The sequence below is a fragment of the Flavobacterium gyeonganense genome, assembly GCF_029625295.1.
Taxonomy (GTDB): Bacteria; Bacteroidota; Bacteroidia; order Flavobacteriales; family Flavobacteriaceae; genus Flavobacterium; species Flavobacterium gyeonganense.
In genome coordinates this window covers 2,883,570-2,998,912 of sequence record NZ_CP121112.1, presented here as the reverse complement: position 1 = coordinate 2,998,912, position 115,343 = coordinate 2,883,570, and the positions used below count along the sequence as shown (strand labels likewise).

The 115,343-nt window shown below is 34.4% G+C and carries 97 protein-coding genes, 4 tRNA genes and 3 pseudogenes (2 of these 104 cut by a window edge); 43 read left to right on the top strand and 61 right to left on the bottom strand.

The annotated features are described in order from the left end of the window. Nucleotides 1–198, bottom strand: the 5' portion of a protein-coding gene (gene gldC / locus P5P89_RS13135; RefSeq protein ID WP_025572557.1) for a gliding motility protein GldC. It extends 138 nt beyond the left edge of the window; 198 of the gene's 336 nt are visible here — the first part of the coding sequence; the start codon lies at nucleotides 196–198; the stop codon falls past the left edge of the window. Next, nucleotides 198–1,153, bottom strand: a pseudogene (gene gldB, locus P5P89_RS13130) (gliding motility lipoprotein GldB). The gene gldC and the pseudogene gldB overlap by 1 nt, the downstream one beginning before the upstream one ends. Before the next feature lie 98 nt (nucleotides 1,154–1,251). Between gldB and nadE the strand changes: the two are divergent. Beyond that, nucleotides 1,252–2,058 (top strand): NAD(+) synthase, encoded by an 807-nt coding sequence (gene nadE, locus P5P89_RS13125; RefSeq protein ID WP_278008733.1) that lies wholly within the window; start codon nucleotides 1,252–1,254, stop codon nucleotides 2,056–2,058. A 91-nt stretch (nucleotides 2,059–2,149) separates the two neighbouring features. Next, entirely contained in the window at nucleotides 2,150–2,779 is a 630-nt protein-coding gene (locus P5P89_RS13120; RefSeq protein ID WP_007810686.1) for a response regulator transcription factor, read from the top strand. Here the strand turns inward: P5P89_RS13120 and dnaG are convergent. From dnaG to rlmN, 6 genes are all read right to left on the bottom strand, one after another. Next, complete coding sequence (gene dnaG / locus P5P89_RS13115) at nucleotides 2,776–4,839, bottom strand: DNA primase (protein WP_278008732.1); 2,064 nt, start codon at nucleotides 4,837–4,839, stop codon at nucleotides 2,776–2,778. The two genes, P5P89_RS13120 and dnaG, sit on opposite strands and share 4 nt — an antisense overlap. A 130-nt stretch (nucleotides 4,840–4,969) precedes the next feature. After that, nucleotides 4,970–6,025: a hypothetical protein gene (locus tag P5P89_RS13110; RefSeq protein WP_278008731.1), complete on the bottom strand. Its 1,056-nt coding sequence runs from the start codon at nucleotides 6,023–6,025 to the stop codon at nucleotides 4,970–4,972. A 105-nt stretch (nucleotides 6,026–6,130) separates the two neighbouring features. Next, a complete protein-coding gene (locus tag P5P89_RS13105; RefSeq protein WP_278008730.1) occupies nucleotides 6,131–6,844 on the bottom strand; it encodes a hypothetical protein in 714 nt (237 codons plus the stop codon). Then, nucleotides 6,831–7,391, bottom strand: a complete 561-nt coding sequence (locus P5P89_RS13100) for an RNA polymerase sigma factor (protein ID WP_278008729.1) — start codon at nucleotides 7,389–7,391, stop codon at nucleotides 6,831–6,833. Before P5P89_RS13100 ends, P5P89_RS13105 begins: the two co-directional genes overlap by 14 nt. A gap of 198 nt (nucleotides 7,392–7,589) precedes the next feature. Beyond that, on the bottom strand, nucleotides 7,590–8,570 hold the full coding sequence (locus P5P89_RS13095) for a polyprenyl synthetase family protein (protein WP_278008728.1): 981 nt from the start codon (nucleotides 8,568–8,570) through the stop codon (nucleotides 7,590–7,592). Nucleotides 8,571–8,977: 407 nt separating this feature from the next. Continuing rightward, entirely contained in the window at nucleotides 8,978–10,000 is a 1,023-nt protein-coding gene (gene rlmN / locus P5P89_RS13090) for a dual-specificity RNA methyltransferase RlmN (RefSeq protein ID WP_278012018.1), read from the bottom strand. A 424-nt stretch (nucleotides 10,001–10,424) separates the two neighbouring features. Between rlmN and P5P89_RS13085 the strand changes: the two genes are divergently transcribed. The 4 genes from P5P89_RS13085 to P5P89_RS13070 all read left to right on the top strand — a co-directional run bounded on the left by P5P89_RS13085 (nucleotide 10,425) and on the right by P5P89_RS13070 (nucleotide 13,310). After that, entirely contained in the window at nucleotides 10,425–11,021 is a 597-nt protein-coding gene (locus P5P89_RS13085; RefSeq protein ID WP_278008727.1) for a YceI family protein, read from the top strand. A 299-nt stretch (nucleotides 11,022–11,320) separates the two neighbouring features. Further along, on the top strand, nucleotides 11,321–11,674 hold the full coding sequence (locus P5P89_RS13080) for a hypothetical protein (protein ID WP_269234784.1): 354 nt from the start codon (nucleotides 11,321–11,323) through the stop codon (nucleotides 11,672–11,674). A gap of 108 nt (nucleotides 11,675–11,782) precedes the next feature. Further along, nucleotides 11,783–12,424: an O-methyltransferase gene (locus P5P89_RS13075; RefSeq protein WP_278008726.1), complete on the top strand. Its 642-nt coding sequence runs from the start codon at nucleotides 11,783–11,785 to the stop codon at nucleotides 12,422–12,424. Nucleotides 12,425–12,587: 163 nt separating this feature from the next. Beyond that, on the top strand, nucleotides 12,588–13,310 hold the full coding sequence (locus P5P89_RS13070; RefSeq protein WP_278008725.1) for a phytanoyl-CoA dioxygenase family protein: 723 nt from the start codon (nucleotides 12,588–12,590) through the stop codon (nucleotides 13,308–13,310). Nucleotides 13,311–13,414: 104 nt separating this feature from the next. On the opposite strand, the gene P5P89_RS13065 is transcribed toward P5P89_RS13070, so the two are convergent. The 7 genes from P5P89_RS13065 to P5P89_RS13035 form a co-directional block, all read right to left on the bottom strand. Continuing rightward, a complete protein-coding gene (locus P5P89_RS13065) occupies nucleotides 13,415–13,978 on the bottom strand; it encodes a phosphatase PAP2 family protein (protein WP_278008724.1) in 564 nt (187 codons plus the stop codon). Nucleotide 13,979: 1 nt separating this feature from the next. Next, nucleotides 13,980–14,327 (bottom strand): Sec-independent protein translocase subunit TatA/TatB, encoded by a 348-nt coding sequence (locus tag P5P89_RS13060; RefSeq protein ID WP_025572873.1) that lies wholly within the window; start codon nucleotides 14,325–14,327, stop codon nucleotides 13,980–13,982. Nucleotides 14,328–14,430: 103 nt separating this feature from the next. Then, nucleotides 14,431–16,674 (bottom strand): M1 family metallopeptidase, encoded by a 2,244-nt coding sequence (locus P5P89_RS13055; RefSeq protein WP_278008723.1) that lies wholly within the window; start codon nucleotides 16,672–16,674, stop codon nucleotides 14,431–14,433. 155 nt (nucleotides 16,675–16,829) lie between these two features. After that, nucleotides 16,830–17,219 (bottom strand): DUF6702 family protein, encoded by a 390-nt coding sequence (locus tag P5P89_RS13050; protein ID WP_340696480.1) that lies wholly within the window; start codon nucleotides 17,217–17,219, stop codon nucleotides 16,830–16,832. Nucleotides 17,220–17,330: 111 nt separating this feature from the next. Beyond that, a complete protein-coding gene (bamP, locus tag P5P89_RS13045; RefSeq protein WP_269234779.1) occupies nucleotides 17,331–18,086 on the bottom strand; it encodes a BamP family beta-barrel-assembly machinery protein in 756 nt (251 codons plus the stop codon). Further along, nucleotides 18,076–18,801: a carboxypeptidase-like regulatory domain-containing protein gene (locus P5P89_RS13040; protein WP_278008722.1), complete on the bottom strand. Its 726-nt coding sequence runs from the start codon at nucleotides 18,799–18,801 to the stop codon at nucleotides 18,076–18,078. The genes bamP and P5P89_RS13040 overlap by 11 nt, the downstream gene beginning before the upstream one ends. Next, on the bottom strand, nucleotides 18,788–19,555 hold the full coding sequence (locus P5P89_RS13035; protein WP_278008721.1) for a hypothetical protein: 768 nt from the start codon (nucleotides 19,553–19,555) through the stop codon (nucleotides 18,788–18,790). Before P5P89_RS13035 ends, P5P89_RS13040 begins: the two co-directional genes overlap by 14 nt. Nucleotides 19,556–19,713: 158 nt before the next feature. Here P5P89_RS13035 and pepE point away from each other — a divergent pair, with 158 nt between their 5' ends. Then, nucleotides 19,714–20,421, top strand: coding sequence for a dipeptidase PepE (gene pepE, locus P5P89_RS13030; protein ID WP_278008720.1), 708 nt, complete (start codon nucleotides 19,714–19,716; stop codon nucleotides 20,419–20,421). Nucleotides 20,422–20,468: 47 nt separating this feature from the next. Here the strand turns inward: pepE and P5P89_RS13025 are convergent. Next, a tRNA-Gly gene (locus P5P89_RS13025) sits at nucleotides 20,469–20,541 on the bottom strand. A gap of 93 nt (nucleotides 20,542–20,634) precedes the next feature. Further along, nucleotides 20,635–20,707 (bottom strand) — tRNA-Gly (locus P5P89_RS13020). Nucleotides 20,708–20,842: 135 nt separating this feature from the next. Between P5P89_RS13020 and P5P89_RS13015 the strand changes: the two genes are divergently transcribed. After that, complete coding sequence (locus tag P5P89_RS13015; RefSeq protein WP_278008719.1) at nucleotides 20,843–21,280, top strand: GNAT family N-acetyltransferase; 438 nt, start codon at nucleotides 20,843–20,845, stop codon at nucleotides 21,278–21,280. Nucleotide 21,281: 1 nt separating this feature from the next. Continuing rightward, nucleotides 21,282–22,862: a L,D-transpeptidase family protein gene (locus P5P89_RS13010; protein WP_278008718.1), complete on the top strand. Its 1,581-nt coding sequence runs from the start codon at nucleotides 21,282–21,284 to the stop codon at nucleotides 22,860–22,862. Here P5P89_RS13010 and P5P89_RS13005 read toward each other — a convergent pair. Further along, nucleotides 22,851–23,576, bottom strand: a complete 726-nt coding sequence (locus tag P5P89_RS13005) for a murein L,D-transpeptidase catalytic domain family protein (protein ID WP_278008717.1) — start codon at nucleotides 23,574–23,576, stop codon at nucleotides 22,851–22,853. The two genes, P5P89_RS13010 and P5P89_RS13005, sit on opposite strands and share 12 nt — an antisense overlap. A 453-nt stretch (nucleotides 23,577–24,029) precedes the next feature. Between P5P89_RS13005 and gpmI the strand changes: the two genes are divergently transcribed. Next, nucleotides 24,030–25,547, top strand: coding sequence for a 2,3-bisphosphoglycerate-independent phosphoglycerate mutase (gene gpmI / locus P5P89_RS13000; protein WP_278008716.1), 1,518 nt, complete (start codon nucleotides 24,030–24,032; stop codon nucleotides 25,545–25,547). A gap of 66 nt (nucleotides 25,548–25,613) precedes the next feature. Here gpmI and P5P89_RS12990 read toward each other — a convergent pair. Next, nucleotides 25,614–26,866, bottom strand: a pseudogene (locus tag P5P89_RS12990) (DUF445 domain-containing protein). 189 nt (nucleotides 26,867–27,055) lie between these two features. Between P5P89_RS12990 and map the strand changes: the two are divergent. The 6 genes from map (at nucleotide 27,056) to apaG (ending at nucleotide 33,982) form a co-directional block, all read left to right on the top strand. Continuing rightward, nucleotides 27,056–27,874 (top strand): type I methionyl aminopeptidase, encoded by an 819-nt coding sequence (gene map / locus P5P89_RS12985; protein WP_278008714.1) that lies wholly within the window; start codon nucleotides 27,056–27,058, stop codon nucleotides 27,872–27,874. A 171-nt stretch (nucleotides 27,875–28,045) separates the two neighbouring features. Further along, a complete protein-coding gene (locus P5P89_RS12980) occupies nucleotides 28,046–28,348 on the top strand; it encodes a GxxExxY protein (protein ID WP_340696479.1) in 303 nt (100 codons plus the stop codon). 41 nt (nucleotides 28,349–28,389) lie between these two features. Continuing rightward, nucleotides 28,390–29,163: a class I SAM-dependent methyltransferase gene (locus P5P89_RS12975; protein WP_278008713.1), complete on the top strand. Its 774-nt coding sequence runs from the start codon at nucleotides 28,390–28,392 to the stop codon at nucleotides 29,161–29,163. A 120-nt stretch (nucleotides 29,164–29,283) separates the two neighbouring features. Beyond that, entirely contained in the window at nucleotides 29,284–32,184 is a 2,901-nt protein-coding gene (locus P5P89_RS12970) for a DEAD/DEAH box helicase (protein ID WP_278008712.1), read from the top strand. Between the two features lie 75 nt (nucleotides 32,185–32,259). Next, nucleotides 32,260–33,513: a type IX secretion system plug protein gene (locus P5P89_RS12965; protein ID WP_278008711.1), complete on the top strand. Its 1,254-nt coding sequence runs from the start codon at nucleotides 32,260–32,262 to the stop codon at nucleotides 33,511–33,513. Nucleotides 33,514–33,595: 82 nt separating this feature from the next. Next, the gene (apaG, locus tag P5P89_RS12960; protein ID WP_110348906.1) at nucleotides 33,596–33,982 is read left to right on the top strand and encodes a Co2+/Mg2+ efflux protein ApaG; all 387 of its coding nucleotides are present in this window, start codon (nucleotides 33,596–33,598) and stop codon (nucleotides 33,980–33,982) included. Here the strand turns inward: apaG and pdeM are convergent. The 5 genes from pdeM to P5P89_RS12935 form a co-directional block, all read right to left on the bottom strand. Continuing rightward, a complete protein-coding gene (gene pdeM, locus P5P89_RS12955) occupies nucleotides 33,979–34,614 on the bottom strand; it encodes a ligase-associated DNA damage response endonuclease PdeM (protein WP_278008710.1) in 636 nt (211 codons plus the stop codon). The genes apaG and pdeM overlap by 4 nt on opposite strands. Nucleotides 34,615–34,694: 80 nt before the next feature. Then, nucleotides 34,695–35,753, bottom strand: coding sequence for an alpha/beta hydrolase (locus P5P89_RS12950; protein ID WP_278008709.1), 1,059 nt, complete (start codon nucleotides 35,751–35,753; stop codon nucleotides 34,695–34,697). A gap of 201 nt (nucleotides 35,754–35,954) precedes the next feature. Further along, complete coding sequence (locus tag P5P89_RS12945; RefSeq protein ID WP_278008708.1) at nucleotides 35,955–38,414, bottom strand: ligase-associated DNA damage response DEXH box helicase; 2,460 nt, start codon at nucleotides 38,412–38,414, stop codon at nucleotides 35,955–35,957. Nucleotides 38,415–38,431: 17 nt separating this feature from the next. Then, on the bottom strand, nucleotides 38,432–40,033 hold the full coding sequence (locus tag P5P89_RS12940) for an ATP-dependent DNA ligase (protein ID WP_278008707.1): 1,602 nt from the start codon (nucleotides 40,031–40,033) through the stop codon (nucleotides 38,432–38,434). Further along, nucleotides 40,034–41,098, bottom strand: coding sequence for a ligase-associated DNA damage response exonuclease (locus P5P89_RS12935; RefSeq protein ID WP_278008706.1), 1,065 nt, complete (start codon nucleotides 41,096–41,098; stop codon nucleotides 40,034–40,036). A 177-nt stretch (nucleotides 41,099–41,275) separates the two neighbouring features. Here P5P89_RS12935 and pruA point away from each other — a divergent pair, with 177 nt between their 5' ends. Continuing rightward, nucleotides 41,276–42,904, top strand: a complete 1,629-nt coding sequence (gene pruA, locus P5P89_RS12930) for an L-glutamate gamma-semialdehyde dehydrogenase (protein WP_278008705.1) — start codon at nucleotides 41,276–41,278, stop codon at nucleotides 42,902–42,904. Between the two features lie 87 nt (nucleotides 42,905–42,991). On the opposite strand, the gene P5P89_RS12925 is transcribed toward pruA, so the two are convergent. The 6 genes from P5P89_RS12925 to rsmG form a co-directional block, all read right to left on the bottom strand. Next, on the bottom strand, nucleotides 42,992–44,734 hold the full coding sequence (locus tag P5P89_RS12925; RefSeq protein WP_278008704.1) for a CocE/NonD family hydrolase: 1,743 nt from the start codon (nucleotides 44,732–44,734) through the stop codon (nucleotides 42,992–42,994). Nucleotides 44,735–44,760: 26 nt separating this feature from the next. Continuing rightward, entirely contained in the window at nucleotides 44,761–44,937 is a 177-nt protein-coding gene (locus P5P89_RS12920) for a LytTR family DNA-binding domain-containing protein (RefSeq protein ID WP_278012016.1), read from the bottom strand. Nucleotides 44,938–45,117: 180 nt separating this feature from the next. Continuing rightward, a complete protein-coding gene (locus P5P89_RS12915) occupies nucleotides 45,118–45,477 on the bottom strand; it encodes a LytR/AlgR family response regulator transcription factor (RefSeq protein ID WP_278008703.1) in 360 nt (119 codons plus the stop codon). Next, nucleotides 45,474–46,529 (bottom strand): sensor histidine kinase, encoded by a 1,056-nt coding sequence (locus P5P89_RS12910; RefSeq protein ID WP_278008702.1) that lies wholly within the window; start codon nucleotides 46,527–46,529, stop codon nucleotides 45,474–45,476. The genes P5P89_RS12915 and P5P89_RS12910 overlap by 4 nt, the downstream gene beginning before the upstream one ends. A 193-nt stretch (nucleotides 46,530–46,722) precedes the next feature. Next, nucleotides 46,723–48,138, bottom strand: a complete 1,416-nt coding sequence (locus P5P89_RS12905) for an alkaline phosphatase (protein WP_278008701.1) — start codon at nucleotides 48,136–48,138, stop codon at nucleotides 46,723–46,725. A gap of 147 nt (nucleotides 48,139–48,285) precedes the next feature. After that, nucleotides 48,286–48,915, bottom strand: coding sequence for a 16S rRNA (guanine(527)-N(7))-methyltransferase RsmG (gene rsmG, locus P5P89_RS12900; RefSeq protein WP_278008700.1), 630 nt, complete (start codon nucleotides 48,913–48,915; stop codon nucleotides 48,286–48,288). Between the two features lie 107 nt (nucleotides 48,916–49,022). Here rsmG and P5P89_RS12895 point away from each other — a divergent pair, with 107 nt between their 5' ends. The 9 genes from P5P89_RS12895 (at nucleotide 49,023) to P5P89_RS12855 (ending at nucleotide 59,193) form a co-directional block, all read left to right on the top strand. After that, on the top strand, nucleotides 49,023–50,117 hold the full coding sequence (locus tag P5P89_RS12895; RefSeq protein WP_278008699.1) for a fatty acid desaturase family protein: 1,095 nt from the start codon (nucleotides 49,023–49,025) through the stop codon (nucleotides 50,115–50,117). A 69-nt stretch (nucleotides 50,118–50,186) separates the two neighbouring features. Next, a complete protein-coding gene (locus tag P5P89_RS12890; protein ID WP_278008698.1) occupies nucleotides 50,187–51,377 on the top strand; it encodes a pyridoxal phosphate-dependent aminotransferase in 1,191 nt (396 codons plus the stop codon). Between the two features lie 349 nt (nucleotides 51,378–51,726). Further along, nucleotides 51,727–52,716, top strand: a complete 990-nt coding sequence (locus P5P89_RS12885) for an IS110 family RNA-guided transposase (RefSeq protein WP_278008697.1) — start codon at nucleotides 51,727–51,729, stop codon at nucleotides 52,714–52,716. Nucleotides 52,717–53,197: 481 nt separating this feature from the next. Next, complete coding sequence (locus tag P5P89_RS12880; protein ID WP_278008696.1) at nucleotides 53,198–53,653, top strand: ferritin-like domain-containing protein; 456 nt, start codon at nucleotides 53,198–53,200, stop codon at nucleotides 53,651–53,653. 122 nt (nucleotides 53,654–53,775) lie between these two features. After that, nucleotides 53,776–54,366, top strand: a complete 591-nt coding sequence (locus P5P89_RS12875) for a hypothetical protein (RefSeq protein WP_278008695.1) — start codon at nucleotides 53,776–53,778, stop codon at nucleotides 54,364–54,366. Nucleotides 54,367–54,511: 145 nt separating this feature from the next. Further along, a complete protein-coding gene (locus P5P89_RS12870; protein WP_278008694.1) occupies nucleotides 54,512–56,380 on the top strand; it encodes a peptidase U32 family protein in 1,869 nt (622 codons plus the stop codon). Between the two features lie 143 nt (nucleotides 56,381–56,523). Then, nucleotides 56,524–57,183 carry a response regulator transcription factor gene (locus P5P89_RS12865; protein ID WP_278008693.1) on the top strand — a complete coding sequence of 220 codons (660 nt, stop codon included), beginning with the start codon at nucleotides 56,524–56,526 and terminating at the stop codon, nucleotides 57,181–57,183. 443 nt (nucleotides 57,184–57,626) lie between these two features. Beyond that, entirely contained in the window at nucleotides 57,627–57,992 is a 366-nt protein-coding gene (locus tag P5P89_RS12860; protein ID WP_278008692.1) for a hypothetical protein, read from the top strand. 427 nt (nucleotides 57,993–58,419) lie between these two features. Beyond that, nucleotides 58,420–59,193, top strand: coding sequence for an alpha/beta hydrolase (locus P5P89_RS12855; RefSeq protein ID WP_278008691.1), 774 nt, complete (start codon nucleotides 58,420–58,422; stop codon nucleotides 59,191–59,193). A 63-nt stretch (nucleotides 59,194–59,256) separates the two neighbouring features. On the opposite strand, the gene P5P89_RS12850 is transcribed toward P5P89_RS12855, so the two are convergent. The 5 genes from P5P89_RS12850 to P5P89_RS12830 all read right to left on the bottom strand — a co-directional run bounded on the left by P5P89_RS12850 (nucleotide 59,257) and on the right by P5P89_RS12830 (nucleotide 64,954). Beyond that, entirely contained in the window at nucleotides 59,257–60,063 is an 807-nt protein-coding gene (locus P5P89_RS12850) for an ABC transporter ATP-binding protein (protein ID WP_278008690.1), read from the bottom strand. 93 nt (nucleotides 60,064–60,156) lie between these two features. After that, complete coding sequence (ntrB, locus tag P5P89_RS12845) at nucleotides 60,157–61,044, bottom strand: nitrate ABC transporter permease (RefSeq protein ID WP_278008689.1); 888 nt, start codon at nucleotides 61,042–61,044, stop codon at nucleotides 60,157–60,159. Between the two features lie 150 nt (nucleotides 61,045–61,194). After that, complete coding sequence (locus P5P89_RS12840) at nucleotides 61,195–62,409, bottom strand: CmpA/NrtA family ABC transporter substrate-binding protein (protein WP_278008688.1); 1,215 nt, start codon at nucleotides 62,407–62,409, stop codon at nucleotides 61,195–61,197. 28 nt (nucleotides 62,410–62,437) lie between these two features. Then, nucleotides 62,438–63,877 (bottom strand): alginate export family protein, encoded by a 1,440-nt coding sequence (locus P5P89_RS12835; RefSeq protein ID WP_278008687.1) that lies wholly within the window; start codon nucleotides 63,875–63,877, stop codon nucleotides 62,438–62,440. Between the two features lie 369 nt (nucleotides 63,878–64,246). Further along, nucleotides 64,247–64,954: a Crp/Fnr family transcriptional regulator gene (locus P5P89_RS12830; protein ID WP_278008686.1), complete on the bottom strand. Its 708-nt coding sequence runs from the start codon at nucleotides 64,952–64,954 to the stop codon at nucleotides 64,247–64,249. A gap of 273 nt (nucleotides 64,955–65,227) precedes the next feature. On the opposite strand from P5P89_RS12830, the gene P5P89_RS12825 reads away from it, so the two are divergent. Further along, on the top strand, nucleotides 65,228–68,746 hold the full coding sequence (locus P5P89_RS12825; RefSeq protein WP_278008685.1) for a nitrate reductase: 3,519 nt from the start codon (nucleotides 65,228–65,230) through the stop codon (nucleotides 68,744–68,746). Nucleotides 68,747–68,874: 128 nt separating this feature from the next. Next, complete coding sequence (locus tag P5P89_RS12820; protein ID WP_278008684.1) at nucleotides 68,875–70,308, top strand: rubredoxin; 1,434 nt, start codon at nucleotides 68,875–68,877, stop codon at nucleotides 70,306–70,308. Between the two features lie 103 nt (nucleotides 70,309–70,411). On the opposite strand, the gene P5P89_RS12815 is transcribed toward P5P89_RS12820, so the two are convergent. Next, the gene (locus P5P89_RS12815; protein ID WP_278008683.1) at nucleotides 70,412–71,275 is read right to left on the bottom strand and encodes an AraC family transcriptional regulator; all 864 of its coding nucleotides are present in this window, start codon (nucleotides 71,273–71,275) and stop codon (nucleotides 70,412–70,414) included. A gap of 172 nt (nucleotides 71,276–71,447) precedes the next feature. Between P5P89_RS12815 and P5P89_RS12810 the strand changes: the two genes are divergently transcribed. After that, on the top strand, nucleotides 71,448–71,810 hold the full coding sequence (locus P5P89_RS12810; protein ID WP_278008682.1) for a DUF983 domain-containing protein: 363 nt from the start codon (nucleotides 71,448–71,450) through the stop codon (nucleotides 71,808–71,810). 73 nt (nucleotides 71,811–71,883) lie between these two features. Beyond that, entirely contained in the window at nucleotides 71,884–72,759 is an 876-nt protein-coding gene (fabD, locus tag P5P89_RS12805) for an ACP S-malonyltransferase (RefSeq protein ID WP_278008681.1), read from the top strand. Between the two features lie 99 nt (nucleotides 72,760–72,858). On the opposite strand, the gene P5P89_RS12800 is transcribed toward fabD, so the two are convergent. The 5 genes from P5P89_RS12800 to P5P89_RS12780 form a co-directional block, all read right to left on the bottom strand. Beyond that, complete coding sequence (locus tag P5P89_RS12800; protein ID WP_278008680.1) at nucleotides 72,859–73,392, bottom strand: YceI family protein; 534 nt, start codon at nucleotides 73,390–73,392, stop codon at nucleotides 72,859–72,861. A 251-nt stretch (nucleotides 73,393–73,643) separates the two neighbouring features. Then, nucleotides 73,644–74,360 carry a pirin family protein gene (locus P5P89_RS12795; RefSeq protein WP_278008679.1) on the bottom strand — a complete coding sequence of 239 codons (717 nt, stop codon included), beginning with the start codon at nucleotides 74,358–74,360 and terminating at the stop codon, nucleotides 73,644–73,646. Between the two features lie 273 nt (nucleotides 74,361–74,633). Next, nucleotides 74,634–75,254: a response regulator gene (locus P5P89_RS12790; protein WP_278008678.1), complete on the bottom strand. Its 621-nt coding sequence runs from the start codon at nucleotides 75,252–75,254 to the stop codon at nucleotides 74,634–74,636. Then, entirely contained in the window at nucleotides 75,251–77,023 is a 1,773-nt protein-coding gene (locus P5P89_RS12785; protein ID WP_278008677.1) for a tetratricopeptide repeat-containing sensor histidine kinase, read from the bottom strand. The genes P5P89_RS12790 and P5P89_RS12785 overlap by 4 nt, the downstream gene beginning before the upstream one ends. After that, complete coding sequence (locus P5P89_RS12780; protein WP_278008676.1) at nucleotides 77,002–77,373, bottom strand: hypothetical protein; 372 nt, start codon at nucleotides 77,371–77,373, stop codon at nucleotides 77,002–77,004. The genes P5P89_RS12785 and P5P89_RS12780 overlap by 22 nt, the downstream gene beginning before the upstream one ends. A 14-nt stretch (nucleotides 77,374–77,387) precedes the next feature. On the opposite strand from P5P89_RS12780, the gene P5P89_RS12775 reads away from it, so the two are divergent. Further along, nucleotides 77,388–79,529: a LamG-like jellyroll fold domain-containing protein gene (locus tag P5P89_RS12775; RefSeq protein ID WP_278008674.1), complete on the top strand. Its 2,142-nt coding sequence runs from the start codon at nucleotides 77,388–77,390 to the stop codon at nucleotides 79,527–79,529. 145 nt (nucleotides 79,530–79,674) lie between these two features. Here P5P89_RS12775 and P5P89_RS12770 read toward each other — a convergent pair whose 3' ends face one another. Genes P5P89_RS12770 through purT form a run of 3 tightly spaced genes read right to left on the bottom strand, consistent with a single transcriptional unit; the run spans nucleotide 79,675 to nucleotide 81,733 of the window. Continuing rightward, nucleotides 79,675–80,250 carry a Crp/Fnr family transcriptional regulator gene (locus tag P5P89_RS12770; protein ID WP_278008673.1) on the bottom strand — a complete coding sequence of 192 codons (576 nt, stop codon included), beginning with the start codon at nucleotides 80,248–80,250 and terminating at the stop codon, nucleotides 79,675–79,677. Continuing rightward, complete coding sequence (locus tag P5P89_RS12765) at nucleotides 80,250–80,570, bottom strand: DUF6370 family protein (protein WP_278008671.1); 321 nt, start codon at nucleotides 80,568–80,570, stop codon at nucleotides 80,250–80,252. The genes P5P89_RS12770 and P5P89_RS12765 overlap by 1 nt, the downstream gene beginning before the upstream one ends. A 2-nt stretch (nucleotides 80,571–80,572) precedes the next feature. After that, nucleotides 80,573–81,733 (bottom strand): formate-dependent phosphoribosylglycinamide formyltransferase, encoded by a 1,161-nt coding sequence (gene purT, locus P5P89_RS12760; RefSeq protein ID WP_278008670.1) that lies wholly within the window; start codon nucleotides 81,731–81,733, stop codon nucleotides 80,573–80,575. A 69-nt stretch (nucleotides 81,734–81,802) separates the two neighbouring features. On the opposite strand from purT, the gene P5P89_RS12755 reads away from it, so the two are divergent. After that, entirely contained in the window at nucleotides 81,803–82,162 is a 360-nt protein-coding gene (locus tag P5P89_RS12755) for a hypothetical protein (RefSeq protein WP_278008669.1), read from the top strand. Nucleotides 82,163–82,472: 310 nt separating this feature from the next. Here the strand turns inward: P5P89_RS12755 and P5P89_RS12750 are convergent, their stop codons facing one another. The 4 genes from P5P89_RS12750 to nirB all read right to left on the bottom strand — a co-directional run bounded on the left by P5P89_RS12750 (nucleotide 82,473) and on the right by nirB (nucleotide 88,123). Beyond that, nucleotides 82,473–84,293: a PAS domain-containing sensor histidine kinase gene (locus P5P89_RS12750; protein WP_278008668.1), complete on the bottom strand. Its 1,821-nt coding sequence runs from the start codon at nucleotides 84,291–84,293 to the stop codon at nucleotides 82,473–82,475. Between the two features lie 62 nt (nucleotides 84,294–84,355). Further along, a complete protein-coding gene (locus tag P5P89_RS12745) occupies nucleotides 84,356–84,940 on the bottom strand; it encodes a DUF4202 domain-containing protein (RefSeq protein ID WP_278008666.1) in 585 nt (194 codons plus the stop codon). Between the two features lie 34 nt (nucleotides 84,941–84,974). Then, the gene (nirD, locus tag P5P89_RS12740; protein ID WP_269234735.1) at nucleotides 84,975–85,352 is read right to left on the bottom strand and encodes a nitrite reductase small subunit NirD; all 378 of its coding nucleotides are present in this window, start codon (nucleotides 85,350–85,352) and stop codon (nucleotides 84,975–84,977) included. A gap of 254 nt (nucleotides 85,353–85,606) precedes the next feature. Next, nucleotides 85,607–88,123 (bottom strand): nitrite reductase large subunit NirB, encoded by a 2,517-nt coding sequence (gene nirB, locus P5P89_RS12735; protein WP_278008663.1) that lies wholly within the window; start codon nucleotides 88,121–88,123, stop codon nucleotides 85,607–85,609. A gap of 262 nt (nucleotides 88,124–88,385) precedes the next feature. On the opposite strand from nirB, the gene P5P89_RS12730 reads away from it, so the two are divergent. Continuing rightward, on the top strand, nucleotides 88,386–89,165 hold the full coding sequence (locus tag P5P89_RS12730) for an META domain-containing protein (protein ID WP_278008662.1): 780 nt from the start codon (nucleotides 88,386–88,388) through the stop codon (nucleotides 89,163–89,165). 63 nt (nucleotides 89,166–89,228) lie between these two features. Here P5P89_RS12730 and P5P89_RS12725 read toward each other — a convergent pair whose 3' ends face one another. Beyond that, nucleotides 89,229–90,362, bottom strand: coding sequence for a DegT/DnrJ/EryC1/StrS family aminotransferase (locus tag P5P89_RS12725; RefSeq protein WP_278008660.1), 1,134 nt, complete (start codon nucleotides 90,360–90,362; stop codon nucleotides 89,229–89,231). Nucleotides 90,363–90,495: 133 nt separating this feature from the next. Between P5P89_RS12725 and P5P89_RS12720 the strand changes: the two genes are divergently transcribed. Both P5P89_RS12720 and P5P89_RS12715 read left to right on the top strand, forming a co-directional pair. Continuing rightward, a complete protein-coding gene (locus P5P89_RS12720) occupies nucleotides 90,496–91,725 on the top strand; it encodes a 3-deoxy-D-manno-octulosonic acid transferase (RefSeq protein WP_278008659.1) in 1,230 nt (409 codons plus the stop codon). Nucleotides 91,726–92,052: 327 nt separating this feature from the next. Further along, nucleotides 92,053–92,280 carry a PG1828 family lipoprotein gene (locus P5P89_RS12715; protein WP_223683134.1) on the top strand — a complete coding sequence of 76 codons (228 nt, stop codon included), beginning with the start codon at nucleotides 92,053–92,055 and terminating at the stop codon, nucleotides 92,278–92,280. Nucleotides 92,281–92,389: 109 nt separating this feature from the next. On the opposite strand, the gene P5P89_RS12710 is transcribed toward P5P89_RS12715, so the two are convergent. The 4 genes from P5P89_RS12710 to mutS all read right to left on the bottom strand — a co-directional run bounded on the left by P5P89_RS12710 (nucleotide 92,390) and on the right by mutS (nucleotide 95,882). Then, nucleotides 92,390–92,767, bottom strand: coding sequence for a DUF1508 domain-containing protein (locus tag P5P89_RS12710; protein ID WP_278008657.1), 378 nt, complete (start codon nucleotides 92,765–92,767; stop codon nucleotides 92,390–92,392). Between the two features lie 122 nt (nucleotides 92,768–92,889). Further along, nucleotides 92,890–92,975 (bottom strand) — tRNA-Leu (locus tag P5P89_RS12705). Nucleotides 92,976–93,058: 83 nt separating this feature from the next. After that, nucleotides 93,059–93,131, bottom strand: a tRNA-Gly gene (locus tag P5P89_RS12700). A 144-nt stretch (nucleotides 93,132–93,275) separates the two neighbouring features. Next, nucleotides 93,276–95,882: a DNA mismatch repair protein MutS gene (mutS, locus tag P5P89_RS12695; protein WP_278008655.1), complete on the bottom strand. Its 2,607-nt coding sequence runs from the start codon at nucleotides 95,880–95,882 to the stop codon at nucleotides 93,276–93,278. 161 nt (nucleotides 95,883–96,043) lie between these two features. Between mutS and P5P89_RS12690 the strand changes: the two genes are divergently transcribed. The 3 genes from P5P89_RS12690 to P5P89_RS12680 all read left to right on the top strand — a co-directional run bounded on the left by P5P89_RS12690 (nucleotide 96,044) and on the right by P5P89_RS12680 (nucleotide 100,169). Next, the gene (locus tag P5P89_RS12690; RefSeq protein ID WP_223683131.1) at nucleotides 96,044–96,475 is read left to right on the top strand and encodes a DUF1573 domain-containing protein; all 432 of its coding nucleotides are present in this window, start codon (nucleotides 96,044–96,046) and stop codon (nucleotides 96,473–96,475) included. A gap of 74 nt (nucleotides 96,476–96,549) precedes the next feature. Continuing rightward, nucleotides 96,550–97,086 (top strand): RNA methyltransferase, encoded by a 537-nt coding sequence (locus P5P89_RS12685; protein ID WP_278008654.1) that lies wholly within the window; start codon nucleotides 96,550–96,552, stop codon nucleotides 97,084–97,086. Nucleotides 97,087–97,190: 104 nt separating this feature from the next. Beyond that, entirely contained in the window at nucleotides 97,191–100,169 is a 2,979-nt protein-coding gene (locus tag P5P89_RS12680; RefSeq protein ID WP_278008653.1) for an Ig-like domain-containing protein, read from the top strand. Between the two features lie 36 nt (nucleotides 100,170–100,205). Here the strand turns inward: P5P89_RS12680 and folK are convergent. Beyond that, a pseudogene (folK, locus tag P5P89_RS12675) lies at nucleotides 100,206–101,362 on the bottom strand (2-amino-4-hydroxy-6-hydroxymethyldihydropteridine diphosphokinase). A 137-nt stretch (nucleotides 101,363–101,499) separates the two neighbouring features. Between folK and sppA the strand changes: the two are divergent. The 3 genes from sppA to P5P89_RS12660 all read left to right on the top strand — a co-directional run bounded on the left by sppA (nucleotide 101,500) and on the right by P5P89_RS12660 (nucleotide 107,000). Next, complete coding sequence (gene sppA / locus P5P89_RS12670) at nucleotides 101,500–103,257, top strand: signal peptide peptidase SppA (protein ID WP_278008652.1); 1,758 nt, start codon at nucleotides 101,500–101,502, stop codon at nucleotides 103,255–103,257. A 9-nt stretch (nucleotides 103,258–103,266) separates the two neighbouring features. Next, complete coding sequence (locus P5P89_RS12665; protein ID WP_278008651.1) at nucleotides 103,267–104,214, top strand: alpha/beta hydrolase family protein; 948 nt, start codon at nucleotides 103,267–103,269, stop codon at nucleotides 104,212–104,214. Between the two features lie 158 nt (nucleotides 104,215–104,372). Next, nucleotides 104,373–107,000, top strand: a complete 2,628-nt coding sequence (locus P5P89_RS12660) for an AsmA-like C-terminal region-containing protein (RefSeq protein ID WP_278008650.1) — start codon at nucleotides 104,373–104,375, stop codon at nucleotides 106,998–107,000. A gap of 45 nt (nucleotides 107,001–107,045) precedes the next feature. On the opposite strand, the gene P5P89_RS12655 is transcribed toward P5P89_RS12660, so the two are convergent. Together P5P89_RS12655 and P5P89_RS12650 are read right to left on the bottom strand one after the other, a co-directional pair. Further along, nucleotides 107,046–108,125, bottom strand: a complete 1,080-nt coding sequence (locus P5P89_RS12655) for a glycosyltransferase family 9 protein (protein ID WP_278008649.1) — start codon at nucleotides 108,123–108,125, stop codon at nucleotides 107,046–107,048. A gap of 244 nt (nucleotides 108,126–108,369) precedes the next feature. Next, entirely contained in the window at nucleotides 108,370–109,164 is a 795-nt protein-coding gene (locus P5P89_RS12650) for a DUF2797 domain-containing protein (RefSeq protein WP_278008648.1), read from the bottom strand. A gap of 242 nt (nucleotides 109,165–109,406) precedes the next feature. Between P5P89_RS12650 and P5P89_RS12645 the strand changes: the two genes are divergently transcribed. After that, entirely contained in the window at nucleotides 109,407–110,915 is a 1,509-nt protein-coding gene (locus tag P5P89_RS12645) for a GH3 auxin-responsive promoter family protein (protein ID WP_278008647.1), read from the top strand. A gap of 40 nt (nucleotides 110,916–110,955) precedes the next feature. Further along, nucleotides 110,956–111,879, top strand: a complete 924-nt coding sequence (locus tag P5P89_RS12640) for a restriction endonuclease (protein ID WP_278008646.1) — start codon at nucleotides 110,956–110,958, stop codon at nucleotides 111,877–111,879. 306 nt (nucleotides 111,880–112,185) lie between these two features. On the opposite strand, the gene serB is transcribed toward P5P89_RS12640, so the two are convergent. The 5 genes from serB to P5P89_RS12615 all read right to left on the bottom strand — a co-directional run. Further along, complete coding sequence (serB, locus tag P5P89_RS12635) at nucleotides 112,186–113,415, bottom strand: phosphoserine phosphatase SerB (protein ID WP_278008645.1); 1,230 nt, start codon at nucleotides 113,413–113,415, stop codon at nucleotides 112,186–112,188. Nucleotides 113,416–113,562: 147 nt separating this feature from the next. Beyond that, on the bottom strand, nucleotides 113,563–114,009 hold the full coding sequence (locus tag P5P89_RS12630) for a VOC family protein (protein ID WP_278008644.1): 447 nt from the start codon (nucleotides 114,007–114,009) through the stop codon (nucleotides 113,563–113,565). A 63-nt stretch (nucleotides 114,010–114,072) separates the two neighbouring features. Further along, nucleotides 114,073–114,510 carry an SRPBCC domain-containing protein gene (locus P5P89_RS12625; protein ID WP_278008643.1) on the bottom strand — a complete coding sequence of 146 codons (438 nt, stop codon included), beginning with the start codon at nucleotides 114,508–114,510 and terminating at the stop codon, nucleotides 114,073–114,075. Nucleotides 114,511–114,512: 2 nt separating this feature from the next. Next, complete coding sequence (locus P5P89_RS12620; protein WP_278008642.1) at nucleotides 114,513–114,920, bottom strand: VOC family protein; 408 nt, start codon at nucleotides 114,918–114,920, stop codon at nucleotides 114,513–114,515. A 112-nt stretch (nucleotides 114,921–115,032) separates the two neighbouring features. Next, nucleotides 115,033–115,343: the 3' portion of an SRPBCC family protein gene (locus P5P89_RS12615; protein ID WP_278008641.1), read on the bottom strand. The gene runs 94 nt beyond the window's last position; the window shows 311 of its 405 coding nt (coding positions 95–405); the start codon falls outside the window, past its right edge; its stop codon occupies nucleotides 115,033–115,035.

The window sequence follows — 115,343 nt, the reverse complement described above, 5'->3', positions numbered from 1 at the left end:
ATCTACCGGCATATCTTTCGTCCATAAGTCAATTCGCATGCTTTCTTTGGCTTTGCTGTCCCAGATAGAAAGCATAATTGCTTTTGCTTCTTCATCTTCTACACCTCCATCGTTAGCGGTCCAAGATAATTTTTCCGGCACACGGTTTTCATCTAATTCTATATTAAACTTAATTTCTGATTTTATTGTATCTGACATTATTTCTTAGGTTTGTATTTTGAGTTCTCGAAAATTTCTTTTGCATTTATTTTTAATAATTCAGGCAAAGTTACAGTATTATTTTTCATATACGAACGAACTATTTGCCAGCCAATCCAGGCACCCACTTTTCCTGGGGAATCGTTATCAATTTCCAGATAAAATTTAGAAAAAGGAGCCGGAGCAATAAAGCGTGTTGTAAGCTTAGTATCTACACTGTACAACATTTCTTTTTCTATAAAGTAGCGCCACATGTAGGCCTCGTTTTCTTCGCACCATTTTATCTGTTCGGGGGTATAACCTATTTTTTCAGCATCAGTATATTCAGGCAAAAGCAAATCCTTCGCATACAACTGCTTGCCTTCAAAAATCATTTGGGAAACCAGATTTTTATCTTCATATGGTGGAATATTTCTATAAGTAAAACTTGAAACTACATCCGGCATAATTTGCTTTTCTTCAAAGTTTTGCTTCAGATAGTTTGGAAACTGATAAAATTTATGATCCTTACCCAAATACAATTCTAAAGCAACAATAACCAGACTATCTGCATAAATAGCTTTAGCATTATAATCCATCTCGCCTATTACTGTAATAACTTTAGGTGTTTTGGTTTTTGGAAAATAATATTTCAAATGTTGAAAAAGCGCATTGAACTCCTGGCGAACAGGTTCAAAATTTGAGTATTTTTTTGAACTTCTGTATAAACCTCCCTCCAGATTGGTTCCTGCATTTTACTCAACCAAACATTATCATCGTTCCCCGGAGGAAAAAAGAAAGGAAAATGCTTTTTTACTTTTGGTAAATCTTCAGGTTTACTTTCAAAAAAAACTTTATCAAAACGTTCTACCTTAATATCAACCGGAATTTCTTCAACAGCTTTTTCTACTTTATTTTTTTGATCACACGACAAAAAAAACAATGACAGAACCACTACAAAGCGATATATTTTCATTTTATTTTAATTAGATTTGTGTTACTTATCTTAAGTAAAAATATACTTAAAAATATTTGTGCAAATATACATCCCTACATTTTAAAACCTGAATTATTATGGCTAAAAAAAGCACTATTCAAACAGAAAAAGTAAATACCCACATTGTAGAGTGGCTGAAAAATTATGCTAATAACGCAAAAGTTAATGGTTTTGTAATTGGAATTTCCGGCGGAGTTGACTCTGCTGTTACCTCTACTTTATGTGCCCAGACAGGGTTAAAGGTTTTATGTGTTGAAATGCCTATTCATCAGGCAGAAAACCAGGTTTCAAGAGGAAGAGAACATATTGAACAATTAAAGAAGCGTTTTTCAAATGTCTCCAGTACCACTACTGATTTAACAGCTACATTTGAAGCATTTAAAAAAGCAGTTCCAAAATCTGACGATGAAGCAAAACTAAATCTCTCTCTTGCGAATACCCGCGCCCGTTTGCGTATGACTTCTTTATATTACCTGGCAGGGATTCACGGACTCTTAGTTGCCGGAACAGGAAACAAAGTAGAAGATTTTGGTGTTGGTTTTTATACAAAATACGGAGACGGGGGAGTCGATTTGAGTCCGATTGCAGATTTAATGAAATCAGATGTATATGCTTTAGGGGAATTTTTAAGAATTCCAAATTCAATTTTAACAGCTGCACCTACAGATGGATTGTTTGGTGACAACAGAACTGATGAAGATCAGTTAGGAGCCAGTTATGATGAACTCGAATGGGCCATGCTTGCCGAAGAAGCAGGAAATACAGGAGCTGAGTTAAAAGGACGTGAAAAAATTGTATTTGAAATTTATAAACGTTTAAACACCAGCAACAAACATAAAATGGAGGCAATACCAGTTTGTGAGATACCAAAAACGTTAAAATAATATTTTTAACATTTGTCTGTTATAAACTACAGAATTTATTTATTAATTTTACAGCTCCAAAAACAATGAACAATTCTAAAAAGGTAAAATTATGATTAAAGTATGTCTAGCAGACAACCACCCTGTGACTCACTTTGGCGTTAAGTCGTATTTTAAAGACCATGACCAAATTTCAATTGTCGCCAACGTAGGTAATTTTTCAATGGTAAGAGACATTCTTCAAACGAAGGAGATTGACATCTTAATTCTCGATCTGGAATTAGAAGGTCTTTCAAGCATCTTTGAAGTAAAGTCGATTCTGAAAAATTTTCCAAAAACGAAAATTGTTATTTTCAGTGATCTGGCTGAGCAAATGTATGCTCCTAACGCAATCAAAGCAGGTGTTTCCGGGTACGTGCACAAAACAGAAAAACTTGAAACATTAGGTGTTTCAATTATTAAGGTACACGAAGGAAAAGTTATTATTAACGAGACTGTTCGTAAAAACATGGCACTTATTGCTAAACAAAGCAAAAGCGAACGTTTGTACAGAAAACTTTCTAACCGTGAAATCGAAGTTCTACGTTACCTAAGTGACGGTAAGAAAAACAATGAAATTTCTAAAATTTTAAACCTGAACGAAAAAACAATTAGTACTTATAAACTAAGACTATTGACTAAATTGAATGTAACTAATTTAGTTGACTTAGTTAATAAAGCTAAAACTTTAGAAATTATTTAATGATATCTGGACATTACCCTTCCTAGTTTTTTTGAAAACGAATTAACTAAACCGGAGTAATCCATTACCATTGACAAAAGCTCTGTATTATCTGAATTATCAGGTTTTATAGAGCTTTTTAATTCTTCAATAATTTTCCCAACTAAAAACCAGCGCATAGACATTACTGTTTCTGTAACGTATTGCGCTATCGTTTCGTGTTTCGCTTTGGTGAAAATATTCTGTCCTTCCCAATTGTGCAGCGTTAACCTTTCATCTTCCATTAAAATATCTGTAACTTCCTGAGCGAATTCTGGCTGCAAACGCATTAAATATTGTTCCAGGCTAAATTTCTCATTTTGAAGATAAAAATCAATTAAATCTTTAAAAATATCACGGAATAAAGTATTAGAAAGCTCAACTTCATCTTCCTGCAGACTCAAATAAATCCGTTGAAAAACTTTGTATTCCTTCTTTTCTGTAACCATTACAACCTCTCCCTCTTCATTATTTTTCAGAAGAACATCTTCAAATTCTTCTGTTTTATCGCCATAAAGCAATAGAATTTCAATTACCTTTCGTTCTAAACGATATAAAATATCAACCTTATCAGCTTGTTGCTGTGCAGGATATCCTGACTCTCCTGGATAATAATCCTCTGGCGGACCATTTCTTGGATCTTCCGGATCTCCGCCAGAATATCCCGTATTTGGGTTTTGATTTTTATAAACCTGAAAAGGTTTTTGTTCCTGTTTTTGTTTTTTATTAGCCTCTGTAATATCTTTTTGAATCAGCTGCGCCAAAGTACTAACCAAAACCTGCTCAGAAATATCCATTATTCGGGCACATTCCTGAATATATACCTCACGCTGAATACGGTCTGGTATTTTAGAAATACTTGTTACCATGTCCCGAATCAAATCTGCTTTTTTTATCGGATCATTCTTGGCTTCGTTCATCAAAATTGAAGCTTTGAATTGTATAAAATCTTTGCTATTATTTTCTAAATAAGCAACCAGATCTTCATAAGAATTTTTTCGGGCAAAACTATCTGGATCTTCGCCGTCAGGGAAAGCACAAACCCTTACATTCATACCTTCTTCAAGTATCAAATCGATTCCACGGATCGAAGCGCGAAGTCCTGCAGCGTCGCCATCAAAAAGCACAGTAATATTACGGGTCAGACGATTAACTAAACGAATCTGATCCGGAGTTAAGGCAGTTCCTGAAGAAGCAACTACATTCTCTATTCCTGCCTGGTTAAACTGAATCACATCTGTATAACCTTCAACCAGATAACAATTATTTTGTTTGGCAATTGACTGTTTGGCCTGAAAAATTCCGTAAAGTACTTTACTCTTATGGTAAATATCGCTTTCTGGAGAATTAAGATATTTTGCTGCTTTTTTATCGTTAGTCAAAATACGTCCACCAAAACCTAAAACACGACCCGACATACTTTGAATGGGGAACATTACACGACCTTTAAAGCGATCAAACGGGCGGTCTTCTCTTGCAATTGTTAAACCGGTACTTTCTAAAAATTCTAATTTATAACCTTTTCCTAATGCTTCTTTGGTTAAAGCATCCCAGGTTTCAGGCGAATATCCTAAATTAAATTTTTTGATGGTTTCATTGGTAAACCCTCTTTCTTTGAAGTAAGACAAGCCAATTGCTTTTCCTTCTTCAGAATTTAAAAGCGTATCATGAAAATATTTTGCTGCGAATTCCGAAACCAGATACATACTTTCGCGAACATCCGTTATGGCTTTTTCTGCTTCAGATTGTTCTGTTTCCTCAATTTCAATATTGTATTTTCTGGCTAAATAACGAATGGCTTCGGGGTACGTAAAATGAGAGTGCTCCATTAAAAAAGCAACAGAATTACCGCCTTTGCCTGAACTAAAATCCTTCCAGATTCCTTTTGCAGGCGAAACCATGAATGAAGGAGAGCGTTCATCTGAGAAAGGACTCAATCCTTTGAAATTACTTCCTGCACGCTTTAAATTGACAAAATCACCAATAACCTCCTCTACGCGAGCAGTTTCGAAAACAGCATCAATTGTACTTTGTGATATCAAAACGTGAACTATTTTTTAAATTTTTAAAGCCTGTAAAAATACACAAATCAATCTTGAAATTTGATGGTTTAAAATAAAAAAAAGTACCTCATTCGAAGTACTTTCAATTAACTAAATTCAAAACTTATTCTTAATTCAAATCAAATCTAATTCCTAAAGAAATATTATTTTCTTTTATTAGATTATCCTGAAATAGAGGATTCAGATCATATTTTAAATACAAACTTGTTTCTTTATAACCTATGTAAGTACTCAGTCCGTAAATGAAATTATTGACATTAAAATCGCCTTTTGTTTTTTGTGTTGTTTTATAGTCATTATCTTCAAACTTTAAAATCTGTTTCGATTTTACATTTATCCCTGCATAACCTCCAAATCCCATTCTAAATCCTTTGTGCGTTCTAAAATACTTTTTGTCACCATTCTGCCCTTCTTTCGAAAAGTCAAATTCTAAATGAACTGGTGCTACTAAATACACATTTCTAAAACGAGATTCTTTTAAGTGTATTGGATTTGTCACTAAATCTGTCTGGTCACCATCTACAACAAAACTGCGATTATGTGCTGGCCTAATATTATTATACATTATTGAAAGTCCGTATTTAGCATGCAATAAGTTGTTATTTTTAAGTAATCTGCTGTTGTAAGTCAAACCCCACTCATAAAAATGAGAGCCTGTAAATTTATATTTTGAATCCTGAAGATCTCCATCTATCATTGTATTGTTTAATCCTAAAGCAAATACGAATTGTGAAGTGGTTCTTTTTTCACCACGAATAGAATCTTTATCCGACTTATGCTTCTGACTCCAGTCTTTATCATTCCAATGAATAACTAATTTATGTTTTTTGATCGAATCCCCTTCTTTGATTTTTCCGTCTACTTTCTGCTGCACCAAATCATTCAGTTCATTTTGAGCAAGACTTACTTTTTCTTCAATAATTACGGCTCTGGCTTCTGCAAGTTCCTTTTTTCGCTTATCGGCTTGTTCTCTCGTAATTTTTCCTTCAGACAACTGTACATTTACAGCTTCAACTTCCACTTTTAAAGTCTCTTTTTCTTCCTTAGTTATTTTTTCAATTTTATTGGCAATTTTTTTCGCTCTGGATTCAAAAGTTTCTTGTCCCAGCACTTTACTGACAAATAAAAAAACTAAAATAACGAGGTAAATGGTAAAATTTTTCATGATTGATTTTTTTTTAAAATTTGATTGATGATTGATGATTTTTATTCTAATTATTAATGTGTTAACGCTGCATATGCTATTTAATAAAATCAAAAAATGCTGTTTTTATTCCTGTTGATTTCTATTCGCTACAGCTACTTTTACCGTTTGGTAATTTTTATTTACTGCTGTGATTACCCTTTCTCTAAACGAAAGTTCCAGTTCGTCATCTACCTGATTTAGTAAATCATCAGCATTGATTTTTACTTTTGATTTTTTCTTCGATGAACTCTCTGCAACAATTGTTTTTTCAGCTGAGTTTAATAATTGATCTACAGTTTCTTTTTTTGAATTTTCGACAACTGAAACCTGATTGTTTATTGATTGTTTTTCGTGATTGTTTTTGATGATGACTGAAGACTCCGCTAGTTGATTGTTTTCATTTTTAAGGTTTGTATTAGGTTCTTGATTAAGTTTATGTTGTTTTTTATTTGAGTTTTGAATTGATTCTTTTTGTGAAATTGCAAATTCTGTTTTAACTGTATTTGTTACTTTTAAAACCGGTTTTGCTACGGTATCTTTCTTTGCACTTTCCTCAATTACAACAGTATTTTTTAAACTCTCTACTGGATTTTTCCGGTTATTAAAAAAGAACGTACCAACAAATAAAAAGCCTGCAACACTCGCTGCTATCAGCCATTTATTTTTCTTTTGAGGCTGTTTTTTTTCTTCAGCAATACTCAGCATTGCATCTAATCGATCCCATGCTTTTTCACTCGGTTCGATTTTGCGCTGATTGAGTTTATCACGGAAATCCTTTTCAAAATTATTCGGTTCCATTTTCTTGTTTTTTTAAAATAGTAATTTGTGTTTGCAGCATTTTCCTTGCGTGCGATAATTGCGATTTTGATGTTCCTTCATTAATTCCTAACATCTTTGCAATTTCATTGTGCTTGTAGCCTTCAATCGCATATAAATTGAAAACCATCTTATAGCCATCGGGCAAAGCATCTATTAAAAATTGAATCTGTTCTACTGTAAACTGACTGTCGATTTCATTAAAACTTTCCTCAGTAAAAAATTCATCTTCGGCAAATTTTACTTTTTTCTGAACTCTTAAATATGAAATGCATTCATTTACCATAATTCGGCGGATCCAGCCTTCAAAACTTCCTTTATGCTCAAAATTTTTCAGATTTGTAAACACTTTCATGAAAGCCGTTATCATTACATCTTCTGCCAGCTGATTGTCTTTTATATATTGACGGCACACGCTTAGCATTCTTGAAGAATACTTACTATAAATCTGCTGCTGTGCCTGTCGGTTGTTTTCGACAGCCAGCTTTATGATTTTAGCTTCTTCCTGATGTAACTGAATAATTTTCATTAATAAGCGTTCAGATTTTGTTTTACTAACAGACTTCTATTAGCATAGACGAGATAAGTTTTAAAATGGTTGTATGTAGTAGAAAAAAATTCAAAAAAAAATTCAAAATTCCAATAATTAAAACTTCACACGCTGATTTACAACGAAATAAAATCAATTATCTAATTGATAAATTTTATAATTATTTAATTAAGGAAATTATTTCTTTCTTTCAATAACGTAATTCACCATCAAGGTAAGTGCATCTTTGAATTCAGAATCCGTGTAATTTTCTAAAAGAGAAAGCGCTTCCTGCTGAAACTGGACCATTTTGTTTTCGGCGTAAGCCAGACCATTGTTGTTTTTTACAAAGGCAATTACTTCTTTAACGCGTTTTTTGTCTTTGTTGTGGTTTTTGATGGAGTTGATCAGCCACTTTTTTTCCTGCGGGGAGCAGGTATTTAAAACATGAATTAAAGGCAAAGTCATTTTTTGCTCTTTAATATCGATTCCGGTTGGTTTTCCGATGGCTTCTTCGCTGTAATCAAATAAATCGTCTTTGATTTGAAAAGCCATTCCGATAAGCTCTCCGAATTTACGCATGTTTTCGACCTGTATATCATCCTCTTCGATTACTGATCTGGCACCAAGCGCACAACAGGCAGCTATAAGAGTAGCCGTTTTTTTTCGGATAATTTCGTAGTAAACCTCTTCTGTAATATCGAGTCGGCGTGCTTTTTCGATTTGAAGCAATTCTCCTTCGCTCATTTCGCGGACAGCGACAGAAATAATTTTCAAAAGATCAAAATCACCATTATCAATTGATAACAACAGTCCTTTTGAAAGTAAATAGTCACCGACCAAAACTGCAATCTTATTTTTCCAGAGTGCGTTGATAGAGAAAAATCCACGTCGACGATTACTGTCATCAACCACATCATCATGTACTAAAGTTGCGGTATGAATCAGCTCAATTACAGAAGCTCCACGATACGTTCTCTCATTTACAGTACCGCCTGAAACCATTTTTGCAGTAAGAAAAACAAACATTGGACGCATTTGCTTTCCTTTTCGGTTTACAATATAATAGGTAATACGATTTAACAATGCAACCTTTGAAGTCATGGATTCATGGAACTTTTTTTCGAAAAGTTCCATTTCACTAAAAATAGGCTGTTTTATTTGAGAAGTAATATTCATTTCGCTTTCAAATATACTATTTTAAATAAAAAAACGTTGTTTATTTAGGTTAGTATAACATTTTTTTATGTGCTAATTCTAAAAGATCACCAAAAAACATCTGATTCTAATACCTAATTTGAAGCCTATTATTAAAAAGAAACTTAAATTATTTATTATGGATACAAAATTTATAGTGCAGAACATACACAAATACGACCATTTCGTTTAAAGAAACATTTTGTATTAGAAAAAATGACGTAAATCCCATTGCTGATTATTCAAACAGCAACCTCGTACTCATATAAACATCATCAAAGACGATGTAATTTCATAAATAGATAAAAAAACCTTTTTTGCCCAAAAGAAAAGCATTAAAAACAAGTATAAATCTTGTCTTTAATGCTTTTATATTTTTAGGATTTTATCTATGCTTCTTTATTGGCCAATTGTCCGCAGGCAGCATCAATATCTTTTCCGCGGCTTCGACGTACTTTTACTACTACTCCAATATTTTCCAATGCTTTTATATACGCCATAATGGATTCTTCTGAAGCCTGCTGAAACTCGCCATCATCAATTGGATTGTATTCTATTAAATTTACTTTACAGGGAACATACTTACAAAACTTAACCAAAGCATCTACTGAGACTTTGTCGTCATTGATTCCTTTCCAGACTACATATTCGTATGAGATTTTGCTTTTGGTTTTCCTGTACCAGTATTCTAAGGCTTCACGCAAATCTTTTAATGGAAAATTTTGACTGAAAGGCATAATTCGTGCACGAACTTCATCAATTGCAGAGTGAAGGGAAACCGCTAATTTGAATTTAACATCATCGTCTGCCATTTTTTTGATCATTTTAGGAATTCCGGAAGTGGAAACCATGATCCTTTTTGGTGACATTCCTAAACCTTCCGGAGAAGTAATCATGTCGATTGCTTTAATGACATTGTTATAATTCATCAAAGGCTCTCCCATCCCCATGAAAACGATATTCGAAAGTGGATGATTATGATACAAACGGCTTTCTTTATCAATTGCCAGTACCTGATCGTAAATTTCACCCGGTTCCAGATTTCGCATACGCTTTAATCTCGAAGTGGCACAAAAATTACAATCCAGACTGCAGCCTACCTGACTGGACACACATGCTGTTGTTCTGGTTTCAGTAGGAATCAAAACCGATTCGACTACAAGGCCGTCATGCAGCCGAACAGCATTCTTTACAGTACCGTCACTGCTGCGCTGCATGGTATCAACCTTAATATGATTGATTACAAAGTTATTTTCAAGCATTGCCCTGGTAGGTTTTGCCACATTGGTCATGTCATCAAAGCTATGTGCCCCTTTACTCCACAACCATTCGTAAACCTGATTTCCACGAAATGCCTTGTCGTTATTTGCAACAAAAAACTCACGTAACTGATCTTTTGATAAGGCTCTTATGTCTTTTTTTCAATTTGCATGGTGCAAATTTAATCACTTTTGTTGTTTTTTGATGTTTTTTAGAGTCATTCTTCCTTAAAAGCTCCATTTTTTAAGGTTATTTTAGGACAATCTCACTTCTGTAACCAAATAAGTATTCTAAAAAACGTAAAAGAAATTCTAATATTATAATCACAATACACACAAGCATTTAAATGCAAAACACAACTGGTTTCGTCATTCTGATTTGATTTATAAACATTCCGAGGTCATATTATATCGTTCTTTAAAACAATTCTGACTATGATTTTTATCATTTAATCTGCTATGTATTCACAATACATTTGAATAAGAATTAAGGGGATAATTTTTTGATACAAGATTTCATCAGAGCATCAGAAAAATCAGTTCTTAATTAAATGACTAACGAATAAATCAATAAAAAATGAAAACTCTCAAATCTATTTTTTTAACAGTTATCTGTTTAGGAATTACTTTTTACACCAATGCTCAAAAAAATTATACAGTTAGTACAAAATCTAAATTTGAAGTTGCCGGAACTTCTACTATTCACGATTGGGTAATGAAATCAACAGATGGAACTGGCACAGCTAATTTAACAGTTAAAGATTCCAAACTGACTGACATAAACAGCCTGACAGTAATTTTGCCAGCAGAAAGCCTTAAAAGTGGCAAATCAAGTATGGACGATGTGGCTTACGAAGCTTTAGATACAAAAACATACAAAAACATTAAATATGTTTTAAAATCTGCTGATAAAATAAATGAAACTGTATGGAACCTAACCGGAGTATATACGATTTCTGGCGTCAGCAAAGAGTACAAAACTCAGGTTAGCGTAACAGGCGCTAATGGAAATTTTATTTTGAGAGGTTCTAACCAAATCACTTTTGCTGATTTTGGAATATCTCCTCCAACAGCAGCACTTGGAGTCGTAAGAACCGGAAAAGACCTGACTATTCTTTTCAACATCACTTTAAATGATTACACCCAAAGTGAAAATGTTTTAGTAATTAAATAGCCCTTATCTGAGTAAAACTTAATTTACTACTTTAAAATGAACGGAGTCGAAAGCTTTTTATTCAAAAGAGCTTCGGCTTCGTTCTGATTTTCTGTACTTTAAAATTGAATTCTATTCATCAATATTTTTTTCTGAAAAAATTTCAGTATCAATCCAAAAAAATAAATTTTGGCACAAGAATTGTCTTGCACTCAAACGGAAAATAATCTTACAAAGAGCGCTTAATTTAAAAATTTGTACTTTTATTTTTTCAGCTTTATAACCTTTATATTTTATCAATTTTAAAAAATTAATTAATCATGAAAAAACAAATTTTAAGTTTAGCAGTTATCGCTTTATTGTCATTCGGTGTTCAGTCTTGTGAAGACAAAAAAGCAAATAAACCTGAAGATGAATTAACACTTGGAAACAAAGTAGATTCATTGACAACAGATATTGAAGAAGTGAAAGACAGTGCTGTTGTAAAAGCAGAAAACGCTGCAGAAAAAGCGAAAGCGGCTACCGAGGAGGCAAAAGAAAAAACTAAAGAAACGATTGAAGATGTAAAAGATGCTACTAAAAAAGGGGCTGAAAAAGTAGAAGCTGCGGCAAAAGCAGCAAAAGACGGAACAGTGAAAACTGCAAAAGATGTAAATGAAGCCCTGAAAAAATAATTTCATCAAAATTTTAAATAGAAACCATCCATTTTCGGATGGTTTTTTTATGCCCGATAGTGAGCCTATATTTTGTATTTTTACAGCCAAATCTGAATACACTACACGATGCATTTTATTTCACAAGACTTAGAAGATTATATTGAACAGCATTCTGAAAACGAACCTGAATTATTAGCAAGACTTAATAAAGAAACCTACCAGAAAATCCTCTTGCCGAGAATGTTAAGCGGACATTTCCAGGGGCGCGTTTTAAGTATGCTCTCTAAATTGATCCGACCAATAAATATTTTGGAAATCGGGACTTATACTGGCTATGCTGCTTTGTGTTTATGCGAAGGAATACAGGAAAATGGGCAGCTTCACACCATTGACATCAAAGAAGAACTTGTTGATTTTCAGCGTAAATATTTTGATGCATCACCATGGGGAGCGCAAATTTTCCAGCATTTAGGAGAAGCCGTTGCTATTATTCCGACGCTGGATGTAAAATTTGATTTGGTTTTTATTGATGCTGATAAAGAAAACTATATAAATTACTGGAAAATGATTGTTCCGAAAATGAATAAAGGAGGAATCATTTTGTCTGATAATGTTTTATGGAGCGGGAAAGTTTTGGAACCGGTTCATCCAAATGATGTAAGTACCAAAATACTTTTAGAATACAATTTACTTTTGAAAAACGACCCAAGAGTAGAAACAGTTTTATTGCCAATTCGAGACGGATTGACAGTGAGCAGGGTTTTATAAATTTAAGCCCCTAAGGTTCTGAGATCCTAAGTTTCTAAGTTTGTCTCACCTAACTTGTTTCTATTTTAAACTAATTTAATTAGCATTTTAAGCGAAAGCATTTTGCTTCTCTAATTCTGTTTACCTACAGCTAAAACAGGAAGCAATTCAAAACAAATAAAAAATGACACAGAAGGACCAAATAGATTCTCAAGGTTTTGCAATTATTAATAATGTTTATAACGAAAATGAAATTAACACACTCATTTCTTTAATTGATGACACAACGCAAAACAATCCAGAAAACAGGACTTTCAGAAAATCACAGGACTTGTTTGCAATAAGACAATTTCATAACGAAATTCCCGAAACTTTACCTTTTATATTCAACCAGAAATTACTGGATATTATAAAAACTAATTTTGGAGAAAACTATTTTATAACCAAATCTATTTATTTTGACAAACCTGAAAAGTCGAATTGGTTTGTGGCGTATCATCAGGATCTGACTATTTCTGTCAATAAAAAAATTGAGGTTGAGAATTTTGAAAACTGGACTGTAAAACAAAACCAATTTGCGGTTCAGCCTCCTGCTGCAATTCTGGAAAATAATTTTACCATCAGGATTCATATTGATAAAACCACGAAAGATAATGGCGCTTTGAAAGTGATTAATAATTCACATTCTAAAGGAATTCTAAGAATTGAGAAACTTGATTTCGGAAAAGAAAAAGAAACTATCTGCGAAGTTCAAAAAGGCGGTATTATGATCATGAAACCTTTGCTTTTTCATGCTTCAAATAAAACTACAAACAACGAACGAAGAAGGGTTATTCATATCGAATTCAGTAAACAGGAACTTCCTGAAGGATTAGAATGGAGTGAAAAAATGGTTTTACAGAATTAACGTCTTTTGAAAACAACTGCACTAGCCCGGATGGAAGCGACATCCTTTTGTGCCGGGGTTCGGCGCAAAAGATATAGCGGACAGCCGGAAACAGCTCCTGAAAATTATGCCGGAAAATATTTTGGTTTTAAATTTTGATATACTTTGAACATCAAAAATCCGAAAAGGGCTCCGAAGAAATATCCGGTAAGAATATCTCCTGGATAATGCAATCCTAAATAAATACGGCTATAAGCGAAGATTAACGGCCATAGAAACAGGAATCCAAGGTATTTGAAATGGCGTTTTAGAACCAAAAATAAAAATGTAGCTACAGCCATAGTATTAGCAGCATGCCCAGAGAAAAAACTATATGAACTACGGGATTGTACTACCCTGATGATGGTATTGATTTCAGGATTGTTACAAGGACGTAAACGCTGAAAAGTATTTTTGAAAAGATTCGTTGTCTGATCTGTAAAGGCAATTAAAACAGCTATAAAAAGCAAGACATACAAAGTTTGCTTAATGCCTATTTTTTTATAAATAAGAAAAAATAAAAAGAGAAAAAAAGGCGTCCAATATACTTGTTTGGTAATAATCAGCCAAAGTGGATCGAATGTTTCAGAACCTAAACTGTTAAGATACACAAGTAACCTGGTATCTATTTCCTGTATTTTTTCCAGCATATTACATTTGGCGTTTTATAGGTCCTGAGATGGAGTCGATATCTTCTTTTACTTTATTAATTTCTGTCGCAGTATCTCCCAGAAAGCTTCCGGAATCGCCCAGCAAATTAGCTTTCGCATCATTGATATGAGCGTTGATATCGCCTGTTATACCGGTCAGGGATTTTGTATCAAGACCATTTTCCTCGGCCCCTTTTTGAATCTCGTTTTTAATATCGTTCGTTGCATTTTTTAACTGCGCCATGGCTTTCCCCATTGTACGGGCAATTTCAGGCACTTTGTCTGAACCAAAAAGCATTAGTACTATAAACATTATAAAAACTAATTCTCCTCCTCCTATACCAAACATAACTTTTATTTTTTTGTGTCACAAAGATATTAAATTTTGCAGGCATGTGTTTTAAAATTTACTTAAAAAAAAGACTCTTTACAGAGCCTTCTTAATTTTATATTTAGTCAAACTTTGATTTTTCCTCTACTTTTGGCCATGAATTGTTAGTTACATCTATGTCTGCCGTTAGTAATTTTGGATCTATCTGAATGCTCTTAATTCGTTTTTCAGTTGCGTATACTTTCTTGGCTGACTCATTTCCTTTTCGCCAGATTTGTGCCGGATACTGATAATTGTTTTTTGAACCGTCTTCATAGGTGATTTCAACCAGAATAGGCATAATCATTCCGCCCGGTTTATTGAATTCTACTTCGTAGAAATATTTAGGTGATTTGATATTTGCTTTTTCCTCTGTTGTAAAAGTCTCATTTACATAATCAGCCAATGGCTTAAAATCTTCTACTTTTAAAGCTTTTTTCTTTGAGGCATCTACTTCAGCATTATCACCAGAAACTAAATAAACAAAAGGTCCTTTTTCATAACCGAAGCGTCCTTTTCTAACTTTGACCTCTTTTATATCTGCAGTTGGGGTATCAGAAACATAATATTGTTTTACATCTTTAATACCAATATCTACAAAATCTGTTGAATAAAACCATCCTCTCCAAAACCAGTCTAAATCTACTGCAGATGCATCTTCCATTGTTCTGAAGAAATCTTCAGGCGTTGGATGTTTGAACTTCCATCTGTTGGCATAGGTTTTAAAAGCATAATCAAACAATTCTCTCCCCATCACCACTTCTCTCAGGATATTAAGTCCTGTAGCCGGTTTTCCGTAAGCATTATTCCCAAATTGATGAATGGTTTCAGAGTTTGACATGATTGGCTCCAAAAATTTCTGGTCACCGCTCATGTACGGAACAATATTCCTGGCCGGTCCGCGTCTTGAAGGGAATTTTGGATCCAGTTCCTGTTCTGCTAAATATTCCAGAAACGAATTTAAGCCTTCATCCATCCAGGTCCATTGACGCTCATCTGAGTTTACAATCATTGGGAAGAAAGTGTGTCCTACTTCGTGAATTATTACACCAATCATTCCGTTTTTAACTTCCCTGCTTGTTTTACCATTTTCGTCAGGACGCCCGTAATTCCAGCAAATCATTGGATATTCCATACCCTGATCTTCAGCTGAAACCGAAACTGCTTTTGGATACGGGTAATCAAACGTATGCGAAGAATAACTTTTTAAAGTATGCGCCACAGTCATTGTGGAAGTTTCTCCCCAAAGCGGATTTGCCTCTTTTGGATAAACTGATTCAGCCATTACGGTTCTGTTTCCAATTTTTACTGCCATTGCATCATAAATGAATTTTCTTGAAGAAGCAATTCCAAAATCCCTTACGTTTTTCGCACTGAATTTCCATGTTTTTTTCTTTTCAGAAAATCCTTTTTCAGCTGCTTCGGCTTCGGCCTGCGTAACAATTACAACCGGTTTATCAAATGCCTTTTGAGCCTGTTCATAACGTTTTACCTGTTCTGCCGTAAATACTTCTGACCTGTTTGTCAGTTCTCCGGTAGCGTTAATTACGTGATCTGCAGGAACTGTAATATTCACATCAAAATTTCCAAATGGCAATGCGAATTCTCCGCTTCCCCAAAACTGCATATTTTGCCATCCTTCAACATCATTGTATACTGCCATTCTTGGATAGAATTGGGCGATCACATATAATTTATTGCCGTCTTTCTCAAAGAATTCGTAACCAGAACGTCCTCCTTCTTTTTGATAATTATTAATGTTATACCACCATTTTATAGCAAACGAAATCTTTTCTCCTGGTTTTAAAGGTTTATCAAGGTCGATTCGCATCATGGTTTCGTTGATTGTGTAAGACATCGGATTTCCTTTCGAATCCTTCACATATTCAATATTAAAACCGCGTTCAAGGTTTTTCTTCAGATACTTATCAGAAAAACTTCCTAATGGAAATACCTGATTAATTTTTTCTGCTTCTGCCAAAGTTGACTGTGTATTCGCTTTAGCCTGATTCTGATCCAGCTGGATCCATAAATATTCCAGACTGTCTGGCGAATTATTAGAATACGTAATCGTTTCAGATCCGTTTAATTTTGAATTTTTATCGTCTAATTCGATATCAATCTTGTAATCTGCCTGTTGTTGATAATAAGCAGGACCTGGTGCGCCAGAAGCCGTGCGGAACATATTGGGTGTAGCCATCAAATCATACATTTGGCTAAACTTGTTCGTATCGTACTTTCCCTGTTGTTTTGGAGCGACAGTCGTATTTTTTTCCTGAGCAAATAACATAGCAGGAAAAAGTAATAGTAATGAAAGTCTTTTCATGTGCAGAATTTATTTATTTTTATTGGTCATATGTAATTCGCATATCATGATTGGTAATTGAAACCCACTCCTGAATGATGCTCATTTCATAAATATTTTTGGAATTTTTTGAAGCTGTGAAAATAGCAATTAAAACAACAATCTTACTAAGTTCATTAATACTTTAACACTTCTTTCCTTGAAGATTCTGTAAAAAGAACACTTCTTTTAGTACCAAATGCTGAAATATGTGTAATATTTTGCTGTTCAGCATTCCAGTCTGTTAAAATAGTGTTTGTAATTTCTAATGTCTTGAGTTTTTCAACTCCCGTAATTTTCGAATAGCAAACTAAAACATCATCAGCTTCCAGCTCTTTAGATAAAAAAACAATTGTTTTTGGCTGACCGTTTATTTTAATACTGAAATTTTCTGAGAGGTATCTTTTTAGCAAATCAAGATCTGCCTGGGTTTCTTTTTCTGTTCCAATAAATGTTTTTTTATGGTACTTTTTTTCGATTCCGTTATTCAGGTCATCCACAAATATCCTTGACGTAATCTGGACCATTTTTTTCAGCTACATAATTCACCTGAAAAATGCCCATGTAGAATTTATGAAATACAAAAGAAGAAAGTGATAAAAATAGTATTCCGATTAAGAAATAAATGGCATTCTTTTTCATTTCTTATTTACCTCAGCTTTTTTGAAGTCTTTGTTTTTATTGATCATAAAATCCATTAATTCAAATTTTTGATCTTCTTTTAAATGCCTTTTAGATTCAGAGTCATTAGAGCAGTACATTAAAAACAAATCAATCTCATCTTCTTTTAAACCTAATGTTTTGGTATAAAAATCCTTAGTAAAATTATCTTTCGCATACGCAACAAAAGCTATATCAGTTATAACTTCCTCTTGAACCTCTTTATCTTTACTAAGCAGCTTTTTCAAATCTTTAAAAATTCGGACAAAATCAGTTCCGTATTTAATTGTCTGATCAGAATACATTGCTTTATTTTCAGGAGTTGACTGGCTATCATCTTCAAACTGCGTATCGACAATGCCCTGAGAACCGCCTTGCAGGGATTTTACTTTTAATTCTTTATGGACCAAAACTTCTTTTAATTCAACATTTACTAAATCCAAAGGCACTGAAAAAAGCACTTCTGCACAGTCTTTTTCTGTTAGCACTATTTTTTTAGACTGGAAAGACATGCCTGTGAACAACAAGGTATCTTTAGGTCTTGCCATAATATCAAACAATCCTTGTGGACCTATAAATGTTCTTTTATTCGCATTTATATTCATTACATTGCCTGTTTCGATTGGGATAGAGCTGTTAATTACCTGACCATGTAAAGGTTTCCTTGAATTCGTCTGACCTGTTATAAATTGACAAAATAAACAGACTACAAATATTCCTAATTTATTTTTCATTTTCTATGATTTTTAGATATTCCTGAGCAAGACCTGTTATTAAAAACATACTCATTGTTTTGTTCTTAGTATTCAAAGATACAGCAAATTCAGGACTTTCCACGCAATAAAGCTGAAATCCTTTAATATGTTGTAACGGAATTTTAAGTCTATCTGTATAATAATTTTCCTCAAAGAGATATTCTAATTTTCTAAAAAGAACCTCTTTCTTCTCAATTTTAGCCTCTTTTTTCAGCATGGTAGTTCTTCCGGAAATAGAATTTAGTATTTTATCCACTGAGGTTGATGTTGCGGTATAAATTTTTCTTTCAGCCGGAGTATATTTTTTTTGCCCATGCGGAATAATTCCGAGGTTTTCTGCTGTAATATTAGCATTCTCATTTACAATCACCTCTTTTAACTCAATTTCTTTTGCTGACATTTTTATACGAAGTATTTTTTCTTGTAAATCTTCAGCACCAATCCGACGTTTTAACGGTTCTAAATTTACTGAAGAAAAAACTAAAACATCTCCTTCTTTTGCTACGATAGAAAACAATCCGTTTACATCTGAAACCGCTGTAACCTGTGTATTATTATTAATAATGTTTACACCATCAACAGGAGTAGACTGCTCAAGAATCTGACCCTGGATTTCTTTAGCACCAGAAGTTTGCCCAAAAGAAACCTGAACAATAAAAATTAGAATGATATATAGTATATTATTTAGCTTCACAGGCAATTATCTCTTTGTATTTAACTGCTAATTCTCCCAGTAAAAACTCTGTAGAGGTTTTATTTTTTGAATTAAGGATTTTAGTAAAGCTTTCGTTTTCGACAACATAATATTCAAATCCTTTTACGTACTCGACAGGTATTTTTAACCTGTCAACAAAATGATCGAGTGTAAACATATTCTCCAGGAGCCGTATAAAAAACTCTTTTTTCTCAACAGCCACTTCTTTTTTTAACATTGCCGTACGTCCTGAAAAAAAATTGAATATCGGATCCGCAGAAATTGAACCACCAGCCATTGTTCCCGCATTAGCAGTAGGATTTAAAGCAGTAGCGGTTTGTAATTTTCTCTCGGCCGGCGTGTAGCTTTTCTGCCCGGAAGGCACAATACCTAATGCCACAGAATTAATATTATCATAGCGTTTAATGATCACTTCCTGCAACTGATGTATCAGAAGATTTAATTTCACTGTAAAATTAAGATCTGAAAAATTTTCTGGTGTTAATAAAACTCTGTTTTCTTTAAACTGAATCGATGAAAAAATAAGCGTATCCCCACTTTTAGCCATTATAGAAAAATATCCATCAGTAGTAGTATTTACCATTGCCTCAGTCTGCGCATTAATAACATACACACCTTCCAGATCATTTGTATTTGAAATAATTCTTCCTTTTAAAATAGTACGTTCTCCATGCTGAGACCAGCCAGTCTGAAACAAAAACAATACTAAAAAACAAATAATCTTGCTTATCAAAATAAAAAAATTAGAATTATTCTTAAAAATGTAAAAATATCCTAATATGTTCCAAATTACTATTAACAGCTTTATAAAAATATGTTAATTAAAATCAGCTTTTTAACAGCGGCAATTTTCATTTTTAATACCTTTAACCTAAAATCATTTAGAATTTTATGAAAAATATTATTATTGCCAGTACTTCTACTTTACACGGAAGCAGTTATTTAGAATATTTATTACCTACCCTTCAATCGCATTTTGCAAACTGTAAAACTATTTTATTCATACCTTATGCTCGCCCGGGAGGAATATCTCATGAAGAATACACGCAAAAAGTGGCTGCCGTATTTCAAACTATTGCTATTTCAGTAAAAGGAATTCATGAATTTGAAAACCCAGAAACAGCTATAAAAAATGCCGAAGGAATATTTACTGGCGGAGGAAACACCTTTTTATTGGTTAAGCAATTATACAAAAACAATATCATGCAGCTTCTTTCTGAAACAGTCAAAAACGGAACGCCATATCTGGGAACCAGTGCTGGAAGTAATATTTGCGGACTTTCGATGCAGACAACCAATGACATGCCTATCGTTTACCCTCCAAGTTTTCAAACTTTAGGTTTGATTTCTTTTAATCTGAATCCTCATTATTTAGATCCTGAAGAGAATTCTACCCACATGGGAGAAACCAGGGAAGAACGCATCCAAGAATATCATGCATTTAATACAATTCCGGTTTTAGGGCTTAGAGAAGGAAGCTGGCTTGAAGTAAAAGGAGAAAAAATTACTCTGAAAGGTAATTTATCAGCTAGATTATTTAGGCAAAATCAGCTTCCGGAAGAATTGGGACCCGAAAGTGATTTGAGTGGTTTGAAATAGGATATAAAACAAAAAATCCTCAAACAAATTGTTTGAGGATTTTGAAGAGCGAAAGACGAGGCTCGAACTCGCGACAACCAGCTTGGAAGGCTGGAGCTCTACCAACTGAGCTACTTTCGCATTAACAGGGTGCAAATATAAATAATTAAATTATTTAAAAAAATAAAAAACTAAATTATTTAAATTTAAAATCTAAACCTAAGTTTCGATTAGAGCGAAAGACGAGGCTCGAACTCGCGACAACCAGCTTGGAAGGCTGGAGCTCTACCAACTGAGCTACTTTCGCATTACTGTGGTGCAAATATAAAAAATAAGTAAGCTTTAAAACAAGCTTTTTTTGAAAAAAAATAAATTAAAAATCACTATTTTTAGTAATCTATTTAAAATTAAAATGTTATAGCTTTGTTTTTTTATTCCAAACATGACATTAATTAAAGAAATATCCTCTCAGGAAACTTTTATTTTACGACATCCTGTCCTCAGAAAAGGAAAACCCATCGAAACCTGCATTTTTGAAGGCGATGATTTACAAACAACACATCACTTCGGATTATTTGATAATTCAGATTTAATAGGAATAATTTCGTTATTCTTCAAAACCAATCCTATATTTGCAGAAAATTTACAAGCACAAATTCGCGGCATGGCTATTGCACAAGCACATCAGAAAAAAGGTTATGGAGAATCTCTTTTTAAACATTGTGAAGCATACTGTATTTCAAACGAATTCCATTTAATATGGTTTAATGCCAGAGTGGCTGCTGTTGGTTTCTATAAAAAAATGGGATACAAAGTCAAAGGAAATTCTTTTGAAATCCCAGATGTTGGAAAACATTATTTAATGTACAAAAAAATATAAAATGAATAAATTTTACTTTCTATTATTATTGTTTGTTGTTGTAAGCTGTAAAAAAGAACAAAAAGATACCCCTAAAATAAAAAAAGCCTTACCTGCCATTGTGATTACAGATGCAAGGACAATTGACATTGATACCGCACTTATAAATTCATATAAAAGTGAAACATTAAAACAATTTTATCTGTCATCTGCTAACAAAACGATTTGGGGAAATCTTAAAAAAAGAACCTACATCTTGTCACAACTGAAAAAATCAGATGAATTAGGACTGAATCCAAATGATTATCGGGTAAAAAAGATGGATGTTTATGAAAAACAAATTGACAAATTAAATAATAAACAGCTCGCTGAATATGATCTGTTGCTTACACATAATTTTGAAAAATATGTGACCCATTTATATGAAGGAAAATTAAATCCTAAGTATTTATATCGTGACTGGGCACTTGAAGACAAGGATTTAGATATCAATGCTGTGTTAGTAAAAAGTTTCAATCGTAATACTTTAGATAGTTTGGTTGAAAATATTCAGCCAAAAACTGAAACTTACAAACAATTACTGAAAGCCTTGAAACTTGTCAATGATTTTCCTTCTGATAATGTCAAATTGATTGAATCAGCAGAAAAAATAAAACCAAATGACACTAATATTGCTTTAATAAACATTAAAAAGAGACTTCTTTACTGGAATGACATGTCAGGAAACGACAGTTTAACAAGAATCTATGACAACAAAACATTTGAAGCTGTAAAAAAATTCCAGGCTCGACACGGATTAGTTGCTGACGGGGTTATTGGAGCCAGCACTATCCATCACCTAAATTTTTCTAAAGAAAAAAGAAGACATCAAATTATTGCAAACTTAGAACGCTGGAGATGGTATCCGAACGAACTAGCAGAAAATTACTTTATAGTAAATATTCCTGATTTTAAATTACATGTTGTAGAAAATAATGATACGACAGCTGTGAGAAATGTTGTTGTTGGAACCAGTAAAAGAAGAACACCGGTTTTAACATCTACGCTAAAGAGCATTGTTTTCAACCCAACCTGGACCGTCCCTCCTACTATTTTAAAAGAAGACGTTGTTCCTGCAATGAAGCGTAATCGAAATTATTTAAAAAACAAAAATATCACGATTTATGACAGAGCCGGACACGAAGTCGACCCTGCAAACTGGAACATCAACAAGCCCAGAAGCTATCGATATATCCAAAAACCGGGTTATTACAACTCCCTTGGGTTAATAAAAATTATGTTCCCTAATAATTATAGCGTGTATTTGCACGACACCAATCACAGAAATTACTTTGAAAGAAGCAACCGTTCTTTAAGTTCCGGCTGTGTGCGTGTCGAAAATCCCTTAGAATTAGCACAGCATATTTTAGACGATTCTAAAAACTGGTCTAAAGAAAAAATAGACACTATTATTGCACGTAAAAAGACAACTAGTATCCGAATTACCAAGAAATACAAATTATACCAATGGTACTGGACCGCCTGGACCGAAAAAGACCAGTTAATTTTTAGATACGACGTCTATGATCTTGATGAAGACTTATATTCCAAATTAAGAAATTAGCTCTTGTTCCATTACAAAACTTCTTGACGGATGGTAGATATACAGACATGACTTACCTTTTATGGTCTGAATAATATCGTCTGTCAATTCAACAGGAACAGCAGGACAACCCTGGCTTCTGCCTAACCTTTTATGGGCTCTGATAAAAGATTCAGAAACATAATCGGCACCATGCATTACAACACCTCTTTTACGAGCCTGATCATTTATGCCTCTTTCTAAACCATCTAATCGCAATGAAGCACCATGTTTACCCTGATAAATTTCACCCGTAGCATAAAAGCCGAGACTGCTTTTAAATGAAGAATTTACATTTGAAAATGCAGAAGCAAACTCTTCGCCTGTATTCCTGCCATGAGCCACAAGAGATTGAAATAAAATAGTATTGGATGACAAATCAATTACCCAAAGGCGTTTAAGATTTGATGAAAGACTAAAATCAATTAAAGTCAAGATATCTTTTTGGATAACCCCTTTTTCTTTCAATAAGTAAAACCCTTTTAAGGCTTCAGTAAATGTTTTTAGTTCAGGAAGAACAAAACTATTTGTATTTAATGTGTTATAAATATTCTCAATTTTAGTATCAATTACAGAACGTTTTTCAACTTTTGAGATACTCATTGCTGTTACATTTTTAGTTTCAGCAGCATTTTTAGAATCTGTAACAAATGACAAAAACAAAAATACAATTGCGGGATAAATCTTATAAATCATTGATTTCGTTTAGGTTATACATAATTTGAGGTAGGGCAAATGTAAAAATTATTTATAATTATGTAACCTTGACATCACTAAATTAGGTGATATTTATTCAAACTTTAACAATTAATCGCAATAGAAGTTAATGAAACTTAAACATTTGCTTGTTTTTTGCAGGAATTTACGTTGTTTTTAAAAAATCTTCAATTATAATCAAATAATATCTCCAGAAAAGTTTTTTCAAAGAAATTTAAAGAAATGAAAGAAATTTAAACACCAGTGGATAAAACTCATTTATGCATAAATGCAGTTTAAATCCGAATTGAGTTATGCATTAATTTTAAAAAATAAAAGCTTCTTCAACTAAATTATTATTTTTTCATCCTGTTCATTTTATAAAACATAATTGTAGCAATCACTACTTGCGTGTTTTAGAAATGGTTTATCTTTGCCAAAAACTAAAAACCAATGAACAAAAAAGTAATACTTATGATTTTAGACGGTTGGGGAAAATCTCCTGACCCTAAAGTATCTGCAATAGACAATGCAAATGTTCCTTTCATAAACAGCCTCTATCAACATTACCCTAGCGCTCAGCTTCGTACCGACGGATTAAACGTAGGTTTACCTGAAGGCCAAATGGGAAACAGCGAAGTAGGTCACATGAATCTTGGTGCCGGAAGAATTGTTTACCAGGATCTGGCTAAAATAAATTTAGCAGTAGCACATCAGACACTTGCAAAAGAACAAGTTTTAGTCGATGCTTTTACTTATGCTAAAGAAAACAATAAAAAAGTACACTTTTTAGGATTAGTATCTGATGGAGGCGTACACTCTCATACCTCACATTTACGCGGACTTATTGATGCTTCTCAGGAATATGGTTTAGAAAATGTATTTGTTCACGCCTTTACAGACGGACGTGATGTTGATCCAAAATCAGGAGCTAAATACATTCAGGATTTAGAAAACCATATTAAAGATACTCCGGTAAAAATCGCTTCAATTATTGGTCGTTATTATGCAATGGATCGTGACAAACGCTGGGAGCGTGTAAAACTAGCTTATGATTTGGTTGTAAATGCAATAGGAACTCATTCAAAAAATGCTGTCGCAAGTATTCTTGAAAGCTATTCAAAAGATATTACTGATGAGTTTATCGAACCAATCGTAATGGTTGATGAAAACGAAAAGCCATTAGCTACAATTGTAGAAGGTGATGTCGTAATATTCTTCAATTTTAGAACCGACAGAGGCCGTGAACTTACTGAAGCATTGTCACAGCAGGACTTCCACGAGCAAAACATGCACAAATTAAACTTATATTATGTAACGCTTACCAATTACGATGAAACGTATTTAAACGTAAAAGTGGTTTACAATAAAGACAATATTACTGAAACGCTTGGTGAAGTTTTAGAAAAAGCCGGCAAAAAACAAATTCGTATCGCCGAAACGGAGAAGTATCCACACGTAACCTTTTTCTTTTCAGGAGGAAGAGAAGTACCTTTTGAAGGAGAATCACGTATTTTAAGAAATTCTCCAAAAGTGGCAACTTACGATTTACAGCCAGAAATGAGCGCTTATGAATTAACTGATGCCCTTGTTCCGGAATTAAACAAAGGGGAAGTAGATTTTGTTTGTTTAAATTTTGCTAACGGTGATATGGTTGGACATACCGGAATCATGGAAGCCGCAATTAAAGCTTGTGAAGCTGTTGATGCCTGTGCAAAACAAGTTATTGAAGCCGCTCTTGCAAACAACTATACTACCATTGTAATTGCCGATCACGGTAACTGCGAAACAATGATTAACCCAGATGGAAGTCCAAATACAGCACACACAACAAATCCGGTGCCGATTATTCTGGTTGACAAAGAATTAAAAAATATTCAAAATGGTGTTTTAGGCGATATTGCACCAACTATTTTAGAATTAATGGGCGTTCCACAACCTGAAGCTATGACTTGTCATTCATTATTATAAAAAACCACTTATTTTATTTTAATAGTAGAGAGACAAGTTTTAGGATTTGTCTCTCTTCGCTTTTATTTACATTACAAAATAATGGTAAATCCATTCCACGCCATAAATTATAAGACCGATAAATCCGCCTACTAAAGTTCCGTTGATTCGGATATACTGAAGGTCTTTTCCGATTTCAAGTTCTAATTTTTCAGAAACCTCTTTTCCGTCCCAACTTTTCACAGTGGAGGAAATTAAATCTCCTATTACCTTTTTATTATTCAGAAGAACAGAAAGCAAATCATTTTTAATAAAATTATTGATTTTATCCACCATTATCACATCCTCTTTGAGTCCGTTTCCAAAGTTCTGAATCAGACCAGCTATATTTTTTCGGATTGAAGACTCCTCTCCTTTCTCCAAATCATTTGTAATTGATAATTTTATTTCATCCCAGATTCCATTGATGTAATCCTGGACTTCTTTTTTCCGGCAAAACCAACAATCACATTATTGATTTTGATTCGCATTTCTTCTGAGTTTTTTACTTTATGAAGGAAATCCGAAATATATTCGTCAATTTTTATTCTTACAGCACTGTCTGGATTTTTGGCTTCATCAAGAAACTCCTGCAACCCATTAAAGATACCTTCCGAAATGCTTTTATCAGCAAGGCCAAAACTTAAAAAAGGTGTAGATTGTTTTACTTTCTTTCTAATCAAATCTTTATTATCACTTAGTTCACCACTCATCACTTCAAGAAGATTGGTCAATAATTGGTCTTTTACATTGCCCTTTTGCAGCGGTTCCAATGCTAATGCCACCCAGTCCCCAAAATTTATCGCTTCTAATTTTTCTTTAAACTGAACCTGAATGAATCGTTTTATATCTTCATCTTTTATTGTTTTTAAAACACCCGGAATAAGATTTAAGGCTATAGCATCTGCTACCTTATTGGCATTTTCTTCCTGCGAAAGCCAGTCAGATGCTTTTGTCGCAAAATTGAATTCGTCTAACTTAATTTCCAGTTTCTCACGATTCAGAAATTCCTCTGACACAAAACTTCCTAAATTTTCACCAATTTCGTTTTTCTTTGTCGGAATAATTGCGGTATGCCAGATTGGTATTCCCATCGGATGGCGAAATAAGGCTACCACTGCAAACCAATCGGCAATCCCGCCTACCATTGCTGCTTCGCTAAAAGCCTGTAGCATAGGAATTTTAAAATAAATGGCAATTATAAACAACAGAACTGCTAGACCCAAAAGTGCCAAAGCATTTCTCTTCATTTTCCTAAGAGCGTGTACTTTATCAATATCCTGATCTGTAATAGTTTTCATGATTAAAGAGGTTTTACTACTAATTTATGCCTTTTTTCTGAAATCCTCTTTTAAAAAAATGTTAGAATTCACCAAAGTATTAAGTTTTCACATCAAATTATCGAAATTCCCCTTCCAATTAATTTCAAAATCAACTTTAAAAAAATAAGATTTAAAATTGTACTTTTGCGAACTGAAAATCTGAAAAATATGATTATCCCAAAAACCCGTGAGGAAATAGAATTAATGCGCGAAAGTGCCTTGATCGTATCAAAAACATTAGGAATGATTGCTTCTGAAATTAAAGAAGGAGTCACTACACTATATCTTGACAAGTTAGCCGAAGAATTCATTCGTGATCACGGTGCCGTTCCAAGTTTTCTTGGTTTGTACGATTTTCCGAATTCGCTTTGTATGAGTCCGAATGCTCAGGTCGTTCACGGAATTCCGAATAATACGCCTTTGCAGAATGGTGATGTTATTTCGGTTGATTGCGGTGCTTTCAAAAACGGATATCATGGAGATCATGCCTATAGTTTTGAGATTGGAGAAGTTGCTCCTGAAACCAAAAAACTTTTACAGGTAACCAAAGAATCTCTTTACGTAGGAATCAGGGAATTTAAAGCCGGAAACCGTGTTGAAGATGTTGGAAATGCTATTCAGAAATATACGGAGTCTCACGGATACGGAGTTGTACGTGAATTGGTTGGACACGGATTAGGTCAAAAAATGCACGAAGCTCCTGAAATGCCTAATTATGGTAAAAAAGGAAGAGGAAAACTTTTCGTTGAAGGAATGGTCGTTGCCATTGAACCTATGATTAACATGGGGACAAAGAACATCAAACAGCTTAAAGATGGTTGGACAATCCTGACTGCTGACGGAAAACCAAGTGCGCATTTTGAACACGATGTTGCTTTAATCGACGGCAAACCGGAAATTTTATCGACTTTCTATTATATCTATAAAGCTTTAGGAATCGAAAGCAATGAAGAAGATGAATTTAGAAGAGTGCCTTTAGTATTGTAAGTTATTCCACAGAGATTCGCAAAGATATACGCCAAGATTCACAAAGTTATTTATTTTACACGCCTTTAAATGTTTGAAGAAAACAATGAATCTCGTAATAAATTAGATGCAATTACATATAAAATTATTGGTTTAGCTATTGAAGTTCACAAATAGCTTGGTCCGGGTTTATTGGAATCAGCTTATCAAGAATGTTTATTTTATGAAATTGTAAATTCTGGCTTGATCGTTGAAAAAGAAAAAATCTTACCAATAATTTATAAAGATATCAAACTTGATCATGGATATAGAATTGATTTACTGATTGAGAATACAATTGTGATTGAGTTGAAAACTGTCGAAGCATTTACAGATGTTCATTTTGCACAAATATTGACTTATTTGAAACTCGGAAATTATCCATTAGGATTACTCATTAATTTTGATTCAAAAATTTTAAAAAATAATATAAAAAGATTTATAAATACTTTGTGAGCCTCTGAGCTAACTTTGTGTAACTCTGCGAAACAACCCCAATGAAAAAACTATTCAAATTAGTACTTAATACAATCCCTCGTCCATTATTAATCCGTTTGAGTTATGTGGTGCGCCCAATTTTAGCTTTATCATTAAGAGGAAGCAAATTTACTGATCCTATTGATGGAAAAAGCTTTAAATCCTTTTTACCTTACGGATACGGAAAACAGCGTAATAATGTACTTTCTCCAAGTACACTTTCTCTGGAAAGACACCGTTTGCTTTGGCTGTATTTAAACGATCAGACTGATTTTTTTACAGCACCTAAGAAAGTATTGCATTTTGCTCCGGAACAAGCATTTTACAAAAGATTCCGTAAGCAGAAAAACCTGGATTACACTACAACTGACTTACTTTCGCCTTTGGCAGACGTAAAAGCAGATATCTGCAATTTACCTTTCAAAGACAATGAATATGATGTGATTTTATGTAATCACGTTTTAGAACATATTCCGGACGATACCAAAGCGATGCAGGAATTATACAGGGTTTTAAAATCAGGCGGAATGGCAGTTTTACAGATTCCACAGGATTTATCCCGCGAAGTTACTTTTGCAGACGATTCTATCACAGATCAAAAGGAACGCGCCAGAATATTTGGACAGTACGATCACGTTCGTGTATATGGTCGCGATTATTTTGATAAATTGAGAAGCATTGGTTTTATTGTTATCGAAGAAGATTACACCAATAAAATTGCACCCGAATTGGTTGAAAAATACTGTCTGGCAAAAGGCGAAATTATTCCGCTTTGCTTTAAACAGGAAAACTAATTTTTTTCACCATATAAGTGATATAAGTTCATTTAAAAAGCGTTTTCAAATTATTTCTATTTTGAAAACGCTTTTTTTAGCCCAATTCCCAAATTACAAGCCTAACCAAATCTTCAAACCTTGGAACCTATTAAATCATTTCAGTTCTGTTTTGACATTAGTTTTGAAAAAAATCTGAATACCTATATCCCCACAGCCTACATCGTTAAGTATACCAGCGAAATCAAATATCTTGACAAAAAAGCTACAAAAGATGTGTTGGATAGTTTCGGAATTGATTTTGATGATTTAGATTCCAATACCAAAAAAATCCTTACAGCCTGTGAATCCTTAAAACCTGAATTCATTTTCAGGAAGTTTGGTGCCAAAATCAAATCTGCAAAAACAATAGCTGATCTGCAAAAAGATTCAAAAATTGAGTTTGCAATGCGTCAGTATTTAAAATTTAATTTAAGTTCTTTTTACGATTTAATTGTGAAAGAACAATTCCCACTATCTTTGAATCTGGGGCCTGAAAAAGACTTTTATCGATCAAGAATTGCTACCGAACCTCTTGATTTTGAACCTCATATTCAATTTAACAAACATTCCGAAGGCATCACTTATACCCTTTCTTTAAAAGAAAACAAAACTACTTTTTTACCGATGAATAGTAGTATTACCATTCTTTTGGATGAGCCGGGATGGTTGGTTATTGATAAAAAATTAGGACAATTAAAAGAACTGAATGCTAAAAAACTGACACCGTTTTTAAAGAAAAAATCAATCGAAATTCCGTCTAAATTAGTGGATGATTATTTTAAAGGATTTATACCCGAAATAGCCAAAAAGATTGATATTGAAGCTACGGGTTTTGAAATGGAGGTTCGTGATCAGATCATTTCGAGTACAATTCAGCCTGTTTATGATTTCTTTAAAAACTGTTATTACCTCAATCTTTATTTCGATTACAACGGCTACGTTTTTGATGCCGGCAAAACCAAAAAAACACATTCTTTTGTGGATTTTAGTGTTGCTAATGAGCCCAAGATAATTCAGTTTAAAAGGAGTGCTGTAGAAATTTTATACACCAAAAAATTACTAGAAATTGGTTTAGTTAAAGTCAAAAACGAACTATTTGGACTTGAAACAGAAGTGAATGATCCTTATATCAATATTCAGTTAATTATTGACAATAAAGAGAAACTTGAAAGTTTAGGTTTTACGATTCAAAACCTAAAACTCGAAAGCAAAGAAATTATTACAGAAAGCAACACTGTTTCGATTGCAAAAGAAACAAAAGCCGATTGGTTTGATATCAAAATTATCATAACGATTGGCAATTATAAAATCAACTTCAGCGAAATAATTCCGAATATAAAAAGCAAGGAAAGGCTTTTCCAATTGCCTAATGGAAACTATTTTTTAATTCCATTAGAATGGTTCAATAAATATGGTTCTTTGGCAAAACTGGCCAAAACAGAAAATGGAGAACTGCTTTTACGCAAAAGCAATTTCACAGCTTTAGACGGAATTTCAGAAATCGACAATGATTTGGACCAAATTCATAAAGCCGAATTTACATCTTCAGATTTGCTAAAAGCAACTTTGAGACCCTATCAAATTGATGGAGTAAAATGGCTTTTAGGTCATTTCAATTCTAATCTTGGAGCTTGTCTCGCCGATGATATGGGACTTGGAAAAACATTACAGACATTGGCTGTTCTGGTTTCCGTTCAGGAACAATTAGGCTTTACAACCAAAACTACCAATTTTGATTTGTTCGCAAATGAAACAACTGTCGAAAGAGAACCGCTTAAAGCTTTGATTGTTCTTCCCTCTTCTTTAGTTTTTAACTGGTTTAATGAGGCTGGAAAGTTTACACCACACTTTTCTAAAATGCAATATGTGGGGAATGACCGAAAATTTTTAGTAAGCAGATTAGATTCTACCGATTTAATTTTTACAAGTTACAGCATCGTTCATCGTGATATTTCAATTTTAGAAAAATACGATTTTCGTTATCTGATTTTGGACGAAAGTCAATACATCAAAAACAAAAATTCTAAGATTTTTAAAGCCATTAATAAAATCCGTACAAGTCACAAAATAGCGCTGAGCGGTACACCGATCGAAAATTCGCTTGATGATTTATGGTCGCAGATGCAGTTCATAAATCCGGATATTCTGGGAACTTATAATTTTTTCGCAGAAAATTTTAAAATTCCTATTGAGAAAAAACAGAATGAAGAAGTTTTAACCGAATTAAAAAACCTCATCCAGCCTTATATTTTGAGACGAACGAAGGAACAGGTTTTAAAAGATCTGCCAGAATTAACAGAACAGATTTATTACTGCGACATGGATCCGGAACAGGAAAAATTATACGAAAAAGAAAAATCTAAAGCGCGTAATTTCCTGCTTAAAACCGACGGTTCAAGTCCGGATAAAATCAGCATCATTAACACTTTGATGAAATTGCGACAATTGAGCAACCATCCTAAAATGGTTGATGCTGATTCAGAAATTGACTCCGGAAAATTTATTGCTGTGACGAATTATCTTGAAAATTTAGTCAAAGCAAAACAGAAAGCGATTATTTTTAGTTCATTTGTTACGAACCTGAATTTCTATACGGACTGGTGCAAACAAAATAAAATAGAGTTTTGTGAAATTACAGGAGAAACTCCAGCCAGTAAAAGAGAACAGCAAGTTAAATTATTCCAAGAAAATAAAAATCGATTATTATTCTTTATTTCGCTAAAAGCCGGAGGTGTCGGATTGAATATTACCAAAGCTTCTTATGTTTTATTTTTAGATCCATGGTGGAATCCTTTTGCAGAAAAGCAAGGAGTTGCACGAGCACATCGAATTGGTCAGCTAAATAAGGTCAATGTGATCCGTTTTATTTCGAAAAACACAGTCGAAGAAAAAATTATTACTCTTCAGGAAAACAAAAAACTGTTATCTGATTCGCTTTTAGAAGAAAGCTATATTAATGACGAACTTGAAGGCAACTTAGGCTATATTTTAGGTTCTTAATAGTTAAATCCAACACGAGGGTATCTTTTTCATTATATAAAATTGTTATATTTACAATCTTACAATCTATATAAGATGCCGAAATTTTTATATATAAGCTTTGCTTTTCTTTTTAGTTTGACTTTAGCGAAAGCTCAGGAAAAAGAAATTGATCCTCCTTACAATATTAAAACTGTTTCTTTTGTACAGAACGGTAGCAATGTGGTTCCAATATTCGAATTAGGCTCCACATTTCAATTGCAGTTTGATGATTTATTTGGCAACGAAGCCAATTATTATTTTGAAATTGTACATTGTGATTACAACTGGAAGCCTTCTGACATCCCAAAAACAGATTACATTCTTGGTTTTGACAATCAAAGAATTATGGATTATACCAACTCTTTTAATACGCTTCAGATTTATTCACATTATCGCCTTAGCTTTCCTAATCAATTTGCTACACAGTTGAAAATTTCAGGAAATTATATGCTGAAAATCCTCAACGAAGACAGGGAAGTTGTTTTCTCCAGAAAATTTATTTTATATGAAAACCACTGTACAGTAGCTGCTCAGATAAAACGTAGCCGAAACTTAACCAATATTAATGAAAAGCAGAATATTGATTTTTCGATTTCTTCAAATGATATTGTTTTTCAGACACCTTTACAAAACGTAAAAGTACTTTTACTGCAAAACGGAGATTTTAACACTAGTATAAAAAATATTCGACCACAATATACAATTGGCAATCAATTGGTTTATAAATATGACGCTGAAACACAGTTCTGGGGCGGAAATGAATTTTTATATTTTGAAAACAAGGATATAAGAGCGGCCAATAATAATGTTGCAAAAGTGAGTTCAACCAGTGATATTTACAGTTCGTTTTTATATACAAGTCCGGCAAGAGCCAATCAAATTTATACAGTTTATCAGGATATAAACGGAAATTTTGTCGTCAAAAACATCAATGGTTCTAATCAGGAAATTGAAGCCGATTATGCCTGGGTATACTTTTCATTGTCAGCTCCAGCATTTCGATTAAATAAAGACATTTATATTACAGGTATGTTCAATAATTATAGCTTATCTCCAGAATACAAAATGGATTATAATGCTGACAAAGGGATTTATGAAAAAGCAGTAATGATCAAGCAGGGTTTTACCAATTTTCAGTACAGGGTTGCTGACAAAAAAGGCGTAATTGATTTTGAGAATGCTGTTGACGGAAATTTTTACCAGACTGAAAACGAATACACTATTTTGGTTTATTACCGTGAAAGTACGGACCGCTACGAAAGAGTTATCGGCAAGGGTAATGCTAATTCATTGAATATTATTAACTAAAGATTCTAAAAAAGGATTTCAATCCAATCATTTTTTTTTGTAAGTTTGCACATATAACACACACATATATACTACGTTAGTTATGGTTTCTCAAATAACAAGAGGCATAAAAATATCTGTTTTGACTAGTTTTGAAGGTACTTACTTCAAGAACTACAAGATTCATTTTGCCTTTAGCTATGTTGTTACCATAGAAAATCATAGTAAAGATTCAGTACAGCTAACCTCACGCCACTGGGAAATTTTCGATTCTCTTAACGACCTTGAAGTTGTTGATGGAGAAGGCGTTATAGGAAAAAAACCAGTTTTAAAACCAGGTGAAAATCATACTTACAGTTCCGGTTGTTTGTTATCATCTCCTTATGGTGCAATGAAAGGTCATTTTAATATGATTAATTTTACTACAACCAAAATATTTAAAGTAATAGTTCCTACATTCAGAATGTGTGCTCCATTTGCTTTAAATTAATTTAAGGCAACTTCTATTACTTTTTCTTTTGTTATAGCATAAACTTTGTCGTTTTCTGTCGGAATTAAAAAAGAATTTCCTGTAAATTCCCCAAAAGCCGGAAAAATCAATTGATTTGGTTTCAGAAAAAAACAAGGTAAATTTAAAGATTGTCGCCCTAATCCTCTTAGTTGTATCGCAGGATGAATGTGTCCGCAAAAATTTAAAAGCCCTTCTTTTTCAGTTGGATGATGTGTCAGTAAAAAATCATCAATAATTAATTCATTATAAATTTCAATATTAACTTCTTCATAATTCCTTTTTGAAATGATATCATGATTGCCTTCCACTAAAATTACTTTCTGCGAATGTTCTTTTATCCATTCTGTAAAAAGCTCCCATTCTTTATTGATTTTACTGTGAAATAAATCTCCTAAAAAAACAATAGTTACAGAGTCAAATAGCTCTAAAACTGTTTTTAAACGATTAAAGTTTTCAAAAATCGCATCTTTCGGAATTCCAATTCCGTGTTTCCTAAAATGAGTCACTTTTCCAAAATGAACATCAGAAATCAGAAGTATCTTTTTTTCTTCCCAAAAAACAGCACCCGACTGATGCAAAATAAAATTCTGATTATTTATTATAATATTCATTGTTTTTCTCCGATAGAAATAAAAAGGAAAATAATAAAACCCCCAATTCATGAGATCGGAGGCTATTTAATGTAAAAATACTAATTACAATTAGCAATTCTTGGATTATTAATTGATCCGCATTGAAAAGAATATTTACTTTGAGGATATAATGGTGAAGGATTATCTGTTACTATTAATGGTGATAAGGCTTGTCCATTAAACTCCGGCATTGTTATTTGTTCTTTTGAGCCATTTCCAAGTGCAATATTTTTAGCTGCAGCGTTTCCGTTAAAACTATAGTCTATCATTGCGTCAAGTAATCTGTAAATTCCATAATAGTCATAAGCATCATATGAAGTTTGAGTATTCGGAAGATTGTGCTCAGCAGTATAGGTAAAAGTTGGTAAAACCGATTTCTTAATTAAAATGAAATCCTTTTCAGAATTTGAAATATTGATATTTTTAAACATATCAATTGCTAACCTGTGATCGTTGACAATATCATCATCATAAACCTCACTAATTAATTTAGTATTTGCAGGAAAATTTTGAAGTTCAGCTTGCGAAATTTGATAGGAATACCATTGAGCCATTGTAAAAATAAAACGACCGTTTTGTCCCCAGCCTTCATCTATAAATCCTTTATAAGCCAAAGCAAATGAAGCTCCCCCTCCAAAAGAATGGCCCATGAAGCCAACTTTTTTTGTGTCAATTATATTTGGATAATCTGTAACAGCCTTTTTAAAACTTTGCCATAATGTATTGTATCTTTCATCAACAGTAACGCCAGAGGTTGGGTAAGGGGCAAAAACAACGACATATCCTTTTTTTGCTATAAATTCATATAAACCTATATTGTAGGCACTCTCTTCTCCTCCAAACGGATGTGAGTAAAATATAGTTGGTTTTGCCGAAGTTATTCCCTTTGGATAAAATATTTCAACATTTTTTCCATTATACAAAGGGCTTGGAAAAGCAATTTTCGCAACACTATAATTTCCATCTGAACCATATCCTGTTTTTGGCCTTGAGATTGGCCCTGCCAAATCATCATTAACATAACCAGAATCCTGACCTGATCCATCTGGATCATCATTTTTTGAGCAGGAACTAATTAAAAAAAGAGACATAAGAATAAATAGTAAATGTGGTTTCATATTTATATTTTAAGATTATTAAGGTAAGACTGAGAATATATGAAACAGTTTAATTGATTTTGCTTTTTTATCAACATTTCTTCAGTCAAAATCAACATATTCAATTTAAACGTTACAATTATCAAATTTTACTTGCAAAAATATCTTCAGTATACTTTCAACAGGATGATATAAATAATAACCTTTGATATTTTCTCAAAATTATTTCATGTAACTGGCTGTCATTTTTTTGATTCTTTCTTCTAATGTTTCACTTGATAATTTTTCCCTCAATCGGTCTGTAATGATTGGAAAACTAAATGGTGTCGGCTTTTTGCATTGTTTCCAGACAATGGTTTGCTTATTCACTCTTTCCAAAGCCTGAATTAAACGTCCTTCTTCCAGCTGATGTTCAAACGTCTCTGTATAAGCCTGCTGAAGTAATAAATTATCGGGTTCATAATCCCTGAAAACTTCAAAAAGTAATTGTGATCCACTTTGCAAATGTTTTGTTTTAACAGGTCTTCCGGGCATTCCGGTAAAAACCAGTCCTGCAATTACGGCAATATCCCTGAATTTTCTGCGAGCCATTTCTGTCAAGTTAAGGCTCTTCTGCAAATCATGGTGAACATATTGGGTTGAAAACAAATTATTATCAAAAACCGACTGCATGTCAATTTCCTGATCGGAGAGCAATTCAAACCCGTAATCATTATAAGCCAAAGAAAAAGTAATTGGAGACAATAAACTAATGCGATAGGATAAAATACTGGCTAAAGCTTCATGTACAAACCGACCTTCGAAAAGATAAAAGACGGCATGATACCCTTCTCTGGTTTTAAAGGTTTCAATTAAGAATTCATCATCCCCAGGAACAATACTTTCTTTTCGCTGTCTTGCAAAAATAGGCTGCAGAGCTTTTAATTCGGGAGTAAGATTCTCGCTATTTGCAGCATACAATTCTTCCCGAAGCAATTCGCTCATCTGGACAGATAATGCCATACGCCCTCCCATCCAGCTCACTGTACGGGATTCTTTTTTGGGATCAGCCTTTCGAACCAAAACCTGCATATTTTTTACACGAAATAGCTCTAATCTTTTTCCTGCAAAGGTAAAAACATCTCCCGGCTGGAGTTTTGAGGCAAACCATTCTTCAATGTTACCGATATAACCGCCACTCAAAAATTTCACATTTAATGATGCGTCTCCAACAATGGTTCCAATCTGCATACGGTGATGCATCGCAATCAAACGGCTATTGATTTTAAAATGTCCGTCTTCTTCAATTTCTACTTTTTTGAACTCATCATACGCCTGAAGGCTCTGACTTCCGTTGGTAATAAAATTTAGAATCCAGTTCCAGTTTTCCTTGGTTATATTTTGATAACAGAAAGTTTGTCTGACTTCCTCAAAAATAATATTCGGAAAAAAACCGTCTGAAACCGCCAATGTATTCAGGTATTGCACCAAAACATCCCAACTGTTCAGATACGGAATACGGTCTTCGACAATAGTTTTGTCAACCGCTTTTTTAAGAGCTGAAGCTTCAATCAGTTCGATGGCGTGTGTAGCAAGGAAGTAGATGACACTTTCTTTTCCGGGTTGGTGACCACTTCGTCCTGCTCGTTGTAAAAATCGAGCAACACCTTTTGGACCTCCCACCTGAATAATGGTTTCAACCGGAGCAAAATCGACTCCTAAATCGAGACTTGACGTACAAACTACTACTTTTAATTCTTCATTTCTGATTGCATTTTCAACCCATAAACGTGTTTCCCTGCTGATGCTTCCGTGATGCATTGCCATATCTCCGGCGAATTCAGGGTATTTTTCGAGTATGGCCTGAAACCACATTTCGCAGGCGGAACGAACGTTTGTGAAAATTAAAGTGGTTTTGCTTTTCCGGACTATTTTCGCTACCTCATCGATTAAATGTAATCCCATGTGACCACGCCATGGATAACTGTCCATTTTATCGGGCAATATCGAGAGTACTTTTATTTTTTTATTGATGTGTGCTTTAATCAAAACCGAATTTTGATAAGCTTCTGAATTTACACCTAACAATACCTGCTGTGCCAGTTCCAGATTTCCTATTGTCGCCGATATTCCCCAAATACGCATTTTAGGAGCAACCGTTTTTAATCGGGACAAAGCCAGTTCCATTTGAACGCCTCGTTTTGTTCCTAATAATTCGTGCCATTCATCCACTACAATTGCTGAACAATTAGCGAAAGTTTTTGAAAACTCTTTTGAAGCCAATAATAATTGCAGACTTTCAGGAGTTGTAACCAGCAAATCAGGCATTTTTTTACTTTGCTTATTTCTCTCACTTTGCGTTGTATCCCCTGAACGGATTCCAACTGTCATTGGTAAATCTAAATCTTCAACAATTCTATCCGCAGCCTGCTTAATTTCAACAGAAAGCGCCCGCAAAGGGGTAATCCAAATGGCTTTTAATCCGGGTTTATGTTTCGTTTTATAATCCGGATTTTTCTTCATGTAATCGAGAACTATAGGAAACCATAAAGCATAGGTTTTCCCGCTTCCGGTTGGCGCGTTCAGCAAACCATTTTTTCCCTGTAAAAAAGCAGTCCACGTCTGGGTTTGGAATGGAAAAGCTTTCCAGCCCTGATCATGAAACCAATTTTCTGCAATGGTATAAAGTTCGTCTCTGTTCATTTTTATGGTTTTGAATTCTAAGAAATCATACTTTTTAAATCTTCAATTGAATTGGCATCCTCAATTTTCTTATCCTGTCGCCACCGCAAAATTCTTGGAAAACGGGTTGCAATCCCGCTTTTATGTCTTTTTGAAAGTGCAATTCCTTCAAAGCCAATTTCAAAAACCAATTGCGGAGTTACGCTTCTAACCGGACCAAATCGTTCAAGTGTGTTTTTCTTTATAAAATCATCCACCCTTCTAAATTCGGCATCGGTTAAACCGGAATATGCTTTTGCAAATGTGACCAGTTCTTTTTCGCCATTGTCGTTGTTCTGCCAAAGTGCGAAAGTATAATCTGTAAATAAATTAGATCTTCTTCCGTGCCCTCTCATCGCGTAGGTTAAAACAGCGTCAATCACTAACGGTTCAATTTTCCATTTCCACCAATCGCCTTTTTTTCTTCCTACCAGATAAGGCGAATTGTTTCTTTTTAGCATTAGCCCCTCACTTTTCATTTCGCGGGCACGCATTCTCTCCGTCGTTACGTCTTCCCAGGAATAGAGCAAAACCCTTTCTGATAACTGAAAATTAGGTGTTTTATCTTTTATGGAATCGTATAATTGTTCCAGTAATAATCTTCTTCCTGAATAAGGCAAATTTCGAATATCCTGACCTTCCCATTCCAAAATATCGTATGCTTTTAAAATCACAGGCACTTTTTCAAGTAAACTGCCGGAAATGGTTTTTCTTCCGATTCGGGTTTGCAGATCATTAAAGGTTCCGATTTCTCCTTCTTTAAAAGCTAAAATTTCAGCGTCAATTACAGTTCCATTTGGGATGATGCCCACAAAAGATTGAAACTCCGGATATTTATCGGTAACAAGCTCCTCGCCTCTTGACCAGACATAAATTTCGTTTTCACGGATAATGGTTTGTGACCTAATTCCATCCCATTTATGTTCAACGGACCAGTCTTCAGGATTTCCTAAATTATCAACTTCTCCTTCAATTGGATAGGCCAGATAAAACGGATACGGTTTGGATAAATAATCGCTGCTTTTTTCATCCAGAATTAATTCCTGAAACGTAATCGTATTCGGATCCCAGTTTCCCATCAATTTATAGGCAAGAGCATCTTCATCAACATCTTCTGCTTTTGATAACGCCCGTGTCATTAATTTTTGGCTTACACCAATTCGCAAACTACCGGTGATTAGTTTTGTAAAAACGAAGCGTTCATAATAATTCAGCGCAAGCCAATTCTCGTGTAAATATTCTTTCTTTTCAATATCGGATTTCTTTTTTAACGCAATAATTTCCTGAAGATATTCGGTTAAACTTTTATCCGAATGTTCTTTGGTTGTCGGAATGATCAAAGCGATGGTTTCGGCTAAATCACCCACAATATGATAACTTTCCTCAAAAAGCCATAGCGGAATATTCGCTAGTTCATTTGCCCAAATACGCAATAAAGTAGTATTAACAGGTCTTGGTGGACGACGATGTGACAAAATCGCAATTGTCCATACTTTATCTTCCGGCGAGGCATTTTTAAAATAGGTTGTCAGCGCATCTACTTTTACGTTCGTTTTATTTGAACTGTCAAGTGTTTTTATGAGTTGGGCAAAATTTTTCATCTACAATTCATTATTTTCAGAAATACCCGAAGTTTCATTTTGTTCAAAAACCACTTCCTTTTCATCTTTTTCCATTTCTGCCGATTCTCCTTCGTATTGCGTTTTTTCGGTTCTGGCATCGTAACCCAATTCCCTTAAATATTTAGAGAAAATATCAGTGTAACCATGTGTGCAGATTACTTTTTCTGCTCCTGTTGATTTGATGCTATCTAAAAGTGAATACCAATCACAATGATCACTTAGTACAAAACCTTTGTCAATGGCACGTCTTCTTCTGGCTCCGCGAAAAGCCATCCAGCCACTTGCTGCACCTGTAACAAAAGGTGTCATTTTTCTGATCCAGATACTTCCGTGTGCACTAGGAGGTGCAAGGACTATATTTCCCAATAAATCTTCTTTTTTGGTTTCTCTGGTCACTAAGGTTGTTGCCGGAAAATCAACCATAGAACGCAAGACATTCGTCATGTTTTCAATGGCACCGTGCGTGTATATTTTACCAATATCGGTATCTAAATATTTTAAAAGCCGTTGTGCTTTCCCTAAAGAATAGCCAAAAAGAATGGATGTTTTTCCTTCAGCCTTATTTTCTGCCCACCAATTATTGATTTCTGTGATTACTTCTGTTTGCGGAATCCAATTAAAGGCCGGCAAACCAAAAGTGCATTCGGTGATAAAAGTGTGGCATTTTACCACTTCATAAGGAGATGAAATTCCGTCGTCTTCCGTTTTATAATCTCCGGTAAAAACCCAGACTTCGCCTTTGTGTTCAACACGAATTTGTGAGCTTCCGATAATATGTCCTGCAGGATGCAGAGAAAACTTGACATTGTTTATTACGAACGTTTCTCCCCAGTCTTTTCCTGATACATTTATTTCACCCAAACGATGCCGAATAATTGGCACATTCGTATGATGGGTAATATAATTTTGATGTCCCCATCTTGAATGATCAGCATGACCGTGCGTAATGATTGCATTTTTCACAGGCCGCCAGGGATCAAGATACACATCGGCCTGTTGGCAGTAAATTCCTTTATCGTTAAAAGCCAGAAGTGGAATTTTCATAGTCCTATAAATTGAAGTACCTCAAATTTAAACTTTTATACAAACATGTGTTTTACAGCCTGACATCATTAGTTTATTAAATTACAACATTTTAATATTGCATTGTGATATAATCAAAATAACCTTTGTACTTTTGCCTAAAATTAAACAATTCGTAATTTTAAAATATTTTATCCCATGTTAAAAGGATTTTTTAATGTACCTAAGGCGGTAAATGAGCCGGTAAAAGGATACGCACCCAACTCACCGGAAAGAGGCGCTGTTCAGGCCGCTTACACCAAAATGTGGAACTCTCAAATTGATGTTCCTTTGCATATTGGAAGCGAAGAAATCAGAACCGGAAATACAAGAAACATTACAGCTCCACATGATCACCAGCACGTTGTTGGAAAATATCATCTAGCTGAGAAACAACATATTGAAAAAGCAATCGCCAATGCACTTGAATCAAGAAAAGCATGGGCCAATATGGCATGGGAACAACGTTCGGCTATTTTCTTAAAAGCGGCTGAATTAATCGCAGGTCCATACAGAGCACGTATTAATGCTGCTACTATGATCGGACAATCAAAAAACATCCATCAGGCAGAAATTGATGCTTCTTGTGAATTGATCGACTTTTTACGTTACAATGTAGAATTCATGACTCAGATTTACGGAGATCAGCCAAAATCAGATTCGACTACATGGAACCGTTTAGAGTACCGACCTCTTGAAGGTTTTGTTTACGCTATTACGCCATTTAACTTTACGGCTATTGCTGCCAATCTTCCTGCTAGTGCTGCGATGATGGGTAACGTTGTGGTTTGGAAACCAAGTGACAGCCAGGTATTTTCTACAAAAATCATTTTAGATGTTTTCAAAGAAGCAGGAGTTCCTGATGGTGTTATCAACGTAGTTTTTGGAGATGCTTTAATGATTACCGACACTGTTTTAGCAAGCCGTGATTTTGCAGGTGTTCACTTTACAGGTTCAACTCATGTATTTAAAGATATCTGGGCAAAAATTGGTGCCAATATCCACAACTATAAAACCTATCCAAGAATCGTTGGGGAAACTGGTGGTAAAGATTTTATCATTGCACATCCAAGTGCTAACGTAAAACAAGTGGTTACGGGAATCACTCGTGGTGCATTTGAATTCCAGGGACAAAAATGCTCTGCAGCTTCAAGAGTTTATATTCCTCAAAGTTTATGGCCAGCTGTTAAAGAACAATTAATCACCGATGTAAAATCAATGAAAATGGGGTCTCCGGAAGATTTCGGAAACTTTATTACTGCGGTTATTCATGAAGGTTCTTTTGATAAATTAGCAAGTTACATCGATCAGGCTAAAAAAGACGCTGACGCAGAAATTATAATTGGAGGAAATTATGACAAATCTGTTGGATACTTTATTGAACCAACGGTTATTGTAACGACAAATCCAAAATACACAACAATGGAAACTGAATTATTCGGACCGGTTGTGACACTTTATATTTATGAAGATGCCAAATGGGAAGAGACTTTAGAATTAGTTGATACTACTTCGGAGTATGCTTTGACAGGAGCTGTTTTCAGCCAGGATCGTTATGCGATTGAAGTTGCTACAACTAAATTACAAAACTCAGCAGGTAACTTCTACATCAATGATAAACCAACAGGAGCTGTTGTAGGGATGCAGCCTTTCGGTGGTGCAAGAGCATCAGGAACTAACGACAAAGCGGGTTCTGCACTGAACTTATTGCGTTGGGCTTCTCCAAGAACAATTAAAGAAACTTTTGTAACTCCTGAAGATTACAGATATCCTTTCTTAGGAGAATAGTCTTAAATTCGAAAGTCTTAAAGGGCTTTGTTAATATAAATAAGCCGAATCTTTAATAAAAGATTCGGCTTTACTTTTGTCTAAGATTTATTTCCAAATTGGAATTTTGACAAAACTATCGTTATACCATTTTATTTTTAATACTTCAGTGGCATCTTTAATTGATTCTTCGGTCACTGTTTTTCCGGTTCCGTAGTTGAGTTCGGAAAATGCATTTTTGTTGACATTCAAAGTAATTAACAATCTGCTGCCTTTATTTAATTGTTTACTTACTAAATGTGTATTTGAAAAAGGAATAGACTCAATTGCATCGGGCTTTAGTAAATTTCTTTTTGTACTATCTTTAGCATAACTGGCACGTCCAATAAAATAAGACAGATGAAAATATTCACCTGTTGGTGTTACTTCATATAAAGTCACTCCCACATCTATATCTTTTTTATTGATGCTGGCTTTGATTTTACCTAAAAATGATCCATTAATTACAATTGGTTCTTTCAGGGGTTCACTTATAAAAACAAATCCATTAGCTGTATTGAGTTCTCTTTTTATTATCGGATCCGGATAGTAATCATTTTTGCTGATTTCTCTGTTAGCAAAATCAACTTCTTGCAAAAGATAACTTTTCTTAGTTGGTTTTTTATCTTCTAAAGAATGAAAATCCCCAGATTTAATGTCCGTCAGATAAAATATTAAAAAACTATTACTCATTTTATCAATTGATGGGGCACTTCGCCATTCATTTGCCCCCATTACCTGATAATTAATTTTGTCTTTTAAAATTGCTGGTTTTGGAGCATTTTTTAAAATATAATCAAACCACTCGTATGTTATTTTATTCGTATTAATTAGTGCATCTGCATCAACATTATAATCATTTATTACAGCAGTACCTCCTGTTTGAGCTCCAAAATGACCGTAAGGGCCAATAATTAAATACGAATTTGTTTTTGGATTGTACTTCTGAAGCTCTCTTAAATAATATAAACCCGAATTCTGAGAATCATTATAATAACCGTCAATTACCAAAACAGGAATATTTATATGGGCAAAATCATTTTTATAAGGCGCCATGTTTTGCCAGTATTTATCAAATGACGGATGGCTTATCCATCTTTGAAACAATCTGTTTGGAGTACCATCAATACTGTCTAATTTTTTATAGGCTACTCCTGATTCCCACCATTTAAACTGCATTTTTCTAAAACGCTGTCTGTCATTTCCGGCAATCGTATCTAGGGTCTTATTATTACCAACATAAAACGACCATTCGTAATTAGGATTTATAAACACATTATTTTCCATAGGAAGTCCCATTCCGGGTCTGTTGGCTACATAGGGAACAATAGTTTTAAGTGCGGGATGCATTTTTTTGCAGGCTGCCCACTGCGTAAATCCATTATAACTTCCTCCATACATTCCTATGCTTCCGTTACACCATTCTTGTTTACTTACCCAGTCAATAACATCGTAAGCATCATTACCGTCATTTTCATAAGGAAATATTTCGTCCGGACTAAATCGCTTGCCCCTTGTGTAGGCAATAACACCAACATAATCCTTATCTGCAGCTGCTTTTAAAGAACGCAGATCCCTTCCTTTATCGTTTACATAAATAGTATATTGAAGTATTACAGGTTGTGGAGTGGTAATTCCTTTTTTCCTTACAACTATGGCCGAAATAAAAGCGCCATCGTGTGTTTTAATCATGACACTATCCTGAATATCATAAGCGCTTTTCACATCTTCTGATTTTATGAGACTTGTCTGTTGTGAAAATGCTTCTGAAAGCATTAAAAGAAAGAATAACAGTTTTAAAATTGACTTCATTTGTGAATTTAATTAAGATGGTTTTATTAGATTCTGTTTATATTTTTTAATTTCACTGCCTGTCGGTTTGAAACTTCCAATAGTTCACCTGTCTTTAATTTTACCTCTAATTTGCCAGCACTTGTTCGGTTTAGTTCCTGGATATAATGAATATTTATAATCTCAGTCCTGTTTATTCTGAAAAAAATAGTTTGATCCAGCATCTCTTCCCATTGGCGCAGGGAGCGTCTTTGCAATGCTTTTGTCCCCTGAAAAAAAGTCTGGTATAATTTTCAAGTGATTCAATTAAGTAAATTTCATCTAATTGGATAAAATATCGTTTTTCGCCGTCTTTAATAAAAATTTTTCTCACTTTGGTTTCCGAATTAGTTAAAGAAGTCTTCTCACTTATAATATCTCTTTTTTTCAATTGCTTTTGCAAAACGCTCCTCTCTTATAGGTTTCATGAGATAATCTAAAGCATTTACTTCAAATGCCTGTACAGCATATTCATTAAAAGCGGTAATAAATAGTACTACTGGCACATTATCTAAAGATTCTAATAAATCAAAACCGGATTTTTCAGGCATTTGAATATCTAAAAACATTAAATCCGGCATTTCTGTTTCAATAAGATTCTTAGCATCATCTGCATTTTCAGCTTCACCAATAAGAAGAAAGTCATCATATTTTTTTATTGCTCTTTTCAGTTCTTCTCTTGATGAGCGCTCATCGTCTACTATTATAAATTTTATCTTTTTCATTTGAATGGAATTAAAATAGTTGCCAATACGGTTTCATTTTCCATTTGTTTTATTTCAAAGAAAGCTTTCCCGTTGTATTGTAGTAACAATCTTTCTTGCAAATTTTTCAATCCAATACCTCTATCTTTATTCTCCTTAATTAGCTTTCCTGTATTTTGTACATTAATGTTTATAAAATTGTTTTTTTCTTCAATTTTTATAACAATACATCCACCGCTCTTTCTTTTTTCAATTCTATGTTTTATTGCATTCTCAACCAGAGATTGAATACTCAAAGGCAGAATGAGATGTTTTGTAGTGTCTAAAGTTATTTCCATTTCTATTTGCAGCCTTTCCTCAAATCGCATTTTTTCTAATTCCAGGTAGTCTTTAACGAGATTGATTTCGTCATCTAAGGATATTAATTTCCCTACATTGCTATTTAAAGAACTCCTCAAAAGTTCAGACAAAAGATCAATTGCACGCCTTGCCAAATCCGGATTTTCTAACATCAGAAATTTTATATTGTTCAAGGAGTTAAAGAAGAAATGCGGGTTAAGCTGTGCACTCAGATTATTTAGCTGTGCCTCTTTTATTCTAAGTGATAATTGCGCATTTTCTTTTACAGTTTCGATTTCAAGTCGTGAATAATGATAAAGATGGTAAGCCAAAACCCAGATAGACATTAGTCTGGTACCCGTAATAAAAACCTGTAATTGGGTAGATATGAAGAATTCTATAAATGAAATCTGAGTTCCTTTTAAAATAAATAGTCGTACGAGATAAAGCTTACACACAATCAAAACCATATACAATAAGGAGAGCGTAAGAACACTAAGTGCAATTTTTGGAACCAGCTTTTTTAGATTTAACTTATTCCATCCGTTTCTTAAAGCAAAATTTTTATAGAAATGTGTTAATGTGATGCCAACAAACACATCCAGGATTAAATCTGCTATTCCTATTTTCCAGCTAAAATTACCTGTAAAAAAAGCCAGCAATCCCCAATAAAAAGAAGCCGTAATCCATCCTATAAACTGAATTTTCCAATAGTTGGATATTCTTTCAATCATTTTCAATACATATTTTTTTAATCTTAAGTAAATGTATTCGTCTATTGCAGATTAAACAAATAAAAGTACAGGAACGAGAAATATCAGTAGATAAATGAAGGCAAACCATCTAATTTAAAACGAAATACTCTAAATAGAAAAGCCGAATCTTTTCATCAAGATTCGGCCTTTGTTGTTTTTTTGTTTATGTAAATTAAAATTTATTCTCCACTTCCGCAGCCTGCAGCATTAGATAATGCAAATCGGTATTTTTTACGAAAGGTTTTAAAAGCTCACTTCCGGGCCCAAACATCGCCAGCTCAACATAATCTGCCGAGTGATCCATACTGATCCAGCCTACCGAATTTATTTTTCCCTGCATTTCTGCGAAAGCTTTATACGGCAGTTTCTTATAATTGTATAAACCATCTTCTTTGTGTAATCCGTCGTAGTACCCCAATACATATTTGGCATCTTCATCAGAAACCGAATGGCCGTTTGCTTTTTCAATAATTTCTTTTACCTGAGAAACTGAAGATTGTGGTTTTATCTGGTTCAGAATCCATTCGTTGGTCTGCGTGTATTTTTGGATACTGTCAAAGTTATCATTGGCATTTTTTCCGTAAATAATTCCCGGATTTGCATTTCCGTGATCTGTGGTAATGATTACTAATGTTTCTTTGTCTTTTTCAGCAAAATCTATGGCCACTTTTACAGCTTCATCAAATTCAATCTGATCATTAATCAGACCGGCGATATCGTTCCCATGTGCGGCCCAATCCACTTTTCCACTTTCAATCTGCAAAACAAAACCATTTTTATGGCCTTTCATTCTGTCGATTGCTTTTTGAGACATTTCGGCAAGACTCGGAACAGTGGTTTTTAATTTTTCATCACTATTTCTGTCTACATAATACGGAAGTCCGTCATCTGCAAATACACCCAGAACAGGTTTTAAATTTGATGCAGCCTCCATTTCCGCTTTTGTTTTTACAACCTGATATCCTTTTGCGGCATAAGCGGCATACATATCTTTCTTGTCCTTTCTTAATTCCGGACTGAAATAATTGGCTCCGCCTCCCATCATAATATCAAAACCCAATTCCAAATATTGTTCGGCAATATCTTCCTGGGCATTTCTGCTTTTGCTGTTAACGCAAAAACCAGCCGGAGTTGCATGCGTAATAGGAACTGTAGTCACACAACCCGCCATTTTACCCGACTTTTTAAACTTTTGCCAAATTGGTAAATGCGGTTCTCCTTGCGGACTCACATTCAGCACTCCATTATTTACACGAAAACCGCCTCCCCATGATGAACTTGCTGCAGAAGAATCGGTTACTATGGAACTTGCAGAAGCTGTATCCATCAAAGCTCTTGAAACCCTGCTGTCCTTATATAATTGTATCCAGTTTGATCCTTTGCCATTTTTTCTGTTGAGAAACAAATCGGTCATATTAAGCGTCCCGGTACTCATTCCGTCACTTACAAGTAAGATGATATTTTTGGCTTTTTTGTTTTTATACGCAGACTCTAAATCCAAAACATTTGCAGAACCCTCAAACGGATTGAGAATTGCGGCTCCTATTGTAAACAATGAGCCATTTTTAAAGAACTTCCTTCTATTCATTATAACTTTATTTAAGCATTTTCAAAGGTAAGGAAATTGGATCAGCTACAAATTATCATTTAGGTTATGATTGCTTTTCCGGCATAAAAAAACCCGATAACAATTTTAAGGAAAAATAGTATCGGGCTGTATTTGTATAAATAAAAATTAAGGCTGAAATTTTAATGGCAGATGCACCACTTTTTTAGTTTCAAAAAATTCATCTTCAAAAATAGTAGACAAATCATATAAAGTAGCTTTTGGAAAATCTTTTAACTCTTCGGTTAAATCACCACCTTTTAAATATAGGATTCCATTTTTCAACGTGTGTTTTTGCTGCTTTTTGATTTTATCTTTTATCCACGAAACAAAATCAGGCATATTGGTTACGGCACGGCTTACAATAAAATCGAAATCACCTTTTACCAATTCGGCACGTTTTTGTTCTGCTTTTATATTTTTCAGTTCCAAAGCGTCAACTACTCCCTGAACCACTTTTATTTTTTTCGCAATAACATCAATTAGATAAAAACGTGTTTCAGGAAAAAGAATTGCCAGCGGAATTCCCGGAAAACCACCTCCGGTTCCAACATCCAAAACAGTTGCTCCGGGTTCGAATTTCATGATTTTTGCAATTCCAAGAGAATGCAGGATGTGTTTCGTATATAATGAATCAATGTCTTTTCTTGAGATAACATTAATTTTTTCGTTCCAGTCGTGATATAAAAAGTCTAATTTTTGAAATTGGTCGATTTGAATGTCAGTCAAATCCGGAAAATATTTCAATATCTCATCCATTGCTCTAAATTTTTAACAAAAGTACTACTTTACGATTGAAATATTTAACTCAATTTTGCAAATTGAAAATTTATAATAATTACCTTTGACAACTATTTAAAATTAATATGAATAATACCGCACCGACATTTTCAAAGCAGGATAATCTGAAGTTTTTCAGAACGCTTAACTCACGGGTAAACAATTACTTCAAAGAGAACAACATCCAAAAAACCGGAAACTGGAAGCTGCACTTAAAAGCGATTATTCTATTTTCTGTATTTCTGACCCCTTATTTTTTAATTCTGGCACTTGACATGCCTTTTTGGGCACAACTACTATTAAATATTGTCATGGGAATCGCTATGGCAGGAATTGGAATGAACGTAATGCATGACGGAAATCACGGCTCTTATTCTTCTAAATCATGGATTAATAAAATCATGGGGGGAAGCATTTATATTCTGGCCGGAAACGTGCATAACTGGCAGGTTCAGCATAATGTATTGCACCATACTTACACTAATATTCACGGGCATGATGAAGATTTGGATGCCGGAAGAATCATTCGTTTTACGCAAAATGCAGAATGGCACCGTTTTCATAAATTCCAACACTATTATTCTTTCTTTTTATATGGATTACTGACTTTCAATTGGGCTTTAACAACCGATTTTAAGCAAATGAAAGACTATATAAAAAGAAAATTATCTTATGGAGCTCCCCAAAGCCCGGCCAAATTATGGACGGTTTTAGTAATAACAAAAATCATCTACGTAATGATCTGGATGGTTTTGCCAATGGTTTTAGGCGTAACATGGTGGAAAGTAGTAGTTGGTTTTTTTGTAATGCATTACACTGCCGGACTAATTTTGAGTATCGTTTTTCAGCTGGCACATGTTGTGGAGGAAACTTCAAATCCAGTTCCGAATGAAGAAGGGGAAATTGAAAATACCTGGGCAATTCACCAATTGTATACTACAGCTAACTTTGCTCCAAAAAACAAAATCGTAAACTGGTTTACCGGTGGTTTAAATCATCAGATCGAGCATCATATTTTTCCAAATATCAGCCACATCCATTACGGAAAAATCGCTGAAATCGTAAAACAAACAGCCAAAGAATGCAATTTGCCTTATTATGAATTCAAAACCATGAGAGGCGCAATCCTGGCTCATTACAAGCATTTAAAAGATCTTGGGGTAAAACCTGAGTTTGCATAACAAAACTAAAATCTATTAATAATAACCTCTCTTAAAAAACAGCAATTAAGAGTAATTAAATTTTTTATAATGAACCATATTCTTTCAGACAGAATTAACAATTTAGCGACTTCGCAAACTTTAGCGATGGCTGCATTAGCCCGTGAGCTAAAAGCACAAGGAAAAGACATTATCAGTTTAAGTTTAGGTGAGCCTGATTTCAATACGCCTGATTTTATTAAAGAAGCTGCAAAAAAAGCAATCGACGATAATTACAGTACCTATTCTCCTGTTGACGGATATCAGGATTTAAAAGAAGCTATCTGCAGAAAATTCAAAAGAGATAATGGTTTAGAATACAAACCTTCTCAAATTGTAGTTTCAACAGGTGCAAAACAATCATTATACAACATTGCGCAAGTAATGTTAAACGATGGTGACGAGGTAATTTTGCCAGCACCATACTGGGTTTCTTATTTCGAAATCGTAAAACTTTCAGGCGGAGTTCCTGTTGAAGTTCCAACTTCAGTAGAAACAGATTTCAAAATCACCCCTGAGCAATTAGAAGCTGCCATCACGCCAAAAACAAAAATGATGTGGTTCTCTTCTCCATGTAATCCTTCAGGATCTGTTTACAGCAGAGAAGAATTAACAGCTCTAGCTAAAGTGTTAGAAAAACACCCAAATATTTACGTAGTTGCAGACGAAATCTATGAACACATCAATTTCTCTGGAACGTTCTGCAGTATTGGTTCTATCCCGGGGATGTTAGAAAAAACAATCACTGTAAACGGAGTTGCAAAAGCATTTGCCATGACAGGATACCGAATTGGTTACATTGGTGCTCCGGAGTTTATCGCAAAAGCGTGTACAAAAATTCAGGGACAAGTAACTTCTGGTGCAAATTCTGTTGCGCAAAGAGCTACAATCACAGCTGTAGATGCTGACCCTAGTGTATTAAACGAAATGGTTCAGGCTTTCCACGGTCGTAGAGATTTAGTGGTTGGATTATTAAAAGAAATTCCAGGAGTAAAAATCAATGTTCCGGAAGGAGCTTTCTATGTGTTCCCAGACGTTTCTTCTTTCTTCGGAAAAACATTAAAAGGACACGAAATTAAAGATGCAAACGATGTTTCGATGTATCTTTTAGCAGAAGCAAACGTAGCAACTGTAACAGGAGACGCTTTTGGAAATCCTAACTGTATTCGTTTCTCTTACGCAACAAACAACGATATTTTAACAGAAGCATTACGCAGAATCAAAGAAGCTTTGACTGCATAACAGCATAATCTTTTTTATTAAAACGGCTTAAGGTTTAAAGTTTCATTACTTTATACTTTGAGCTGTTTTTTTTTATTGGCGTATCCCTCCGGGTCGGGCTCATATCTTTGTATTGAATACAAAATAATGTGTAAGTATCTTTGAAAATATAAAATTGATAACAAAACAAAGTTGCATAATCGTGGTCCGGCCAGATACATTATAATGATATTGACGAGATAGGAAGATCAGCTTTGTTTTTATTACATATAAGCCTCAATAAGTACTTAAGCACTATACTTTAGTTTAGATGTTGTATAAAAAATGAGCAAAGGCATGTGCAATATTTTGTTATCCTAAAAAAAGAATTATGAATTTGAAGTACTCGGTAGGATTGGATATTGCTAGTAAAAAAATTGACATTTGCATATCAGTAATAAATAGCAATCAAAGCGTAAAAGTAGTATCCAGCAAATCATTTTTAAATACCCTAAATGGTTTTAAAGATATAGAAAGCTGGATTATAAAAAATCACAAGGAGAAAGATGTCCAGCTAGTTTTATGTATGGAAGCCACTGGGGTTTATCACGAGAATTGTGCACTTTATTTTCATGAAAGAAACTATAAAATATCGATAATTTTAGCCAACAAGGCAAAACATTATTTGATTTCATTGGGGTTAAAATCCAAGAACGATAGCATTGATGCCAAAGGACTATCTAAAATGGGAGCAGAACAATGTTTAGAATTATGGCAGCCTATGGGCAGATTTTTCTATGTATTGCGCCAATATACACGCCAATATGAGAATTTACAAGAGCAAAAAACAGTCTTTAATAATCAACTGCATGCCTTAGAACATTCCATGTTTAAAAACAAAGCCATGATAAAACAGCAGAAAGACACTCTTAAATTGTTTGATAAACAACTTAAAGAACTCGAAAAATTAATGAATACTTTAATCGATTCTGATCAAGTTATAAAACAGAGGTTTGCTAATGTTTGTAAAATAAAAGGTATAGGGATGCTTACCGCAGCAACAATTTTAGCTGAAACAAATGGTTTTGAATTATTTAAAAACTACAAGCAGCTAGTGTCTTATGCTGGATTTGATGTAGTTGAGCGAGAATCAGGAATGAGTAAAGGGAAAACAAAAATATCAAAAAAAGGAAATAGTCATATCCGCAGAGTGTTATTTATGCCTGCTTTTACGGCTGTAAAACACAAAGAAAAACCCGTAGTAGATTTGTATAATCGAACTATTGAGAAACATGGCATTAAGATGAAGAGTTATGTTGCAGTCCAAAAAAAAGCTGTTGGTTTTAATTTATCATATCTGGAAAAAAGACCAGGCATATGATCCTGATTACGCAGAAAAAAAGAAAACAACTCAAGAGGATATAATCAATATAGTAGATGCTAATTCAGTTAAAAAAAATAGCCCCAATCAAGTTGAGGCTACAGCAGATAAACAATTCATTTTTGAAAATGAACTGCTTTCTATAGTTTGACAAATATAAAAAATAAGTAAAATAAAATTTGGAATTCAAGATAGTACCTATTCGCTACAAGTCCTCACCTTCCTTCGTCAGCCTCCGGGCTTTTCACTTCAAATAAATTCACTGAACTCCGATTAAAATAAAATTTAGTGAAGTAATCCTTTACGCAGACGATACACAAGAAATTTCCCAAAAGAAATCTTTCCATAATCTGTATGAATCAATTTCATAGTTTCAAAATTCCCATTCCACAATTCTATAAATAACTCGTATAATCCTGTAAAAAAGAACGAGTTATAAGTTTTTATATTTGTAATATATAAATTTTAAAAATCACACGTCATGATACATACAGATGAAACTACAAAAGAAGCAGTTAAAACTTTAGAAGGATTAATTTCAATTCTTGAAGACGGAAAACTAGGCTATACCAATGCAGCCGAGCATGTAGAAAATCCTGCAATGAAAACCGAATTTCTTGAATTCGCACGTGAAAGAGCCTTATTTATTGTTGAATTGCAAGATGAAATCAACAAATTAGGAAAATCAACAGACACTTCTGGCGGAGGACCATTAGGAGCACTTCACAGAACCTGGATTGATATTAAATCTTCTTTTACAGGCGGTGATACAGAAGCAATTATCAATGCATGCGTTACCGGAGAAGAAGCTGCTATCGAAAAATACAAAAAAGCACTGGAAGAAAACCATCTTGAGTACAATCAGGTTAACATCGTTTCAAAACAATTGAACAGTATTCAAAATACTTTGTCATTAATTAAAATGAAAGCGAATTAATCGATCGATCGATTCATGCTTTTTTTGAGAAACTGCCTGATCTTTGGATTGGGCGGTTTTTTTATTTGTCAAAATTAAAAATAATCTTACTTTCGCGCCTATTTCAAAAAACTAAAATCTTTATGAAATCAACTTTACACAGTTTTATTTTTATTATTTCTGTAATATTATTTTCAAATCAGATAAAAGCACAGACAACAGGTAAATCCATAAAAGCTTCTATAGGTTATGGAGCAAGCAGTTCTTATTATAACGAAGACTATGGAAGTCAGGATGAAGTAGATGTTATGGGCGGCGGACTTTATCTGCACGGTGAATATATTTTAGGAATTAAATCATGGTTTAGTATAAGACCCTACGCTGGTGCTATTTTTGAATCTGTTGATAAAGATCAAAACGTTCAAAATCAACCTCAGTATAAAGTAACAACTAATGCTTTTTTAGTGGGAGGAAAAATTCGTCTTTGTGCACCAATACCATGGGTTGCTCCATTTATTGAAGCTGGTCTTGGAGCTTCGGCTGGTAAATTTGAAACGTTTACACCCAACGTTAATTTTAACAAAAGCGATGTTTTATTACATATTCCATTTAACTTTGGACTAGCTTTAGGTAGAAAGAACAGCTTTGAAATAGGCTTTTCAGGTTATTTTCATCCAGCTGCAAAACAATCGACTGGAGTATTTGCTGTCGGATATAGTTTTCCTTTAGACTAAATAATATAAAAAAATGTCGCTTATCATCATTCCATATTAAGTTAACAATTTCAAAAAAATCGCTTCAGCATTAGCAATCTCAAATATTTTATAAGACCTTTGCACACTTTTTTTCGTGAATACCACAAAAGCTAAAGTTTTAGAAATGAAGAAGAAAATAGAAATATTAGCTCCAGCCAGAGATTTAATTGGCGGAATGGCTGCCATAAACAGTGGTGCTGATGCAGTATATATTGGAGCGCCACAATTTGGAGCACGTTCTAATGCCAACAATTCTATCGAAGATGTTGCGGCATTGGTAAAATATGCACACTTATTTAACGCTCAGGTTTTTGTAGTTATCAATACCATTTTATACGATAACGAATTAGAAACGTGTCGTTCCATGATTTGGGAATTATACGATATTGGTGTCGATGCCCTGATCATTCAGGACATGGCGATTATGGAAATGGACTTGCCTCCTATCGTACTTCACGCCAGTACTCAGGCCAATAATCGTGACAAAGACAAAATAAAATTCCTTAAAGATGCCGGAATCAAACGTGTGGTTTTAGCACGTGAACTGAATTTGCATCAAATTAAAGAAATATACGATCATGCAGATGTTGAATTAGAGTTTTTCGTGACTGGCGCCTTATGTGTGTCCTTCAGCGGAAACTGTTACATGAGTGTGGCAAACGGAGAACGCAGCGCCAACCGTGGTTCGTGCGCCCAAAACTGTCGTTTACCGTATAACTTGATCGACGGAAACGGAGAAACTTTAATCAAAAACAGTCACCTGCTCTCGATTAAAGATTTAGACGTTTCAGATCAGATTCCGAATCTGATCGAAGCCGGAATTGTTTCTTTCAAAATCGAAGGACGTCTAAAAGATGTAGCTTACGTTAAAAACAACGTTTCTTATTTACGCCAAAAACTAGACAGTTATTTAGAAGGAAGCGATAAATACACAAAAGCTTCTTCCGGAAAATGCACGTATACTTTCGATTCTACTTTAAACAGAACGTTCAACCGTGGTTACACCGATTATTTCGTAAACGAAAGACACAGTTCAATTGGTTCCTGGGAAAGTCCAAAATCAAAAGGCCAATATATCGGTAAATTGATCCGGACTATTGGAGACGCTTACGAAATCGAAAACGGTGAATTGTTAAACAATGGTGACGGCCTTTGCTTCATCAACGAAGATAATGAAGCCGACGGAATTTACGTAAACAAAGCCGAAAACGGAAAAGTTTATCCAAACGTTCTAAAAGAAATCAAAGACGGAACTTTTATTTACCGTAACAACGATACTGCTTTCATCAAAATTGTTGAAAGAGAAGACAGCGCAATCCGCAAAATTGGAACTACTTTATTGCTTACCGAAAACGAAAATGGTTTTGAGTTAATCGCAACCGACGAAGACGGAAACGTAAGCACTGTAAAATTGGAACATCCGAAAGAGCAGACTAAAACTGGCGAATCTATCGAAGAAAACATTAAAGTGCAATTGGCAAAAACAGGTTTTACACCTTACAGCGCTGATGAAATCAACATAATGTTCTCTCAAAACTGGTTCCTTCCTATTTCAAAAATCAACGAAATGCGAAGAAATGTTTTCGAACAATTATCAGAAATTCGTCTGGCAAATTACAACCGTGAAGAACATCAATTGGTAAAAACGTCACATCCTTATCCGGAAACCAAACTGGATTTTATGTACAACGTTTCCAACAAAACAGCACGTAAGTTTTACGAACGCCACGGTGTTACCGAAATTGAAAAAGCATTCGAATTACAATGGGATCCTGGAAAATCTCGTGTAATGACTACTAAATACTGCATCAAATACGAATTAAAAAAATGTCCGATACACCAAAAAGACATTGTAGGTGTCAAAGTTAAAGAACCATTAGTACTAAAACAAGGCGAACTAGAATACAAATTAAAATTCAACTGTAAACCCTGCGAAATGGAAATCTGGGAAAAAGATGCTGAATTTGAAATCGAAGAAGATCATTTTCACTAAAATATAAACCGATGCTTTAAGTATCGGTTTTTTTATGCACATCATTTTTCAATTAACTAATTTCTTAATTCAAAAATTACGTATCTTAGCAGTTCGTTTTAGATGAATATACGTAAAAATTTAGAATCAAAATTAAGTAGAATATGGGGGATATTATTCGGGTTGTATTAGCAGACGACCATGTTTTTGTAAGAGACGGAATCAAATCTTTACTTGAAAATGAAGCAAACATAGAAGTTGTTGGAGAGGCAATTGATGGTGCCGATGCGCTTGAAGTTGTTACCGCCAATAAACCCGATTTACTTATAGTAGATATTCGCATGCCCAACTTAACCGGTATTGAAGTAGTAGAAAAACTTAGAAACGACAATAACGCTGTAAAAATTATTATGCTTTCAATGCATGAATCGGAGGAATATGTATTAAAATCTATAAAAGCTGGTGCTGACGGTTATTTACTGAAAGGTTCCAGCAAAGATGAATTCATGAAAGCATTGCATACAGTAGCCAATGGCGGCAAATATTTCAGCGGAGATATCTCTTCTATTTTAATTGGCCAGTTAACCAATTCTTCACTTTCAGCAGAACCAAAACAAAATTTGGGTGAAGAAATGATGATTACCAAAAGAGAAAAAGAAATTTTGACTCTCTTATTATCAGGAAAAGGAAATAAAGAAATTGCTGAAGCATTAGATATCAGTAAACGTACTGCTGAAGTACATCGTTTTAATTTAATGAAAAAACTAAAGGTTAAAAACTTAATGGAATTATCTAATAAAGCAGCTGAATATTCTTTACTATAGATTACATGCGTATAAATACGTAATTTTTTAAAAAAACTACCTTAGTAATTTTAACTACGTTATAGTACTTGTTTTTGCAAAAAAAATACATATAAATTCACTATCGCAATCACACAATATTTTATTCTTAAATGCATTGACATTTACTGTATGTTTTGCATGCCGGACGTTAAAATGGGGGTTTAGCAATTGATGAATGATATTGATTTACAGGGAATATTCCATCAAAGTAATATTACAGACTCCTATTCTTTATTTGTAAAAAACAAAAAATAGAGAATATGATATTTTTTCCTAATAAAATAAATATTTCTTCGAAATTAACTTACATATTTTTACCTTCTTGATAATTTCTAAACCAGGTATTTTTTTCTTTCAAAAACACAATTATATACTATAATTAGTTATATTTGAAGCGATTATGAACCCCAAATTCTATCCAAATGATACCATTTTTAAAATTATCGATGTTAACCTTTTTTGTAACTCAAACAGGTATTGCTGAAAAATTTAATGATGCTTTAATTTCAAAAAATTCAGAAATTAATTTTTCCAGAACACAAAAAAGAGGAATTAAAAAAAACAACATTGTTTATTATGTTGAAAATGATCTGCAAACGATATCTGCTTATAAAAGAAGCAAGCTTAAATGGCAGACAAATGTAATTTCTGTTTGCGGAAAACCAAAAAATGGAAATCCTGAAATTCGATATGTTGGCTATAATGCAAATAAATTACTTATTGTTATGGGAAAACACAATTTTGCAGAAATTGACATACATAACGGTACAACAAAATTTATTGGTTAAGATTAAAAAACCTACCTAAATATAAATAACACATAAACAAAGGAGCTTTTGATTGATTTCAGAAGCTTTTTTTAGTATTAATAGACTTTATCGAAGTTAATTGCTCCGATTTATTCACTTTTCCAACAGAAATAAAAATCGGATATTCATACAACGTTACAACAATATTTAAATTTCTTAAACAAAATAAACTTGCCAGAAACACGCTTCCAGATATCTCAATCAGTGACAGCAACAAAAATGTTAATAAAAAATATTAATTGGTTAAAAAACAGTGATTTCAAATATAAATCATAATTTTTTAATTTGTACTTTCGTAAAAAAAATACTATCTATCACCAACAGCCCCGAAGAATTATGAGGATGTTTCTCATTTTGCATTAACCATATTTGAATTAAAGAGTATCAAACTTAAACAAATTATATAATGGCAAAATCAAAAACGATCGTATTGATACACGGTATGTTCGTGAATAATAACAGCTGGTCTGAATGGGAAACTTATTTTCAGCAAAAGGGGTTCAATGTTTATGCACCTCCCATCTCAGGTCATGAGGGAGATCCCTACAGACTTAGAAAAACTCTTCATCCTGAACTTGTTGAAACAGGTTTTGTTGATGTTGTAAATAAAATGGCAAGATTTATTGACAGATTGCCGGAAAAACCACTTGTTATCGGACATTCAATGGCGGGTCTGGCAGTACAAAAACTGCTTGACCTGGGCAAAGCAGATGCCGCGGTAAGTATCAACGGAGCACCTCCAAAAAACGTTATTCCCCCATTTTCAACTGTAAAAATGGTATGGCCTGCAGTAAATTTCTTTTCCAGAAGAAAGTATTATTTAGGAAACAGAGATTGGTATAATAGGGCATTTTTCAATACACTTCAAAAATCAGAACAAAATAAAGCCTATGACTTAATAGCTGTACCGGAAAGCAGGAAAATTGGAAGGGAAACGCTCCTGAAGTCTTTTGCAAATGTAGATTTTAAAAAACCTCATCAGCCAATTTTGTTTATCGGAGGAGGAAAAGACAATATATTTCCGCCTGATTTGACTAAAAAGATTGCTGGTAAGTACAAAGATCCTCACAGTACAGTGGATGTAAAGATTTTTGATGAAAAAAGCCATTTTATATGTGGCGAAAAAGGCTGGGAAGAAGTGGCAGATTATATTTTAAACTGGTTCTCTAATTTAGAGTAACACATAAAAAAATAGAGACGCACAGCAGTACGTCTCTACAATACAAATAACTAAACTTAAAAATTAATTCTGATATTTCATTCCCATATCTTCAATAGAGAATTTATCCGTTAATAAATGCAATAATCGATCTCTTAAGGCGATGTATTCAGGCATTTTTACAATTTCAATTTTGTTTCTTGGTCTTGGCAGGTTCACTTCAACAATTTCGCGGATTGTTGAAGCCGGGCCATTATTCAAAACCACGATTCTATCGGATAAAAACAGAGCCTCTTCGATATCATGCGTGATCATCACGATTGTTTTTTCACGGTTGTTCAGATTCCATAATTTTAAAACTTCCAGTTGCATAGAGCCTTTCGTCAAAGCATCCAGGGCACCAAATGGCTCATCCAGAAGCAATACACCCGGATTAATGGCAAATGCCCTTGCAATGGCAACACGCTGTTTCATTCCACCCGAAAGCTGTCCCGGCAATTTGTCCTTGTGTTCAAATAAATTCACCATTTTTAAGTTCTGAATCACGATTTCGTGTTTTTCTTTTTTAGAAACACTCATTACCGAATCGACAGCCTGAAAAATGTTTTCTTCAACAGTTAACCATGGCAGAAGTGAGTAGTTTTGAAAAACAATTCCTCGATCCGGACCAGGGCCTTTTATTTTTTGGTTAGCTAATTCAACAGAACCTCCGGTTGGGGTTAGCATTCCGCCAATAGCATTCATAATCGTTGATTTCCCACAGCCTGAATGTCCAATGATAGAGATAATTTCTCCTTTTTGAATTGATAAATTAATATCCCGAACGGCTATATATTTTCCTTTTGGAGTTGGGAATGATATTTCTAAATTTTTTATTTCTAAGTAGCTCATGATTTTAAGTTTTAAATTTTTGAAAAAGTTTCAAGTCTCAGGTTTCAAGCCAGAGTCTTTGCAACTTTGTTTCTTTGAACCTTTGTCACTTCATCAGGCTTTGTAAGCCACTTTACTTTCAATGAAAGTGAATAATTTATCGAAAAGAAGTCCCACAATTCCGATAATAATAATGGCCGAGATTACTTTTTCCAAACTTAGGGCATTCCAGCTGTCCCAGACAAAAAATCCGATTCCTGCTCCTCCGGAAAGCATTTCCCCTGCAACAATTACAAGCCAGGCAACACTGATACTCAAACGCAACCCTGTGATGATGTGAGGCAGGCTGTACGGAATTAAAATTTTGGTCAAATAACGCATTTTTGAAAAGCCAAAAGCTTTTGCCACATTTTTGTGATCCTGTGGAATTGAAGCTATCCCGAAAGAAGTATTGATTAAAGTCGACCACAATGATGTGATGAAAACGATAAAAATGGTTGCCATTCCGGTATCTTTAAAAACCACCAGTCCGATTGGAAACCAGGCTAAAGGCGAAACCGGTTTTAAAAGCTGTACAATCGGATAGAAAATTTGTTTGCAGATAGCGCTTGCTCCCATCAAAATCCCAATCGGAATCGCTATTAAAGAGCCTAATAAAAATCCGGACAAAACGGTTTTTATCGAATTCAATAATTGTAATCCGATTCCTTTGTCATTCGGTCCATAATCATAAAACGGGTCGCTCAACATTTCTTTCAAAACGGTAAAAGTAGCCAAAGGTCCCGGAAGAGCATCTTTGGTATAAATGCTTAACAAAGTCCAGAAGCCTATAAAAAACAGGACTCCAATTCCTGCTAATGCTGTCGATTTTAATTTCACTGCCAATTGGCTGATGAGTAATTTAAACTTCTCGTTTTTTACTGAATCATTGATGTTTTCAGACGTCAGAACCTCAGCCTGACCGCTAATATCACTTAGTATTAATGTATCTTTATCTGACATGACTTTATAATTTAAGTTGAAATTATATTTTGAAAATTGATTTTTGCCACAGATTAATATGATCCCCAAGGATTAAAGAGCTTCAAGTAGGTTTAAAGAATAATCTTTACAATCATAAAATCTGTGGCTCAAATAAGCTTAGTAAACACTTTATTTTTTTACTACTTTTAAATATCCTGCTGGATTTGAAGGGTCAAAAACGGTTTTGTCCATAGTTAAAGAAAAGGGCTTCATATCATCATTTGGCACTTTTACTTTCATGCTTTTAGCTACTTCTTCATATAAATCCTGTAATATTAATTTATCTGCAATCGCTTTATAATTAGGTGCTTCTTTCAGCATTCCGAATCTTACAAATTGTGCCATTGCCCAGATTGCGTGTGATTTACGAGGGTAATTTACAGCTCCTCCTTTGTGAAATAACATATAATCTTTGGCATACACCTGCGTTCCCTGATTACATCCTAAATCGTAATTACCCATTAATCGGTTTTCGATCACATCTGCAGGAGCGTTTACATAAGGTGCTTTCCCTATCATTCCAGCTGCTTTTTTACGGTTAGCAGGATTATCTAACCAGATGCAGGCTTCTAAAACCGCTTTCATCACTTTTACAAGATCAGTTCTGCGTTTTTCGCTGAATTCTTTGTTGACAACCAAAGCTTTTTCAGGATGGTCTTTCCAAATATCCTGAGAGGCCACCTGCGTGAAACCAATTCCCTGTTTTACCGCAACTCCGCCCCAAGGCTCTCCAACACAAAAACCATCCATGTTGCCTACTTTCATATTGGCCACCATTTGCGGAGGCGGAATAGTAATAATTTTTGAAGTTTTCTGATTCACACCTGCAATTGCCATCCAGTTACGCAGCCACAAATCGTGTGTTCCTCCTGGAAAAGTCATGGCAAAAGTCACTTCTTTTTCGGCCTTCAATTTTGCTGCTACAACCGGTGCCACTTTGTTCATTTGCTTAAAGCCTACTTTTCCGCAAAAATCTTTTGAAAGGGTAATCGCCTGGCCATTTACATTCAGCATCATGGCGATTTTCATTTCAGAACCTGCTTTTCCTCCTACCCCTGTGTAAACCGAAAATGGCATTGAATACAGACAGTGCGCTCCGTCTAATTCTCCGGTTAAAATTTTATCGCGAACATTTGCCCATGAAGATTCTTTGGTCACTACGACTTCAACGCCGTATTTTTTAAATAATCCCAGTTCCTTAGCCATTACAATTGGCGAGCAGTCTGTTAGCGGAATAAATCCAAGTTTCACAGGATCGTTCTGTGCTGTTATTGTTGTAAAGGAAGTTATAAATACCACTAATAAAGTCAGTACCGTTTTGGTATATGTGTTTACTTTTTTCATTTTTGAATAGATTTAAAAGTTATTCTAATTATTTTTTCGCAAGGAAATTTGGTTTGATATTTAGCATGATATAAGCAAATTGAGGCGTTAAATCGGCGTTGGCAACATTTTTTACTGCTGCAGATGCCATTGAATTAGTGGCTTTCATAATAGAATACCCGCCTTCGATATTGATCATTTTGGTTAAACTATATTTTACTGTTAAATCTAATTCGGTTCCCAGATAAGAGTTTAATTCTCCTCCTGCGCCATTAGATAATGTATTCGCCGATTCAAATCCGTGTACATCTAAAGCTAAAGTCAGATTGTCTTTGGCGTTGTATTTTATTTTGAAGAAGTAATTCAGCAAGCCCTGCTTTCCAAATCCATTAGCAGCATAAAAATAATCCATGCTTCCCCAGAATTTATGCGGTGTTCCGTACAATGGGTCAAAGCGGTTATTTTTAGAATCAGCAGTAACGGCTTTAGTACCATCATCACCGGATAAGTAATCAACTCCGGGACCTACAAATAATTTTCTTCCAATCTGATACGTTGAAGTAATAGAAAATAAATTAGCATTTAAAGATCTTCCGTCTTTATCATGTCCCCCTTGGTAGTAATAACTTCCCATGAAATTTAATTTTCGGGTTGCATTTACATTGTAATAGATTCCGGTAGTGTTTCTGCTCCAAACACCTTCGCCATTTACTTTAGTAGTCACAGGAGGTGTTCCTGCTGTTACGTTGGTATATTTATTAAAATCATCTTTAAAAAAGAGAAAAGACAAATCTCCAAAAAAGAATTTTTTACCGATGTAAGCATACTGAAATGATTTATACATAGTTCCGATTCCGTTTGTACCTGCTCCATAAGCCGGGTTTGTTCCATTGTAAATTGTTCCGGTATTTAATTCTTTATTTTGGTTGAAGGCTGCCCCTATATCTGCAATCCAGCCTTTGTTGGCATATTTCAGGATGATCGCATCGTGACGTCTCGCCTGCTGCAACCAATCTAAACCTCCTAATACTTTTTGATCATCATAAGAAATTTCCTGACGTCCTGCTTTTACAGATAAATTCTGAATAGTACTTAGTGTATCTACTAAAGAAATTTCAGCCCAGGCTTCGTGCAGTAAAATTCCGTTATTGGCCTCAGTAGTTGTTCTGTTGATTGATGAAGCATCCTGCCCCCAAACGCGAACATCCTGCAAAGTGGTGAAAAGTTTAAAACGATATCCTGAATATCCGGCAGATAATCTTGTTCTTTGGCTTGTAAAAATAGCTGCTTTGTCGCCGTCTTGTTGTAAAGTCCCTTGTCCTGCACGTACTTCTACACGAGGTCTTACCTGACCCGTAAGTGTAAACTGTGCCTTTGCTTCGTAATTTCCTAAGAAGGCAACAGCACATCCTAATACAATTACTCTTGTTATTTTAGAATTTAAAATAGATTCTTTTTGGTTAACTATTAGATTGGTTAATTTAGACATGGTTCATTGTTTTGATTAGTATGAAGCAAACTTACATACGTATTAATACTTAAGTACCATGTTTAAGCCATATCAAAATATCTTTTTTTAACTAAAAAAAATGTTAGAAAATCAATTTAAAACCTGCTTTTTAGCATAAAAATAGATAAACAGCTAGTGAAATTAGGCATTCATAAATGTAAACATTTTCTGTTTTAGCTGTAATTTATTGAAAAGAAGAAATGCTATTGAATAAAAAAATGATTTATTGACCTATTTTTGGAAGTAAAACGGGTCATAAGTTTAAATTATACTTAGCAAAAAATCTAAGTAAATTTAAAAGAGAAGAATACACGCAATAAATACGAAGATTTTTAAGAGGGAAAATTTTCAGAAATATTTATGCTCCATAATTTCTGACTGCAGCTTAGAAGGAGATAATAAACCGATTCTTTTACCGACAGTTTTGATAAGGATTTCTTTTTTAAGGCTTGAAAGTATGCGTATAGCCTGTTCCTCTGTGGTTCCGGCAAAGTCGGCAATTTCCTTACGGGATAATTCAATTTCAATCAAACCATTATTATTCTGGCCAAATTTTTTGTGAATGTACAACAGCAAATCAATTACTCGTTCACGTACATTCATGTGGGCGATTTTTCGAATATTATTCTCACTTTTGTTTAATTCATCTGCATAAAACAACATCAGGGCATACGTAAACTCTGGAACATTTTTAAGGATATCCATCATAGTTTCATTACTAAAATTACATAAAACTGTATCTTCCAAGGCATAAGCACCAATCAGATATCGTTTACTGGTTCCAAAACCACGAAATCCGATGGTATCTCCGTTTTTGGTTAAGCGAACAATCTGCTCACGACCGTTAATCCCGGTTTTTACTGTTTTTACTTTACCTTTACAGATAAAATAAAGTCCCTGAAGAGGAGCACCTTCAATAATAAACTGATGCGATTTTTTGCAGACAAAACTGTGCTTTTTTGAGATATACTCCTTCATGTGCTCCAGATGCAGGTGCTTTTTTATAAAACAGTTCTCGTTTGCACAGGTATCACAAATGGCCATTTCTTCTTTCATGGGATAGCTTTTTTTTAGTACTTAGTGATTAGTCCTTAGTGATTAGCATTAATTCGGTAAATCTTTTTAGATCTAATTACTTATAACTATCCACTAATTACTTATATACAAACGAATTTCCTTTTCCTTATTTATTTTGATTCAAAAATATGAAAATAAATTCACAAAATAAGTATTTATACGTAAAAATACTTATTTTTGTATAACTTTAAATAAGTGCTTTATCTGAAGCTTATCAAAAGATAATAATTGTAGTATTTAAAAATAACCAGGATGCAAAACACAAAAATCAAAACTACCTGTTCCTATTGTGGCGTTGGCTGCGGAATCATCGTTACAAATGATCCGAAAAGTGGTGTAATGGTTGAAGGAGACAAAGATCATCCTGTAAATAAAGGAATGTTATGTTCTAAAGGAAGAAACTTGCATTATGTTGTAAATGATACTTCAGACAGGATTTTACATCCGCAAATGCGCGGAAGCAAATCGTATCCTTTAGAACGAGTAAGCTGGGATACTGCAATTGATCGTGCTGCAGCTGTTTTTTCTTCTATCATAAAAAAACACGGTCCGGATAGTGTTGGTTTTTATATTTCAGGCCAATGTTTAACTGAAGAATATTATTTAGTAAATAAGTTAGTAAAAGGTTTTTTAAAGACTAATAATATAGATACCAATTCCAGACTTTGTATGAGTTCTGCCGTAGTTGGGTATAAGAAAACATTTGGTGAAGATTCAGTTCCAATTGCATACGATGATATTGAACTGGCTGATACATTTTTAATTACAGGTGCAAATCCTGCCTGGTGTCATCCTATTTTATTCAGAAGACTGGAAAAACACAAAGAAAATAACCCAAAAGTAAAAATCATTGTAGTTGATCCAAGACGAACAGATACAGCCGCTTTTGCCGATTTGCATTTGCAGATTATTCCGGGTTCTGATATTATTTTATATCATGCAATGGCCAAGCGCATCATCGAAAAAGGATATGTAGATCACGATTTTGTAAAAAATCATGCCGAAAATTTTAAACAATATAAAGATTTAGTTTTAGGAACTTCACTGGAAAAAGCCTCAAAATTATGCGGAATTTCAGTAAACGACATTAAACTTGCCGCTGATACCATCGGAAAAGCAAAAGGATTTATCTCCTTATGGGCAATGGGATTAAATCAAAGTGCAGTTGGGGTAGATAAAAATACCGCTTTACTGAATTTATCACTTTTAACAGGTCAGGTTGGTAAACCAGGTTCAGGCCCTTTTTCGCTGACAGGACAGCCTAATGCAATGGGCGGAAGAGAAGTTGGCGGAATGGCGAGTTTACTTGCCGCTCATAAAGATCTCGCAAATCCGGAACATCGAAAAGAAGTAGCCGATTTTTGGGGAGTTGATTCAATTTCAGAAAAACCAGGTCTGACAGCAACAGAAATGTTCGAAGCATTGGAATCTGGTAAAATGAAAGCCGTTTGGATTATCTGTACCAATCCGTTAGTAAGCTTACCTGATTCCCGTCGTGTCGAAAAAGCACTTCAAAATGCCAAATTTGTTGTCGTTCAGGATATTTCGCATAATGCGGATACGGCTAAATATGCCGATTTATTATTGCCTGCAGCAGGATGGCTTGAAAAAGATGGTACGATGACGAACTCTGAGCGCCGTATCTCCTATTTGCCAAAAGGAATAAATGCTCCCGGAGAAGCACTTCCGGATATTGAAATTTTAATTCGCTTTGCTAAAAAAATGAATTTCAACGGTTTCAACTTCAATAATGCCGAAGAAATCTACAAAGAGCATTGCGCACTGACCAAAAACACCAATATTGATATTTCATTCTTAAATTATAACCGATTAAAAACCGAAGGTACTTTTCAATGGCCGGTTCCTGATTATGGACATCCCGGAACACCGCGCCTTTTTACGGATAAAAAATTCTATACGCCTTCTCAAAAAGCGATTTTTAATTTACCAACCTCTATTGAAAATACATCGGAACAGCCATCTCCTCAATTTCCATTTATTCTGACTACAGGAAGAGTTCGTGACCAATGGCACACTATGACAAAAACCGGGAAAGTATCACGTTTAATGACCCATACACCAAGTCCGGTTTTGGAGATTAATCCAATTGATGCTTTTAAAGCAGATATTAAAGATGGTGATATAGTAATTGTAACGAGTAAAAACGGAGAAGTTCGCGTAAAGGCAAAAGTTACCGATTCAATCAGGGAAAAAGTGGTTTTTCTGCCAATGCATTGGGGAAAACAACTTGAAAACGATTTGAACAGAACCAATAATTTAACCAACACATTGGTTGACCCCGTTTCAAAAGAACCGGATTTTAAATATACCACGGTTTCTATTGCCAAGTATGTAAAACCTTTTCAGAAAATTGCAATTGTAGGAGCAGGTGCTGCGGCTTTCCGCTTCATTCAGAATTATCGTGAATTCAATTCTACTGATGAAATTGTAGTTTTTTCAAATGAAATAAATCCGTTTTACAATCGTGTATTGCTTCCGGAATATATGACAGGCGAATTTTCCTGGCAGCAATTATTAAAGGTTAAGGATGGCGAAGCATTAAACAAGTTGAAAATTACCATGAATGCAGGTGTTGCTGTTGGTAAAATAAATGCTGCCGAAAAAACAATAATAGATACTTTAGGCGATACACACACTTTTGATTCTTTGATTTTAGCAACAGGAAGCCGTCCTTTTGTGCCTGAAAACGCTCAATTACATTTGCCGGGACGTTTTACTGTAAGACGAAAAGAGGATGCCGATCGTTTAAAAGCACACCTTGACAATACCAATTTACCTCCGGAAGAACAGCATGTAGTGATCGTTGGTGGAGGATTATTAGGATTAGAATTAGCAGCAGCTTTAAAACATAAAAAAGTAAAAACAACTATTATACAAAGAGCTTCCCGATTGATGGAACGTCAGTTGGATCGTGTTTCAAGTAAATTACTGGCCGAAGAGGTACAGCTTCGCGATATCCAGATTTATTTTGATAATGAGGTGAGCACCGTTTTTGAAACCGATAACGAAAACGAACTTGAAATCGCTTTAAAAAGTGGACGAATCCTTACAGCAAACGCTATTGTTTACACCATTGGAACTATTCCAAATATTGAAATTGCACGTGAAACCGGGCTTTCATGCGGGCGCGGAGTAAAAGTAAACCAGTATTTACAATCGTCAAATCCGGATATTTATGCCATTGGAGAAATAGCCGAATTCAACAACCAGTTATTCGGAATCACGTCAGCTGCAGAAGAGCAGGCAGACATTTTGGCCAACTTTTTGGCCGGTGATATCAGCAGTTACTACAAAGGTTCTGTTTTAATGAACATCCTGAAATTGGAAGATATTAATTTATGCAGTATTGGTGATGTTGAAATTCCGGAAAACGATGACTCGTATGAAGAAATTGTTTTTGCCGATTTAAAACAGCGTTATTACAAAAAATGCATCGTTAAAAATGATTTATTGGTAGGTGCCATTTTGATGGGTGACAAAAATGAATTTGCCGAATTCAAAACGATGATCGAAAGCAAAATCGAATTGTCTGAAAAACGAAATTTATTGCTTAGAGGAAGTTCCAACGCCAAACCTGTTCTCGGAAAACTAGTTTGTTCCTGTAGCCAGGTTGGAGCCGGAAACATCGAAGAAACAATAAAAAGCGGAGTAAATAATTTTACTGATTTATGTAAAAATACCGGAGCCGGATTAGGCTGCGGAAGCTGTAAAACAGAGGTTAAAGAGATTTTAGCGAAATGTAAAGTTTAAAAAAAATTGTTTCAGGTTTTCTTTGTTTCAGGTTTCAAGTTAACCGCATCGAGCATAACTTGGAATCTGAAACTTGACCCGAGGCTGGAAGCCGAACCGGCGAAGCAAACTAATAAAACTATAAGAACATGGAATTAACGAGATTAATAGTAAAAGGAGGCGTTATTTCGCCGGGGGAACTTAGAGAAGTGGTCAATATGGCTGCGGATCAGGGTTTGGATTCGATTTCATTTGGTTCAAGACAGGATATTATTTTTCCAAAAGGCTTTAAAGCTTTGGATAAAGAAAAAATGGGGAAACATCATTTTGTTTTTCCGGATGAAAAGAGCGGCAATAATATCGTTTCGTCATATGTTTCTACAGATATTTTCAGAAACACCAACTGGCTGACCGGAAATAAGTTTTTATATATTTTAGAACAATTTAAAGACCAGCCCAAGCTTAAGGTAAACATCAACGATCCTAAGCAGCAGCTGGTTCCATTGTTTACAGGACATCTTAATTTCATTGCTTCAGAACATGAAGATTACTGGTATCTCTATATTCGTTTGCCGAAGTGGCAGCGTATGGAAGTGTATCCGGTATTGATTTACAGCTGGGATATTGCGACATTTTACTATGAAATTGAGCGCATTGTTACCACTGAAGAATCCTGCGGAATTGACCTGATTTTTAGTTTGGTTACAGAAGCTCTGGACACCAACAACAGAACAATTGATAAACCTTTGAATGTTCCGTTTTATCCTTTTCCGTATTATGAAGGGATGAACAGAATGGGAATTGACCAATATTGGCTTGGTTTGTATTGGAGAAATAATCTTTACGATTTGGATTTCCTGAAAGAAATGTGTGATTTGTGTTTCGATTGTAAAATCGGTAAAATCTGTATCACACCGTGGAAATCCTTTATTGTAAAAGGGATTCCTAAAGACCGAAAACTGGAATGGGAGAAATTTTTAGGAAAAAAAGGAATCAATGTGCGTCATTCACTTTTAGAACTGAACTGGCATTTACCGGTAGCAATGGAATGGGCGCTGAACCTTAAAACCTTTTTGGTAAGAACACTGGATCAGTTTGACATCAGTACCTACGGATTAAATTTCGGAATCTCTGAATACAACCGTGACGGGCATTATTTTACTTCGATTGTAGTGGAGAAAAATGATTTACCTAAAGATCTGGAGTCGATTAAGATTCGTGACACTTACAATGTGTTGTATGCGAAAAATTTTGATCCTAATACACGAGAATATATTGTACATTCACAAGATATAGACAAACTGGAGCTGCCAACAATTTTGATTGAATTAAGTCGAAAATATTTTGAAGAGTTAGGAAATTCAATTCCTGAAACAGTCGAAAAAAATCAGAAAAAAGAAAAACCTCAATTGGATATTTACCAATGCCAGGAATGTCTCTCACTCTATAATCCTGAATATGGCGATGCTAGCCAGAACATTCCAAAAGGTATTTTATTCACAGATTTAGCCGAAACCTATTGCTGCTCCTTATGTGAAGCACCAAAAAGTAATTTTAAAATTTTAGAATCTGTTACTGCATAGATTTCAAACCATATAAATGATTAATAAGAAATGTAAGTTTTGCTTTTGAATGAATTAGACTCAGAGCTTCAATGAACTTATATCACTTATATGGTTTAAAAATTTAATTTTTCAATTCCCGAAAAGCCGTTGGAGAAAGCCCGGTTTGTTTTTTGAAAACCCTTGAAAAATAAGAGTAATCATCATATCCAATAGCCGATGCAACTTCGTTTACGGCCAGTTGTTTATCCGTCAGCATTCGTTTGATTTCAAGAATCACCCGGTCCATAATTACTTCTGTGGCTGTTTTTTGTAAAATTTCATTACAAATCCGATTGAGGTGTTTCAGGGTAATATTTAATTTTTCAGCATAAAAAGAAGGCGATTTTTCTGTTTTAAAATACTGTTCCAAAAGCTTTTCGAATGTGTTTATTTTGATGTTGTACGAATGCGCCTGATGTGAATAAGTTTCGCTGTATTTTCGTGAAATTTCAATATGAATGCAATCCAATAAATTAAGCATTTTATCCAACTGGAAATTATTATGCTGACTATTTTCTTCTATCAAAAGATTGAAATAAGGCAAAATTTTAGGTGCTTCACTGCCTTCAAAAAGCATTTCCGGACGGTTGTGAATCGAATGATAAAAGTTGTAATTATTGATGTTTTTCTTTCCGAAATATAAATTGTAAAGTTCCTGGGAAAATATAATCACAAAGCCTTCAATATCTTCAGACAAACTCCAATGATGCATTTGCCCGGGCTGTAGCACAAATAAACTGCCTTTCTTAATTTCAAAACGGTCAAAATCGATTTCATGTATACCTGAACCATCTGTAAAAAACACCATCAGATACGAATCATGCCGGTGCGGTTCTTCAACAAAACTGTGACTTTTTAAATGCTCTTTAAAGGTATTCACATAAAATTCACGATGAATATCATTACAGCTAAAATTTTCTACACTATAAACCGGATATTTTTTCATAAGCAGACAATATTTTTCTTTTTAGATTATTCAATCGTGATTTTTTAATTTGGAATTTAAATTTTTAAAAATTTAGGTGAAAATGTCTTTATTGTGCTATAATTAGCGAAGATATAAAAAAGGTTTTGAAAGAATCTGATTTACCTTTGTATAAATATAAAACAACAATATCATGTCTAGTGCATTAACTCATATTTTAAGTAACGAATGTCCGGTTTGTCATAAAGGAAAAGTTTTTAAAGACAAGAATATTTTCCTGAATTTTGGCTTCCCGAAAATGAATGAAACCTGCAGTCATTGTCATTATAAATTTCAAAAAGAACCCGGTTTTTTCTTTGGCGCCATGTATGTAAATTATGGTTTGACAGTAGCTCAGGGAATTGCAACGTATTGTATCGCTCAGTTTTTCTTTGAAAATACGTTCGATTTAAGAATTATACCGATTATTGCAGTTGTCATTATCGTGTTGACTTCTTTTAATCTCCGATTCTCAAGATTAGCATGGATTTACATTTTTAAGGATTATACGAGCTAAAAAATTGCTATTTTTGCCTTTCAATTGAAACTAATTTTCAATTTCAAAAAAAACAAAAAAATAAATTAGACAAATGAAAGCATACGTATTTCCGGGTCAGGGCGCACAATTTACAGGAATGGGCAAAGACTTATATGAAACATCCCTATTAGCAAAAGAACTATTCGAAAAAGCAAATGAAATTTTAGGTTTCAGAATTACAGATATCATGTTTGAAGGCACTGCCGAAGAACTAAAAGAAACTAAAGTAACACAGCCGGCTGTTTTTTTACATTCGGTTATTCTGGCAAAAACTTTAGGTGATGATTTTAAACCTGAAATGGTGGCTGGACACTCTCTAGGAGAATTTTCTGCATTGGTTGCTAACGGAGCTTTATCTTTTGAAGATGGTTTGAAATTAGTTTCACAGCGTGCTTTGGCAATGCAAAAAGCCTGCGAAATAACACCTTCAACAATGGCAGCAGTTTTAGGACTTGCGGATAATATTGTAGAAGAAGTTTGTGCTTCTATCGACGGAGTTGTGGTTGCTGCAAATTACAACTGTCCAGGACAATTGGTAATTTCTGGAGAAACTTCAGCGGTTGAAAAAGCGTGTGAAGCAATGAAAGCTGCCGGAGCAAAACGTGCTTTGATTTTACCTGTTGGAGGTGCTTTTCACTCGCCAATGATGGAACCTGCAAGAGAAGAACTGGCAGCAGCTATTGAAGCGACTACTTTTTCAGCTCCAATTTGTCCGGTGTACCAAAACGTAACGGCAAATGCTGTTTCTGATGCTGACGAAATCAAAAAGAACTTAATTATTCAGTTAACTGCTGCTGTAAAATGGACACAGTCTGTACAGCAAATGATTGCTGACGGTGCTACTTTGTTCACAGAAGTTGGGCCTGGAAAAGTATTAGCCGGTTTAATCAACAAAATTGATAAAGAAGCTGCTACGGCGAATGCTTAAAATTTAGTTTTAAATAATAAAAGAAACCCTTCTTAAACAAAAGTTCAGGAAGGGTTTCTTATTTAAATTCTTTTGATTATGAAAAAGAATAAATAATAATTAAGCCTGTTTAGCAAATTGCAATTCAATGTTTAGTTTCACTTCTTCGCCAACCAAAACGCCACCGGTTTCAAGAGCAGAGTTCCAGTTTAGACCCCAGTCTTTACGGTTGATTTTTCCTTCGATACTCAAACCAACTTTAGTATTTCCCCATGGATCAGTCAGGATTCCGCTGAATTCTACTGGAAAAGTTACTGTTTTTGCTACACCTCTGATGTTTAAATCTCCAGTGATTTCATACTTTTCATCATTGATTTTTTTGAATGAAGAAGCTTTGAAAGTCAGTTTTGGATGATTTTCAGCATCAAAAAAATCACCGCTTTTTAAGTGATTATCCCTGTCAGCATTGGCAGTATCTATAGAAGCGATATCTCCTGAAAATTCAATTACTGCATTTTCGAAATCATCCCCTTCTGTAGTGATTGTTGCATCGTAAGTTCCAAATTTTCCTGAAACATTTGTAAACATCATGTGTTTAACTTTAAAACCAATTTCTGAGTGAGTTGGGTCAATTGACCATTTTGTAGTTGCCATAATTTTATTTTTTAAATATTAATTTCATTTTGATAAGACAAAGGTACGGTGACAGTAAGTCTAAAGCACTTAACCTAGATTAAGAAAGAAAATATAATCTTATTTGATTATGCTAACCAGAACTAAGTCTATTCATAAAATTAACCTTTCTTTTTTAGTTTTTTCAAGAAAGCAAATAAAAAAACGATAACAATCTGATTTACAGATAAATTATCGTTTTAACGTACAGGTATTATTTTTTTCTTACTGAATTAATAATTCATTGGAATGTCCATCAATAAAAACTCAGCATCTGTATTTGCTATTATGTTTAAAGTGTCAGTTCCTGAAATCCCAACAGCATCACGGGTATTTAATTCCTGACCGTTGATGGTTACGTTTCCTTTTAGGATGAAAGCATAAACGCCGTTTCCTTCTTTTTTGATTTTATATTCGGTTGAAGTTCCAGCGTCAAAATTACCCATGTTAAACCAGGCATCCTGATGAATCCAAACTCCCTCGTCATCTGCATTTGGAGACAAAATCTGAGACAATTTATTGTGTCTGTCTGCAACATTCAAAGTAATTTGCTGATAACGCGGCTCTACATTCCTTTTGTTTGGAAACAGCCAGATTTGCAACAATTTAGTCTGCTGATCTGCATTCGGGTTAAACTCACTATGCTGAATTCCGGTTCCGGCGCTCATTACCTGAACATCGCCATTTTTAATGATTTCAGTATTTCCCATACTGTCTTTGTGAGCTAAATCTCCTTCAAGCGGAATGGTAATAATTTCCATATTATCATGTGGATGCGTTCCAAATCCCATTCCTCCTGCAATCGTGTCATCGTTCAAAACACGAAGAGCTCCAAACTGAATTCTGTCCGGATTGTACCAGCTTGCAAAACTAAAGCTGTGATAAGCGTTCAACCATCCGTGATTTGCATTTCCTCTTGTTTCTGCTTTGTGCAATACTATATTTTCCATGATTTTGTGTTTTTATTAATTTATAGTACAAATTTACGGCGGTAGTAAGCAAAACGCACTTAATGTAGATTAAGAAAGGTTTTGAGATTCTGAGTTGCTAAGATTCTAAGGTTTTATATTGTGCTGATTTTCGGGAGCAGTAATTTTAGTTTTCACAAGACCTTCAGTCCTGCTATCCGCTGTATCTGTTGTTGCGAACCCCGCAACAACAGGATGCCGCTGCTATCAGGTCTAAATTAGAAATTTAATTTTCAGAAGTATGACTATATAAATCTATTTTTTACTATTCTGCATGGCCCAAATCAATAATGCATTTTTTTCTTTAGGCAAGCCTAACTTATCGATTATTTTGCTCCGGTGGCCTTCAACTGTTTTTTCAGATAAAAATAACAACTCGGCAATTTGTTTTGTAGTTTTTTGCTGCGTGATCAGTTCAATAATTTTCCTTTCAGATAATGTCAGATGTGCCAGTTCATTAGTATCATTAGGAGTATCTTTTATTAAATCATCTTTCAAAAAAATACTGATATATTCATTTCCTTTTTTTACTTCCTGAATACATTTTTCTAATTCGGTTTGAGCATGCTCTTTTAGAATATAACCATAAACCCCGTATTCTTTTGCTTTTTTATATATGGTCATTTCTTTGTGCATGGTCAGCAAAATGATTTTAGTTCTCAGTTTACTTTCCTGTATTGCTTTGGCCACGTCGAGACCATCTAGCCCTGGCATGTTAATGTCAAGAATAGCAATATCCGGTAAGTGTAATTTAATTAAATTTAGTGCCGTAATACCATTTGAACAGGTATCTTCAACTCTGTAACCATAAGATTCTACAAAGCTTTTTGTGCCCGAAAGGGTAAATGGATGGTCATCTGCAATTAATATTCTCATTGCGCTTTCTTTATTTCTATGGTAATTATTGTACCGTTTGTATTTGATGTGATAGTAGCGTGTCCGCCAATAGCCCTGCTTCGTTCAATAATATTATGCAAACCAAAGGAAGATTTACTGTTTAAAGTTTCTTCTACATTAAACCCTTTTCCATTGTCTTTAATTTCAATGATAAGACTGTTTTCGTTTTCAGTGATAGAAATTTTAGCTGCAATTGCATCAGCATATTTTATGATATTGGAAAGTGCTTCCTGCACAATACGGTAAATTTGTAATTCATCGGAAGAAGATAAAACACTGTCATAATCAATCTCGGCTGTAACCATGAAATTATTAACAGATTCTGCCCGTTCTACCATTTGGTTAATGCTTTCTTTTAACCCTATTTTATCAAACATTATAGGATGCAAATTTCTGCTGATACTGCGAATATCATTGATAATGGTGTCAATTTTTTGATTGGTAATTTCTGTTTTTTCTTCAAAGGAGTTTTTTAAACTCAACAATTCATGACTTACACTGTCATGCAGGTCGCTTGCAATACGTTTGCGTTCTTCTTCTGTTTTTTCGAGGAGTTGTTTGGTGTATAACTGGGTATTTTCTTTTTCGAGTTTTAATTTTTTTTGTTTTTGTTTCAGGTTAAATGCAAAGTTTATAAGCAATATCCCTATCAAGCTGGCACATAAAAGTGCAATTGTTGTATTTTTGTTGGTTATGGTCTGTTCTTTTATTTTTAATTCCTGTGCTTTTTTTTCAGTTTGATATTTTTTTTCAAGTTCTACTGTTTTTATCCTGGTAATTATGCTTCCTATACTATCTGCAATAATTTTCTTTTGTGATTCATAGGCTAAAGCAGTTTTATAATCTTTATTTTGAATTGCACTGTTTTGTAATACTCCATAAAGCATATTGACTTTTTCATATTGCTGATTACTTATTAAAGTGGGTAATGTTTTTTTTATATCTGCAAAATTGGAATAATTTGGATTCTTTTTTATCTCATACAATGCAGATGTTAATTTGTATTCCTGAGTTAAATCATCAGAATCTATTTCTTCAACAACAGGCTTTAAATCGTTAAGTATCTTTTTGGCTTCTGGCAACTTGTTGGCATAGATTAGATTTTCTGCCCTAAAGTCAAATATTTTTATTTTTAATATTTTACTTTCATCTTTACTACTAATAAAAGCCTGATAAACAGAGTCAATCAAGGGTCTTTGGCGTTTATCTTTTAAGTACTCGTATATCGAAATTTTATTAATCAAACCGATATAGACATTATAGGTATTGTCTATTTTTTTATAAGCTTGTATTGCTTTGTCCGCATTTTGAATAGCTCTTTTTTTATCACCAATAGCAGTATATATATTAGCATAATTGGAATAGACAAAAGCCAAACCTTTTGGATTATCTATTTTGCTGAAATATTCAAAAGATTTCTGATTGGCAAGCAAACTTAAATTTTGCTTCCCCATAATATAATAAATATAAGACAAATCGTAGTAAGCTCTTGCAATATTGTAACAGCTATTATAGTCGTCAGGTTCTAATGTAGTAATCTTTTTAAAGTACTCACATGCCTTTTTTAAATTATACTTGTCGAAATAATAATTGGCCAGATAAGCATCCACAAAAGTGGTTTTTAATTCAGGGACTTTTTGTCTGTATCTGGCGTCAAATTCTCTGACTTTAGTCATAAACTGATCATTAAAGTCATAAGAATCTGCAAGATATACACAGGCAAAATCTAAAACTTCGGCTGCTTCCAAATATTTTTTTCTTTTATTTTGTCGTTGTAATAGTTGTGAAAAACCGATAAATAATTTTTGTCCTTCTTGTAATGCTCCACTTTATGCAACCAGGCTTTTGTGGCATCTTCGTTTACTGGTACTTCTTTTTGAAATAAAACTTCATTCGTTTCATTCTTCTGACAAGAAAAAACAAACAAAACAATTGCAACAAGAAAAGCACGAAATAAATAATTGGTTTTAAACATATAACCTTTTGTTTTTTTACAAATGTATCTATTTGAACCAGTATTTGAATTATAAATAAATAATTCAGGGGTTACCCCTTGTATAAATTCGTTTGTATTTACCGCAATTTTGTAATCTAACATTTTAAAGAAAAACTATGAAAAAAATTACTCTATTAAGAAATCAAATACTTTTGTTTGCCATTGTGCTGGCTACAAATTTTTCGAGAGGACAGGTTTCAGCAAGTGCATTATCTTTTGATGGGGCCAATGATTATGTAGAATTGGGGGATATTATGCCTGCAACATATACCAAAGAAGCGTGGTTTTATTTGTCAAATTTAAGCCTTCAAAATAATCTTATTTCTGGGGGATTGGATGGACAACACGCACTGTATCCCTCTGTAGATTACGGAAACAGATTATCGGCAGGCCACAATGGTACCTGGAATGCAGTACAGGATCCAAATCCAATTATAGCCAATACATGGTATCACGTTGCTTTGACTTATGATGCGGCAACTACGACGATGAAAATGTATAAAAATGGTGTTTTAGTAGCAACCAATACTAATGTACCTCCTTTTAATGGCGGAAACGCTGCGCGTCTTGGTGCATTTGATACTGGAAATTTACTTGGAGGAAAATTAGATGAAGTACGTATCTGGAACAGAGTGTTACCTGAATGTGAAATTCAAAATAATATGAACAGCGAACTTTCTGCAGACCAAGTAGGATTGGTAGCTTATTACAAATGCAACCAGGGTATTGACTCTGCAGATAATACCGCAATTACTACCCTGACAGATGCTAGTGGAAATAATAATACCGGTACATTAAACGGATTTGCCTTAAGCGGGTCTAATTCAAACTGGGTTTCGCCAGGGGGTGTTGTTACAGGAACAATGAGTCCGGAACAATTGTCGGTTACAAGTCCGCAAGTTTTTTGTACGGCAGCTACAGTTGCTGATTTAACGGCTACAGGAATCGGTATCAAATGGTATTCTTCATTGGCATCAGTAAACGAATTGATTGCCACAACGGCATTGACATCAGGAACAACCTATTATGTTTCGCAAACTATTGGTAGCTGCGAAAGTCCAAGAAGAGCGGTTGTTGTGACGATAAACACAACTCCGGCACCTACAGCCACTAGTACACAAGCTTTTAATAAAGATGCTACGGTTGCCAATCTTACAGCAACAGGAACCGACTTAAAATGGTATGCAGATCCTACAGGAGGAACACCTTTGGCAAATTCAACTCCAATAACGGGCGGCACTTATTATGTTTCTCAGACGGTTTCAGGTTGCGAAAGCTCAAGATTGGCTGTTCAGGTAAACCTTAATGCATCGGCATTGGATTTTGATGGAATAGATGACAAAGTAAATTGCGACACCGCTATTTCTACAACATTGAGTGATACCAATAAATTAACCGTTGAGGCATGGATCAAAACAACCAGAGATTCAAATGTAGAAACTATTGTTTCCAATCACGGTAACGGATCTTCAACTCAATTCGATTTACGTACCGTTAATGGTGAATTTGATTGTTTCATTGGTTTTGGTAGTTACGTAGTTACAGGAGGAACAGTTATACCAGACACATGGCAACATGTAGCGATGGTGTTTGATGGCACCTCTGTAACACTGTATGTTGATGGAGTAAATGTTGGTACCACACCAACTCCATCCAATTATAATTTGCCAACAAGCGTGGCACCAATGATATTAGGATATAATGGCTATGGAGAAATTTTTAAGGGACAAATGGATGAAGTTCGTATTTGGAACAAAGCTTTGACTCAAACTGAAATTCAAAATAACAGGAATTGCGAACTAGGGCCAGGACAAACTAATTTATTGGCGTATTACCAATTTAACCAAGGTCTTGATAATAGGAACAATTCAACAGTAACCACAGTCTCAGATGCCAGCAACAATGCCAACATGGGAATATTAGATGGTTTTACACTTACAGGAAATACCTCTAACTGGACTGCAACCAGTATCGTGACAACAGGAAATACCTGTTCGACTAATTTAAATAACGATCATTTTGAATTTTCATCAAAAACAGCGGTCTATCCTAACCCGTCAAGTGGCATATTCTCTTTAAATACTGATGCACGTGCCGCTATTGTAGTATATGATCTGAATGGAAAAATCATTAAATCGGAAAATATTAATACAGGAAATACCAATTTGAATTTAAATAGCTCTCCTAATGGAATTTATTTATTGAAAATAACTCATGATAACAATCAGGTTGAAACCATCAAACTGATAAAAAAATAACATAAAAACTGTTTGAAAAAAAGACTTCTTCATTTAAGAAGTCTTTTTTTGTTTATAAAAATCAATAAATAACGATTGGAGAATTATATTTGACCGCATTGAAATTTAAAATCCCTGAAATCAATTTTATTCAATGATATAAAGCTTACTTCTTCAAAAGCCTGGCTTTCATTTTACTAAAAAATTCCGGTGTCACACCAATAAAAGAAGCGATTTGTTTTTGTGGCACTTTATGAACCAGAGTGCCGTATTTGGCGCAGAATTTCTCGAAGCGTTCTTCAGCAGGTAAACTCAAGTTATCCATTAATCTTTGCTGATTGGCAACTAATGAATTTTCAATCAAAATCCTGAAATAACGTTCCAGGTTCGGAATTTCAAGATACAATTGTTCCTGATTTTCTTTGGATAACGAAACAACCTCGGCTTCCTCCAGAACTTCAATAAAAAGCTGTCCTGGCTTTTGCGAAAAATAACTGTACATATCGCTCATCCACCACCCTTCACAGGCGAAAGAAAGAACGTGTTCTACAATATTATCGTTTATATTGAAACTTCTTAAAATTCCCGAATTGACAAAATAGGAATGTTTGCAGACCTCGCCGGCGTTTAATAAAATCGTTTTGGCTTTGTAAGTGTTCGTTTCTAATTTGGACAGAAAAAGTGCCTGTTCTTCCGGAGTCAGCGAAACATGTTTGTCAATATTTTCAAGAATCAATGTCATTATTTTTTTTCCTCTATTAGTTTAAATGAAGTTGCTTTGAATCTATTGTTCACGATTTCTCCGGTAACTAAAGCTTTGCTGATGGCATTGCAAAAGCCTTTTTCAGCGTGAGCATCTCCGTGATCATGAATGGTTGTTCCGTCTACAAAATAGCTTTTCCCGTCAATGCGAACGGCTAAATCACAGCTTTTACCTTTCATTGCGAATTGGCATTCTCCGCAGGAAGCTTCTACTATGGTTGGTTTATCAAATTTCTTTTTGCTTTGAGCCTGAACAGCAATTCCAATGAAAAGGAAAGTTGCTAATAAAATATTTTTCATAATTAAGAATTTACAGTTATTAATTTCGCCGTTTCTTTGGCGCGTTCTGTTACTTCATTGATTGGAGTCGAAAGCGAATCATGACTTAAAACGACTCCCATTCTTCGGTAAGGTCTTGAACTTGGTTTCCCAAAAATCCTGAAATCAGTTTTAGGTAAAGCGGCTACTTTTTCGATTCCGGTAAATGTTGGATTTACAGAATCTTCTGAGGCTAAAATTACGGCACTTGCCCCCGCTTTTTCTAAAGTAATTTCGAAAATAGGAAGACTTAAAATTGCCCGTAAATGCAATTCGAATTCGTTGAAATTCTGCGTTCCGGCTAAAGTTACCATTCCGGTATCGTGCGGACGCGGAGAAAGTTCAGAGAAATAAACGCCTTCGTTAGTCAGGAAAAATTCAACACCAAAAAGTCCGGCGCCACCAAGCGCTTCGGTAATTTTTTCTGCCATATCCTGCGCTTCGTACAAATCTTTTTCTGAAACCAAAGCCGGCTGCCAGCTTTCCTGATAATCGCCTCTTTCCTGTCGGTGTCCGATTGGAGCACAAAACAGCGTTGGATTATTATTTTGAGTAATGGTTAAAAGTGTAATTTCAGAATTGAAATCTACAAAAGCTTCTACAATCACTTCAATGACATCACCACGGGAACCTGCAACAGCATATTCCCAGGCTTTTAAAATATCTTCTTCAGATTTGATTGTCGATTGTCCTTTTCCGGAAGATGACATCAAAGGTTTTACCACACAAGGAATTCCGACTTCTCCAACTGCTTTTTGAAGTTCTTCGGCAGAAGTAGCATACTCATATTTTGCAGTTTTTAAACCTAATTCTTTTGCTGCTAAATCACGAATGGCTTTACGATTCATGGTAAAGTTGGCCGCTTTCGCTGAAGGAACAACGGTAATTCCTTGTTTTTCATAATCGTAAAAACGTTCGGTTCGAATGGCTTCTATTTCGGGAACAATAAAATCCGGTTTATGTTTGGCTACGATTCGGTCCAAGGCTTCGCCGTCGAGCATATTGATGACTTCAAAACCATGAGCAACCTGCATCGCCGGTGCATTTTCGTAACTGTCTACTGCAATTATGGTTTGTCCGATTCGTTGTGCTGCAATGACAAACTCTTTGCCTAATTCACCTGAACCAAGGAGTAATATCTTCATTTTTTGAGATTGAGTTATTCTATAAACAAAAATAGTTATTTTTATTATTTATTAGATTATTATAAAATTATGAGTTTAAAACAACCTCACAAAAATAGAGTTGATGAAGACCAAATACAATATGCAGAATGGGATGACGATGGCTATCGTAAGGTAATGTATAATCAAAGCCTTTTTTCAGGATATTTGGTATTAGATCGAAATGCTAATGGTTCTGTAGAATTTGAAAAAGAATATAAAAATGGTAGTCATTTAGGATGGGATAATGAATATGATCAAAACGAACAACTCATATATACATCTTTAACAGTGGGAGAAACCTCTTTGGCTTTTTATGAATACGATTCCGATGGTAATCAAATAGGAGGAGGAAAATTAACAGATGAAGGTTATTACCAAAAAATGGTAGATAGGTATAATTTAGATTAGAAATTTAATTTTTAGATAAAGTAACCATACAGCTTGTCATTTCGACCGAAGGGAGAAATCACACTAGAAGCTCTACAAAGATTGGTGATTTACTTTACGGAATCCCGCGTGAGATTTCTCGTTCCTCGAAATGACAAGATTGAGGGAATTGTAATCGTAAAGTTCTTATGAAACCGTTTGCGTGAGGGATAGAAGTGGAAAGCCCACAGCCTGACGAAGGAAGAGCGAGGACTTGGAGCGGATAGCCCGACCCTTGTGGTCACGCCAAAATAAAAATTTAACTTTTATAATTGACACATTTCTAAATTATCTAATTTTCTAATTTAGAAATCGGAATATTAAACGTAATTCTCGTTCCTTCTCCCAAAATAGAATTTATAAATACACGGCCGTTGATATATTGAATCCTTTCATTCATAAATAACAAGCCCATTCCGGACTCACTGTTTCGCTTTTTATCAACTGCTGTTTTGTCAAAACCTTTTCCGTTGTCATCAACAATGATACTTAACAATGTTTCACTATGAGAAAGCTGCACAATAATATGGGTTGATTCTGCATATTTTATCGCATTATTAATTGCTTCCTGAGTCAGACGGTAAATATTTATTTCAATCAAAGAGTCTAAACGCTGGTCAAAATCGGTTTTGTTATAAAATAAAATTTCCTTTCCTGTAAGTTTAGATAGTTCCTGAGTCAATTTTGCAATTGAAGAAACTATTCCATGATCGCTTAATTCAGGCGGCATTAAATTAAAAGTTGCAGTACGGACACCTTTGATAATATCAAGTGATAATTTTTTCAGGTATTCTATTTTCTGTGCCGATTTTTCTTTGTCATCAAGATTAATACTCTCCAGGCTAAATTTCAATCCGGTCAGCATCTGCCCTATTCCGTCATGAATTTCTTTCGCAATACGATTTTGTTCGTTTTCCTGATTTTCTACAATTTTACTCGAAATAATCTTTTGCTGATTGATTTTTTCGGTACTGTTTTCAATATTCAGACGCTCTACTTCGCGTTGTGCTTTTTTACGTTCGGTAATATTGAAACACACAATCAAAAGTTCCAGCTCATCCTTTTTAATCATTACCGGAACCATGGATAAATCAAGCCAGATCGTCTGATCTTCCCTGCTGTGAATTTTGATTTCGCCCTGCCAGCCACTTCTTTGTTTTTCAAAAATAATACGGTCGATATTACGCTGTTCTTTTTCATCAGTCGTTAAAATCTGTGAAAAAGTTTTATTCGAAGAAAATTTGGTATAATTTAAAAGTTTGGCAAATTTTTCACCTACGTGAATGATAGAGCCGTCGGGTGCAATACGGCAATAAAGAAGGGTGTTTTCCATCGCATAATTCAGCGATTTCAGCTCTTTTACCGAATTTTCTTTTATTTCACTGATGATTTCGGTGTCATAAGCAAGCTTTAAGGCCTTCTTTTCAGAAGATAAAAGTTTAGCTATAAGTTTTTCAATTTTTTTATTGGTAGGCTTAAAGATAAAAAAGAATTCCAGAATCAGGACTAGCAATGTAAACCCGAAAATCCAATATTCCGTTTTGCGCTGTTCTGTTACTTTTTCATGTGCTTCTTTATCGTATTGGGTTACAATTTCATTCATTTTCGAAAGAAAGATTCCTTCGTTTTTTAGAATTTCCTGTACCAGTTTTTGATTGTCGTAGCTGTTCTTTTTTTGTTCCAGATTTAAAAGAAACAGATTCACCGATTCCACTATAGTATTGAAGCTCGGTTTTATTTCGGCGTATAACTTAGACAGGGCTTCACTTTTTTCTTTCGGAAAAGCAAGGCTGTCACTGCCATTTTCTAATGCACTCTGATTGGTTTTCCAAAGTGCTAAAACATTTCGAACATGTGCAATTTCTTTCTTTGGAGAGGTATCCGAAACAAAATTTAAAATTAAAACTTCTTTGGTAATTCTTTGACTCAGCATTCTTTGCTTTCCTGAAATATTGATAATTTTAGAATCGCTGAGCTGCTGTTTTAAGTTGTACTGAATTAAAAGCTGGCTTAAAATAATGGTTATAGCAATAGTCCAGAGTGCAAAAAAATACAAACGTCGTAGATTTTTGAAAGTAATTTTTTCCGCTACTTCCTGATTGCCTTTTTTCATTCGAAGCTTCTATTTGTTATAGCGGAAATGGAATTTGCTTCCGCTAATTTCATAAAATCAGATTATAATCCCAAAGATGCTTTTATCAAGTTTAAGTTCTCTTCGGAGTAGTTGATTTTTAAGGCTTCCTGATGTCCTTTTTCAGACATTTTATCCCAGGTTTTTTTGATGATATTTTTTAGTTTTTCATCATCATGCTTTTCAACAAACGGCTCTAAGTAATAATCTAAGAATACCAGACAAATTACATCTTCCAGCAATTGGGTTTCGGCATCTTTTTTAAGTAATTTTTTTTCAATTAGAAAGGACACACGATCAATAAAAGATTGCTCATACCCCGCTCTTTCCAGAATTTCAGCAGTAGTTTTGGCATGAAATTTTTTCAGGTCTTCTCTCCATCTCAAATACCCTACACGATCCATTGGGTAGGATTCGCGTGCTACTTTCCAACGGCAGATGTGCTGTGCTTTTGATGCAATCTGAACTTCTTCTGAAGCTTCAGGGCAAAACTCCATCAGTTTTTCATACATCCTGTTTGAGTACAACAACTCTTTTGGATATTCAACATTCTGATCGGTTTCTATGTTTGGATCCTGAGCATTTTCGGCATCAATCCACTCACTTGCTTTCTGAAAAGGTGTACTCATTTTTTATTGAAAATATATTTTCAAATATACATAATTAATCTAAAAAGCCAACGAATACTTCGTCTTCAACAATTTTAACAGGATAGGTTGCAATTTTTAAATCATCGCCATTCAGATTGGAACCATCAACTAATGAAAAGGTTTTTTTATGCATTGGACAGGCAATTTTAGGAATATCATCAGCAGATCCGGTCATCCCTCTTGACAATACCATTTCCATTTTATGCGGACAGGCGTTTTGACAAGCATACCATTCATTTCGGCGTGCAAAATTAAAAACGGCAATTTGTTTGTTTTTGTATTTGATGCAACCGCCACGGTTAGTTGGAAAATCGCTCACATTGCCGGCTTTGAACCATATTTTAGCATCGCTTGGATGCACTGTTTCGTATTGGTTTAAAATTTCTTCCATTTTGGTTGTATTTATAATCTGTATTCTTATCCCTCTTTTTACAATCAAGAGAGTTTGATGGCGCAGTAAAAAAGAGGGTAAGAGGACAGCAAACGTTAATTCTGTTTTTTAAACTTTTTTAAACACACAGAAACATAGATTTTAATCATTGGAAAAGGAACTCAAAAGAAAATGGTTTCTGATACATAACTATTTGTATAATAAATGTCTTTTTGAGTTTATAAAATCTATGTTTCTATGCGTTAAATATTAAATTATGACCATGCTTTTGGCATTTTTTGATCTCTTAAAGGAACGAAAGCGATATTATCGTCTTTTTCATCAGAGTTCACGAAGTGACTGAAACGTTTCAGCAATCTTGGATTCTCAATAGCCTGTTTCCATTCACATTCAAATGTATTTACCAAAGTCTGCATTTCGGCTTCTAAAGTTTCGCAAATACCTAAACTGTCTTCGATAATTACTTCTTTTAAATAATCTAAACCTCCATCCAGTTTTTCAAGCCAGGTTGATGTTCTGATTAGCGGACCAGCAGTACGGATATAGTACATTAAAAATCGATCCATATATTTAATAACTGTTTCTTTGTCAATTTGCTCAGCCAGTAAAACTGCATGTTTTGGATTGGCTCCACCGTTTCCGGCAATATAAAGGTTCCAGCCTCCTTCTACAGCAATTAAACCAAAATCCTTACCTCGGGCCTCGGCACACTCGCGTATACAGGCCGAAACACCACCTTTTAGTTTATGCGGAGAACGAATTCCTTTATATCTGTTTTCTAATTCGATTGCAAAACCGGCACTATCGTCCATTCCGTAACGACACCATGCGTTTCCAACACAACTTTTTACAGCTCTTAATGATTTTCCATAAGCGTGACCACTTTCAAAACCATTATCGATTAATACTTTCCAGATTTTAGGAAGATCATCTAAATGTGCTCCAAATAAATCGACACGCTGAGCCCCTGTTATTTTGGTGTATAAATCAAATTGTTTGGCTACTTCTCCAATTACGATTAATTTCTCAGCCGTAATTTCTCCTCCGGCAACCCTTGGCACCACAGAATAAGTTCCGTTTCTTTGAATGTTCGCCAAAAATCTGTCGTTTGTATCCTGAGTCGTAACGTGTTTATTTGCTGTATCGTTGTAAATACTTGAGAAAACAGAAGCAATTACAGGCTTACAAACCTCACACCCATCACCTTTTCCGTGATGATCGATTACATCATAAAAATTATTGTATTTATTGATTTTAACTAAATCAAACAACTCCTGACGTGTATAGTTAAAGTGTTCGCAGATCACATCTTTTACTTCTTTACCCATAGATTTCTGAGCTGCTTTTACCAAGTCAGAAACCATTGGTTTACATCCTCCACAACCAGAAGTTGCTTTGGTCAGTTTTACAACATCTGAAAAACTGGAACAGGTTTCATCTAGAATAGAACAGCAAATGGCGCCTTTAGTTACATTTTCACAAGAACAAATTACAGCAGTGTCAGGCAAATCCATTGCTCCCACAGCCGAGCTTTCAGAGCCGTCTCTTGATCCTAAAATCAAATCTTCAGGATTTTTCGGCAAGGCCATTCCGTTGTTGTAAATCTGGAAAAGTGAATTATAATCACTTGAATCACCCACTAAAATTCCGCCCAATAAAGTTTTAGAATCTTTAGTTACATTAATTCTTTTATAAACTCCTGATAATTTATTTTCATAAATAATAGCGGTTACCTCATCATTTTCGATAAAAGGATCACCAAAACTCGCCACTTCAACACCAATCAATTTCAATTGTGTCGACATATCGATGGTTTCTCTCATGGTTTTAGAACCAGAACCATTTAATATTTGCTCTGCAGCAACATCGGCCATTTCATAACCAGGAGCTACAAGACCATAAATATTTTGATTATAAAGCGCCACTTCTCCGATAGCAAAAATAGAAGGATCTGATGTTTGCATTTGATTGTTTACAACAACTCCGCCGCGCAAACCAACTTCAAGTCCCGAAACTCTGGCCAGCTCATCACGCGGTTTGATTCCGGCAGAAATAACCAACATATCTACTTTTAATAACTCATCATCGGCAAACATCATTCCCGTTATGCATTCTTTTCCATCAATATACTGAGTCGCTTTATTAAGATGGATTCCAATATTTAGTTCTTCGATTTTTGACTGCAGCATATCACTGGCACCTTTGTCCAATTGTCTTGGCATCAAACGGGGAGCAAATTCCACAACATGAGGATTCAGTCCTAAATCACGAACTGCTTTTGCAGCTTCCAGACCTAACAAACCTCCCCCTAAAACAGCAGCTTCAGTAGCACCTTTTTGTTTTATTTTTTTAGCATACAACATAATTGCATCCAGATCCTCAATGGTACGGTATACAAAAACACCTTCTTTTTCTACCCCGTCAATTGGAGGAACAAATGCTGACGATCCAGTCGCAAGGACTAAGTAATCGTACTTATGCGTTTTTTCTAAATGCGTATGAATTGTTTTTTCTTCTCTGTTAATATCAGTAACTAACTCAGAAGTGTTTAAAGTAATATTATTATCTGCGTACCATTCACTTGTCGACAATGACAAATCATCAGCCGTCTTGCCTCCAAAGTATTCACTTAAGTGAACACGATCATAAGCACGCCTCGGCTCTTCTCCAAATACGGTAATCTGATAATTCTCCTGTCCCGATTTTGCTATAAATTTTTCACAGAATTTATAACCTACCATCCCGTTTCCAACTACTATTACTTTAATCATGATTTCTTTAATTAAGTATTACTACGCAAATATAAGTATAAATACTTATATAAAATACTTATTTACGTATTTTTTTATTAAATAGAATTTTTCTAAATACGTAGTTTACCATACATCATATAAGTAAACAGATTTATCAACTTATAAGCATTTAATAAATCATTTATCTGTACCATTTTTATTAAATTTGAGTATATGCCGCCATATAAATATTTAGTCCTTAGCATAGTTTGGCAAAACCTTTGAATCTAAATCACGTCTCATGAAAAAGTACTTCAATATATTTATCGCATTCTGTTTCTTATATAGCTGTAAATCCATACCCCTTAAAGATTCAAATTCAGATACCGCTTACGCAAACTCATTAGAAGAAGAGATTACAACTTATTTTAGAGCGACCGGAAACGAACCTTTTTGGGAATTAAAAATTGGAAAAGAAAAAATTGTATTCACCTCATTAATACAAGGAAAAGAAAAGCTTATTTTTTTATCCGTTAAATCCATCAGGGCAATGGACGCTAATATTAAAACATACAAAGCCGGCAATGGAGAATCAAATATTATAGTTTCTATACAGCAAATTGAATGTCAAAATTCTATGTCTGGTATAATTTCTCCTTATAAAGTTTCTATTGAAATCAAGAATAGTACAGAAACCACGTTTCAAAAAATAGAAGGATGTGGAAAATACATTACGGATTATCGCTTACATGACATTTGGGTTTTAGAAGAGTTAAAAGGAAATAAAGTTTTTGCAGCAGATTTTCAAAAAGAATTACCTCGACTTGAGATTTATGCAGAAGACAACAGATTTATTGGATTTAGTGGCTGTAACTCAATTAGCGGAAGTTTGTTTTTTGAAAAAGACTTGCTTAGATTCAACAACATCATTTCAACTTTAATGGCGTGTACGAAAAAAAATAACAAAGAAGATAAGTTTATTAAAGCACTCCAAAGTACTACTACTTATTCGATTAAAAACAATCGGCTTTCACTTTCCAGCCCTTCAGGAAAACTTTTGGTATTTAAGAAAGTAGATTAAAGCAAAAAACCCAAATCATCTAAAAAAGGCGATTTGGGTTTTATTTATTTTAAAAAATTAAAATTATTTAGCCAGAAATTCTAAAACAGAATCCGTAATAAATTTAATTTGCTCATCATCAAGTTCAGTGTGCATTGGTAATGCGATTACCTCTTTTACCAATTGATTCGTTACCGGAAATTGTTCTTCTTTATAACGTGAATCAGCATAAGCTTTCTGAGAATGTAATGGAATCGGATAATAGATTGCGCATGGAATCCCTTTGTCCAATAAATACTGCATCAGTGCATTTCGGTCTGCATCTAGGATTCTTAACACATATTGATGAAAAACGTGATTATTTTCATTTGCATCAAATTCAGGTGCAACAATCTTCTCATTTCCGGCAAACGCTGCATTATATTTACTTGCTGCTAAACGTCGTGCCGAATTGTATTCATCCAAAAGAGGCAGTTTTGCATTTAAAACACCTGCCTGAATACTATCCAAACGCGAATTAACCCCAACAACATCATGGTGGTAACGCTCATACATTCCATGATTTACAATTCCGCGGATGATATGTGCCAATTTATCATCGTTGGTAAAAATTGCTCCTCCATCTCCGTAACAACCTAAGTTTTTAGACGGGAAAAAAGATGTTGCCGCAACGTGACCAATAGCCCCTACTTTACTTTTTGCACCTGATTTAGAAACATAATCAGCACCAATTGCCTGTGCATTATCTTCAATTACATATAAATTATGTTCAGCCGCAATTTCCATAATTGCATCCATATTAGCGGCACGTCCGAATAGATGAACAGGAACAATTGCTTTTGTTTTTGGTGTGATGGCTTTTTTAACAGCGTCAATATCGATATTCATATTATGCAAATCAACATCTACCAAAACCGGTGTCAACTGCAGCAAAGCAATAACTTCAACCGTTGCTGCAAAAGTAAAATCCGCCGTAATAACTTCGTCACCTGGTTTCAAATCCAGTCCCATCATAGCAATCTGCAATGCATCCGTTCCGTTTGCACAGGGAATAACATGTTTTACCCCTAAGTAATTTTCAAGATTTTTCTGGAACTGATGAACCAAAGGGCCATTTATATAAGTATTCGTATCTAAAACTTCCTGAATTGAAGCATCAACAGTAGATTTTATCTTTTCGTATTGACTTTTTAAGTCAACCATTTGAATTTTTTTCATTTATCTTCTTATTTAAATCTGAAGATTCGGATTTACACCAAAATCTTTAAAACGAACCGCAAAAATAGTTATTTATACCTTCAAACAATGAAAATAGTTGAAAGAAACGTATTTTAGCAGCAAAATTAAACAGATGCTTTTTCTATACAATTTACTCATTATAATTAGTGGTTTTTTTCTTAAAATAATAGCACTTTTCAGCCCGAAAATGAAACTATTTATTGATGGCCGAAAAAATGTTTTTGCACTTTTAAAAGAAAAAATAAATCCTGAAGACAAAACAATCTGGTTTCATTCGGCTTCATTAGGTGAATACGAGCAAGGCCTCCCTGTTATTGAAAAAATTAAAGAAAAATATCCGGCACATAAAATCATTGTTACCTTTTTTTCGCCTTCAGGTTATGAAGTCCGAAAAAACAATAACGTCGCTGATATAACCATCTACCTTCCTCTGGACACGAAGAGCAACGCAAAACAGTTTTTAAAATTAGTTCATCCAGAATTGGCATTCTTTATAAAGTACGAATTCTGGCTTAATTACTTAAACGAGCTAAAAAAATTAAAAACGCCTACTTATCTGATTTCAGGAATCTTTAGAGACAATCAAATGTTCTTTAAATGGTATGGCGGGTTTTACAGAAAAGCGCTGGAAACTTTTACTTACTTTTTCGTTCAGAACGAAAATTCTAAAGTAAAAATTGAGGCGATTGGGTTTCAAAACGTGATTGTTTCAGGTGACACCCGATTTGACAGGGTAAATGCTATTTTAGAAAGAGACAATTCACTTGAATTTATTGAGGCATTCAAAAAAAATCAGCCAACAATAATTATTGGAAGTTCCTGGCCAAAAGATGAGACAATATTAATTGAATATATCAACCAGGCTGCTGCAAGTGTGAAATTTATCTTAGCCCCTCACAATATAAAAGCAGAACAAATTGAAAATCTAAAAAAAGCCATTACAAAACAAACCGTTTTATTTTCTGAAAAGGAAAACAAAAATTTAGCTGATTACAATGTTTTCATAATTGACACAGTTGGTTTATTAACTAAAATTTACAGCTATGGAACTATCGCTTATGTGGGTGGCGGTTTTGGAAATCCTGGTATTCATAATATCTTAGAACCGGCAACATTTGGAATTCCAATTGTTATTGGACCCAATTATTCGAAATTTGCTGAAGCTATTGAATTGGTGAACCTTGGCGGATGTATGATTGTTTCAGATAAAGAAAAATTAAAACAAATCTTTGACCGTTTACTTTCTGATCAAAATTTCCTAAGCGAAAAAGGCAAAATTTGCAGATCTTACATACAGAACAACAAAGGAGCAACAAGTACAATTATAAATACCATCTCCTAACATTTAAAGTAAATTTACTGTTCGATTATGCTGTTTAAAAGCATTACAAATGATCCTCTACAATAAAAATAATTAGTAAATACCAAACAAATTGCAATGACCAATATTCAAAACACAGAAATTGTTTCATAATCTTCATTAAAAAACAAAATTTACACAAAATTCAACAAATAATTAAAAAACAATACTTGTGGCATATTATTTGATAAATAAAACCATCGAGTGACAAAGGAAAATATTTTAAAAAAAAATAAAAAAATATTTTACGTATTAAAAAATTTATATCTTTGCCTCGAATTAATAATTAACCTTTTATAATAAAGTAAGATGAAAAAAGTATTTTTAAGTTTAGCTGTTGTTGCTGTTTTAACTGTTGTATCTTGTAAAAAAGCTGACGCTGCTGCTGATGCTACTGCTACTGATTCTTCAGCTGTAGCTGTTGATTCTGCTGCTGCTGTAGTTGATTCTGCTGCTGCAACTGTTGATTCTGCTGCTGCAACTGTTGATTCTGCTGCTGCAAAAGTTGAAGAAGCTGCTAAAGAAGTAAAAAAATAATTAGAACTAAGTTCTAAAAATTTTAAAACCATCCAAGAGATGGTTTTTTTTGATCAAATTCTAAAATATTTGATAAATAAAAAAAGCGTTTGTTTGACAAACGCTTTTTTTATCCCTCTTCCATAACCTCCATTACCACCTCGTCTTCAAAAATAGATTCATTCGAAGAAAAATCTAAAATCTCCGCTTTTGAAGCATACAAAACAATCTCCTTTACCCCTTTCTGCAACAGCAATTCTGTTGTGTATTTTCGGCTTGTTGCAAAATGAACATCCCCTAGCATCAATTTAAAGAAATACTTACCTCCAGAGCCCTTAAATTTTAAAAACTTAGCCTGCTCAGTATTAAGTTTAAACTTCTCAATATCCTCCTCACACTCAAACTTTAATTCATAACTCAAACTTGTAAATATCACCTTTCCTTTTCTGGAAGTAAACACAAATTTATATTCATCATTAAACCGCCTGCTAATTACAAAAGCACCCATTTATAAAATTTAGATTGTTGATTTCAGATTTTTAAAACTCTCTTACATAAATTTACCTCGTAAATTTATTACCTGCAAGTTTACAGCATAAAAAAAGCCTCTTCTAAAAGAAGAGGCTTTAGTACTCAGAGCGGGACTTGAACCCGCACGAACATTGCTGTTCACTGGATTTTAAGTCCAGCGTGTCTACCAATTTCACCATCCGAGCAATAATACTTTTTAATGTTTTTTTAGCTAATTTTTTAGAAAAATTAATTAAACATAACACCATCCGAGCATTGTATGGTTTTGAGCGAAAAACGGGGCTCGAACCCGCGACCTCGACCTTGGCAAGGTCGCGCTCTACCAACTGAGCTATTTTCGCGTTTCAAATTTTATTAAGAACAGCAACACTTGTTCTGTATTGCGAGTGCAAATTTAGGACATTTATTCAATTAAACAAGCCTTTTTCGAAAAAAAATCACACTTATTTCATAACTTTCTGATAACCTAAACTTTAAATCTGAAATTATTTCTTAACTAACATTCGCTTAATCTCATTCAGCTTCATTAATGCTTCAACCGGAGTAATCGCATTTATATCAAGACTCATAATCTCTTCTTTTATCTCTTCCAATAAAGGATCATCCAGATTAAAGAAACTCATCTGCATTTCATCATTTGCAGATTTGATTCCGTTTAACGCATCACTGGAATGATTTTTCTCCAGTTTTTTCAGAAGCTTTTGTGCCTTCGAAATAACCAGTTGCGGCATCCCGGCCATTTTTGCAACATGGATACCAAAACTATGTGCGCTGCCTCCTTTTACGAGTTTACGAATAAAAAGAACCGTATCTTTTAATTCTTTCACTGCAACATTGTAATTCTGAATCCTTGGCAGTGATTCTGTCATTTCATTTAGTTCATGATAATGCGTAGCAAACAATGTCTTAGCCCTGCCTGGGTGCTCGTGTAAAAATTCGGCAATAGCCCAGGCAATCGAAATTCCATCATAAGTACTTGTTCCGCGCCCGATTTCATCCAATAAAACCAAACTTCTGTCTGAGATATTATTCAGGATCGAAGCGGTTTCATTCATCTCTACCATAAAAGTAGATTCACCCATTGAAATATTATCTGAAGCCCCAACCCTGGTAAAAATTTTATCTACAATTCCCATTCTCACGCTGTCTGCAGGCACAAAGCTCCCCATTTGAGCGAGAAGCACAATTAGCGCCGTTTGCCTCAAAATAGCCGATTTACCAGACATATTTGGCCCTGTAATCATTATGACCTGCTGCACATCCCTGTCCAGATACACATCATTCGCAATATAAGGAGTCCCAACTGGCAACTGTTTCTCGATAACTGGATGTCTTCCATTTTTGATATCTAATTCGAACGTATCATCAATTTCAGGGCATACGTAATGATTTTCTACGGCCAGCTGAGTAAAAGAACATAAACAATCCAATTGTGCCACCAGAAAAGCATTCATTTGAACAGGTTTGATATAAGTTGCAATCCAGGCTACCAATTGTTCAAAAAGGTCAGTTTCAATTTTATGAATTCTTTCTTCAGCACCTAAAATTTTTGTTTCGTATTCTTTCAATTCCTCCGTAATATAACGCTCTGCATTTACCAAAGTCTGTTTACGAATCCACTCTTCAGGTACTTTATCTTTATGCGTATTTCGCACTTCAATATAATAACCAAAAACATTATTAAAAGAAATTTTCAAAGAGGAGATTCCGGTTCTCTCCGACTCTCTTCTTTCAATACCTTCTAAAAATTCTTTTCCTGAAGTTGAAATAGCACGCAGCTCGTCTAATTCTTCACTAATCCCTTTTGCAATTGCATTTCCTTTTGCAATCGCAACAGGCGCATCCTGATTTAAAGTTACTTTGATTTTCTCCCTCAGCAAATCACAGGCATGCAGACTATCCCCAATAACCTTTACAGCTTCCTGTGGACTTTCGAGTGCCAAAGTTTTAATTGGAATAATAGCATCAAGGGATTCTCTTAAATAGACAATTTCGCGAGGTGAAACTTTTCCGGCAGCGATTTTAGAAATCAAACGTTCCAGATCTGAAATTTGCTTAATCTGATACTGTATATTATGAAGGATTTCAGGATTAGATTTCAAATATGAAACCACATCATGACGCCCTTTTATTTTATTTGCATCTTTTAACGGAAGTGCCAGCCAGCGTTTTAAAAGTCGGCCACCCATTGGTGAAAGCGTACGGTCTATCACATCCAAAAGTGTTACTGCGTTTGGATTATAACTGTGATACAATTCTAAATTTCTGATGGTAAAACGATCCATCCAAACGTAAGCATCTTCAGCAATACGCTGAATCGCCGTGATATGCTGTACGCGATTATGCTGCGTTTCAGACAAATAATACAATATAGCTCCGGAAGCAATAATCCCTTCTTTTAATTCTTCAACTCCAAAACCTTTTAAAGAAACGGTCTGAAAATGTTTTGTCAGTGTCTCTAGGGCATAATCTTCCTTATAAATCCAGTCTTCCAGATAAAAACTGTGAAATTCATCCCCAAAAGCATCCTTAAATTCGGTTTTACAGGTTTTAGGAACAAGGACTTCACTTGGATTAAAATTCTGCAGTAATTTATCAATATATTCGGCATTTCCCTGAGCGGTTAAAAACTCGCCTGTTGAAACATCCAAAAATGAAACCCCGATATTTTTATTGGCAAAATAAACAGATGCCAGAAAGTTATTTGTTTTAGACTGTAAAACCTCATCGTTCAAAGAAACTCCCGGCGTTACCAATTCTGTAACCCCACGTTTAACGATTGTTTTTGTCATTTTAGGATCTTCAAGCTGATCACAGATCGCAACACGAAGTCCGGCTTTTACTAATTTAGGCAGATAAGTATTGATAGAGTGATGCGGAAAACCCGCCAGAGCAGTTTCAGTATCAGAACCAGCACCCCTTTTCGTTAATGTTATTCCGAGGATTTTAGATGCCCTGATGGCGTCTTCACCAAATGTTTCATAAAAATCGCCTACTCTGAAAAGCAGACATGCATCCGGATATTTCCTCTTGATTTCATTGTACTGTTTCATCAAGGGTGTCTCTTTAACTACTTTCTCTTTCGCTGCCAAATTATTTGTATTTTAAATGAAAAATTAAGACAGCGAATTTATGATTTTTTGAAGGAATATAGAAGGCTTCAAAAATTAAAATATTTTAAGAAATTTTTAAGCACAGATATCAGAATTTTACATAGATTTGTTTCATCATTAAAAACAAAGACACTTTAAAGATGAAAAAAATAATTTTATTCGCTATGTTAGCTGTAGCTGGTATTACAGCTTCTAATGCTCAAACTACTAAAAAGGCTGCTACAGCAAAAGCTGCTAAAGTTCAGGGAGCCGGAATGGTTTTTGAAAACGAAACAATTGATTACGGAACAATCGCTCATAATGCTGATGGTAACCGTCAATTTGTTTTTGTAAACAACGGAACAAAACCATTAATTATTACTAATACTCAGGGATCTTGTGGGTGTACAGTACCTACTACACCAAAAGAACCAATTGCTCCGGGAGCTAAAGGTGTAATTGGTGTAAAATATGCTACTGACAGAGTTGGTGCGTTTACAAAAACTGTAACTGTTACTTCTAATGCTGAAGGACAACCAACAAAAACATTAACTATTAAAGGTACAGTTTTACCAGATCCTGTAAAAAGCTAATCTGAAAACAATAAAATAATCGAAAAAGCTTCCTTATCTTTGGAAGCTTTTTTTATGACCTGAATTCAACCCAAATGAGAAAACTTGAAAATAGTGAACTGGACCGAAAATCGATTGATGATTTTAAAAAATCAGAGAAAACACCCCTGATTTTAGTGTTAGATGATATTCGGAGTTTACACAACATAGGGTCAGTATTTAGAACTGCTGATGCCTTTCTGGTAGAGAAAATAATTTTGTGCGGCATTACAGCTACGCCTCCAAATAAAGAAATTCACAAAACAGCTCTTGGTGCTACTGAAACTGTTGCATGGGAACACGATGAAAATGTTTTGGAAGTGATTGAAAACCTTAAAAAAGAAAATGTATTAACCCTCGCTATTGAGCAGGTTGAAAGCGCCATTTTTCTTCAGGATTTTAAAGTTGAAAAAAATCAGAAATATGCTTTAGTTTTTGGCAATGAAGTATATGGCGTTGCTCAGGAAGCTGTAGCAATTTGTGATGGCTGTATTGAGATTCCGCAATTAGGAACTAAGCATTCTTTAAATATTTCGGTTAGTGCAGGAATAGTTATTTGGGATTTATTCAAAAAAATCAACTTAAATTTATGATATTCATAAAAATTATCGCTTTTTAACACAAAAATTCGTTTCCAGACATTTAGTTTACAGCTCTCTTAACTACTTTTACCAAAAGAGTTTACAAATTAATTGCTATGAAAAAAACGTTTTTGCTGTTTCTGTTTTTGTCAGGTCTTCTTTGTTCTGCTCAATACACATCGATTCCTGATAAGAATTTTGAAAAAGCTTTGATAGATTTAGGAATTGATAGCGGTCCCATAGACCGCAGAGTATTAACAACCAACATTAACAAAATAACCAATTTAGATCTCTATGGAAAAGAGATAAGTAACATATCAGGAATAGAAGATTTCATTTCTTTGAAATATTTGAATTGTGATGATAACGAACTTTCAAAAGTAGATCTTTCTAAAAACACAGCGTTAACAGAGTTAATAATTTCAGCGAATTTATTAACCAAGTTAGATGTTTCTAAAAATATCAATTTAGTAAAATTAAACTGCTTGAGCAATCAAATAGATAATTTAAATGTTTCAGAAAATCTGGTTCTAACAGATTTAAATTGTCAACACAACAAATTAAAAAAATTAAACATTTCGAATAATCTGGCTTTAAAAAACCTAGAATGCAGTTACAATCAATTAACCTCTTTAGATATTTCAAAAAACACTTCTCTAAATTCTCTTGGTTGTACATTAAACCAACTTACAACATTAAATACATCAAACAATATAAATCTAACAGAATTTATTTGTTACAGAAATCAATTAACCAGTTTAGATGTTTCAAAAAATTTAAATCTAACTCAGTTTTTATGTAACGCTAATCTCATAACCAACTTAGATCTTTCAAAAAACATAAAATTAAATATTTTAGATTGTTCCAATAACAAATTAACCTCATTAAACTTAAAAAACGGCCACAACGGTTTAATACAAATTTTAAATACAAAATCTAATCCGGAAATCACCTGCATACAAGTAGATAATGCAATTTATTCCAATACGAGTTGGTCTGTTTTTAAAGATGCATCTGCTTCCTATTTGAGTAATTGCAATATAATTAACAGCACTGCACCTGTACTAACTGCTGCCGGAAATCAATTATACTGCACTAACACCGACATCAATATTGTCACTGATTTTTCTATATCCCATGACATCAGCGAAACAGGAACAAGAGCGGTTTACATTCAAATTTCGTCAGGATATGCTGCCGGATTTGATAAATTAAAACTTTCAAATCCATCTTTACATTCTAATATTACCGAGAGCTGGGATGATGCATCCGGGAAACTGACCTTGTCAAGTCCAACCGGAATTGATGTATTGTATAGCGATTTTGTTGCAGCTGTAAAAAACGTTATTTTCTCAAATCCTTCGGCAACAGCTTCGGGAACCAAAACTTTTTCAATCACTATTGGTCAGGCAAATTATCTCCCCTCAACCGGCCATTTTTATCAATTTGTTCCTAATGTTGGGATTACCTGGACGCAGGCAAAAGCAGCAGCAGAAAACAGCACTTATTATGGTCTAAAAGGATATTTGACCACTATTTCAGCTGCTGATGAAGCAAAATTATCAGGTGAACAGGCGTCGGGTGCTGGCTGGATTGGCGGAAGCGATGCTGAAACAGAAGGCATCTGGAAATGGGTCACAGGTCCTGAAGGACTTGCAAATAATGGAACCGGAACGATTTTCTGGAATGGCCTTTCTAACGGAATCACGCCTAATTTTGCATTTTGGAACAATAACGAACCCAATCAGTTGGGAGATGAAGATTATGCCCATATTACAGCCCCGAATATTGGAATTTCCGGATCGTGGAATGACTTATCAAATACAGGCTCTTTAGATCCTGGAAATTCTTATCAGCCAAAAGGATATATTGTCGAGTATGGAGGAATGCCCGGTGAATATCCTTTAAAAATTGCTGCCAGTACACAAATAACTATTCCTGAGGCTACGATCACTACACCAGGACAAATTTGTGATTCCGGGTCTTTAACTTTATATGCAGCTTCCAATACCGGTACTGTAAAATGGTATGATGCTCAGTCTGGAGGTAATTTACTGGCAACCGGAAACACATTTACAACCCCAATAATAAATACAACAACAACTTATTACGCAGACGCTGGCTGCGAAACCAACCGAAAAACAGTAACTGTTTCTGTAAATAAAACACCGGATACTCCAGCTTTGATTTCTACCGTTTACCGATGCGGAACAGGAGCTGTGACACTACAGGCAACATCAAATATCGGAGTTATCAATTGGTTTACAAATCCAACAGGCGGAACAAGCGTTTATACAGGAACCAATTTTACTACTCCAGGCATTTCGGTAAATACAACTTATTATGCCGAAGCTTCTGATGGTAGCTGTATCAATTCAAATCGTACCGCTGCAAATATAATTGTATATACCCCTCCTGTCGTTAATAATGAAGAAATCGTTTTATGCGAAAATCAAACTATTCTATTAGATGCTAAAATAAGCGGAATGATATACAAATGGTCAACAGGACAAACGACTCAAACGATCGAGGTTAAAACAAAAGGCACTTATACTGTTGATGTAACAAGCCCGAATCCTGAAAATTGTACCAGTACGAAAAACATAAATGTTATTGAGCATAAAAAACCAATTATTAAAAATATTGATGTAAATAACACAACCATTACTATCAATCTGATCAATCAAGCCGACTATTTTGAATATTCTGTAGATGGGGTAAATTATCAAACTTCAAATACTTTCTATGATATCCCCGGTGGTTTGCAAACTGCCTATGTAAAAGCAAAAGATAATTTGTGCAACCTTAATCAAGTTACCCAAACCTTTATTATTTTGGTTTTCCCTGCCTTTTTCACCCCTAATAACGATCTCCACAATGATTTTTGGGAAGTAACCGGAATAGAGAATTATCCCCAGGCACAAGTCACTATTTTTGATCGATACGGAAATTTACTAGCAGTATTAAGCGGAGATAAATTAAGCTGGGACGGTAATTTTAATAAAATTCCGCTTCCTGCTTCTGATTATTGGTATGTCTTAAAAATTAATGATAAAAATCCCCTATTTAAAGGACATTTTTCTTTGAAGCGGTAAACTTAATTAGAAAAAGAGATGATTTTAGCTGTACTATCATCTAATTGACACATTTTCTGATTTTCCAATTACTCTTTGAATTTCATTCAATATAAAAAGATAATCTTCATGTTTCTTTACAAAATCACGATCTGAAACATCAATGATCAAAACATTTAAATCGGTTTGGGATTTAATATATTCTAAGTAACCATTATTTATTTTATCCAAATAGTCAGCTGGGATATTTTGCTCATAACTTCGGCCACGCTTCCTAATGTTATGAAGCAGTCTTGTTGTATTCTGATACAAATAAACGTACAAATCCGGCTTTGGCATTTCTTTATAAATGATATCAAACAAGTTTCGGTACAGGCGGTATTCATCTTCAGCAAGTGTAATCTTTGCAAAAATCAGCGACTTAAAAATATGATAATCGGCAATTACAAAATCTTTAAATAAATCAAACTGCGCCAAATCATCAGACAATTGCTGATAACGATCCGCCAGAAAAGACATCTCTAACGGAAAGGCATATCGGTTCTGGTCTTTATAAAATTTTGGCAAAAACGGATTATCTGCAAATCGTTCTAAAACGGTTTTTGCATTAAAATCTTCAGCGATTTTTTGCACCAAAGTGGTTTTTCCTGCACCAATATTCCCCTCAAAAGCGATATAATTAAATTGTTCCAGCGGAATTTCTTCCAATGGATTTTTTAAGTCCTGAACGACTGTACAAACACTGTCATCTGGTGTAATGGCAACTAATTCAGAAACTGTTTTTGAAGAACCGGGTGTTTCCAGTTCAATTCCAAATCCTGCATCGGCAATAAAACAAACTTCCTGTTTTGCATGAGCGGATGCGGGATCTGTAACTTTTCTGTTTCAATTATCCGATCATCAAAAACAATCAGATCAATATCAATAATCCGGGATTGATACCCCTGATGATCAGAACGTATACGGCCTAGCTTTTTTTCTACTTTCAGCACCTGACTAAGTATCTTTTGTGCTGAAGAATTACTATGCAAAAGCAACGCACAATTATAAAAAGCATCACTTTCGAATCCCCAGGCAGGCGTCTCATATAATTTTGAAACCTTAATTACTGTTCCAACTTCCTGATGTATAAAATTGATACAACTTTCGATATTGTCCAACCGGTTCCCCTGATTGCTGCCTATAGATAAAACGACCTGATGCTGTGATTTCATAATTAATGCAAATTAACTAAAACTATTTTAGAATTAGCAATATATTTGTGTGACGGGTTCAAAAGAGAATTCGATTTGTTTGTCAAAAAATTTGTAACGAAACGTCCGTTTTAGCTACTTATTAAAAAAATATATTTATGAAATTCTTAGGAAATGTAGTTGCCACTGTAATTGGTATTTTTGTTTTTATCATGTTATTCTTTTTTGGAGTAATACTTATCGGAACTATTTTTGGAAGCGATGACAGCGTAACAGTAAAGGCTGATTCGGTTATTGAATTAGATTTAAAGGGAATCAATAATGACTACGCCGGAAAATTTACAGACCCCTGGGTAACGCAATTCTCAAAAGATGGAAAAATTGGTTTAACAGATGTAGTCAATGCTATTGAAGCAGCAAAAACCGATGACAAAATTAAAGGAATCTCGATACTAAACGATGAGTCTTCTTTAGGACTGGCACAATATAAAGCTTTGAGAGATGCGCTGGAAAGTTTCAAGAAATCAGGGAAATTTGTCTTGGCTTATGCTAATACGTATTCTCAAAAAGAATATTATCTGAACTCAGTGGCCAATACCATTTATTTGAATCCTGTTGGTGACCTTGACTTTAAAGGACTTTCTTCTGAAGTAATGTTCTTTAAGGATTTTCAGGAAAAAACAGGTATTCATATGGAAGTCATTCGCCATGGTAAATACAAAAGCGCTGTTGAGCCGTTCCTTGAAAACAAAATGAGCGATGCCAACAGAGAGCAGATTACCGCTCTTTTAAACTCGATTTGGTCAACTGTTGTAACTGATATTTCAAAAAGCCGCAGTATTCCTGTTTCTAAATTAAACGAAATCGCAAACGGATTATTAGCACGGACTCCAGAAATGGCAAAAACTCAGCATCTGGTTGATATTGTAGCTTATGAAGATGTGTATCACAATGCCATTAAAAAAGCTTTAAAAGTAACCGGCGATGAGGAGTATAACAAAATATCCATTTCAGATTATACACAAAATTACATCTCTACAGCTTTGACCAATACTGCAACCGATGAGATTGCAATTATCTACGCTCAGGGCGAAATTGGAAGCGGTGAAGGTGATGTCAATCAAATTGGTGAAGGGTCGATGCGCCGTTCATTAAAGGAAGCGAGAGAAAATGAAGATGTAAAAGCCATTGTTTTAAGAATTGACAGTCCAGGCGGAAGTGCACTGACATCTGATTTGATTTGGAGAGAAATTGAGATTACAAAGAAAGTAAAACCTGTAGTGGTTTCTATGGGTAATTATGCTGCATCGGGTGGTTATTACATTGCCTGTAATGCGAATAAAATTTTTGCTGAAAAAAATACAATCACAGGTTCAATTGGCGTTTTTGGAGTTTTACCGAATTTCAGTCCGTTGGCAAACAAATTAGGAATCAATACCGAGCAGGTAAAAACACATGAAAATTCGGCTAATTACAGCCCGTTTGTACCTGTGGAAGAAAACTTCAAAGCCTTTACATTAGAAAGTGTTGAGAACATTTACAAAACTTTCGTAACGCACGTTGCTGAAGGCCGAAAAATGACTTTTGCACAAGTAGATGCAATTGCACAGGGAAGGGTGTGGTCAGGTTCTGAAGCTTTAAAAATTGGTTTAGTGGATAAAATTGGCGGTCTCAATGATGCTATTACCGAAGCAGCCAAAATTGCCAAAATAAAAACCTATAGCACACAAAATTATCCTGAATATGAGAAGAATTTAAATGATCTTCTGTCAGGTCTTCCATTTGCTCAGTCTAAAGAAACTTTCATAAAAGAAGAAATTGGCGAAGAGAATTATTTACTTATTGAGCACATCAAAAGACTTCAAAAATTAAAAGGCGCCCAGGCCATAATGCCGTATAGCATTAACATCAAATAATTTAAGCAAATGAATAAAATAATTCTTCTTCTTACTGTTTTTATTCTAAGTTTTGTTAGTGCACAGGATAAAAAAGAAATCACATTTAAAGAATCTCCGATTGTCTTAAAAATAAATATCGATCAGTTATACGGCACCCTGACTGTTCCGGATCTATCCAAAAAATACCCGGTTGCATTAATAATAGCCGGTTCAGGACCAACAGACAGAAACGGAAATAATCCGATGATGAAAAACAATTCGTTAAAAATGCTAGCCGAAGTTTTAGCAAAAAACGGAATTGCATCATTACGTTATGATAAAAGAGGAATTGCCGAAAGCAAAGCTGCTGCTCCTTCAGAAGCAGGTCTGGTTTTTGAAAATTATACTGAAGATGCAAAAAGCTGGATTAATTTACTAAAACAAGACAAACGTTTTTCTAAAGTAATTGTAATTGGTCATAGTGAAGGATCATTAATTGGAATGATTGCCGGAGCAAAAGTAGACAAATTTATTTCAATTGCCGGAGCAGGTGATGCAGCCGATAAAATTTTAAAGACACAAATTTCTTCCAAAGGAATGAAGCAGATTGAAGATATGACCTTTCCTATTATCGACAGCCTGAAGAACGGCAAAACAGTAAAAAATGTTGACCCAATGCTTAATTCACTTTTCAGACCTACTATTCAGCCTTACTTAATTTCGTGGTTCAAATACAATCCGCAGACAGAAATAAAGAAACTTTCGATTCCGGTTTTAATTCTGCAGGGAAACAAAGATCTGCAGGTAACCGTACAGGATGCTGAAAATTTATCCAAAGCCAATCCAAATTCTGAATTGCTAATCATTGACAAAATGAATCATATCCTGAAAGTTATTGAAGGCGACCAGCAGGCCAATTTTGAGAGTTATAATAATGAAACTCTCCCAATTTCTGAAACTCTGACTTCCAAAATAGTTTCATTTATTCAGAAATGACAATAAAAATTAAATTAAATCCGTTTGAAATAATAAACTCAAACGGATTTTTTTATTGAATTTATCAAAAAATTACAAAAAAGCTCCGGTATAAAAAGCTATTTTTGCTATAATCATTTATCATTTTTGTCTATTCAAACCCCAAATATTAAATAGTTATGTTAAAGAAAATTTTAAAAATCACAGGAATTGTACTTGTAGTTCTGGTTGCTGCACTATTTGCGGTTCCGTATCTTTTCAAAGATCAGATTAAAGCTAAAATTGCCGAAGCCATCAACAAAAGCGTCGATGCAAAAGTAAGTTTTGCTGACGCAGATTTAAGTTTGTTTAAAAACTTTCCAAACGCCAACGTTTCGATTGAAAAGCTGTTAATCATCAACAAAGCCCCTTTTGAAGGAGATACTTTGGTTTCACTAGGGGAACTGGATTTAAAAATGAGCATTAAAGAACTTTTTAAAGTAAAAGAAGAACCGTTAAATATTGAGGGAATCAGTTCTCAAAATGGTTTAATTAATATTATTTTTAACAAAGACGGAGTTGGAAATTTTGATATTGCTTTGAAAGACGAAAAAGAAACCAAATCAGATGGCAAAAGCGATCCTCTTTCTTTAAAAATCCAGAATTATAAAATTGAAAATTTCACTTTCAGATATATTGATCAGGGCTCAAAAATAAAAATGGTAATCGACAGCCTGAATCACGAAGGGACAGGAGATTTTACCAATTCAAAACTTGATCTGACTACAAAATCTACAGCCAACGTTTCTTTGGACATGGATAAAATGAATTATCTTAAAAATGTAAAACTGACTCTGGATGCTGTTTTAGGGATTGATTTAGAGCAAAGCAAATACACTTTTAAAGAAAACAAAGCTTTAATCAATCAGCTGCCTTTAGAGTTTGAAGGTTTTATTCAAATGGCTGAAAAAGCGCAGATTTATGATTTAAAATTCAAAACCCCAACTTCATCGTTTACCAATTTCTTAGGACTAATTCCTTCGGCTTATGCTGCAAGTCTTGATGGCGTAAAAACAACCGGGGATTTTACCGTTGTTGGTTTTGCTAAAGGAGAACTGACAGACACAACGGTTCCAAAATTCAATATTGCGATTGCATCGAACAATGCTTCATTCCAATATCCTAACTTACCAAAATCAGTTCAGAATATCGTAATTGATACCAAAATCATCAATGAAACCGGTATCCTAAATGACACTTATGTAAATCTGGACAAACTTTCGTTTAGAATTGACCAGGATGTTTTCAGTGCAAAAGCGAATGTTAAAAACGTAACCGTAAATCCTATTGTTGATGCGGCTTTAAAAGGAACCATCAATCTGGCCAATCTTTCAAAAGCATATCCAATTAAACTGGACAAACCATTGGCAGGTATCTTAAAAGCGGATGTAACGACGAACTTTGATATGGCTTCTGTAGAAAAAAGCCAGTATCAAAACATCAAAAATGCCGGAACAATGAGTTTATCCGGATTTAAATATACAGATGAGAATAACAAATCTATGAATATAAGTACTGCAATGGTTGAATTCAATCCAAGCAAAATCAACTTAAAACAGTTTAATGCCACTACCGGAAGAAGTGATATTGCTATTAATGGAATTTTGGAGAATTTCTATGGTTTTATGTTTAAAAAACAGGAGCTGAAAGGAAACTTTAATATGAGTTCAAACCAATTAGCTGTTGATGATTTCATGACCTCAGGCGAACCTACAAAAGCTACAACTGCAGGTGGTGAAGCAAAAACTGAAACAAAAACGGCTGCAAAACCTGCAGACGCAATGAAAATTCCTGCGTTTTTAAATTGTACTTTAAACGCAAAAGCAAATACTGTTTTATATGATAATTTAAAACTGACTGCGGTTTCAGGAAAATTAATCATCAAGGACGAAAAAGCGACTTTAGAAAACTTCAAAACTTCTATTTTTGGTGGATCTATCGGTTTGACCGGAACGGTTTCCACGAAAACAAAAGTTCCTACTTTTGATATGAATTTAGGTTTCAATCAGGTTGATATTGCCCAGACTTTTACGCAACTGGATATGATGAAAAAAATTGCGCCAATTGCAGGAATTATTAATGGTAAACTGAATTCGACAATTAAATTAAACGGAAATCTAGATGCGAAGGAACTGACTCCAAACTTAGCTTCCATTTCTGGTGATTTATTAGGGCAATTGCTTTCAACAACTGTAAATGCTAAAAATTCGACTTTATTGAATTCTTTGAGTTCGAAAGTAAATTTTATTGATATCAACAAGCTGAATTTGAATGACCTGAAAATGGCTTTATCTTTTGAAGACGGTAAAGTAAAAGTAAAACCATTTGACATTAAATATCAGGATATTAAAGTTACTGTTGACGGAACTCACGGTTTTGATCAAACCATGAATTATAATTTAAAATTAGATGTCCCTGCCAAATATTTAGGCAAGGAGGCAAATGCTTTTCTTTCTAAATTATCGCCTGCTGATGCCGCAAAACTGGAAAATATTCCAATTTCAGGTTTGATAACGGGTAATTTTTCAAATCCAAAAGTGGCTATTGATACTAAAACAGCGGTTAATAATCTTACCAGTCAGGTGGTAAGCCAACAAAAAGAAAAATTAACACAAAAAGGTGCTGCTGCACTTAACGATTTACTCAATAAGAACAGTAAGTCAAAAGACACTACAAAAACCGATGCTGAAAATAAGGCAAAGACGAATGAAGAAGTTAAAGCTAAAGCCAGCGATTTATTGAATGGTTTGTTTAAAAAGAAAAAATAATCAACTAAGAAAGGTCAATCGGATTAGATTGACCTTTTTTATCTTTTAAATTGCTTTAGAATAGATTCCTGATTTTCCATTGTCTAAAATAGTGCTGAAAATTTTAAAATATTCTTTTTCAAAAAAGCTATTTACATCTATCCCAACACTATTATTGTCGTAAGGTTCATATTTCTTTAAGTTTGAAACTGAAAACAATCCTACGGTCGGAGTATGGACAGCACTCGAAAGATGCATGATTCCGCTATCAGCCCCTATGAACAAATCAGCATTTGCAATTACAGATCCAATTTCGCGAATATCCTTGCTATAAAATGTTGGCGCTTTAAAACCAATCTGAGAAACGTTTTCTATTGGGAGAATTTCGATAATATTATAATTTTCATACTCAGCATTTAAACTCGCATAAAAATTTCCCCACCAGTCTTCCGATAAGCATTTTGATCCTGTGGCGTAAGTAAATATACAGATCGTTTTTTTATAATTCTTCACCACAGTATTCAATTTTTTCTTTCCTTCAGCAATTTCAACTGGCGTTAATTTAAGATCTAAAGGTACAATAGGATTTTCTCTTTTCTCAAATCCTAATTTGGTTAAATAATCCCGTAAATGATAAATAGGATATTTAGCAATGTGAGCATAATCACCATGATATAAATTAGCCGAAAAAGGCAAATCACCAAAAAACTTAAATTTAGAATTAGAGAATTTGACTCCAAGACGCCCAGAAGAAGAACCCTGATCTACATTTATAGCAATATCATATTTATACTTTTTTAAAGAAACCCAGACTTTAAAATATTGAAAAAGATTACTGAAAGGTTTTTTAGGCAATTTTATTATCCTGTCTACACAATTATAATTCTCAAAAATAATCGGAGCCAAAAAACCTTTTACAAACAAATCAATTTTACAATTTGGAAACATTTCCTCTAATTCCTGAACAAAAGGGGTAATCAGTAAAAGATTACCTAATCTTGCATTTGGTCTGCAAATTAAAATTCTTTTAATTTCGTTTTTGTTGACCAGAGTGATGCTCTGTTCTACATTTGATTTTCCAATATTCTTTGTCAGAGTTCGCATTAATGCACGTCTCAAAACATTTATTTCACCTAAAATTCCCATTTTATAATTAATTTATTTTGATTTGCATTATTTTAAAAAAGCTTCATTGTAATCTTTTACAAAATTAATTCACTAAAGCTTTTAAAAATATAAATCGATCAATATCAAATTATTATAAAATTGTAACAAAATTTATCAAAATTCACATGACCCATTCCTTAAAGTCAAAAATACAACTCTAATTAATTGTTTTAATTAATTATTATACAAGCCGTTAATAAGAATAGACGAATGAGGTAGTATGCTAGACGTTTATTGCAACAATATAACCTTCGGAACCGCGGATATTAAAAACAGTACCATTTTCAAAAATTAAGTATTGTCCTTTTATGCCAACTAATTTCCCCTGAAATGAAGGCGTTTTGTCCAGATTTAAACTTGCAACTTTTGCCGGATAATGTAAAACCGGATAATGCAAATCGTACACATCTTCTTTTTGGCTGTAAAAGTATTCCTTAGCTTCATCCGGAATCAGATTTTCGAGTTTAACTTTCTCAGCAATTAAGTCGAAAGTCTCTGTTGGATTTTGGAGCATTTTTCTCCAATTTGTTTTATCAGTATAATGATTTTTTAAGGCTACTTCAGTAATTCCTGCCAGATATCGATTCGGAACCTCAACTACAGCAATTGCCTGACTTGCTCCCTGATCTATCCATCTGGTTGGTACTTGTGTTTTACGGGTAACACCCACTTTTATTTCGCTTGCTACAGCCAGATAAACCACATGAGGCTGCAATTGAACTTTTTGTTCATATTCTAAATCACGATCTGCGATTCCTAAATGTGCCGTGCTGAGTTCTGGTCTCATAATCCAGTCACCAACAGCTGGACTTGAATAAAAACAATCATAACAAAATCCCTGACGGAATATTTTTTTCTTTTTACAGCAATTCAAACACTGGTAACCTGCAAAATTGATTTCGATTTCCTTATCCAATAACTGATTCATGTTTAAAAAACTATCTTCAAAAACCAGATAATATTGAATTGGGGCACCGAATTCGGTTTGCATTTTTGTAAGTACTCCTTCGTAGGTCATAAGATTTTTATTGCTGATTTTAGAGATAAATTACTTTTCAGAATAAATAATTTAACAGTTAAATTTCATTGTTTTTGTGTCGAATCTTTATTCTAAATAAATTGTTTTTTGCAAAAAAACACTATTTTTGAATAGCAACAAAGTTACATTTTTGTCTGCCGATATTCAAATTTTAAATTTCCGGTATTTGCATTTATAGTAAATATTAGTAACTTAAAATCTAAAATCTAAATACATTCTTCATGCCTCTATCCATAATAAATTCTTTTGCATCCTGGGTTCTCAAACAAAGAATACATCAAATTGAACTTTTTTTAAAATATCCAAATGAAGTTCAGGAAGAGCTGCTGCATAATTTATTGACCGCTTCAGAAAATACGATTATTGGAAAACAATATGATTTTGCTTCAATCAGCTCTTATAAAACTTTTGCTGAAAGAGTTCCGGTTTCTGGTTACGAAGAATTACAGCCTCTGATTGAACGTACACGCCAGGGCGAACAGGGTGTTTTTTGGGAAAGTCCTATAAAATGGTTTGCCAAATCGAGCGGAACTACCAACGCTAAAAGTAAATTTATTCCGGTAAGCAGTGAAGCCCTTGAAGACTGTCACTACAAAGGAAGTAAGGATCTACTTTGTATGTATCTGAATAACAACGAAGATTCACAGCTGTTTGTAGGAAAGAGTCTTCGTTTAGGAGGAAGTTCCCAGATTTACGAAAACAACAATACTTTTTTTGGTGATTTATCAGCGATACTGATTGAAAATATGCCTATTTGGGCCGAATTCAGCAGTACGCCTAGTAGTAAGACTTCGCTGATGACCGAATGGGAAAGTAAAATTACAGCTATCATCAATGAAACCAAAAATGAAAATGTAACCAGTTTTGCCGGAGTTCCGTCGTGGATGCTGGTTCTGATGAACAGGGTTTTAGAAAACACCGGAAAAGGAAACTTGTTGGAACTCTGGCCGAATCTTGAAGTGTATTTTCACGGTGGGGTGAGTTTTTCTCCATACAAAGAACAATACAAAAAAATCCTGCCGAGCAAGGATTTTAAATACTACGAAATATACAACGCCTCCGAAGGTTTTTTTGCCATTCAGGATTTGAACAATTCCAGTGATTTATTGCTAATGCTGGATTACGGCATTTTCTACGAATTTATTCCGATGGACACTTACGGAACCACAAACCAGAAAGTAATCCGTTTGGCTGATGTGGAGCTGAATAAAAACTACGCTATCGTTATTACGACCAATTCCGGATTATGGCGTTATTTGATTGGTGATACCGTTCGGTTTACCTCGTTAAATCCATACAGAATAAGGGTTACCGGAAGAACCAAACATCATATTAATGTTTTTGGTGAAGAATTAATGGTTGAAAATACCGATCAGGCGATTGCCAAAGCCTGCGAAATCACCAAAACCGAGGTTATTGATTATACCGTTGCCCCAATTTTCATGCAGGACAAAGAAAAAGGCGCTCACGAATGGATGATCGAATTCAAACAAAAACCCGCTGATGTTGGTCTCTTCCAAAAAGTGCTGGACGAAACATTACAAACTTTAAACTCTGACTACGAAGCAAAACGCTACAATAATATGACATTAAATCCTTTGGTAATTAATGTTGCCCGTGAGAACCTTTTTTATGACTGGTTGAAGGAACGTGATAAACTGGGCGGACAGCATAAGATTCCGAGGCTTTCGAATCAGAGGGATTATTTGGAGCAGTTGAAGGGGATGTAAGCAACACTCAATTCATTTGTATTATACTTAAAGAAAAAACATGGCAATACCAAAACATGATGAACTAAGAATTCCTTCATTAAATTTATTATTAGATGGAAGAACAATGAAATTAAAAGACTTCATTGAGCCACTTTCTAAGGAATTTGCCTTAACAGAAGAAGAAATTAATGAAATGTATCCATCAGGAAATGGGCATATATTCTATGATAGAATTTCTTGGGCTTTGAGCTATTTGAATATGGCTGGACTTTTGGACAAACCAGCGAGAGGAAATTACAAAATCAATTCAAAGGGTATTGAATTATTAAAAATTCCGGGTAAAATCAATACTTATGTGGATGTAGAAGTAGCAAAACGTGATAAAAATAAGAGAACAAACAAAAATCCTGAAATAAAAATAATTGAAACAGATGATAGACTGACTCCTCAGGAAAAACTATACACTTCATTTAATAATATCAGAAACTCCATTTATGATGAGATATTAACTACTATTTTAAGCAAAACTCCAACTGCTTTTGAAAAATTAGTTGTGTTATTGTTACAAAAAATGGGATATGGAGGAGAAATAAAGAACTCAGGTTTAGTAACACAAAGATCTAACGATGGTGGGATTGATGGAATTATAAAAGAAGATATTTTAGGATTTGGGAGAATCAATATTCAAGCTAAAAGATATCGTCTCGATATTGCGATTGGACGCGAAGAAATTCAGAAATTTGTAGGTGCATTAGCTGTAGCTCAATCTAATAAAGGAGTTTTCATAACTACTTCTTATTTTTCTAGAGGCGCTATAGAGTACGTAGAAAATTTGTTTGGAAACACAACAGTTGTATTAATTGATGGAAAAGACTTAGCAAGTTATATTTATGATTATGGACTCGGAATGCAAATAGAGCAAACAATCGAAATTAAAAAAATGGATACAGATTTTTGGGACTCAATGAGTGACGAACTATAATAAAATCATGTTAATTGTTAAAGTTTTACTCGTGTCTAAAAACATTAATTCCACTAAAACCGCATGAGGGATAGCAGTGGAAATCCTTTTGTGCCGGGGTTCGGCACAAAAGATTGTAACGGATAGCCCGACCCGCTTTTTCTGCGGGGCATGCCCATAAAAAAACCTTAGGTCAAATGATGAACTAAGGTTTGTTTTATTTTTATATTCTGTTCGTTGCTCTCTGGATGTGATTTACTTCGTCTGTTCGCTAATCGCTCGGGTCTCCTTCGTCGAAATGACATAAAATGAGTCGAATTTTGTTAACTACATCATATCAATATATCGATCGTGGTATCCTAATAAATACAACACACCATCGAGACCTAAACTTGAAATCGAATTTGAGGCGCTTTCTTTTACTTTTGGTTTGGCGTGAAAAGCGATTCCCAAGCCGGCAAGGTTGATCATTGGCAAATCGTTTGCTCCGTCTCCAACCGCAATGGTTTGGTTGATGTGGATTCCTTCTTTTTCTGCAATGGCAGTCAGGTACTCTGCTTTCTTGATACCATCAACGATATCGCCTATATATCTACCGGTTAGTTTCCCGTCTTTAATTTCCAACTGATTGGCGTGAACATAATCGATTCCCAGCTCTTTTTGCAGGTATTCTCCAAAATAAGTGAATCCTCCAGATAGAATCGCAGTTTTATAGCCGTAATATTTCAACGCTTTCATTAAACGGTGTGCTCCTTTTGTGATTGGCAGGTTTTCGGCCACTTTTTGCAAAACGTCTTCGCTTAAACCTTCGAGTAAAGCCATACGTTTTTTGAAACTTTCGTTGAAATCAATTTCGCCGTTCATAGCAGATTCTGTAATCGCTCTTACCTGATCTCCTACTCCGTTAAGCTCTGCTAATTCATCAATTACTTCTGTCTGGATTAAAGTCGAATCCATATCGAAGCAAACCAAACGTCTGTTTCGTCTGTAAATATTGTCTTCCTGAAATGAGATATCGACATCCAGTGTTCTGGAAATTGCCATAAAATTGGCGGTCATTTCGATCTTGTTTACAATTTCGCCTGTAACAGATAACTGGATGCAGGAACGCGGATACTCTTCTTTTTCAACAACGGAAGTCCTTCCTGTTAATCTGATAATGGAGTTAATGTTCAGGTTTTGATCTGTCATTATTTTAGTCACGGCTGCCAATTGTACCGCCGTTAATTTTTCTCCTAAAATATTGATGATGTAACGCTGATTGGATTGTGATTTTACCCAGGTTTCATAATCTTCAATAGAAATCGGAATGAATTTAACCTTTACTTCAAGTTCATAAGCTTTAAACAAAAGGTCTTTTAAAACAGGTCCCGAACTGGAGCCAGCTTCGATTTCGAATAAAATTCCCAAAGATAATGTATCGTGAATATCGGCCTGACCTATATCTAAGATAACAGCATCATAAGCTGCTAATACTGTGGTTAAGCCTGCGGTAACACCCGGTTTGTCGTGTCCTGAAACTTTTAATAAAATAATTTCCTTATCGTCTTTTGCCATTTTATCCTTGTTGATTTAAGAAGCGACAAAAATCGACAATCTATTGTTGATATAAAAGTATATTGTTTGTTTTTTTATAACGAAAAAGCACAAATCAATGTGCTTTTTCAGGTTATTTAACAATTAATGTTCAAGTATTAAAATAATCTAACTTTCATTGTCTTCATCACAATTGGCAAGGTCTATCATCCAGTTTACTCCAAATTTATCTTTTAGCATTCCGAAATAAGGACTCCAAAAAGTTTTCTGCATTGGCATATCTATTCTTCCGCCAGCTGTAAGCCCGCCAAATATTTTATCTGCTTCTTCAGTACTTTGTGCACTGATAGAAATTGAAAAATTATCACCAAAACCTACATCTCCAAATTTTGGATGGCTATCACTTCCCATTAAAACAGAGCTGCCAACTGGAAGCGAAATATGCATAATGCGATTAGAGACTTCTTCTGAAAGTGATTCAGTATCATGTTCCGGAGGTGCATCTTTAAATCTTCCGACATATTGAAATTCTCCTCCAAAAACGGTTTTATAATACTGAAATGCCTCTTCACAATTTCCGTTAAATATTAAATAGGTATTTATTGCTTTTGCCATGATATTTTTTTATTATTATTTTTTATTGCTATTGCAATTGATTTTTTAAATTGATATTGACTTTTATTCCTCAGAAAGTTCCTTAATCGCTTCTAAACTTTTTGGAAAAGCTTCTTTAAAATAGTCCATGTATTTTTCGATTACATCAACCTGTGAAACCAGATCTGTAAACTCATCATCAGGAATTAAACGGTAGGTTTCCATATAACCACTCCCATTCTCAGCATATTTATCTACAGGCAATTCTTTAAAATCCTTGATTTCACCTATGTGCTTAAAAGCCATGTATTCATTTGGGACTTTCTTTTCGATAATACTGTTCATTCCTTCTCCGTTTGGAGCCATGAAGTGTATTTTATCACCTTCATTCCAGTCACTTACGGCATAGGAGCCTTCACAAAAAGGGGCTGTCCATTTTCTATACGTTTCGTCATCCCATAAAACTGACCAGATTTTTTCCGGTGTAGCTTTGATTCTAATTTTAAATTCTAATGTTTCCATAATCATGATAATTTACTAAAATCCATAAATAATACATTCCAACGATGACCATCTAAATCTGCAAAACCAAAACCGTACATCCAGCCCTGGCTTTCTGCCGGCTCTGAAAAAATAGTTCCTCCGGCATCTTTCACTTTTTGAGCCAGTTCATCAACTTCTTCACGATTTTCGGCATCAATCGAAATCAAAACTTCAGAACCTGAATTAGTATCTGTAATACCGTTTTGTGAAAAACCTGCAAAGACCAACTCTTCGAAAAGCATCACTACAAAATGTCTTTCTCCTACGACCATACAGGTCGAAGTTGGCGTGTCGTGCTGCTCATTAAAAGAAAAACCTATTTTCCAGAAAAATTCTTTTGCTTTTGCTACATCCTTTACAGGAAGATTCAACCAAATTTGTTTTGTCATTTTTGATATTTTATTTGTTAAACAATTATTTTTTAAACTATGTAAAGTGATATAAAATAAACCTATATCTAAAACTCTGAACCTTTTGACTTTGAACGTTTGGAGCTAAAAATTAATTATTCTCAACATAATTTTTAAAATTATCGAGAATTGCCTGCCAGCCTCCACGCTGCATTTCTTCCGGATTTTGTGTCTCAGGATCAAAACTTTCAATTATTTCTACTCCGTTTGGTGTTTCTGTAAAAGTGATTTCAACCTTTCTTCCATCTGCTATGACATATTGCAAAGCTTCGTTTGGTTTTACAAGCGTAAACTCTCCTTCAAAATCAAAACTCATACTGCCGTCTTTTGCAGCCATGGTCGATTTAAATTTTCCTCCTTCTCTTAAATCGGATTCGGCATAAGGTGTATGCCAGTCCGGAG

Excerpts from the sequence above, each read along its gene's own strand:
- nadE (WP_278008733.1), top strand. The coding sequence starts at position 1,252 with ATGGCTAAAAAAAGCACTATTCAAACAGAAAAAGTAAATACCCACATT.
- P5P89_RS13120 (WP_007810686.1), top strand. The coding sequence starts at position 2,150 with ATGATTAAAGTATGTCTAGCAGACAACCACCCTGTGACTCACTTTGGC.
- P5P89_RS13110 (WP_278008731.1), bottom strand. The coding sequence starts at position 6,025 with ATGAAAAATTTTACCATTTACCTCGTTATTTTAGTTTTTTTATTTGTC.
- P5P89_RS13105 (WP_278008730.1), bottom strand. The coding sequence starts at position 6,844 with ATGGAACCGAATAATTTTGAAAAGGATTTCCGTGATAAACTCAATCAG.
- P5P89_RS13100 (WP_278008729.1), bottom strand. The coding sequence starts at position 7,391 with ATGAAAATTATTCAGTTACATCAGGAAGAAGCTAAAATCATAAAGCTG.
- P5P89_RS13095 (WP_278008728.1), bottom strand. The coding sequence starts at position 8,570 with ATGAATATTACTTCTCAAATAAAACAGCCTATTTTTAGTGAAATGGAA.
- P5P89_RS13085 (WP_278008727.1), top strand. The coding sequence starts at position 10,425 with ATGAAAACTCTCAAATCTATTTTTTTAACAGTTATCTGTTTAGGAATT.
- P5P89_RS13080 (WP_269234784.1), top strand. The coding sequence starts at position 11,321 with ATGAAAAAACAAATTTTAAGTTTAGCAGTTATCGCTTTATTGTCATTC.
- P5P89_RS13075 (WP_278008726.1), top strand. The coding sequence starts at position 11,783 with ATGCATTTTATTTCACAAGACTTAGAAGATTATATTGAACAGCATTCT.
- P5P89_RS13070 (WP_278008725.1), top strand. The coding sequence starts at position 12,588 with ATGACACAGAAGGACCAAATAGATTCTCAAGGTTTTGCAATTATTAAT.
- P5P89_RS13065 (WP_278008724.1), bottom strand. The coding sequence starts at position 13,978 with ATGCTGGAAAAAATACAGGAAATAGATACCAGGTTACTTGTGTATCTT.
- P5P89_RS13060 (WP_025572873.1), bottom strand. The coding sequence starts at position 14,327 with ATGTTTGGTATAGGAGGAGGAGAATTAGTTTTTATAATGTTTATAGTA.
- P5P89_RS13055 (WP_278008723.1), bottom strand. The coding sequence starts at position 16,674 with ATGAAAAGACTTTCATTACTATTACTTTTTCCTGCTATGTTATTTGCT.
- P5P89_RS13050 (WP_340696480.1), bottom strand. The coding sequence starts at position 17,219 with ATGGTCCAGATTACGTCAAGGATATTTGTGGATGACCTGAATAACGGA.
- bamP (WP_269234779.1), bottom strand. The coding sequence starts at position 18,086 with ATGAAAAATAAATTAGGAATATTTGTAGTCTGTTTATTTTGTCAATTT.
- pepE (WP_278008720.1), top strand. The coding sequence starts at position 19,714 with ATGAAAAATATTATTATTGCCAGTACTTCTACTTTACACGGAAGCAGT.
- P5P89_RS13015 (WP_278008719.1), top strand. The coding sequence starts at position 20,843 with ATGACATTAATTAAAGAAATATCCTCTCAGGAAACTTTTATTTTACGA.
- P5P89_RS13010 (WP_278008718.1), top strand. The coding sequence starts at position 21,282 with ATGAATAAATTTTACTTTCTATTATTATTGTTTGTTGTTGTAAGCTGT.
- P5P89_RS13005 (WP_278008717.1), bottom strand. The coding sequence starts at position 23,576 with ATGATTTATAAGATTTATCCCGCAATTGTATTTTTGTTTTTGTCATTT.
- gpmI (WP_278008716.1), top strand. The coding sequence starts at position 24,030 with ATGAACAAAAAAGTAATACTTATGATTTTAGACGGTTGGGGAAAATCT.
- map (WP_278008714.1), top strand. The coding sequence starts at position 27,056 with ATGATTATCCCAAAAACCCGTGAGGAAATAGAATTAATGCGCGAAAGT.
- P5P89_RS12975 (WP_278008713.1), top strand. The coding sequence starts at position 28,390 with ATGAAAAAACTATTCAAATTAGTACTTAATACAATCCCTCGTCCATTA.
- P5P89_RS12965 (WP_278008711.1), top strand. The coding sequence starts at position 32,260 with ATGCCGAAATTTTTATATATAAGCTTTGCTTTTCTTTTTAGTTTGACT.
- apaG (WP_110348906.1), top strand. The coding sequence starts at position 33,596 with ATGGTTTCTCAAATAACAAGAGGCATAAAAATATCTGTTTTGACTAGT.
- pdeM (WP_278008710.1), bottom strand. The coding sequence starts at position 34,614 with ATGAATATTATAATAAATAATCAGAATTTTATTTTGCATCAGTCGGGT.
- P5P89_RS12950 (WP_278008709.1), bottom strand. The coding sequence starts at position 35,753 with ATGAAACCACATTTACTATTTATTCTTATGTCTCTTTTTTTAATTAGT.
- P5P89_RS12945 (WP_278008708.1), bottom strand. The coding sequence starts at position 38,414 with ATGAACAGAGACGAACTTTATACCATTGCAGAAAATTGGTTTCATGAT.
- P5P89_RS12940 (WP_278008707.1), bottom strand. The coding sequence starts at position 40,033 with ATGAAAAATTTTGCCCAACTCATAAAAACACTTGACAGTTCAAATAAA.
- P5P89_RS12935 (WP_278008706.1), bottom strand. The coding sequence starts at position 41,098 with ATGAAAATTCCACTTCTGGCTTTTAACGATAAAGGAATTTACTGCCAA.
- pruA (WP_278008705.1), top strand. The coding sequence starts at position 41,276 with ATGTTAAAAGGATTTTTTAATGTACCTAAGGCGGTAAATGAGCCGGTA.
- P5P89_RS12925 (WP_278008704.1), bottom strand. The coding sequence starts at position 44,734 with ATGAAGTCAATTTTAAAACTGTTATTCTTTCTTTTAATGCTTTCAGAA.
- P5P89_RS12920 (WP_278012016.1), bottom strand. The coding sequence starts at position 44,937 with ATGCTGGATCAAACTATTTTTTTCAGAATAAACAGGACTGAGATTATA.
- P5P89_RS12915 (WP_278008703.1), bottom strand. The coding sequence starts at position 45,477 with ATGAAAAAGATAAAATTTATAATAGTAGACGATGAGCGCTCATCAAGA.
- P5P89_RS12910 (WP_278008702.1), bottom strand. The coding sequence starts at position 46,529 with ATGATTGAAAGAATATCCAACTATTGGAAAATTCAGTTTATAGGATGG.
- P5P89_RS12905 (WP_278008701.1), bottom strand. The coding sequence starts at position 48,138 with ATGAATAGAAGGAAGTTCTTTAAAAATGGCTCATTGTTTACAATAGGA.
- rsmG (WP_278008700.1), bottom strand. The coding sequence starts at position 48,915 with ATGGATGAGATATTGAAATATTTTCCGGATTTGACTGACATTCAAATC.
- P5P89_RS12895 (WP_278008699.1), top strand. The coding sequence starts at position 49,023 with ATGAATAATACCGCACCGACATTTTCAAAGCAGGATAATCTGAAGTTT.
- P5P89_RS12890 (WP_278008698.1), top strand. The coding sequence starts at position 50,187 with ATGAACCATATTCTTTCAGACAGAATTAACAATTTAGCGACTTCGCAA.
- P5P89_RS12885 (WP_278008697.1), top strand. The coding sequence starts at position 51,727 with ATGAATTTGAAGTACTCGGTAGGATTGGATATTGCTAGTAAAAAAATT.
- P5P89_RS12880 (WP_278008696.1), top strand. The coding sequence starts at position 53,198 with ATGATACATACAGATGAAACTACAAAAGAAGCAGTTAAAACTTTAGAA.
- P5P89_RS12875 (WP_278008695.1), top strand. The coding sequence starts at position 53,776 with ATGAAATCAACTTTACACAGTTTTATTTTTATTATTTCTGTAATATTA.
- P5P89_RS12870 (WP_278008694.1), top strand. The coding sequence starts at position 54,512 with ATGAAGAAGAAAATAGAAATATTAGCTCCAGCCAGAGATTTAATTGGC.
- P5P89_RS12865 (WP_278008693.1), top strand. The coding sequence starts at position 56,524 with ATGGGGGATATTATTCGGGTTGTATTAGCAGACGACCATGTTTTTGTA.
- P5P89_RS12860 (WP_278008692.1), top strand. The coding sequence starts at position 57,627 with ATGATACCATTTTTAAAATTATCGATGTTAACCTTTTTTGTAACTCAA.
- P5P89_RS12855 (WP_278008691.1), top strand. The coding sequence starts at position 58,420 with ATGGCAAAATCAAAAACGATCGTATTGATACACGGTATGTTCGTGAAT.
- P5P89_RS12850 (WP_278008690.1), bottom strand. The coding sequence starts at position 60,063 with ATGAGCTACTTAGAAATAAAAAATTTAGAAATATCATTCCCAACTCCA.
- ntrB (WP_278008689.1), bottom strand. The coding sequence starts at position 61,044 with ATGTCAGATAAAGATACATTAATACTAAGTGATATTAGCGGTCAGGCT.
- P5P89_RS12840 (WP_278008688.1), bottom strand. The coding sequence starts at position 62,409 with ATGAAAAAAGTAAACACATATACCAAAACGGTACTGACTTTATTAGTG.
- P5P89_RS12835 (WP_278008687.1), bottom strand. The coding sequence starts at position 63,877 with ATGTCTAAATTAACCAATCTAATAGTTAACCAAAAAGAATCTATTTTA.
- P5P89_RS12830 (WP_278008686.1), bottom strand. The coding sequence starts at position 64,954 with ATGAAAGAAGAAATGGCCATTTGTGATACCTGTGCAAACGAGAACTGT.
- P5P89_RS12825 (WP_278008685.1), top strand. The coding sequence starts at position 65,228 with ATGCAAAACACAAAAATCAAAACTACCTGTTCCTATTGTGGCGTTGGC.
- P5P89_RS12820 (WP_278008684.1), top strand. The coding sequence starts at position 68,875 with ATGGAATTAACGAGATTAATAGTAAAAGGAGGCGTTATTTCGCCGGGG.
- P5P89_RS12815 (WP_278008683.1), bottom strand. The coding sequence starts at position 71,275 with ATGAAAAAATATCCGGTTTATAGTGTAGAAAATTTTAGCTGTAATGAT.
- P5P89_RS12810 (WP_278008682.1), top strand. The coding sequence starts at position 71,448 with ATGTCTAGTGCATTAACTCATATTTTAAGTAACGAATGTCCGGTTTGT.
- fabD (WP_278008681.1), top strand. The coding sequence starts at position 71,884 with ATGAAAGCATACGTATTTCCGGGTCAGGGCGCACAATTTACAGGAATG.
- P5P89_RS12800 (WP_278008680.1), bottom strand. The coding sequence starts at position 73,392 with ATGGCAACTACAAAATGGTCAATTGACCCAACTCACTCAGAAATTGGT.
- P5P89_RS12795 (WP_278008679.1), bottom strand. The coding sequence starts at position 74,360 with ATGGAAAATATAGTATTGCACAAAGCAGAAACAAGAGGAAATGCAAAT.
- P5P89_RS12790 (WP_278008678.1), bottom strand. The coding sequence starts at position 75,254 with ATGAGAATATTAATTGCAGATGACCATCCATTTACCCTTTCGGGCACA.
- P5P89_RS12780 (WP_278008676.1), bottom strand. The coding sequence starts at position 77,373 with ATGTTAGATTACAAAATTGCGGTAAATACAAACGAATTTATACAAGGG.
- P5P89_RS12775 (WP_278008674.1), top strand. The coding sequence starts at position 77,388 with ATGAAAAAAATTACTCTATTAAGAAATCAAATACTTTTGTTTGCCATT.
- P5P89_RS12770 (WP_278008673.1), bottom strand. The coding sequence starts at position 80,250 with ATGACATTGATTCTTGAAAATATTGACAAACATGTTTCGCTGACTCCG.
- P5P89_RS12765 (WP_278008671.1), bottom strand. The coding sequence starts at position 80,570 with ATGAAAAATATTTTATTAGCAACTTTCCTTTTCATTGGAATTGCTGTT.
- purT (WP_278008670.1), bottom strand. The coding sequence starts at position 81,733 with ATGAAGATATTACTCCTTGGTTCAGGTGAATTAGGCAAAGAGTTTGTC.
- P5P89_RS12755 (WP_278008669.1), top strand. The coding sequence starts at position 81,803 with ATGAGTTTAAAACAACCTCACAAAAATAGAGTTGATGAAGACCAAATA.
- P5P89_RS12750 (WP_278008668.1), bottom strand. The coding sequence starts at position 84,293 with ATGAAAAAAGGCAATCAGGAAGTAGCGGAAAAAATTACTTTCAAAAAT.
- P5P89_RS12745 (WP_278008666.1), bottom strand. The coding sequence starts at position 84,940 with ATGAGTACACCTTTTCAGAAAGCAAGTGAGTGGATTGATGCCGAAAAT.
- nirD (WP_269234735.1), bottom strand. The coding sequence starts at position 85,352 with ATGGAAGAAATTTTAAACCAATACGAAACAGTGCATCCAAGCGATGCT.
- nirB (WP_278008663.1), bottom strand. The coding sequence starts at position 88,123 with ATGATTAAAGTAATAGTAGTTGGAAACGGGATGGTAGGTTATAAATTC.
- P5P89_RS12730 (WP_278008662.1), top strand. The coding sequence starts at position 88,386 with ATGAAAAAGTACTTCAATATATTTATCGCATTCTGTTTCTTATATAGC.
- P5P89_RS12725 (WP_278008660.1), bottom strand. The coding sequence starts at position 90,362 with ATGAAAAAAATTCAAATGGTTGACTTAAAAAGTCAATACGAAAAGATA.
- P5P89_RS12720 (WP_278008659.1), top strand. The coding sequence starts at position 90,496 with ATGCTTTTTCTATACAATTTACTCATTATAATTAGTGGTTTTTTTCTT.
- P5P89_RS12715 (WP_223683134.1), top strand. The coding sequence starts at position 92,053 with ATGAAAAAAGTATTTTTAAGTTTAGCTGTTGTTGCTGTTTTAACTGTT.
- P5P89_RS12710 (WP_278008657.1), bottom strand. The coding sequence starts at position 92,767 with ATGGGTGCTTTTGTAATTAGCAGGCGGTTTAATGATGAATATAAATTT.
- P5P89_RS12690 (WP_223683131.1), top strand. The coding sequence starts at position 96,044 with ATGAAAAAAATAATTTTATTCGCTATGTTAGCTGTAGCTGGTATTACA.
- P5P89_RS12685 (WP_278008654.1), top strand. The coding sequence starts at position 96,550 with ATGAGAAAACTTGAAAATAGTGAACTGGACCGAAAATCGATTGATGAT.
- P5P89_RS12680 (WP_278008653.1), top strand. The coding sequence starts at position 97,191 with ATGAAAAAAACGTTTTTGCTGTTTCTGTTTTTGTCAGGTCTTCTTTGT.
- sppA (WP_278008652.1), top strand. The coding sequence starts at position 101,500 with ATGAAATTCTTAGGAAATGTAGTTGCCACTGTAATTGGTATTTTTGTT.
- P5P89_RS12665 (WP_278008651.1), top strand. The coding sequence starts at position 103,267 with ATGAATAAAATAATTCTTCTTCTTACTGTTTTTATTCTAAGTTTTGTT.
- P5P89_RS12660 (WP_278008650.1), top strand. The coding sequence starts at position 104,373 with ATGTTAAAGAAAATTTTAAAAATCACAGGAATTGTACTTGTAGTTCTG.
- P5P89_RS12655 (WP_278008649.1), bottom strand. The coding sequence starts at position 108,125 with ATGGGAATTTTAGGTGAAATAAATGTTTTGAGACGTGCATTAATGCGA.
- P5P89_RS12650 (WP_278008648.1), bottom strand. The coding sequence starts at position 109,164 with ATGACCTACGAAGGAGTACTTACAAAAATGCAAACCGAATTCGGTGCC.
- P5P89_RS12645 (WP_278008647.1), top strand. The coding sequence starts at position 109,407 with ATGCCTCTATCCATAATAAATTCTTTTGCATCCTGGGTTCTCAAACAA.
- P5P89_RS12640 (WP_278008646.1), top strand. The coding sequence starts at position 110,956 with ATGGCAATACCAAAACATGATGAACTAAGAATTCCTTCATTAAATTTA.
- serB (WP_278008645.1), bottom strand. The coding sequence starts at position 113,415 with ATGGCAAAAGACGATAAGGAAATTATTTTATTAAAAGTTTCAGGACAC.
- P5P89_RS12630 (WP_278008644.1), bottom strand. The coding sequence starts at position 114,009 with ATGGCAAAAGCAATAAATACCTATTTAATATTTAACGGAAATTGTGAA.
- P5P89_RS12625 (WP_278008643.1), bottom strand. The coding sequence starts at position 114,510 with ATGGAAACATTAGAATTTAAAATTAGAATCAAAGCTACACCGGAAAAA.
- P5P89_RS12620 (WP_278008642.1), bottom strand. The coding sequence starts at position 114,920 with ATGACAAAACAAATTTGGTTGAATCTTCCTGTAAAGGATGTAGCAAAA.